Annotated in this window: 101 protein-coding genes and 4 pseudogenes (1 of these 105 running past the window's edge); 38 read left to right on the plus strand and 67 right to left on the minus strand. The window is 63.4% G+C overall.

The features are described 5' to 3' along the window. Positions 1–305: 4Fe-4S dicluster domain-containing protein (locus BEK68_RS23920; protein WP_139111379.1), on the plus strand; the 305-nt coding region annotated here is incomplete at its 5' end. A 150-nt stretch (positions 306–455) separates the two neighbouring features. Here the strand turns inward: BEK68_RS23920 and BEK68_RS23925 are convergent. The 3 genes from BEK68_RS23925 to BEK68_RS23935 form a co-directional block, all read right to left on the minus strand. Further along, a complete protein-coding gene (locus BEK68_RS23925) occupies positions 456–1,187 on the minus strand; it encodes an anti-sigma factor (protein WP_012430371.1) in 732 nt (243 codons plus the stop codon). After that, on the minus strand, positions 1,184–1,894 hold the full coding sequence (locus BEK68_RS23930; RefSeq protein WP_004634143.1) for a sigma-70 family RNA polymerase sigma factor: 711 nt from the start codon (positions 1,892–1,894) through the stop codon (positions 1,184–1,186). Before BEK68_RS23930 ends, BEK68_RS23925 begins: the two co-directional genes overlap by 4 nt. A gap of 64 nt (positions 1,895–1,958) precedes the next feature. Continuing rightward, positions 1,959–2,543: a fasciclin domain-containing protein gene (locus BEK68_RS23935; RefSeq protein WP_004634140.1), complete on the minus strand. Its 585-nt coding sequence runs from the start codon at positions 2,541–2,543 to the stop codon at positions 1,959–1,961. 506 nt (positions 2,544–3,049) lie between these two features. Between BEK68_RS23935 and BEK68_RS23940 the strand changes: the two genes are divergently transcribed. From BEK68_RS23940 to BEK68_RS23950, 3 genes are all read left to right on the plus strand, one after another. Continuing rightward, positions 3,050–3,631 (plus strand): hypothetical protein, encoded by a 582-nt coding sequence (locus BEK68_RS23940; RefSeq protein WP_004634138.1) that lies wholly within the window; start codon positions 3,050–3,052, stop codon positions 3,629–3,631. A 14-nt stretch (positions 3,632–3,645) separates the two neighbouring features. After that, complete coding sequence (locus tag BEK68_RS23945; protein WP_220485503.1) at positions 3,646–4,314, plus strand: hypothetical protein; 669 nt, start codon at positions 3,646–3,648, stop codon at positions 4,312–4,314. 269 nt (positions 4,315–4,583) lie between these two features. Further along, complete coding sequence (locus tag BEK68_RS23950; RefSeq protein ID WP_012430374.1) at positions 4,584–5,054, plus strand: hypothetical protein; 471 nt, start codon at positions 4,584–4,586, stop codon at positions 5,052–5,054. 122 nt (positions 5,055–5,176) lie between these two features. Here BEK68_RS23950 and BEK68_RS23955 read toward each other — a convergent pair whose 3' ends face one another. The 16 genes and pseudogenes from BEK68_RS23955 to BEK68_RS24020 form a co-directional block, all read right to left on the minus strand. Continuing rightward, positions 5,177–6,352: an efflux RND transporter periplasmic adaptor subunit gene (locus tag BEK68_RS23955; protein WP_012430376.1), complete on the minus strand. Its 1,176-nt coding sequence runs from the start codon at positions 6,350–6,352 to the stop codon at positions 5,177–5,179. After that, a complete protein-coding gene (locus BEK68_RS23960; protein ID WP_012430377.1) occupies positions 6,349–8,718 on the minus strand; it encodes an ABC transporter permease in 2,370 nt (789 codons plus the stop codon). Before BEK68_RS23960 ends, BEK68_RS23955 begins: the two co-directional genes overlap by 4 nt. Then, entirely contained in the window at positions 8,712–9,416 is a 705-nt protein-coding gene (locus BEK68_RS23965; protein ID WP_009277617.1) for an ABC transporter ATP-binding protein, read from the minus strand. Before BEK68_RS23965 ends, BEK68_RS23960 begins: the two co-directional genes overlap by 7 nt. Before the next feature lie 14 nt (positions 9,417–9,430). After that, entirely contained in the window at positions 9,431–9,721 is a 291-nt protein-coding gene (locus BEK68_RS25310; protein ID WP_012430378.1) for a hypothetical protein, read from the minus strand. A 233-nt stretch (positions 9,722–9,954) separates the two neighbouring features. After that, a complete protein-coding gene (locus tag BEK68_RS23970; protein ID WP_012430379.1) occupies positions 9,955–10,599 on the minus strand; it encodes a hypothetical protein in 645 nt (214 codons plus the stop codon). 5 nt (positions 10,600–10,604) lie between these two features. Beyond that, a pseudogene (locus BEK68_RS23975) lies at positions 10,605–12,895 on the minus strand (heavy metal translocating P-type ATPase). A gap of 35 nt (positions 12,896–12,930) precedes the next feature. Continuing rightward, positions 12,931–13,455 (minus strand): cytochrome b, encoded by a 525-nt coding sequence (locus tag BEK68_RS23980; RefSeq protein ID WP_015855743.1) that lies wholly within the window; start codon positions 13,453–13,455, stop codon positions 12,931–12,933. Positions 13,456–13,500: 45 nt separating this feature from the next. Beyond that, entirely contained in the window at positions 13,501–14,757 is a 1,257-nt protein-coding gene (locus BEK68_RS23985; protein WP_012430382.1) for a TolC family protein, read from the minus strand. Continuing rightward, positions 14,754–17,867, minus strand: coding sequence for an efflux RND transporter permease subunit (locus tag BEK68_RS23990; RefSeq protein ID WP_012430383.1), 3,114 nt, complete (start codon positions 17,865–17,867; stop codon positions 14,754–14,756). Before BEK68_RS23990 ends, BEK68_RS23985 begins: the two co-directional genes overlap by 4 nt. After that, positions 17,867–18,952: an efflux RND transporter periplasmic adaptor subunit gene (locus tag BEK68_RS23995; protein WP_012430384.1), complete on the minus strand. Its 1,086-nt coding sequence runs from the start codon at positions 18,950–18,952 to the stop codon at positions 17,867–17,869. Before BEK68_RS23995 ends, BEK68_RS23990 begins: the two co-directional genes overlap by 1 nt. Positions 18,953–19,250: 298 nt before the next feature. After that, positions 19,251–19,685 carry a hypothetical protein gene (locus BEK68_RS25315; RefSeq protein ID WP_249262963.1) on the minus strand — a complete coding sequence of 145 codons (435 nt, stop codon included), beginning with the start codon at positions 19,683–19,685 and terminating at the stop codon, positions 19,251–19,253. 173 nt (positions 19,686–19,858) lie between these two features. Further along, positions 19,859–21,406 carry a thymidine phosphorylase family protein gene (locus BEK68_RS24000; RefSeq protein WP_024542057.1) on the minus strand — a complete coding sequence of 516 codons (1,548 nt, stop codon included), beginning with the start codon at positions 21,404–21,406 and terminating at the stop codon, positions 19,859–19,861. A gap of 10 nt (positions 21,407–21,416) precedes the next feature. Further along, positions 21,417–21,695 carry a DUF1488 domain-containing protein gene (locus BEK68_RS24005; RefSeq protein WP_004634114.1) on the minus strand — a complete coding sequence of 93 codons (279 nt, stop codon included), beginning with the start codon at positions 21,693–21,695 and terminating at the stop codon, positions 21,417–21,419. A 29-nt stretch (positions 21,696–21,724) separates the two neighbouring features. Further along, positions 21,725–22,666, minus strand: a complete 942-nt coding sequence (locus tag BEK68_RS24010; RefSeq protein WP_012430387.1) for a ribose-phosphate pyrophosphokinase — start codon at positions 22,664–22,666, stop codon at positions 21,725–21,727. After that, positions 22,663–24,027 (minus strand): MBL fold metallo-hydrolase RNA specificity domain-containing protein, encoded by a 1,365-nt coding sequence (locus BEK68_RS24015; RefSeq protein WP_004634110.1) that lies wholly within the window; start codon positions 24,025–24,027, stop codon positions 22,663–22,665. The genes BEK68_RS24010 and BEK68_RS24015 overlap by 4 nt, the downstream gene beginning before the upstream one ends. 18 nt (positions 24,028–24,045) lie before the next feature. Then, complete coding sequence (locus BEK68_RS24020) at positions 24,046–24,468, minus strand: Hsp20/alpha crystallin family protein (protein ID WP_012430388.1); 423 nt, start codon at positions 24,466–24,468, stop codon at positions 24,046–24,048. A 339-nt stretch (positions 24,469–24,807) separates the two neighbouring features. Here BEK68_RS24020 and BEK68_RS24025 point away from each other — a divergent pair, with 339 nt between their 5' ends. The 3 genes from BEK68_RS24025 (at position 24,808) to ftsH (ending at position 27,641) form a co-directional block, all read left to right on the plus strand. Next, positions 24,808–25,308 (plus strand): lecithin retinol acyltransferase family protein, encoded by a 501-nt coding sequence (locus tag BEK68_RS24025; protein WP_009241737.1) that lies wholly within the window; start codon positions 24,808–24,810, stop codon positions 25,306–25,308. A 14-nt stretch (positions 25,309–25,322) separates the two neighbouring features. Beyond that, the gene (locus BEK68_RS24030) at positions 25,323–25,544 is read left to right on the plus strand and encodes a hypothetical protein (RefSeq protein ID WP_009241738.1); all 222 of its coding nucleotides are present in this window, start codon (positions 25,323–25,325) and stop codon (positions 25,542–25,544) included. 153 nt (positions 25,545–25,697) lie between these two features. Further along, positions 25,698–27,641, plus strand: a complete 1,944-nt coding sequence (ftsH, locus tag BEK68_RS24035; protein WP_024542056.1) for an ATP-dependent zinc metalloprotease FtsH — start codon at positions 25,698–25,700, stop codon at positions 27,639–27,641. On the opposite strand, the gene BEK68_RS24040 is transcribed toward ftsH, so the two are convergent. Next, positions 27,633–28,919, minus strand: coding sequence for an erythromycin esterase family protein (locus tag BEK68_RS24040; protein WP_012430390.1), 1,287 nt, complete (start codon positions 28,917–28,919; stop codon positions 27,633–27,635). The genes ftsH and BEK68_RS24040 overlap by 9 nt on opposite strands. Positions 28,920–29,186: 267 nt before the next feature. Between BEK68_RS24040 and BEK68_RS24050 the strand changes: the two genes are divergently transcribed. Then, complete coding sequence (locus tag BEK68_RS24050; protein ID WP_009241741.1) at positions 29,187–29,687, plus strand: BCAM0308 family protein; 501 nt, start codon at positions 29,187–29,189, stop codon at positions 29,685–29,687. A gap of 132 nt (positions 29,688–29,819) precedes the next feature. Here the strand turns inward: BEK68_RS24050 and BEK68_RS24055 are convergent, their stop codons facing one another. After that, a complete protein-coding gene (locus BEK68_RS24055; RefSeq protein WP_012430391.1) occupies positions 29,820–30,752 on the minus strand; it encodes a 1-phosphofructokinase family hexose kinase in 933 nt (310 codons plus the stop codon). A gap of 209 nt (positions 30,753–30,961) precedes the next feature. On the opposite strand from BEK68_RS24055, the gene BEK68_RS24060 reads away from it, so the two are divergent. After that, positions 30,962–31,225, plus strand: a complete 264-nt coding sequence (locus BEK68_RS24060; RefSeq protein ID WP_004634091.1) for a hypothetical protein — start codon at positions 30,962–30,964, stop codon at positions 31,223–31,225. 48 nt (positions 31,226–31,273) lie between these two features. After that, positions 31,274–33,673, plus strand: coding sequence for a phosphoenolpyruvate synthase (gene ppsA / locus BEK68_RS24065; protein ID WP_012430392.1), 2,400 nt, complete (start codon positions 31,274–31,276; stop codon positions 33,671–33,673). Between the two features lie 27 nt (positions 33,674–33,700). Here ppsA and fdhF read toward each other — a convergent pair whose 3' ends face one another. Together fdhF and BEK68_RS24075 are read right to left on the minus strand one after the other, a co-directional pair. Further along, positions 33,701–36,361: a formate dehydrogenase subunit alpha gene (gene fdhF / locus BEK68_RS24070; protein ID WP_012430393.1), complete on the minus strand. Its 2,661-nt coding sequence runs from the start codon at positions 36,359–36,361 to the stop codon at positions 33,701–33,703. Then, positions 36,349–37,542: an NADH-ubiquinone oxidoreductase-F iron-sulfur binding region domain-containing protein gene (locus BEK68_RS24075; protein WP_249262964.1), complete on the minus strand. Its 1,194-nt coding sequence runs from the start codon at positions 37,540–37,542 to the stop codon at positions 36,349–36,351. The genes fdhF and BEK68_RS24075 overlap by 13 nt, the downstream gene beginning before the upstream one ends. Before the next feature lie 1,195 nt (positions 37,543–38,737). Between BEK68_RS24075 and BEK68_RS24080 the strand changes: the two genes are divergently transcribed. Beyond that, the gene (locus BEK68_RS24080; protein ID WP_004634082.1) at positions 38,738–40,486 is read left to right on the plus strand and encodes a sensor histidine kinase; all 1,749 of its coding nucleotides are present in this window, start codon (positions 38,738–38,740) and stop codon (positions 40,484–40,486) included. A gap of 32 nt (positions 40,487–40,518) precedes the next feature. Here the strand turns inward: BEK68_RS24080 and BEK68_RS25325 are convergent. After that, a pseudogene (locus tag BEK68_RS25325) lies at positions 40,519–40,644 on the minus strand (LuxR C-terminal-related transcriptional regulator); the annotation flags it as partial. 281 nt (positions 40,645–40,925) lie between these two features. On the opposite strand from BEK68_RS25325, the gene BEK68_RS24085 reads away from it, so the two are divergent. The 3 genes from BEK68_RS24085 (at position 40,926) to BEK68_RS25330 (ending at position 42,377) form a co-directional block, all read left to right on the plus strand. After that, the gene (locus BEK68_RS24085; protein WP_249262965.1) at positions 40,926–41,576 is read left to right on the plus strand and encodes an Hsp20/alpha crystallin family protein; all 651 of its coding nucleotides are present in this window, start codon (positions 40,926–40,928) and stop codon (positions 41,574–41,576) included. A 151-nt stretch (positions 41,577–41,727) separates the two neighbouring features. Continuing rightward, on the plus strand, positions 41,728–42,132 hold the full coding sequence (locus BEK68_RS24090) for an HPF/RaiA family ribosome-associated protein (RefSeq protein ID WP_235201970.1): 405 nt from the start codon (positions 41,728–41,730) through the stop codon (positions 42,130–42,132). Further along, a complete protein-coding gene (locus tag BEK68_RS25330) occupies positions 42,129–42,377 on the plus strand; it encodes a hypothetical protein (RefSeq protein ID WP_004634075.1) in 249 nt (82 codons plus the stop codon). Before BEK68_RS24090 ends, BEK68_RS25330 begins: the two co-directional genes overlap by 4 nt. A gap of 72 nt (positions 42,378–42,449) precedes the next feature. Here BEK68_RS25330 and BEK68_RS24095 read toward each other — a convergent pair whose 3' ends face one another. Then, on the minus strand, positions 42,450–43,214 hold the full coding sequence (locus BEK68_RS24095) for a hypothetical protein (protein WP_249262966.1): 765 nt from the start codon (positions 43,212–43,214) through the stop codon (positions 42,450–42,452). 132 nt (positions 43,215–43,346) lie between these two features. Here BEK68_RS24095 and groL point away from each other — a divergent pair, with 132 nt between their 5' ends. The 3 genes from groL to BEK68_RS24110 all read left to right on the plus strand — a co-directional run bounded on the left by groL (position 43,347) and on the right by BEK68_RS24110 (position 45,884). Next, positions 43,347–44,984, plus strand: coding sequence for a chaperonin GroEL (gene groL, locus BEK68_RS24100; protein ID WP_012430398.1), 1,638 nt, complete (start codon positions 43,347–43,349; stop codon positions 44,982–44,984). Positions 44,985–45,106: 122 nt separating this feature from the next. Then, complete coding sequence (locus BEK68_RS24105) at positions 45,107–45,484, plus strand: hypothetical protein (RefSeq protein ID WP_249262967.1); 378 nt, start codon at positions 45,107–45,109, stop codon at positions 45,482–45,484. Between the two features lie 16 nt (positions 45,485–45,500). Next, the gene (locus BEK68_RS24110) at positions 45,501–45,884 is read left to right on the plus strand and encodes a hypothetical protein (RefSeq protein ID WP_012430400.1); all 384 of its coding nucleotides are present in this window, start codon (positions 45,501–45,503) and stop codon (positions 45,882–45,884) included. A gap of 16 nt (positions 45,885–45,900) precedes the next feature. Here the strand turns inward: BEK68_RS24110 and BEK68_RS25645 are convergent. The 3 genes and pseudogenes from BEK68_RS25645 to BEK68_RS24120 all read right to left on the minus strand — a co-directional run. After that, positions 45,901–46,128: pseudogene (locus BEK68_RS25645) on the minus strand (ribonucleotide reductase-like protein); the annotation flags it as partial. Positions 46,129–46,175: 47 nt separating this feature from the next. Further along, complete coding sequence (locus tag BEK68_RS24115; protein ID WP_035511518.1) at positions 46,176–47,441, minus strand: IS256 family transposase; 1,266 nt, start codon at positions 47,439–47,441, stop codon at positions 46,176–46,178. A gap of 71 nt (positions 47,442–47,512) precedes the next feature. Continuing rightward, the gene (locus BEK68_RS24120; protein WP_283159867.1) at positions 47,513–49,159 is read right to left on the minus strand and encodes an adenosylcobalamin-dependent ribonucleoside-diphosphate reductase; all 1,647 of its coding nucleotides are present in this window, start codon (positions 49,157–49,159) and stop codon (positions 47,513–47,515) included. A 171-nt stretch (positions 49,160–49,330) separates the two neighbouring features. Here BEK68_RS24120 and BEK68_RS24125 point away from each other — a divergent pair, with 171 nt between their 5' ends. Both BEK68_RS24125 and BEK68_RS24130 read left to right on the plus strand, forming a co-directional pair. Next, positions 49,331–49,885, plus strand: a complete 555-nt coding sequence (locus BEK68_RS24125; protein WP_249262970.1) for a hypothetical protein — start codon at positions 49,331–49,333, stop codon at positions 49,883–49,885. Between the two features lie 228 nt (positions 49,886–50,113). Beyond that, on the plus strand, positions 50,114–50,461 hold the full coding sequence (locus BEK68_RS24130) for a hypothetical protein (protein WP_404944700.1): 348 nt from the start codon (positions 50,114–50,116) through the stop codon (positions 50,459–50,461). A gap of 52 nt (positions 50,462–50,513) precedes the next feature. On the opposite strand, the gene BEK68_RS24135 is transcribed toward BEK68_RS24130, so the two are convergent. Genes BEK68_RS24135 through BEK68_RS24150 form a run of 4 tightly spaced genes read right to left on the minus strand, consistent with a single transcriptional unit; the run spans position 50,514 to position 55,551 of the window. Continuing rightward, positions 50,514–52,904: a serine hydrolase gene (locus tag BEK68_RS24135; RefSeq protein WP_012430403.1), complete on the minus strand. Its 2,391-nt coding sequence runs from the start codon at positions 52,902–52,904 to the stop codon at positions 50,514–50,516. Continuing rightward, positions 52,859–54,142 carry a putative glycoside hydrolase gene (locus BEK68_RS24140; protein WP_012430404.1) on the minus strand — a complete coding sequence of 428 codons (1,284 nt, stop codon included), beginning with the start codon at positions 54,140–54,142 and terminating at the stop codon, positions 52,859–52,861. Before BEK68_RS24140 ends, BEK68_RS24135 begins: the two co-directional genes overlap by 46 nt. Next, entirely contained in the window at positions 54,114–54,905 is a 792-nt protein-coding gene (locus tag BEK68_RS24145) for a polysaccharide deacetylase family protein (RefSeq protein WP_004634052.1), read from the minus strand. Before BEK68_RS24145 ends, BEK68_RS24140 begins: the two co-directional genes overlap by 29 nt. A 52-nt stretch (positions 54,906–54,957) precedes the next feature. Then, positions 54,958–55,551, minus strand: coding sequence for a rhomboid family intramembrane serine protease (locus BEK68_RS24150; RefSeq protein ID WP_012430405.1), 594 nt, complete (start codon positions 55,549–55,551; stop codon positions 54,958–54,960). A 180-nt stretch (positions 55,552–55,731) separates the two neighbouring features. Here BEK68_RS24150 and polX point away from each other — a divergent pair, with 180 nt between their 5' ends. Next, positions 55,732–57,480, plus strand: a complete 1,749-nt coding sequence (gene polX, locus BEK68_RS24155; RefSeq protein ID WP_012430406.1) for a DNA polymerase/3'-5' exonuclease PolX — start codon at positions 55,732–55,734, stop codon at positions 57,478–57,480. A gap of 161 nt (positions 57,481–57,641) precedes the next feature. Further along, on the plus strand, positions 57,642–57,959 hold the full coding sequence (locus BEK68_RS24160; protein ID WP_012430407.1) for an HPF/RaiA family ribosome-associated protein: 318 nt from the start codon (positions 57,642–57,644) through the stop codon (positions 57,957–57,959). Positions 57,960–57,982: 23 nt separating this feature from the next. Here the strand turns inward: BEK68_RS24160 and phbB are convergent, their stop codons facing one another. From phbB to BEK68_RS24180, 4 genes are read right to left on the minus strand one after another with little or no spacing between them, the layout of a single operon-like run. Next, positions 57,983–58,729 (minus strand): acetoacetyl-CoA reductase, encoded by a 747-nt coding sequence (gene phbB, locus BEK68_RS24165; RefSeq protein WP_012430408.1) that lies wholly within the window; start codon positions 58,727–58,729, stop codon positions 57,983–57,985. A 7-nt stretch (positions 58,730–58,736) separates the two neighbouring features. Beyond that, on the minus strand, positions 58,737–59,240 hold the full coding sequence (locus tag BEK68_RS24170) for a hypothetical protein (RefSeq protein ID WP_012430409.1): 504 nt from the start codon (positions 59,238–59,240) through the stop codon (positions 58,737–58,739). An 8-nt stretch (positions 59,241–59,248) separates the two neighbouring features. Continuing rightward, positions 59,249–59,902: a nitroreductase family protein gene (locus BEK68_RS24175; RefSeq protein WP_012430410.1), complete on the minus strand. Its 654-nt coding sequence runs from the start codon at positions 59,900–59,902 to the stop codon at positions 59,249–59,251. 47 nt (positions 59,903–59,949) lie between these two features. Further along, positions 59,950–60,987: a zinc-dependent alcohol dehydrogenase family protein gene (locus BEK68_RS24180; RefSeq protein ID WP_012430411.1), complete on the minus strand. Its 1,038-nt coding sequence runs from the start codon at positions 60,985–60,987 to the stop codon at positions 59,950–59,952. Positions 60,988–61,174: 187 nt separating this feature from the next. On the opposite strand from BEK68_RS24180, the gene BEK68_RS24185 reads away from it, so the two are divergent. The 5 genes from BEK68_RS24185 (at position 61,175) to BEK68_RS24205 (ending at position 65,205) form a co-directional block, all read left to right on the plus strand. Further along, positions 61,175–62,665 carry a bifunctional aminoglycoside phosphotransferase/ATP-binding protein gene (locus tag BEK68_RS24185; protein ID WP_249262971.1) on the plus strand — a complete coding sequence of 497 codons (1,491 nt, stop codon included), beginning with the start codon at positions 61,175–61,177 and terminating at the stop codon, positions 62,663–62,665. A gap of 239 nt (positions 62,666–62,904) precedes the next feature. After that, complete coding sequence (locus BEK68_RS24190) at positions 62,905–63,339, plus strand: hypothetical protein (RefSeq protein ID WP_249262972.1); 435 nt, start codon at positions 62,905–62,907, stop codon at positions 63,337–63,339. Between the two features lie 22 nt (positions 63,340–63,361). Beyond that, on the plus strand, positions 63,362–63,826 hold the full coding sequence (locus BEK68_RS24195; RefSeq protein ID WP_012430414.1) for a CBS domain-containing protein: 465 nt from the start codon (positions 63,362–63,364) through the stop codon (positions 63,824–63,826). A gap of 40 nt (positions 63,827–63,866) precedes the next feature. Next, the gene (locus BEK68_RS24200) at positions 63,867–64,550 is read left to right on the plus strand and encodes a dienelactone hydrolase family protein (protein ID WP_004634029.1); all 684 of its coding nucleotides are present in this window, start codon (positions 63,867–63,869) and stop codon (positions 64,548–64,550) included. 4 nt (positions 64,551–64,554) lie between these two features. Continuing rightward, entirely contained in the window at positions 64,555–65,205 is a 651-nt protein-coding gene (locus tag BEK68_RS24205; RefSeq protein WP_012430415.1) for a phosphoribosyltransferase, read from the plus strand. Between the two features lie 40 nt (positions 65,206–65,245). Here the strand turns inward: BEK68_RS24205 and mgtA are convergent, their stop codons facing one another. The 7 genes from mgtA to BEK68_RS24240 all read right to left on the minus strand — a co-directional run bounded on the left by mgtA (position 65,246) and on the right by BEK68_RS24240 (position 74,662). Beyond that, on the minus strand, positions 65,246–67,873 hold the full coding sequence (gene mgtA, locus BEK68_RS24210) for a magnesium-translocating P-type ATPase (protein ID WP_012430416.1): 2,628 nt from the start codon (positions 67,871–67,873) through the stop codon (positions 65,246–65,248). Positions 67,874–68,093: 220 nt separating this feature from the next. After that, the gene (locus tag BEK68_RS24215; protein WP_012430417.1) at positions 68,094–69,569 is read right to left on the minus strand and encodes an efflux transporter outer membrane subunit; all 1,476 of its coding nucleotides are present in this window, start codon (positions 69,567–69,569) and stop codon (positions 68,094–68,096) included. Continuing rightward, complete coding sequence (locus BEK68_RS24220) at positions 69,566–70,651, minus strand: HlyD family secretion protein (RefSeq protein WP_012430418.1); 1,086 nt, start codon at positions 70,649–70,651, stop codon at positions 69,566–69,568. Before BEK68_RS24220 ends, BEK68_RS24215 begins: the two co-directional genes overlap by 4 nt. Further along, positions 70,648–71,346: an ABC transporter ATP-binding protein gene (locus BEK68_RS24225; RefSeq protein ID WP_012430419.1), complete on the minus strand. Its 699-nt coding sequence runs from the start codon at positions 71,344–71,346 to the stop codon at positions 70,648–70,650. The genes BEK68_RS24220 and BEK68_RS24225 overlap by 4 nt, the downstream gene beginning before the upstream one ends. A 2-nt stretch (positions 71,347–71,348) precedes the next feature. Continuing rightward, positions 71,349–72,485, minus strand: coding sequence for an ABC transporter permease (locus tag BEK68_RS24230; protein ID WP_012430420.1), 1,137 nt, complete (start codon positions 72,483–72,485; stop codon positions 71,349–71,351). 144 nt (positions 72,486–72,629) lie between these two features. After that, on the minus strand, positions 72,630–73,277 hold the full coding sequence (locus BEK68_RS24235) for a response regulator (RefSeq protein WP_012430421.1): 648 nt from the start codon (positions 73,275–73,277) through the stop codon (positions 72,630–72,632). Then, entirely contained in the window at positions 73,274–74,662 is a 1,389-nt protein-coding gene (locus tag BEK68_RS24240) for a PAS domain-containing sensor histidine kinase (RefSeq protein ID WP_004634013.1), read from the minus strand. The genes BEK68_RS24235 and BEK68_RS24240 overlap by 4 nt, the downstream gene beginning before the upstream one ends. 254 nt (positions 74,663–74,916) lie before the next feature. Here BEK68_RS24240 and BEK68_RS24245 point away from each other — a divergent pair, with 254 nt between their 5' ends. Beyond that, positions 74,917–75,708 (plus strand): helix-turn-helix domain-containing protein, encoded by a 792-nt coding sequence (locus tag BEK68_RS24245; RefSeq protein WP_012430422.1) that lies wholly within the window; start codon positions 74,917–74,919, stop codon positions 75,706–75,708. A gap of 78 nt (positions 75,709–75,786) precedes the next feature. Here BEK68_RS24245 and BEK68_RS24250 read toward each other — a convergent pair whose 3' ends face one another. Genes BEK68_RS24250 through BEK68_RS24275 form a run of 6 tightly spaced genes read right to left on the minus strand, consistent with a single transcriptional unit; the run spans position 75,787 to position 79,519 of the window. Further along, on the minus strand, positions 75,787–76,434 hold the full coding sequence (locus BEK68_RS24250) for a BON domain-containing protein (RefSeq protein WP_004634010.1): 648 nt from the start codon (positions 76,432–76,434) through the stop codon (positions 75,787–75,789). Positions 76,435–76,464: 30 nt separating this feature from the next. Further along, positions 76,465–76,827 carry a TraR/DksA family transcriptional regulator gene (locus tag BEK68_RS24255; RefSeq protein WP_012430423.1) on the minus strand — a complete coding sequence of 121 codons (363 nt, stop codon included), beginning with the start codon at positions 76,825–76,827 and terminating at the stop codon, positions 76,465–76,467. Between the two features lie 47 nt (positions 76,828–76,874). Continuing rightward, positions 76,875–77,405, minus strand: a complete 531-nt coding sequence (locus BEK68_RS24260; RefSeq protein WP_004634007.1) for a flavodoxin family protein — start codon at positions 77,403–77,405, stop codon at positions 76,875–76,877. 46 nt (positions 77,406–77,451) lie between these two features. Further along, positions 77,452–78,105 (minus strand): BON domain-containing protein, encoded by a 654-nt coding sequence (locus BEK68_RS24265; protein ID WP_012430424.1) that lies wholly within the window; start codon positions 78,103–78,105, stop codon positions 77,452–77,454. 33 nt (positions 78,106–78,138) lie between these two features. Further along, entirely contained in the window at positions 78,139–78,978 is an 840-nt protein-coding gene (locus BEK68_RS24270) for a universal stress protein (protein WP_004634004.1), read from the minus strand. 40 nt (positions 78,979–79,018) lie between these two features. Continuing rightward, positions 79,019–79,519 (minus strand): universal stress protein, encoded by a 501-nt coding sequence (locus tag BEK68_RS24275; protein WP_004634002.1) that lies wholly within the window; start codon positions 79,517–79,519, stop codon positions 79,019–79,021. 286 nt (positions 79,520–79,805) lie between these two features. Between BEK68_RS24275 and BEK68_RS24280 the strand changes: the two genes are divergently transcribed. Continuing rightward, the gene (locus BEK68_RS24280) at positions 79,806–80,273 is read left to right on the plus strand and encodes a CBS domain-containing protein (RefSeq protein ID WP_004634000.1); all 468 of its coding nucleotides are present in this window, start codon (positions 79,806–79,808) and stop codon (positions 80,271–80,273) included. A gap of 89 nt (positions 80,274–80,362) precedes the next feature. Further along, entirely contained in the window at positions 80,363–80,488 is a 126-nt protein-coding gene (locus BEK68_RS25880; RefSeq protein ID WP_370452732.1) for a YgaP-like transmembrane domain, read from the plus strand. A 99-nt stretch (positions 80,489–80,587) separates the two neighbouring features. Here BEK68_RS25880 and BEK68_RS24285 read toward each other — a convergent pair. Further along, positions 80,588–81,715, minus strand: a pseudogene (locus BEK68_RS24285) (MgtC/SapB family protein); the annotation flags it as partial. 153 nt (positions 81,716–81,868) lie between these two features. Between BEK68_RS24285 and BEK68_RS24290 the strand changes: the two are divergent. The 6 genes from BEK68_RS24290 to fliD all read left to right on the plus strand — a co-directional run bounded on the left by BEK68_RS24290 (position 81,869) and on the right by fliD (position 93,092). After that, positions 81,869–82,879: a zinc-dependent alcohol dehydrogenase family protein gene (locus BEK68_RS24290; protein ID WP_012430425.1), complete on the plus strand. Its 1,011-nt coding sequence runs from the start codon at positions 81,869–81,871 to the stop codon at positions 82,877–82,879. Positions 82,880–82,959: 80 nt separating this feature from the next. Next, positions 82,960–83,415 carry a universal stress protein gene (locus BEK68_RS24295; protein WP_004633994.1) on the plus strand — a complete coding sequence of 152 codons (456 nt, stop codon included), beginning with the start codon at positions 82,960–82,962 and terminating at the stop codon, positions 83,413–83,415. Positions 83,416–83,474: 59 nt separating this feature from the next. Next, positions 83,475–83,624, plus strand: a complete 150-nt coding sequence (locus tag BEK68_RS25885; RefSeq protein WP_170816407.1) for a hypothetical protein — start codon at positions 83,475–83,477, stop codon at positions 83,622–83,624. Positions 83,625–83,871: 247 nt separating this feature from the next. Then, entirely contained in the window at positions 83,872–84,765 is an 894-nt protein-coding gene (locus BEK68_RS24305) for a class II glutamine amidotransferase (protein WP_004633991.1), read from the plus strand. 243 nt (positions 84,766–85,008) lie between these two features. Then, positions 85,009–90,858, plus strand: coding sequence for an excinuclease ABC subunit UvrA (uvrA, locus tag BEK68_RS24310; RefSeq protein WP_012430426.1), 5,850 nt, complete (start codon positions 85,009–85,011; stop codon positions 90,856–90,858). A 197-nt stretch (positions 90,859–91,055) separates the two neighbouring features. Beyond that, positions 91,056–93,092, plus strand: coding sequence for a flagellar filament capping protein FliD (gene fliD / locus BEK68_RS24315; protein ID WP_012430427.1), 2,037 nt, complete (start codon positions 91,056–91,058; stop codon positions 93,090–93,092). A 203-nt stretch (positions 93,093–93,295) separates the two neighbouring features. On the opposite strand, the gene BEK68_RS26425 is transcribed toward fliD, so the two are convergent. Continuing rightward, a complete protein-coding gene (locus BEK68_RS26425; RefSeq protein WP_015855746.1) occupies positions 93,296–93,430 on the minus strand; it encodes a hypothetical protein in 135 nt (44 codons plus the stop codon). Between BEK68_RS26425 and BEK68_RS24320 the strand changes: the two genes are divergently transcribed. Next, complete coding sequence (locus BEK68_RS24320) at positions 93,425–93,955, plus strand: hypothetical protein (RefSeq protein ID WP_012430428.1); 531 nt, start codon at positions 93,425–93,427, stop codon at positions 93,953–93,955. The genes BEK68_RS26425 and BEK68_RS24320 overlap by 6 nt on opposite strands. A 129-nt stretch (positions 93,956–94,084) precedes the next feature. Here the strand turns inward: BEK68_RS24320 and BEK68_RS24325 are convergent, their stop codons facing one another. From BEK68_RS24325 to kdgD, 9 genes are all read right to left on the minus strand, one after another. Next, positions 94,085–96,811 carry an FtsK/SpoIIIE family DNA translocase gene (locus BEK68_RS24325; RefSeq protein WP_012430429.1) on the minus strand — a complete coding sequence of 909 codons (2,727 nt, stop codon included), beginning with the start codon at positions 96,809–96,811 and terminating at the stop codon, positions 94,085–94,087. A 150-nt stretch (positions 96,812–96,961) separates the two neighbouring features. Beyond that, complete coding sequence (locus tag BEK68_RS24330) at positions 96,962–98,263, minus strand: MFS transporter (RefSeq protein ID WP_004633984.1); 1,302 nt, start codon at positions 98,261–98,263, stop codon at positions 96,962–96,964. Between the two features lie 52 nt (positions 98,264–98,315). After that, complete coding sequence (locus BEK68_RS24335; protein WP_012430430.1) at positions 98,316–99,218, minus strand: SMP-30/gluconolactonase/LRE family protein; 903 nt, start codon at positions 99,216–99,218, stop codon at positions 98,316–98,318. Between the two features lie 4 nt (positions 99,219–99,222). Then, positions 99,223–100,068 (minus strand): NAD-dependent epimerase/dehydratase family protein, encoded by an 846-nt coding sequence (locus tag BEK68_RS24340; protein WP_012430431.1) that lies wholly within the window; start codon positions 100,066–100,068, stop codon positions 99,223–99,225. 1 nt (position 100,069) lies between these two features. Then, positions 100,070–101,671: a galactarate dehydratase gene (garD, locus tag BEK68_RS24345; protein ID WP_012430432.1), complete on the minus strand. Its 1,602-nt coding sequence runs from the start codon at positions 101,669–101,671 to the stop codon at positions 100,070–100,072. A 41-nt stretch (positions 101,672–101,712) separates the two neighbouring features. Next, positions 101,713–103,122, minus strand: a complete 1,410-nt coding sequence (locus BEK68_RS24350) for an enolase C-terminal domain-like protein (protein ID WP_012430433.1) — start codon at positions 103,120–103,122, stop codon at positions 101,713–101,715. An 18-nt stretch (positions 103,123–103,140) separates the two neighbouring features. Further along, positions 103,141–104,493 (minus strand): MFS transporter, encoded by a 1,353-nt coding sequence (locus tag BEK68_RS24355; RefSeq protein WP_012430434.1) that lies wholly within the window; start codon positions 104,491–104,493, stop codon positions 103,141–103,143. Positions 104,494–104,593: 100 nt separating this feature from the next. After that, positions 104,594–106,165, minus strand: a complete 1,572-nt coding sequence (locus tag BEK68_RS24360; RefSeq protein WP_012430435.1) for an aldehyde dehydrogenase (NADP(+)) — start codon at positions 106,163–106,165, stop codon at positions 104,594–104,596. Between the two features lie 27 nt (positions 106,166–106,192). Next, complete coding sequence (kdgD, locus tag BEK68_RS24365) at positions 106,193–107,131, minus strand: 5-dehydro-4-deoxyglucarate dehydratase (protein WP_004633970.1); 939 nt, start codon at positions 107,129–107,131, stop codon at positions 106,193–106,195. 339 nt (positions 107,132–107,470) lie between these two features. Here kdgD and BEK68_RS24370 point away from each other — a divergent pair, with 339 nt between their 5' ends. Continuing rightward, on the plus strand, positions 107,471–108,367 hold the full coding sequence (locus tag BEK68_RS24370) for a LysR substrate-binding domain-containing protein (protein ID WP_004633961.1): 897 nt from the start codon (positions 107,471–107,473) through the stop codon (positions 108,365–108,367). Positions 108,368–108,422: 55 nt separating this feature from the next. Further along, positions 108,423–108,788 carry a hypothetical protein gene (locus tag BEK68_RS24375; protein ID WP_012430436.1) on the plus strand — a complete coding sequence of 122 codons (366 nt, stop codon included), beginning with the start codon at positions 108,423–108,425 and terminating at the stop codon, positions 108,786–108,788. Here BEK68_RS24375 and BEK68_RS24380 read toward each other — a convergent pair. The 7 genes in view from BEK68_RS24380 to BEK68_RS24410 are tightly spaced (at most 49 nt apart) and all read right to left on the minus strand, a layout consistent with a single transcriptional unit that may run on beyond the window. Continuing rightward, on the minus strand, positions 108,785–109,726 hold the full coding sequence (locus tag BEK68_RS24380; RefSeq protein WP_012430437.1) for an ABC transporter substrate-binding protein: 942 nt from the start codon (positions 109,724–109,726) through the stop codon (positions 108,785–108,787). The two genes, BEK68_RS24375 and BEK68_RS24380, sit on opposite strands and share 4 nt — an antisense overlap. Before the next feature lie 25 nt (positions 109,727–109,751). Then, complete coding sequence (locus tag BEK68_RS24385) at positions 109,752–110,918, minus strand: c-type cytochrome (protein WP_012430438.1); 1,167 nt, start codon at positions 110,916–110,918, stop codon at positions 109,752–109,754. 14 nt (positions 110,919–110,932) lie between these two features. Then, positions 110,933–111,730: an ABC transporter ATP-binding protein gene (locus tag BEK68_RS24390; protein WP_004633954.1), complete on the minus strand. Its 798-nt coding sequence runs from the start codon at positions 111,728–111,730 to the stop codon at positions 110,933–110,935. Beyond that, the gene (locus tag BEK68_RS24395) at positions 111,724–112,761 is read right to left on the minus strand and encodes an ABC transporter permease (RefSeq protein ID WP_012430439.1); all 1,038 of its coding nucleotides are present in this window, start codon (positions 112,759–112,761) and stop codon (positions 111,724–111,726) included. The genes BEK68_RS24390 and BEK68_RS24395 overlap by 7 nt, the downstream gene beginning before the upstream one ends. A gap of 35 nt (positions 112,762–112,796) precedes the next feature. Continuing rightward, complete coding sequence (locus BEK68_RS24400) at positions 112,797–113,804, minus strand: ABC transporter substrate-binding protein (protein WP_012430440.1); 1,008 nt, start codon at positions 113,802–113,804, stop codon at positions 112,797–112,799. A 49-nt stretch (positions 113,805–113,853) separates the two neighbouring features. Continuing rightward, on the minus strand, positions 113,854–114,693 hold the full coding sequence (locus BEK68_RS24405) for a class II aldolase/adducin family protein (RefSeq protein ID WP_012430441.1): 840 nt from the start codon (positions 114,691–114,693) through the stop codon (positions 113,854–113,856). 9 nt (positions 114,694–114,702) lie between these two features. Next, on the minus strand, positions 114,703–115,343 hold the 3' portion of the coding sequence (locus tag BEK68_RS24410) for an LLM class flavin-dependent oxidoreductase (RefSeq protein WP_012430442.1). The gene runs 451 nt beyond the window's last position; the window shows 641 of its 1,092 coding nt (coding positions 452–1,092); its start codon lies off the right edge, out of view; it ends in the stop codon at positions 114,703–114,705.

The raw sequence follows: 115,343 nt of genomic DNA on the forward strand, positions 1-115,343 counted from the left end.
AAGAGCGCGAAGAGCTTGACGGCCTGTACGAGTGCATTCTGTGCGCGAGCTGCTCGACGTCGTGCCCGTCGTTCTGGTGGAACCCGGACAAGTTCGTCGGCCCGGCCGGTCTGCTGCAGGCATATCGTTTCATCGCCGACAGCCGCGACCAGGCCACCAGCGAACGTCTGGACAATCTGGAAGATCCGTACCGCCTGTTCCGCTGCCACACCATCATGAATTGCGTCGATGTGTGCCCGAAGGGGCTGAACCCGACCAAGGCCATCGGCAAGATCAAGGAATTGATGGTGCGCCGCGCGGTGTAAGGAGGCCGGCGCTCACGGCGGCCTTGTATAGGCGTAAATGCGACAGTAGCGCGAAGGGAGGCTACATGACTGCGACGTTGCTCGGCACTTCAAACAGTGTCGAGCTGAGCTGCAGCAATGAAGTTACTCACGCAGAGATAGACGATCTCATTACGTCTCATGCATCGCGCCCTTGCCCACCACAGGACCCGTCGCTTGGCCCGTCGGAGAGCCTCCTTTGGGCTCTACCGAAACAGCCAAAGCTGAACGGGCATTGAGTTTGGCGGCATTTTCCTTCGACAACACAATTGAAGTTGAGCGATTGGAGGGGAAGACTCCCAACGAGATCGGTTTGCTATTTTCTGGAATCAGCCAGAGCTCAGTCGAAGCGCTGTCCGAGACCTGAAATGCGACAGCCGGCACGACGATGATCTCGCGCTTTGCTTTATCGACGGTCGCGGTCCAATGCGGCACGCCATCGTCATCTGCAATCGCCGCCGCAGCATAAGCTGACTTCAAACCAGACGGCGCCTCAGTGGGCGCTGCGAGGAAAAGATTCACCGCGACGACAGCAACCATTGCAAACGTCGTTGCAAGCGCCAACGTGCGCCAGAACCGAATGCTGTTCCAAAAACGCCGCATCTGTGCCCCTGCTGGCAGAGTCGTAGGCGCGCCAGTTCGCTCTACAAGCCCCAGATCGGCCTCGATTCGCCTCCACACGCGCGCAGGTGGTTGCCTGGAAGTGACGGCTTCACCAAGGGGAGAAAGACGAGACTCCCAAGCATCGACTGCTGCCTGTAGGGCTGCATCTTCATGCAGTGCACGCTCCACGGCGCTGCGCTCCTCGGTGTCCAACAAACCGAGAACGTATTCAGCGCATTCCAGATCACGATCTGGCGTCATGACTGCTGCTCCAGACACATCTTCAGTTGCAGCAGGCTGCGTCGCACCCAACTTTTCATCGTACCGACCGGCACGCTCAGACGCGCTGCGAGTTCAGCGTAAGTCGCCCCTGTATAGAACGCTTCCACGATCACACCACGCTGGCGACCCTCCAGCTTGCGAATGCAACTCTCCAGGCGTCGATGCTCCTGGCTCATGTCCGCCACTTCTGATGGCGTTGCCCGTTCATCGACGATCTGGCCCCAGTCCGCCTCATCACCGGTGGTCTCGCGCGATTGCCGAAGACGATCGATCGACTTGTTCCTCGCCAGCGAGATCAGCCATGTCATGGCGGTCCCCCGATGAGGATCGAATTGGTCGGCGCGTTGCCAGATGGCGACATAGATATCCTGCAGCACGTCTTCGGCTTCACCTGAGCTGCGCAGGATTCCGTACGCCAACGAATAGAGTTTGGGAGAAGTTAGCGTGTAGAGCTCTGCGAACGCTGATTTACTTCCTTCGCCAGTTTGCTTGAGCAACTCAACGAGCCGTTCCCGAACGGCTTCCTGGCGCGCTGATATCGTGCCCTCGGCTTCGGGCAAAGATGCTCCGACAACGTGCATATGATTTCGCGTGCCTCGGTTGCCCATGACGGGATGTGGCAAAGGTATACCACCGGCGTTGTTCCCGCAACGAACGTCTTGAGCGTAGCGAAGTTGGGATGACATTGCCTTTCCTCTCGTCATAGTCCGAGCGCGCGAGGGCACGCGCCCCCGCGCTTCACGGGAAGGATTACGGCATCAATACCTTGTCCACGACGTGAATCACGCCGTTCGACTGGTACACATTGCCGATAGTGACCATGGCGACCCCGCCCTTGTCGTCGGTGACGGTCAGATGGTCGCCCTTCTGCATGACGGTGAGCGGATCACCTTCGACGGTTTTGAGCATCGCCTTGCCGCCGCCATCGGCGACGGCCTTCATCAGGTCTTGTGCTGTGAGCCGGCCGGGCACCACGTGATAGGTCAACACCTTGACCAAGGTCGGCTTGCTTTCAGGCTTGAGCAACTTATCGACCGTACCGGCGGGCAGCGCCGCAAAGGCTTCGTTGGTCGGTGCAAATACGGTGAATGGGCCTGCCCCGGACAGCGTATCGACCAAGCCGCCTGCCTTCACGGCAGCAACAAGCGTGGTGTGATCCTTCGAATTGACCGCATTTTGAATAATGTTCTTGGACGGATACATCGGAGCGCCGCCCACCATGGTGGTCGCTTCGCTATCGCCCATTGCGGCCGCCGCTACGGACGCATAGCCGCCAGAAATGATTGCGAAAGAAACCAGAACACCAGACAACCCTGCGAGTTGATACCGTTTCATCGTTGACCTCTATCGTGGCGCTTCGCAATGTGGAAGCAACCGATATACGAGCCCAACCGGCTATCGGATGCATAAACAGATCGTGCGACAACGCATTGGCAGTTCACAGAATTGAGTTGGCTTTGCATCAGAAAGATCGTCGATATCCTCCGAGCCGATGGTTGCCGACGCTCAGAGCGTCGTGCGGTCGCAGATTGGGGTTGTTGATCGCGGCTATGCTCGCCGAACTGGAGGGGGACGCTACATGAACGCCGGCTACCGTGCTGATGTCGGATCGGCCGCACGCTGGCAGAACAGCGGGGTCTGTGTTGGTCGCTGCCGCTAGAGCCGGATCGACGTGTGGCCAAGGGTCACGCCTGGAACGCGTGGAGCGCATGAATGGGGTGCTGGCTTGATCCATTCTGCATCCGAAATCGCCTGGCAGACGTATATCAAAACAGCGCTGCGCAGCCCTTGAGATAAACCGCGCAGTGCCCGATCCATACCCTGCCAAAGGAGATTGACCCATGAAGCGAGCACTGCTACTGGTTTTGACCTTGACTACCGCAACCTTGAGTGCATGCGGAGGGGGCGATGACACGCCCATGGCGATGGCATCAACGGCGTCGACAGCACAATTTCCCCAAAACGCCGACATGTGGGCCGGGCTTGGTGGAGATGCCAGCGCACCGGCCGCCATTTCAAAGGTGGTCGACGATGCGGTGTCCGGACTGCTTGCGGACCCCAAAGAAGCACCGTACTTCGCAAACATCGGTAAGCCGGGACACGATACGGTCGGACGTCTCAAAGCCTGCCTGAACCTCCAGTTCAAAGCGCTGTTTGGCGGCCCCTTCAGCTACCCGGGGCAAGTCGCGGCGGACGGCACTACCGTGATGTGTGACGACATGGCCACTGCACACTCTGACGTTGGCATCCCTGGCTGTGTGTTCGATCAGTTCATCACCGATGCCGCCGCTGTCATGAAGACCGATGGCGTTCCGGATGGCTACATCTCTCGCGTAGCACCCGTGCTCACCGGCCTCAAGTCGACCATCGTGTCGACCATGCCTCAGTATCTGGGCCCTAACACCGCCCAGAACTGCAAGTGAGCCCGCGAAGCGGGTTGCGCCGCTACGCACTGCCCAGCATTGCAGCCTTTACGGTTGCAATCGGTCTGGTCGGTGCAATGCACTTGAAGGCGGCTCGTCCTGTGCTCGCGATGCTTGGCGTTCCGTGCCCCGTCGACAACACCACTGCGGAGCAAGTCAGCGCGCTGCGCGCCAGCGGACTAGCGCACCTTCGGGCTGTGAAGCTCGCGCCAGCTCGCCCCGTCCCCGGCGGGTTCGTACTGGATGCCACGACCCCCGAGGAGGCCCGCCAGTGGGCACACGAAAATCGCATAGCCTGTGAAGATGTCAAGCACGGCTACAGCTATCTTCGTTGTCGCGGCGTCGACGCCAATAAGCTCGGTCTTGCCGGTCCGCCCGTCAGCGAGTTATGGCTCAGCTTCGGTCCAAATGGCCATCTGATCGGTGTGGACGTCTACCGGCGGGGTATGAGCGCCAACGACACAACCGCCGCCTGGGACGGCGCTAGTTATGCGCTGCGAGATGTGCTCGGTGTGCCAACGTCGACAATGGGTGATGCATCGCCAGCGGTACTGGGCGGATCGCCACTGCAGACCGCACGTTTGCAGTGGCGATTTTCCGACTACGTGGCAATCGTCACCGCGAGCAACCTGCCTTACGCCGGGCTGGCGGTCCGGGAACAGTACATGTCGTCTCGCCTTTGATTTGAATTGACTCTGCAATACCTTGGGGCCGGCAAATTCGCCGGCCTCCACTTAAGTAACTGCGTGCGCATGAACGGCTGAACAGCGCATCAGCCGGGCTTGTGCGACCTTTGTATGGTCCCCGCCGAATCCACGCCACCTGCCCCAACCTCCCTCCTCCACAGACCAAGCCGCAGCGCTTGACATGCATCAATGGCCGATTGTGGCGAGCCTCTACATTGGCAGACAGTGCGGGTATCCGCCGCACATCACACGCAAGGTCGCTCATCATGGCAAACAGTCGACGTACCCTCATCGCAACCGCCTCGACCGCGCTACTGCTCGCGTGGAGTTGTGCTGCGCCCGCCGCCGGCCCATCCAAGGAGAAGAAGGCATCGTCGCCAGCCGCGACGACTGTGCAGCAAGGCAATGCAGACTTTGACGCGCAGATTGCCCATCTGCGCGCCATCAGGGAACGCATGGCACGTGCCGATACCCCAGAAGAACGACAGGCGCTGATGAACGAGCGCATGAGGGTCATGCAAGACATGATGGCCGGCATGCGACAGATGGGCGACAGGCAACCGGCGACAAGAAGAGGCCAAGCCACTCAGATGGCCACGTGTCGGGGCATGATGGAACGGAACACCGCCGTGATGCAGGAGATGATGCAAATGATGATGGACGATCAGGGCACGGGAATGGGCATGGGCATGGGCCGCGGAATGGGTCCGGGTACGGGCGGCATGATGCAGAAGTAGATTCGGCAGGCCAGCTTGCTGCTGTCTCCCATGACCGCGACGCTCGCGATGAGCGTGAGTTCGGTTTCGGCGGTATCCAATGCGCTGCGTCTGCGCCGCGTGAGCATCTAGCCTCCGTGCAATCAGCGGGCGTTCAGGGGGCGCACGCTCATGCTGTCACTGAGCGTGGTCGGAGGATAGACGACCACGGTGTCGTGGTCCTGAAGCCCATCGAGCACCTGGGCTTCCTCCGCGTTGCGCTGTCCGATCTGAATGATTCGCTGTACAGCTTTTCCGTTCTTAACGATAAACGTGCACCAGTTACCGCCGCAGCGGAATAACGCGCCAATCGGCAGCTTCAGTACGTCGGGTTGTTCCCAGATGACGATGCGGCCTTGTACGCGGTACCCATCATTCAACCTGCCTGGCGGGTCGACAAGATCCGCCACAATATGGACGCGCTGTTCTTCAACCCCGAGCGCCGACACCTTGGTAAACGCCCCTGGACCTACTGTCCGGACCGTGGCGTTGACGGCCCACGGACCGCCCCACTCCACTACCGATACGCGCATGCCCGGACTGATCTTGACCGCATCGGTCGATAGCACGTCGACGACGAGTTCGTAGCGCGATGGGTCGGCCAGAAGCATCAAGGCCGCGCCTGCAAGCACCACGCGCTCACTTTGTTGCTCGATGCGCAACAGAACGGTATTGGTCGGGGCACGAACTTCAACGGGTTGCCCGGCTTCCAACGCCTTCAAATTTGCCATGGCGACACGAACGTCGGCGGCGGCGGACGTTTCTCTTGCGCGTGCTGCTGTCAGATCGCTGGCACTTGAGGCAGCCATGGTCCGCATCTGCTCCACTTCCTGCCTGGACATGGCACCGCTGCTCAAAAGCGTTTCGCCCCGGTCCAAGTTTCGGCGCGCTTGGTCGTAGTCTGCCCGCGCATGCGCGGCCCGCGCCTGGGCCTCACTGAAAATTGCCTCTGCCGCATCAACACGTGCGCGTTGGGCAGCTCGTTCTCCCGGAGTCATCGGCACCGGCACCAGAACGGCGATCACCTGCCCTGCCTTAATCTGATCGCCTTCATGCAGTTCAACGCGAAGCAGTCGGCCTGTGATGGGCGCAGTGATGACGTAACGATCATGCGCACGGATTTCGCCGTCTTCATCGATCGTGACTTGAAGCGGCCCACGGGTGACACGCCCTGTGTCCACGGCCGCAGGTACCGGCCAGAGTGCGTACGTGAGCGCCAATGCCAGCGCCAGCGCAGCACTTGCAAGTGCGAGCGTCTTTCGCAGGCCACCACGCTTCATGATTCTCTTGCCTTGAGCACTGCGACGATATCCAACCGTCTGATCTTGGCCGCCACCAGCAGCCCCGAACACACGACCGCGCCACCGGCTACAACGAATGCGTAAGCGAAGGTCGCGGCGTGAACCACGAGCGGAAGGCGGTACAAGTCGGTTGCCAGCCGAGTAGAGAGGAGACCGCACACGCCGTAGCCGAGCAGAAGTCCGGCTGGCAGCGCAATGGCGGTGAGCACAAACTGCTCCCCGAGCAGAATCCACGCGACTTCGGCCTGCGTGAACCCGAGTACGCGCAGGGAAGCCAACTGTTGAACACGTTCCGAGTAAGCGATGCGCATGCCGTTGAACGCCACACCAAACGCGATCACACAGGCAAAGGCGAAGTTGATGGACGTGGACAGACGAACGCTCTCGTCCATGATCTTGCGGAAGCTGGCGATGACGGACTGGCGAACCGCCACTGCATTCACCGCTGGCAGACGCTTGAGCGTCGCATACAGATGGGCAGCCGCATGCTGATCGACGGACAGCCTCGCACCTGACCAGTTTCCACTCTCCCCAAGCAGCTTTGCCAGTGCATGCTGGTCCATGTAGGCCGCGACGCCCACCAGATCTCCGGACAGCCGCATCAAGGTGACTTGCCTGGTTTGACGCTCTCCTTCAAGCACTTCGATCGTGATCGGATCACCAGGTCTTATGCCAAGCACGGCGGCGAGTCGGGCCGAAACCACCAAGCCGTCCGGGGGCATATGCAACGGTCTGCCCTCATCATCAATTAGCCTGTGCAGATCCGCCTTCTGAGCGATCCCACTCAGCGAGACGCGCCGAGACCGATACCCCGCGGATAGCTTGACCGGTACATCGCGGAACCCCTCGACCTTCAGCACGCCGGGCAGACGCTCTATTGCGTAGATGGCTCGGTGGGATAAGGGTTGAGAAAAGGCCACCGTCACATCCTGCCGCTCGATTTGCTGGAATTGGGTATCGAAAAGGAAATCGATTGAATCGAAGAAAAACCCGCCGACGACAAGAATCGCGCTTGCGCACGCAATGGCCAAAGAACCAAGGAGCGACTTGACGGGCTGGCGCGCGATATTGCGCGCAATCATTCGCCACACCACGCTCATTTGCCGGTAGATGCCCGCCCGCTCTACCCAGCCCACTGAAAACGCTGGCGGAACGACCGCGCGAAGCGCCTCGACGGGCATCAATCTCATGGCTTTCGCAGTGCTCGCGATGGCACCGCCAACCGCCGTTCCAAAGCTAATGAAGAACGCCCAGGCCATCGTCGAAAAATCGGCGCGAAACTCGAGGTGGGCCAGCCGGTAGTACCGGGCGTAGAGGTCGGTTAGATATGTCCCTAACGCCAATCCCCCTCCAATACCGACAACGGTGCCTGCCGCAGCAACGACGCATCCGAGCTGCAGGTAATGCAAACCGACTGAAAGGTCACCGTATCCAAACGCCTTCATCAAGCCGATCTGTGAGCGCTGTGTATCGATCAGTCGGGTCAGGACGTTCTGCAGCAGAAACATTGCGACCAGAAAAAAGATGGCTGGCACATAGGTGGCAGTCACGCGGTTCTGTGCGATCTCGTCGGTAATGAACCGATTCGATATTTGGTGATCGCGGCTGATTGTTCCAAGTCCGCCGTACGGCAACAACGTTCGATCGATTTGCGCGATGACGTGCGGCGCGGGCACGCTGCCATCGAGAGACAGCACGAGATCATTGAAAGCGCCATCCATGCGGAACGCTGCCGAAACCGCATTCACTCCCATCCAGACTATGCCGTAATGGCGGTTGTCCGGGAAGATGGAGCCCGCGCCTGCCTCGTAGACATACTCCGGCGAGATTGCAAGACCAACAATGTGCAGGCGCTTCCAGCGGCCGTTCAGGATGGCGCTGAAGTACTCGCCCGCTCGCAGGCTGTTGGCATCTGCGAAGGCCGCGCTGACCAACACCTCATCCTCTCTGCCCGGCGCAATGTATCGGCCGCTTTGAAGATGCAGCAGGTTGAGCGCGGGCCAACCGAGCTCCGGGATGGAAACGAGGCGCGCCGTGGCTGGCTCGGAAAGGCCGGGTATGTCGACCGTGACATCTGACACTACGCGTGCGTCCACATGTGACACTCCAGGCAATGCAGCAACGCGCGAGGCAATCTCCAGTGGTGCGCGCTTCAGATGCACGAAGAGATCGGCAAAACGGTATGACGCGTAGTAGTCCTGCTGGGCGTTCAACAAAGCCAGATAGGTGCTGCGCATCGCAACAAACGTGGCGACACCACATCCGACAACGAGGACTGCCGCCAAGACCTGCGCCCGCATTTGCCAGAGGTCTCGCCAGAGTAGCCGGACAAGCATGCTCACCATGCCAGGTCTCCGACTCGGGCACGCTGCCCGTTTCGGCGGTGCTCGACAATGGTGCCGCTGCTCATACGAACGACACGATCCGCCATGTCGGCGATGACGGCGTTGTGCGTGACGATCACGATCAGGGTGCCGAACTCGCGGTTCACCTGTTCGAGCACCTCCAGCACCAGTTGCCCGGTCCGAAAATCCAGTGCGCCGGTCGGCTCATCGCACAGAAGGACATCTGGCCGTTTTGCGACCGCGCGGGCGATGGCAACGCGTTGCTGCTCACCACCCGACATCTGTGAGGGAAAGTTATCCGCAAGCGTCCCGATCCCGACCCTGTTCAGAGCCTCAGTGGGATCCAGCGGATGCTCCGCGATGTCCGTCACCAGTGCGACGTTCTCGCGGGCAGTCAGGCTTGGAATCAGGTTGTAGAACTGAAAGACGAATCCAACATGTTCCCGTCGGAAACGCGTCAGGCCCCGGTCTCCCGCGTGGGAAAGATCGTGGTCCCGATACACGATGGAACCGCTCGTTGGTGTATCCAGCCCGCCCATCAGGTTGAGTAGCGTGGATTTTCCGCTACCCGACGCCCCGAGCAGCACAACGATTTCACCCGGCCCGAGTTCCAGGTCGACGTGTTCCAGAGCGCGCACGCTCACGCTCCCCATTGGGTAGACCTTGCTGACGGCCTGAATATTGAACACCGTTTCCACGACACACCGGTCTGCTAGGAGGGCGGGCGAGTGGGCCGCTCAGATGTTTGGTGCTGCGCTGAATGCGACGTCCAGCGTTCTGCAATCGCCCTCCCCACCTGCATGCCTGCCGCAATGGCAACATCCACAGAATCAAAATCCGGAGAGACGTGGTGGAAACGCTCCAGTTTCGGGTACTCCAACGCGGCTTGTTTTGGCGAGCAGACAAAGCCGGTGTAGGCGTACTTGAATCCATCGCAACGCCCAACGACCACCAGAATATGAATGGAGCAGCCACGGTGCTGTTCAATTGCCCAGGCCGACATATCGATCTCCTGCAAGGCGCTCGGGGTCGTAGTGCATGCCTGACTGATCAAGCTCTGCCGCCCATGTCTTGGCATGGTTTGCCGGGCGAAGAAGAGAGGGGCAACGCACTGGTTCTTTCAGGCTACTTGTATTCGCCCGCAAGGCGTTGACGTACCTCAACCACTGCGGGCGCGATCCCTGCGGGCCCAGCGTGTCGGCAATACGTCTCAGGCTCGTTGCCAATGCACCCTGCTCAGCGCTGCACCTTTGTCCGTGTGTCTTTGGCGGAAGATGCAATCGATTCCCGTCGCCGCCATCGCAGGTGCTTCGTTTGCAGCAAGTGCTGCCAATCCAGTTTGGCAAACCCATAGACGAGCGCCAGAAACACGACCTGCGACACGACGAAGTACACACCCATATACGCCCCGTCGATCTCCGTTTCCACATCCAGATAACGGGCACCAATCTGGGCAATGCGCGTCCAGGTCAGGTAGCTTATCCAGCGGCCAACGAAGAACGGCAGGCCGATCAACCAAAGCCGCATCCCAGTCAAGCCGTAGGCTATGAAGATGTAGTTGGATGGGAACGGGCTGAAGGCATACGCGAGCATCAGCCCGACCGTCATACCTTTGCGGTCTTCCAGCCAGGCACGTACAACGTCGATGTTCTGACGATCCGCCTCGCGCATCCAGCGGTTGCGTACGAGCGTGCAGGATAGCCGCGCCAGAACCAGGCGGCCGAGGGTTGCTGCGCAAGCGGCAATGCCCGCAAGAAGCACCGGGTTGGCATCAGGCCGTGAGAAGCCCACCCATGACATCACCATCCATGTGGGCGGTGCGAAGGCCGGCATCACGTTCAGCAGCAGGATGGTCGCGAACAATGCGAGCAGGTTTGTCATGACGATCAAGCCTCTCCTCCGAGCACATGGAACAGTTCGTCTTCTTGTGCGCAATGCAGCCGCAGAATGGCATCGAGCCCATACAGCAAGCGTTGCAGCTCTTGCGTCACAGCGGCATCGGGGCCGTCGGCGGAAACATCCGCCACGATCCGGCCCAACAGGTTCGTCACGCGGAATATCTCGCGATGCATGGCGCTCATTGCCGCCATCGGGTCGTCTCCTCCGAGCAGGCGGGCGACGTCCGGATAGAGCTGGGTATCGTCTCGGCGCTCATGTGGCACCAGGACGTCAGCCAAGGACTGGTTGAGCGATAGCAGCGCGCCTTTTGCGGCACTGCCTCCCATATGGGGCAGTGAGTCTGCGACCATGCGGATCCGGCTCAGAATGGGCTCCAGCTCCGCGTGTTCAGCCTTGAGGCGCTCGACGTCTGCGCAGACGAGTGAACGGGTCGCTTCATCTGGCGTGGGCAACAGCGCTCTCAACGCGCTGGCGATCGCCAATACATCGATGAGCTCCTGCAGCATGGCGCCCGCCAACGGTGGTAGATGGCCCAGCGCTGCGACAACCATGGCTGCGAGCGACAGAGACATGCCAATCATCACGCTCTGCAGTGCCACGCTGCGTGTACGGTGCGCTATCCGGACCGCGTCAACGAGCCGATCCAAGCGGTCCACCAACAAGACAATGTCTGCAGCTTCCGAAGAGGCCGCAGCGCCCCGCGCACCCATTGCCACGCCAATGTCCGCCGCGGCGAGCGCAGGTGCATCGTTGACGCCATCACCGACCATGATCACCTTGCCGTCGGCGCGGGCGCCCCGAATCACCGCGAGCTTGGCCGCTGGCGACAGGGCCGCATGGACCTCCGTCACCCCCAACATGGATCCAACCGATTCGGCAACATCTGCCCGATCCCCGGTCAACATCGCTTGCCGTTTGATGCCCTCTCGACGCAGGAGTCGGAGCGCACGAGGCGCCTCAAGGCGAACGCGGTCAATCAACTGCAATGCGCCCACGAGTTCACCATTGACGCCGACAAAGACAGCCGACGCACCGGCATAGCTCACGCGCTTGGCGAACGCTTCCACCCAGGACGGCTCGGCGGATGAGCCCAAGACATAAGGCAATGAGCCGATGGAGACGACATGCCCGTCAACGCGGCCGCAAACGCCAGCGCCCGGACTCTCGACAACCCCACTCGGCAGTCGCAGCTTTGCACCCTGTTCGCGCGCAGCCTTGGCGACGGCTTCTGCCGTGACGTGATTCGATGCCTGTGCGATTGATCCGGCCAGGCCCAGCACAACATCGGACGCGTAGTGCGGTGCGCATTCAACATCGACCAGTCGTGCAAATCCGCTGGTGAGCGTGCCAGTTTTATCGAAGAACAGCGTGTCGGCCAACGCCAGCCGCTCGAGCGCGCCGCCGCCTTTGACCAGCACGCCTCGCTTGGCACAACGCGACAGCCCTGAAACGATGGCGACGGGCACTGCCAGGATAAGCGGACACGGCGTAGCCACGACAAGCACGGCAAGACAACGCGCCGAATCACCCGTGAGAATCCAGCTTGTCCCAGCGAGGAGAACGGCGACGCCCCCAAAGGCAAAGGCGTACCGGTCAGCCAGCCTTACGGAAGGACTGCGCTCGGACTGCGCCGCACTGACTAGCCGGACAACGCCTGCAAACGTGCTCTTTTCGGCGGATGCACTCGCGATCATCTCGAAAGCGGCGCCCACATTCAGCACGCCGCTGCAAATGGCATCTGCGTCAAACGATGGCGGGTGAGCGATTCTCCTGTCAACGTGGATTCATCGAGATCGGCAGGCCCGGACAAGGTGCCATCCACCGGCACGACTTCACCGTGCCGCACCAGCAACCGGTCACCCGCTTGCACCTTCTCCAGACTGACTTGGTGCCACTGCCCGTCGGCGAAGCGATTGGCCCGCTTGGGTGCATGGCCGAGCAACGCGGTCATCTCGCGCTGCGCACGCGCTTGCGCGAAGTCTTCCAATGTGCGCCCCGTCGCGAGCATCAACGCAATGACCGCTGCGACCAGCACCTCGCCGGACAGGAGCGCAAAGCTGATCGATATCACTGCCAGAACATCCACGCCGGCCTGCCGTCGCATCAGTGACCGAACAATCGTGACGACCAGGGTTAGCCAGTTTGGAACGACACCAATCAGCCAGAGTTGCCACGCCAGGACATCGGCACCGAGGTACCGTGCCCACAACCCGGCCGCCAGAGTCAGCGCCGACACGGCAAGCAATGCTACGTTGGCGAGCAAGCGCGTGGAGTGCATCATTGAGCCTCTTGTCGGCGCAGTTTTCATGTGCGCTAGATCATGCGGCGCAGCAGCCGATCCTTCAGGATGAATTCATGCCAGAGCGCCGCGGCGGCATGCAGTCCCACCGCGATATAGACCAGCGTGGCGCCCGACTCATGCACCTCCTTGGCCAAGTGCGCCAACGTCTTGTCTTGTGCAACCGCCAGCGGCAGATCCAGCCCGAACGGTTGGATCGGCTTGCCACCCCAGGCCAGTGCCAACAGGCCCAGAACGGGCATCCCAACCATCAGTGCATAGAGCGCGCCATGCGTAAGTCGTGCTGCAAGCTGCATCAGCGGTGTGCCCGGAACGGGAGGCGGGGCCTGCGTGGCCACCCGGGCCAACAGGCGCAACACCATCAAAGCGAGCAAGGAAAGCCCCGCCGTCTGGTGAATGATGAATAGCGCTGCGCGCTCGGCACTGCCTTTCGGGAAGAAATCCATGATTTCGATGGCCACGACGGCGATCAACACCGCCAGGACCACCAGCCAATGGAGCGCGCGCATGGTGAAGGAGTATTTCAGTTCGGATTGCATAGCGTTATCCAGGATGTGTTGAGTAAGAGGTCAAGCGGCAGCAGATCAATCGTCGAAGTCCCACATCCGATGCAGATCGAGCTGGAGACGGCTGTCTGCCTCCAGCAGGTCGACGCGGGCGAGCCTCTCGGCCAGTTGGGCCTCGGCCAGACTACGGCGCGCGGCCAATAGCTCAGTCAGGCCCGACTCCCCTGCGCGATACGCGCGCATTGCCCGGTCGGAAGCGCTTTTTTGCAGCGTAGCCGCTTCCATCTGCGCTTGCGCGCTCGCCCGCTTGCCTTGCAAGTTGCCATAGAGCACATCGAATTCGGCACCGAGCCGTCGCTCGGCACCCAGCCTGCGCCGTGCCGCCGTTTCTGCATCGGCAGCGGCCGCCACCGCCGTTGAGCGACGATGCGCAGAACCGATCGGCATGGCAACGCTCACACCCATGATGCGTTCGGCACCGCCGCGCTCCACCGTAACAAACATGCCGACGGTCGGGTCGGCTCGACGCTCCAGATCGGCGCGCTTGGCCATCTGCTGCGCCTGCGCCTCTTCTGCCATGGCAAGCCGGTATTCGTGACTGTCCTGGATGTACTGCGTACGTAATCGATCTGGTGGATCTTGCGGCAACGGGGGTAGCGCGGTATCGGCGCCGAACGCGGGATGGCCCAGCCCTGGAAACCGGGCTTGCAACTCCGCCTGCGCAGTCTGTTCCGCTGCCGCGGCTGTCGCCAGCATGGCTTGCGTGCGCGCGCGATCAGCTGCGGCCAGTTCGGCATCCAGGCGTGAGGCATCGCCCATTTGAACCCTGCGGGCAGTCAGCGCCGCCAGATCGGCAGCTGCCTTGGCATTTTCCAGCGCGGCCAGGCGTGCCTGGCCTGCTCGTACGGCACCAAACCACAGAGTCAGAACCTGGCGCGATGCCTCATGGCGTGCGTCCTTGACGGCAAGCTGGCCCGCCTCGGCGGCCGCGTCGGCGAGCTGCGCATCGGCTTGCGCTTTGCCCCATAGCCGTAAGGGCCGCTCCACAGTGATCTGCCCTTCGGCATGGCGCTCGGAAGGGTCGCGCACCTGGCGGCGTTGGCCAATCGCACGCACCACGGTTTCCGCCGTGCCGGCGCGGACGCCTTCAGCCCGGGCCAGTACGGCATCGCGGCGGGCCTCTGCCGCGAGCACATCGGGCGACAGCGCGACGGCCTCGCGCACGGCGTTCTCGGATGGCAGATGGCTCGACGAACCTTGCGCTTGCGCTACGGCCGTCCAAAGCACCAGCGTGCCCGCCCCCGCCAATACGATGCGAAACAGATCCAACCTCATTGTGAATCTCCTTGCCCCGCAGCCGCACGCGGCCGAGGCAACCCAAAGCGTTCAAACAGCAGGGGCAGAAGAAGCAGCGTCAGCGCAGTCGAAGAGATCAGCCCACCTGACACGACGATCGCCAGCGGCCGCTGAATTTCTGACCCTGGCCCGCTGGCCAGCAGCAGCGGAATCATCCCCAGCGCGGTAATGCAGGCCGTCATCAGGACGGGCCGCAGGCGGTCTCGCACGCCGGCGCGTACGGCTTGCGCCATGCCCAGGCCGGACTCCAGCAGCGTGTTGAAGTGGGAGACCAGCACCACGCCGTTGAGCACCGCGATCCCGAGCAACGCGATGAAGCCCACGGAGGCGGGCACCGATAGGTATTCACCCGATATCCGCAACGCAGCAATGCCGCCCACGAGCGCGAACGGAATGTTGGCGACCACCAGCACGGCCTGCCGCACCGAGCGAAACGTCAATATCAGCAAGAGGAAGATTGCGCCCAGGGCCAATGGAACAACCAGCGCAAGGCGCGCTGCGGCGCGTTGCTGGTTCTCAAACTGGCCGCCCCACACGACGCGCAATCCTTTTGGCAACGTGCCAATGCCGCCGACTGCTGCCTGGGCTTCTTGCACGAAGCCGGCCAGGTCCCGACCATCGACATTGGCCTGGATCACGGCAAACCGGGCGCCGTCTTCATGGTTGATGCGCACAGGCCCATCCACGCGCTCGATATGCGCCAGAGAGGTGAGCGGCCATGCTTTTCCGTCGGGTGCCGTCACCAGAAGGCTGGTCAGATTTTCGGGTGCCTGCCGCAAGCCTGCTCCGCCACGCAAGATCAACGGCGTGCGGACGATGCCCTCGGGCACCACGCCAATCCGGTCGCCCTCGATCAGCGCCCGCAGTTGCGCCTGCAGCGCGTCGCCGGAGAAGCCAGCCTGACCGACGGCCGCCCGGTCCAGCGACACCTTCAGGTACTGCACGCCGCTGTTGTTGGGCGCAATCACCTCTGCCGCACCCGGGATGGTGCGGACCTTGGCAGCGATGGCCTGCGCCGCTGCATCGATGGCGGCAAGGTCGCTGCCGAAGAGCTTGATGGCAACGTCGCCGCGTGTGCCGGTCAGCATCTCTGAGACACGCATCTCAATGGGCTGCGTGAAGCCGTAGATCACGCCCGGGAAGCGCTCCATGACGCGCCGGATGGCTACCGCGATGTCTTCCTTGCTACCGCGCCACTGATCCTTGGGCTTGAGCACCAGGAAGGTGTCGGTTTCGTTCAGGCCCATCGGGTCCAGCCCAAGATCATCCGAACCCGAGCGCGCGACGATCGAGCGTATTTCCGGCACCTCCTTGAGGAGCGCCTGCTGCACACGTTGATCCATGTCGAGCGACGCCGCGAGCGAAACAGACGGGGCCTTCTGCAACTGCACGATCAGATCGCCCTCGTCCATCGTCGGCATGAAGGTCTTGCCGACCGACATGTACAACACCACGGCCAGCGCCAATGCTGCCCCGGCCAGCCCGAACACCGTGCGGCGATGCGTTGTCGTCCATGCCTGGATTCGCGCGAAACCGCTCGCGACCTTCCGCATCAGCCAGGGCGGTTCATCCGCATGTGAAAGCAAGAGCAAGGAAGCGAGGGCCGGGACCACCGTAAAGGCAATCACCACGGACGAGGCCAGCGCCAGCACGATGGTCAGCGCCACCGGCCCGAAGAGCTTGCCCTCCAACCCTTGCAATGACAGCAGCGGCAGAAACACGATGGCAATGATCGACACGCCCGACAGCATGGGTACCGCTACCGTTGCCACTGCATGGCGGATGACCGCACCGCGCAGCGCCGGATCTGTCTTGTGGTCTTGCGCGCGCGCCATGGCCGTCTCGATGTTCTCGACCACGACGACGGCCGCATCGACGAGCATGCCCAGTGCAATGGCGAGCCCGCCAAGGCTCATCAGGTTGGCCGTCAGACCCACATAGCGCATCAGGAGAAAGGTCGCCAGCATCGACAGCGGCAGAGTGGCCGCCACGACCAGGGCTGCCCGCACCCCACCCAGGAACAAATACAGCGTAATGACGACCAGCACGCTGGCTTCAATCAACGCGCGAACCACGGTATTGGCCGCACGGGTGACCAGCTCGCCGCGGTTGTAGAAGACGTGGGTCGACATGCCCTTTGGCAACTGCGGGCCGAGCGCATCGAGCCGCGCCTGTACCGCCTCGACCAGCTTGCGGGCATCGCTGCCGCGCAGGCCCAGCACCAGTCCTTCAACCGCTTCGCCGTTGCCGTCTTTGCTGACAGCGCCGTTGCGGGTCGCCTCGCCCAGCCGCACGGTTGCCACATCGCCGACCGTGACCGCAGGCGCGGAAGATAGGCCCTGTGCCGGCACCACGACAATCGCACGCAGATCATCCAGCCCGCGCACGCCGCCTTCTACACGCACGACCCAATGCTCGTCGCCGCGATCCAGCCGCCCTGCTCCGTCGTTGCGGTTGTTGGCGTCCAGCGCCTGGCGCAATTGGTCAAGGGTGATAGCGCGTGCGCGCAACCGCGCCGGGTCCGGTGTCACCTCATAGCTGCGCACCTCGCCGCCGAGGGCGTTGACGTCGGCCACACCCCCCACGGTGCGCAGCGCTGGCCGGATCACCCAGTCCAGCACGCGGCGCCGCTCGGCCAAGGAATAGCCATCGCCCTCCACCGTGAACATGAACATCTCGCCCAGCGGCGTGGTGATGGGCGCCAGGCCGCCCACAGCCGTCGACGGCAGATCGCGCGCCAAGCCGGCCAGACGCTCTGATACCTGCTGGCGCGCCCAGTAGACGTCCACCCCCTCTTCAAAATCGACGGTCACATCGCTGATGCCGTATTTGGACACCGAGCGCACGATCGTCTTGTGCGGCAGGCCGAGCAGCTCCTGTTCGATCGGCGTCGAGACCCGCTGCTCGACCTCCTCAGGCGTCATGCCCGGCACCTTCAGCACAACCTTGACCTGTGTCGGCGAGATATCGGGAAACGCGTCGATCGGCAGGTTCAGATACGCCCAGACGCCGGCGGCAGCCAGCACACCGGCCGCGATCAGCACCAGCACGCGCTGGCGCAACGAAAACTCAATCAGGCGGGGCAACATCACTGCTCTCCCGCCAGCAAGCCCTTGAGCGCACCGACACCTGTCACCGCTACGCGCGTACCGGCTGGCAAGTTGGCACGGATGATGGCGATGGCGTCGTCTGTACTGGCGACGGTGACATCCTGGAAGCGGAAGCCCTTATCGGTCGCGACGAACACGCCTGGCACGCCCCGCACGTAGACCAACGCGGCCACAGGAACCCGCAGCAGGCCAGAGGCGCTTGCATCGGCCTGGCCGCGCAGCTTGAGCGTGACATTGACGCTCTCCCCGGCACGCAGGTCTCCACGCCGCTCCAGCGATGCGCGCACACGCACGCCTGCAGTGCCATCACCGGAGGGCGCAACACCAATGACCGAGCCCCCCGCGCCGCGTTGCGCGACCTCGACGCGGTCACCTGTGGCCGGCACCGGTATATCGCGGCCGACGAGCAGGTCCAGTTCCAGAGCGGCCGGGTCAACGATCCTGAAAAGGGGTGCCGCCGCTTCTACGCGCGCCCCCGGAACGGCGTTGACTTCGGACACCACACCGCCACGGCTGGCAACCAATTGCGCCTCACCAACCGGGCCGCTGAATGCGATGCCCGCGGAGGCCAGCTCTGCCCGCCTCGCCTTGACCATGGCGCCGGCTTCAGCGGCCCTCGCCTGCGTTGCCTGCCAACGGCTTGCAGCGATGATGCCGTCGTCATACAGCGCCTTGTCGCGTGCGAGCGATTGCTGCGCGAGCCGCGCCTGCGAGTTGGCTTCCGTCAGTGCGCGGCTGGTTTCGAAGAGCTGCGGGCTCAAAAAACCGGCCAGCGGCTGGCCCGCCCGGACGGTTTGCCCGACCGACACCAACACCCGGGGCACCATGCCCCCGTATGGGGCGGCCACCACATATTGCGCATCCGGCTTGAGAACGACACGCGCATGCGTGCCGACCTCCAGCCCTGAAGCAGCGGCGACTGGGCTGAAGCGCACGCCGAGGGAGCGCGCCTGCTCAGCCGATAGCGGCACCACTTGGGCGCCTGCTTGGGCAGCGGCCTGCTCAAGGGGAAACGCGATCAGCGCAATACACGCACTGGCCGCGACGATTCGTTTGAAAGACATGCCTGACTCCAATCCTCGGAGGCGACGCCACGGACGCCACCTCTGATTGCCGCGCATACGCGAGCGAGCTCAAGATCAACCGTCGCTCAGCATTTCCATGCGACGCGAACGACAAACTCTTACGGTGGATGGCCCATGGAAAGCGGAGTTGCTACCGCCGCGTAGCGTTAGGCGTGCGCAATGCAGCAAAAGACAGCGCTTTTGACACATTCATCATCGCCAATGCAGACACGAGAGGCTTGTTGCAAGTCAACAAGTCACGGAGCAACGCGCACGCCGGCCGTCAACCGGGTACGGATCAGAACTTCAGCGGGGGAGCTTGGGCCGGAGGTGGCCGATTGATGCGATCGCGCCAGCGCGCTCGAACAGGCGCTGGCCGACAGGCGGGACGTAATACAGCGGCGCCGGCAAGCGCCGCAAGGAGAAGGAACGTCAGCGCGGATACGCCGGCGGCGGCCGCTGCCCAAAGAAATGCGGCAAGGTCTGCCGGGCCAATGGCAGGCTCGACATCCACCTCGAAGGGTTCCTGGCTCGTCAATGCCCAGTCATGAAGACGGGGTGCGACCTCCGCAATAGCGGGAGGACGGTGAGCAAACGATACGGATTGGAAATGAGAATCAACCGCGGCAGGAAGCGTGGTGTGCACGTGCAGGCCAGATTGTTTCGGTGTTCCGAGATGGCCGTGCAGAAGCGGGCTTAGCAGCTGCATCAACACGATGGTCAACAACAGCATTGCCCGGAGCGAGAGGCTTGCGGTCGCACGTGACATGTGCGAATTGTAACGCAATGTGCCTTTCGTTTGGCGGCACCAGGCCACCGGCTCCCCGGAAAACTCTGGCCGCCAAGCGCTTCGCACGTGCATCGTGAGATGTCCCGAAACAGCAGCCGACGGTGCGGCAATCAAGCTCAACCGATTCCCATCGGAGACAGTCCCACCACAGCATGCGTCAACGCATATGCCGACGAATACTCCAGCTCGCCCGAGGCCTGCGCGTGGATCGTGAACAGCGGTTGCCCAACATTCACTTGATCCCGCAGTCGCACACGCATCTGTACGCCCGCGACTTGACGCATCGGCGCGCCCGCAAGCTTCGCAATGCGGGCAAGGTGGCGGTTGTCGATGTGGGTGACGATTCCATTTTGCTCGGCAACGACGTCGCGGCGGAACACGGCTTCTCCGGGGATGCGCAAGCCACCCTGCGCCTCGCAGATCGCTTCGAATTTTCGCCATGCAGCACCGCTGTCCAGCAGGTCGGTTGCCATGACAAGCCCCGTTCCGGCAACAGCCGTACCGCAAAACTCCAGCAATGCGCCGGCCAGCAATAGAGACCGTTCCCGCAAGTCGAACGGCGCGGTAGGGGTCCGTTGGAGTACAGCCAGAACGTCTCTTGCTTCCAGCGCAGGGCCGATCCCGCGGCCAACGGGCTGCGCGCCATCCGTGCGCACCATCAGCACCTGCACCCCAAAAGCTTGCGCCACACGCTTGAGCAGCATTTCAAGGCGTTCAAGGTCTTCGACACTGCGGACTTTGGCCGTCGGCCCCACAGGCACGTCGATCAACACATGGGTGGACCCGGCCGCGATCTTCTTGGAGAGAATGGACGCCACAAGCTGGGCATCGCTGTCGACGTCCAGTGCCCTTTCCACTCGAATCAAGACGTCGTCCGCCGGGCTGAGACTCAATGCCCCGCCCCACGCGAGCGATGCCCCAACCTGCCCCACAACGCATCGCAACTCTGCCGCGCTCAGGTTGACGCGGGTGAGCGTTTCCATCATGTCGGCGGTACCCGCAGGCGAGGTGATGGCGCGTGACGACGTTTTAGGCAGCAGCAGCCCCGCCGCCGCACAGATGGCAACGACGATAGGGCTGGTGCGATTGCCGGGCAGACCGCCCACGCAGTGCTTGTCTGCCACGACCGCGCGGTCCCACTGCAGACGCTCTCCGGAGTCGACCATCGCTTGTGTGAGGTCGATGGTTTCCTTGATGGTCATGCGGCTGGATGCGCAGGCGCTCAGGAATGCCGCGATATGGACATCGGCATAACGCTCATGCGAGATGTCAGCAATGATCTCCTGCAATTGCTTGGCGTCCAGATGCCCGCCATAGATCTTGGCCCGCAGGGCGCGCAGCGACTCAAGCGACGGCGCGTGCCTGACGCAGACTTCGTCACCCGGGCGCGCCATCAACGAATCGACCGCGCTGGCTGACAGGCTCACCTCATGCTTTTCCAGCAACCCCGAGCCCACGAGGTTCAGCGTGGCGATCAGCGATCGCTGCCCGATCTGGACTTCTACGCGGGCCTGCGCGGCAAAGCCCTCGGACCGGCAGATCGCGCTGTCAGGGTGCATGTAGATGACGTGCTCCTGCCACGTGTCAATGCCAAGCGCCTTGAACCTGAGGCATCCCAGCGGGGCAATGGACGCGTCAACTGGGGGCATGGAGACGGTGGTCATGACAGGCATGTCAGCCAGCGAACCGGAAGTGCCCGCTGTGTAGCGTGATCTCCTTGGAACCTGTTTGCTCGAACAGAAGGCGTGCAACTTCTTCGATATCTCCACGGTGCACCTTGAACGCGCTCAGCAGATCGTCCGACCGGCAGGAAAGCGCACCAAAATGATCCTCGAGGGCTTCCGCCGTGATTGCGTAGCTTGCGGAGCAGCCATCGACCGACGCGCGGCATTGCAGGCGCGGCCCTGCTGCGCAGTATGTCGGGTCGTCAGGCAGGAACCTGATCTGTTTCATGATGGCCTCCAGATACGAAAGCGCCCCGGTCAAACAAGCATCTGCTTGCTCAAAGGCAGGGGTAGATCAAACATGCGTGAAATGGCATCGACCAGCGGCCCTGTCAGTGCAATCTGGTTCGAAGGATGCGGGATCGTGTCGCACGTGACCACCTCGGCGCTGGCCGCACACAGCTGGCTGTACGCGTCGGCGGCGAACACAGCATGCACTCCTACGCATACCGGCTGCGGTTTGCCGGCGCGCTGCAGCAAGCCTGCGGCCGCAAGCATCGTGCGCCCGGTCGAGATGATGTCGTCGACGAGTACCGGCACACACCTTGGTGGAATGTTCGGCAACTCAGTCACTTCCACGTGCCACGCACTGTGTCGCGTCTTGGTCAATGCTGCCCATGGGGCCCCGCACATGCCTGCTACTTGCTCGACCCACTGCCTGCTTTCCTCGTCAGGCCCGATCAGGAACGGCGCCTGTACATGGGTCTGAATCCATTCGGCAATGGCAGGGGCGGCTTCCACGGCGACCGTCGGCACGCGATAGACCTCCGACAAACGCGAAATGCGATGCAAGTGCGGATCCACCGTGACAAGCCAGTCGAACACGGGATTGAGCAAGGCGGCAAAGTGTTCCGCAGCGCGAATCTCGCCCGCATTGAAGATGACATCCTGCCGCATATACGGCAGGTACGGCGCAATCAGGCCAACGCGGCGCGCCCCGCCCTGGCGTGCGGCAATTGCCAGCCAGAGCAGTGGCAAGAGCTTCTCGTCGGGATGATCGAGTGTGCAGACAATGGCCACTTCTGCGCCGTGCACGGGCGTGTAAAGCCGCACGTACGACTCTCCGTCGGGAAAGTGGGTCACTGCGGCATGCCCCAACTCCGCGCGCAGCGGAATGGCAAGTCGCATGGTGGCGGTGTCGCAGCCGGGCATGGCAATGAGCACACGCTGCGGGTCCAGGGCAACGGTCGGGGCGGTCATGCACCCTCCAGTTCGTAGGACTGGCGGTACTCCGGCATGCGGACCGGCCACTGCAATTCATGCTCGATCCGCTGGCGCAAGGCGTCGCTGGCGGCTGGCTCGCCATGCACGATGAAGGTCTGCTGTGGCGGCCGCGTGAAGCCCCGTAACCAGGTCATCAGTTCATTGGCATCCGCGTGGGCGGACAGATTCTGGATCTGCTCAACCGAGGCTCGGATGGCAACCTCGCGTCCGTGCACGCGCAACGCCCTTTGACCGGCCAGCAGCGCGGCGCCCCGCGTGCCGGCGGCCTGGAAGCCCGACATCAGGATGGCGTTGCGCTTGCCGCCGCCAAAGCTCTTGAGGTGATGCAGCACCCGCCCGCCGGTCGCCATGCCGCTTGCCGCAAGAATGATCTTGGGCGCGCGATCGTTCCCCAGATGCCTCGACTGTTCAGGGCTCTGCACCGGAATGGCCAATGCACAGGCGGCCTGGCAGTCGGCAGCCTCGATATGCAGATCGTCAATATGATGCGCAAACACCCCCGTCGCCAGTTCGGCCATCGGGCTGTCGAGGTAGATCGGCACATGTGGAATCCGATGCTCGCGGATCAGCATGTAAAGGCAATACAGAAGCTCCTGCGTACGCCCCACAGCGAAAGCCGGGATCAGCAGCGTGCCGCCCTGCCCGATGGTCCGCTGCACAACCTGCTCGAGTGCATCGAGCGGGTCCCCCTCCGGATGCACGCGATCGCCATAGGTCGATTCGACCAACAGGGTATCGGCCTCCGCAATGGGCTCGGGTGGCCGCATGACGGGATCGACCTGCCGCCCCAGGTCGCCGGAGAAGACAATGCGGCGCCCCTCGGTCAGCAATGTTGCCGTGGCCGCACCGATGATGTGTCCTGCACGGTGGAACTCCGCTTCCACGCCGTCGGCAACGGAGAAGCGCTCGCCATAGCCGACGGGATGCAGCCGGCGTAACGCCCTGGCGGCGTCCTTTTCGTCATAGAGCGGCAACGCGGGATGATGGCGCGAGAACCCCTCGGCGTTCGCGTACTGTGCATCCTCCTGCGCAAGCCGAGCGCTGTCAGGCAGCAGGATGTTGCACAGTTCTGCCGTGCCTTTCGTGCAATAGACCGGACCATGAAACCCATTGCGCACGAGCAGCGGCAGGTAGCCGCTGTGGTCGATATGGGCATGCGTGAGCACGACCGCATCGATGTGATGCGGGTTGACGGCAAGCTTGTCCCAGTTGCGCAGACGCAGCGACTTGTAGCCCTGAAACAGCCCGCAGTCGACCATCACACGGTGCGCGCCGGTCTCAAGCACATACTTTGAGCCCGTCACCGTGTCGGTTGCGCCGAGAAATTGCAGCCGCATGCCACAGTCCCCTGGCGCCTAGCGAATCGTGATGCGCTGCTGTGGAGAGGCGTCCTTCTTGGGCAGCGTCACACGCAGCAGTCCGTTTTCGTACGTGGCGTCGACCTTGCTCTCATCGACTGCCGCATCCAGCGTGAACATGCGCTGCATGGTGCCGCTGTAGCGCTCGCTGCGGATGATGCGTTCGCCTTCCTTCTCTTCGGAAGTGCGCTCCACCTTGGCCGAGATCATGACCGTACCGCGATCGACCGTCACGTCGATATCTTCCTTTTTCGCACCCGGGATTTCTGCGACAACGCTGTATGCCTTGTCAGACTCCGTCACATCCACCTTGAATGGCAGCGCGCTATCCATGCTGCCGCGAACCGAGCGCAGAAGCCCCTGGAAGATATCGCCAACCGGTTCAATGGCGAACGGGTCATAACGCTTGAGTTGACTCATGACTGCCTCCTGATGAGTGATCCCAGGGTTCCTGGGGTCAATAGATTCATCGTGGCACGGCAGTGCCGGAGCGCCTTGCGGCAGATCAACGGTGGCGCACGGTAGCCGTCGCAAGCGCGGCTTGGGACTCGCATCAAGCACATCGCTTCTGAGGTGCCGGCTGCCGTGTCAGGCTTTCCTGACATGGAAACCCGCGGCTCCGACAGCATTCTCAGCGCAGCCTGCATGACGCGGGCGTGTGCACTGCCAATACTGGTGGCACATCACCAAACAGCGCAGCGTCTTGTCGCATCGCCCCCTAGAACTCGACAACGCCCAGCCAGTACAACGGAGCGCGCCATGAGCCGGAACATCGAATGCATCGCCCTGTGGAATGCGCCGCAAGACCTCGCCGCTTTTGACACTGCGCTTCCTGTTGGCGCACACCTTGTAGCGGACCGCGATGGGTACGAACACCACGGCATCTATGTCGGCAATGGGCAGGTCATTCACTACGCCGGCTTCTCGCGCCGTCAGCGCCGCGGGCCGGTGGAGCGCATCTCCATTGGCTGCTTTGCATGCGGTTTTGCAGTGACCATCCAGCGCGACGCCAGCCCCTGCTACGACGGTGAAGAAGTCGCCCGCCGTGCCGGTTCACGCCTGGGGGAGCGCAATTATCGGCTGCTGACCAACAACTGCGAGCACTTCTGTTCGTGGTGCCTGTTCGGAGAATGCCGCAGCGCACAGGTGGAGGCGTGCCTGAAAAGCCCCGTGCGAGCTGCGCGCACGCTATTCAAGCTGATGCTGCTGGCGCTTTCGACCGAATGTCGGACCGCACACCCGCAGGCTCGGGCCGCGTGACACCGGAGAACTCCATGCCCCAATGCGATACCTCGTTGCGCGAGCTGGTCACCAAGTGGTTTGGCCTGAGCGATATGCCGCATCTGCGAATCACGCGCCTGCATTGCCCCGGCGTCGATTGCGGCTGCGTGCGGGCGGAGCTGACGACATCCGCCCGCCCGCTTGCCATCGTCTTCTTTCGTCACCAGGCGGGCTGCTGGAGGTTGTTTCCGCCATCGCCCACACGCCGCCGATAGTGGCAACGTAAGTTTCCCTGCTGTAAGCCGACCCCAACTTGCGGGTGGGTTGATCCGCATCAACCGTCATTCCGGCTCAGGCACGAACATCAAGGTTCGATCCGGATGCCGGTTGACGCACGACCATGCGAAGGTGAACACGTGAAAGAGAGTATGCAGCCACGGCAGCAAAGGTTCTCGCTCTGGTACGCCGTCATCGTCGCGTTGACCATGCTGGCGTTTCAGACGCTGTTCATGTCCGAGCAGGTCGACACACTCCCCTACAGCGACTTCAAGGTCCTACTGCATGCGGGCAAGATCAAGGACGTCGCCATTGGTGACCAGGACATCACCGGCACGTTCTCGACGGAAGGCGTCGAGGCGTTGCTGACGCAGCAGCAGGTCGATGCCATCCACCGTACAGGCAAGGGCGACCATCCTTTCCAGACCCTTCGCGTGAATGACCCGGCTCTTGTTCAGGAGCTGGAGGCGGCAAAGGTGCGCTTTGTCGGTCGGCCGGACAACAAATGGTTGAGCACCCTCTTGTCGTGGGTTGTGCCTGCGCTCCTGTTCTTCGCGGTTTGGAACTTCCTGATCCGGCGCATGGGCGGGGCCGCCGCAGGTGGGCTGATGGAAATCGGTAAGAGCAAGGCAAAGGTCTACATGCAAAAGGAAACCGGCGTGACCTTCGCCGACGTTGCCGGCATCGATGAAGCCAAGGACGAGTTGTCGGAAATCGTGAGCTTTCTGAAAGAGCCACTGCGGTATCAGCTCCTGGGCGGCAGGATCCCCAAGGGGGTGTTGCTTGTGGGGGCACCCGGCACGGGCAAGACGCTGCTTGCCAAGGCAGTTGCCGGTGAAGCAGGCGTGCCTTTTTTCAGCATGAGCGGGTCGGAGTTTGTCGAGATGTTCGTTGGTGTAGGTGCCGCACGCGTGCGGGATCTGTTCAGCCAGGCCGAATCCATGGCGCCATGCATCATCTTTATCGATGAACTCGATGCCCTGGGCAAGACGCGTGCGTTCAACCTGGTTGGCGGCAATGAAGAGCGCGAGCAAACGCTGAACCAGCTTCTGGTCGAAATGGACGGCTTTGACAGCAACAAGGGCGTCATCATCATGGCCGCGACGAACCGGCCCGAAATACTTGACCCTGCGCTGCTTCGTCCTGGCCGGTTTGACCGTCATGTCGCCCTGGACCGTCCGGACCTCAAGGGGCGAGAGCAGATCCTCAAGGTCCACGCCAAAAACGTCACGCTGGGGGCCGATGTCGACCTAGGCAAGATTGCCGCCCGAACACCGGGCTTTGCCGGCGCCGACCTGGCCAACCTCGTCAACGAGGCGGCGCTTCTTGCGGCGCGCGAAGGTAAATCCGCCGTCGAGACCACCGACTTTGACCAGGCGCTTGACCGCATCGTTGGCGGCCTGGAGAAGAAGAACCGCGTGATGAACGCCACGGAAAAGGAGACGATTGCCTACCACGAAGCCGGCCATGCCATCGTGGCCGAGCACCGCCCCCTGGCCGATCGCGTTTCGAAGGTTTCCATCATTCCAAGAGGCATCGCTGCCCTGGGCTACACGCAGCAGACGCCTACGGAGGACCGCTATCTGCTCAAGCACAGCGAATTGCTGGACCGGCTCGACGTGCTGCTGGGCGGCTACGTTGCCGAGCAGATCGTGTACCACGATGTATCGACCGGTGCGCAAAACGACTTGCAACGCGCCACTGACATGGCCCGCCAGATGATTACCCAGTTCGGCATGAGCGAACAGCTCGGACTGGCGACCTATGAGCAGACGCCCAACCCGCTACTCGCCGGCACAGGCTTGATGCAGCGCGAGCGCAAGGAATATAGCGAAGACACAGCCCAGTTGATCGATGCGGAAGTGCGCAAGGTGTTGTCCGATGCCAGCGCACGCGTGACCGCAACACTGGAAGGCCAGCGTGCCAAACTGGACGCTTTGTCGCGTATGTTGCTGGACAAGGAGGTGGTTGACCGCCACGACCTCGACATGATTCTGGCTGGCAACGTGACCCCAATGCCGCCCCCGAAGGCAGAAGCGGGCTCCCCCGCCAGCGTTCCAGCGCTAGTGCCAGCGCAACAGCCGCATTCACGGTAACAGCGCCGTGGTCAATGGCTCGATGGCGAAGGTTTCGTCCAGATGGATCAGCGCGTCAAACTGGGCACCGATGGCGGCATCGAAGTAGTGCGAGGCGTACTCGGTTTTCGGCAGGTACAGCACACCGATTGCCCGCTCCAGCAGCGGCTCGTGGAACACATCTGCCGCCGTATCGCCAAGCGGCAGGAGGAAGCGATCCAGCCCGGTGCTATGGAACACATGTTCCCAACTGTCCGGCAGCGCGGGGCGCACCCACTTCCGCTCGGCCTCGCCGCCCCACTCGGATGCGGCGCATACATGGCCCGTATAGGTGGTAAAGCCGACAAGCAATGCGGCGCCGCCCACCCGCTCACGCACGAGCTGTCCAAGGTTCCACTCATGCCGGCTGGCGGACTCCGTTGCCCGCGCATCGCCCACATGCGAGTTGTGCGCCCACACGACGACCCGTCCGTCGCCGCCTCGGCGCTGCCGGTATGCAGCCAAACCAAACAGCGTTTGTGCCATGTGCGCATCGCGCAGGTTCCACGTATTGACGCGGTGCCCGAATGATTCGCGGTAGTACGCTTCTGCGTTGACGACGACGATTGCGTTCTGCTCGGCAAAGAAATGCGAGTCGATGGCAGCGATCCCGTCCTGCTCGATCAGCCTGGCCTCGCTTGCCCGAAGCCGACGCAGTTGCTCGACCACCTCGCGTTGCGCTGGCAGCCTCAAACCTGCGGCGGCTTCGTAGCCGTACGTCATGGGTTCACGCACATGGTCCAGTGCCGCGTAGTGCATGCGCGCCACCGCTGCCTGCTCGGGGTCGGTCTTCTGCAGGTATTCGATGACGGCCTCGGCAGACCGGTACAGGCTGTACAGATCCAACCCATAGACGCCCACACGTTCTGAGGCAGCAAGGGCCGTGTTGTGCTCATGCAGCCAGGTGATGAAGTCGAGCATCTCCGGGTTGCGCCACATCCACTCCGGAAAACGCTGGAAATCGCCTAGCGCCTCGGTAGCGGTGTCCGCGCCCTCGCCCTGGACATAGCGGTTGATGCGCCACACGTCCGGCCAATCCCCCTCGATGGCGACAGCGTCAAAGCCGCCTTGCACAATCAACTGCCGTGTGATGTCTGCGCGTGACTGATAGAACTCGCGTGTTCCGTGCGTAGCCTCGCCAAGAAGAACGTAGCGCTTTCCCTTTGCCATCTCCAGCAGGGGGGCGTAGTCGGCAGCGCTTCCGGTGAGGCGGCTGGCCGCTTCGCGGACACCAAGAAAAGGCGTGAGAGGGGCAGACATGGGCGACGGACTCCACGGATGCAGCGGCAGTATCTGCAGTCTAGGCAGCGCTGATACACATTGATTGCGCTATCTCAAGCGACAGGCCGCTCGGCATTGCGGCGCAGCTCGACTCGAGTCTGGCCCGATGAGAGCTGCTGCACGCAGAGTTGATTCAGCCCAAAGTGCATCGCGCTGCGGGAGGTACTCTGAGAGTTGTCCACCGCGACTGCGTTGCAGATTCTGGTCTGCAGCAGGCCGGAGGAACTCGCCCTCATAGGAGTCAACATGAAACAACGCTCTCAATCCGAACGAGTGCGGCCGGCACGCTGGAGCCCATTTGCCGTCGAGCCGATCCACAACCGGTATCGGCAACCCGACAAGGCACCCGCGGCAAGCTGCTGCCCAGTCTGCGGTGCTGTCTACCTCAAGGGCCGCTGGTTATGGCGCAGTCCACCGCCCGGAGCCACTTCGTTGATCTGCTCGGCATGCCAGCGTGCCGCCGACCAGATGCCGGCAGCCCGAATCCACCTCTCGGGGGACTTTGAGGCGGCCCATCGGGAGGAGATCCTGACACTCGCGCGCCACCGCGAGGCAGATCTGCGGGCAGATCATCCGATGGAGCGCATCATGGCCGTCGAATCCACGAGCAGCGGCACTGACATCCTGACGACCGGGTTTCATCTGGCGCGCGACATCGGCCACGCAATCCACCATGCATTCCATGGGCACCTGACATTTGACTATGGCAACGCAGAAACCGAACTGCACGTGAAATGGAGCCGGTAGCGCCGAGGGGGCGTTCCGTAGCGCCCCCAGCCGCCTAGCCGACAGACCGATCATCCATACAACGGATCATCGCCGGCCTTGCGAGCCAAGCGGCGCTTCAACAGCGGTCAATCAGGCCGAGGCAGGTGCAACTCAAGACAATGAGACCTCTGCGTAGCGCTGCTCGATTTCGGCGGCGCTGCCAAGTTCGGTACCGGCATGGCTCAACGCGGCTGCGGCGGCGGCCATGCCGTACCGAAATGCCTCTCGCATGCCTGCATCGCGGTTTAGCGCCCACACCATTCCGCCCACGAAGCTGTCACCTGCCCCAATCGTGCTGAGAATTGACGTTCCGACAGCACCCGAGCGGACAACCTCTTCCTGCGTGACGAGCATGGCGCCGCCCGCACCCAGGGTGAGCGCGACCACCTGCGCGTGCCCCTTGCGGACAATCTCCCGCGCAGTCTGCATGCAATCCGCTTCCGTCTCCAGCGCGTGCCCCGTCAGTTGCCGAAGCTCGTTCAGGCTCGGCTTGATCAGGTATGGCGTATGCGGCAACGCAGCACGCAATGCCGGACCGGCGGTGTCCAGTACGACGCGGCTGCCGCGCGCCTTGGCCCTGTCAATGACCCATGCATAGAAATCGTCGGCAACCCCAAGTGGCAGGCTTCCGCTCAGCACAAGGTAGCGCGGCGCTGGTTGCAGCGCATCGAGGTGGTCCAGGCAGCGCTGCCATTCCGCCTCTAAGACGACCGGCCCCGGCATGACGAACCGAAACTCCCGGTGGCTGCACAGTTCCGTCACGGAAAAATTCTCTCGCGTCTCCCCTTCGATCCGGAGGGCGGCGAACGATAAGCCCTCTGCCGACAGGAGACGCGCCAATCGCTCGGCCACCGGACCGCCGGCAAGGTAGATGGCGAGGCAATCCCCGCCCAGGCGATGGACAACGCGGGCGACGTTGATTCCGCCCCCTCCAGGGTCACAGCGGGCCGGTGCGCAGCGCATCTTGTGCGTATCCGTCAAGCGCTCCACCGACGTGGCGATATCGATTGCGGGATTGACCGTGAGCGTGACGATTTCCGGCATTGCACACCTCCAGGGGACACGACTGGCAGCATGACAGTGCCAACGTGTCCAGGCGATTTTTCTGGGCGCAGGGTAATCGGCCCTCGTTTGATACGGCACAAAACCAGCGCCATCCATCATGCCAGTATTGATTGGACTGGCCGAGTCACCCTTGCTGCTTGTCGTCTCAGGTTGGGGATCGGCTTGAAAATATAGGAGACGCAATCGCCATGAAGACCGCATCACAAAACCACGGGCACCTCACCGCGAAAGAGATCAGAGAGATCATCGGCCCGTTCGAGATGGAGGTGTTGACTCGTATTCTTGCGATTGATCCGACCATCGAGGATGTGCAGATCGCCTACAAGTGGCTTCGCTCAGACGAGCATCTCGTCCGCGGCATGAATATCGAACTCACTGGTAAGGCCAAGACGATCTATGAGCTCCTTGACGCCGAGTTTCCGGACTTCGACGCATTCGGGCATGGCGCCTAGGTTCCTCTTGCAACAATCCGTCGAACCCGCACCGAAAGGGAGGCCGTCATGGTCAACGACACCGCGCACGTTGTCTGGCTCGAAAACCTCCGGCGGACCGATGTTCCACGGGTCGGCGGCAAGAATGCGTCGCTCGGCGAGATGCTGGCCAACCTGGCGGGACGGGGCGTCAACGTTCCGCCGGGCTTTGCACTGACAGCCGATGCTTTCAGGCAATTCATAGAGGCAAATGATTTGCAGCCGGTCATCTTCTCGGCGCTCACCGACCTCGATGACAGCAAACTTTCCCTGGCCGAAGCGGGACTTGCCATCCGACGCGCCATGCTTCGCGGTGAATGGCCAAAAGAGACGGCGCGGGCAATCCGTCTTGCTTACGATGAACTGAACCGCCGAACAGGGCAATCCGACTTGGACGTTGCCGTGCGATCCAGCGCAACGGCCGAGGATCTGCCAGAAGCAAGCTTCGCTGGGCAGCAAGAGACCTATCTCAACATCAAGGGCGAGCGCGCCCTGCTTGACGCCTGCCGGCGCTGCTACGCGTCGCTTTTCACCGACCGGGCGATCAGCTACCGCCAAGCGAAGGGAATCGACCATCTGAAGGTCGCGCTGTCGGTCGGTGTCCAGCGCATGGTGCGATCGGACCTTGGGGGCGCCGGCGTCATGTTTTCCATCGATACCGAGACGGGCTTTGACAAGTCCGTCCTGATCAATGCGGCATGGGGGCTCGGCGAAAACGTGGTTCAGGGAGAAGTCGATCCCGATGAATATGAGGTCTTCAAGCCGCTGTTGTTGGAACCGTCGCTATCGCCCATTGTCGGGAAAAAGCTTGGCGGAAAAAGCCTCAAAATGATCTGCACAACCGACAACGAGCAGCCGACGAAGAACGTCCCCACCTCGAAAGCCGAGCGTGCGGCTTTCGTCCTGAGCGACCACGATATCCTGGCTTTGTCTCGCTGGGCCTGCGTGATCGAACAGCACTATGGCCAACCGATGGACATTGAATGGGCAAAGGACGGGCTCACCGGCGAGGTGTTCGTCGTGCAAGCCCGCCCGGAAACGGTCGAGTCACGTCGTGAAGCCAGTGCGGTAAGGACGTGGCATATCAAGAAGGCAGGCCGCAAGATCCTCTCCGGTGTCAGCATCGGCGAAGCCATCGCCGCCGGCAAAGTCTGCATCATCGAAAGCCCCAGCGACATGGGGCGTTTCGTCGACGGCGCCATCCTGGTCACCCAGACGACGGATCCGGATTGGGTGCCCGTCATGCGGCGGCCGGCTGCCATCATCACCGACCAGGGGGGACGCACATCGCACGCAGCGATCGTCAGCCGAGAGCTGGGGCTTCCAGCCATCGTCGGCGCCGGTAACGCGACGCATCTGCTGCATGACGAGCAGGAGATCACCGTGTCATGCGCAGAAGGCCGAGAAGGATTCGTCTACGAAGGCATTGCCGACTTTGCGGTCGAGGAGATCGACTTTGGCAATATCCCTGCGACGCGCACCAAGGTCATGCTGAACCTCGCCAACCCGGCGGCGGCGTTTCGCTGGTGGCGGATACCCGCCGACGGTGTCGGGCTCGCGCGAATGGAGTTCGTCGTGAGCAACCATATCAAGATCCACCCGATGGCTCTGGCCCGTTTCGAGACACTCAAGGACGAAGGTGCCAGGCAAGCCATCGCAGCGTTGACGACTGGCTACGAAGATCGCACGGAATATTTCGTCGATCGCCTTGCGCGTGGATTGGGACGGATCGCAGCGGTCCAGTATCCGCACCCTGTCATTGTCCGCATGAGCGACTTCAAGACCAATGAGTACGCGCATCTGATTGGCGGCGCGGAATTCGAGCCTAAGGAAGACAATCCCATGCTCGGATTCCGTGGCGCATCGCGGTACTACTCCCCACGCTACCGGGAAGGCTTCGCGCTCGAATGCCGCGCCATTCGACGCCTGCGCAATGAGATGGGCTTCACGAACGTCGTGGTGATGATCCCTTTCTGCCGTTCAACAAAAGAAGCGGACCGCGTGCTTGAGGTCATGGCTGACAACGGCATCCATCGTGGCGAAGCCGGTCTCCAGGTTTACGTGATGTGCGAGATCCCATCGAACGTGATTCTGGCAAAGGCCTTCGCGCAACGTTTCGATGGCTTCTCCATTGGCAGCAACGATCTGACGCAACTGACGCTGGGCGTTGACCGTGACTCGGCCGATCTCGCGGCGCTTTTCGACGAACAGGATGACGCCGTCAAGTGGATGATCCAAAGCGTCATTGCGAGTGCTCACGAGGCGGGTGCACATGTCGGTCTGTGCGGTCAGGCGCCGAGCGACCACCCTGAGTTTGCTGCCTTCCTGGTCGAATGCGGTATCGATTCCATATCGGTGAGTCCTGACAGCTTCATCGCGGTCAAGCGCAGTGTGGCTGCCGCGGAGAGCACTGCCGCGAAAGCGCCGTGATACGGACGTCACTCAAACTGGTCCTAATCAGTTGCAGCGCTTTTTCACCCGTACCGCAGTCACCTTATATTCGGGCGTATGCACCAGCCGGTCTCGCACGGGAGAGGTCAATCGGTTGACCAGGAGATCGGCGCGGTGAAAACTGCAGAACAATTGTCCAATCTGCATCGCATGGCTGATATGCAACGGCAGGATCGCGGAACCATACCGGCTTGATACCTCGACCACATCACCTTCGGTAAAGCCGTGGCGTGCTGCATCCGCTGGTGCCATGTCCAGCGTGTCCGACGGCCGTAGCGCTGCGTTCGGGGTGCGGTAGCTCATCGTGCCGGCGTTGAAGTGCTCCAGCACGCGACCTGTGGTCAGAAGAAAGGGATAGTCATCGTCTGGCCGCTCGGGCGTCGGCACATAGGCGACCGGTATCAGAGCGGCCGTCTTGCCGCCGGAAAAACGTTCCCGGTGGAGCACGGGTGTTCCGGTGTGCGTTTCGTCAGGGCACGGCCAATGTAGGTTTTCGCCGTCCAGGCGCGAATACGCCAAGCCGGCGCCCTCTGGCCAGAGCGCGCGCACTTCATCCCAGATCTGCTCGGGGCCGTCAAACTCGAAACCCTCCGGCTTGCCCATGCGTGCAGCCAGCGCTTGGATAATCCACCAGTCGGAGCGTGCCTGCCCAGGAGCCGTCGTGACAGCATGAACACGCTGTACGCGTCGATCCGAGTTCATGAAGGTGCCCTCTTTCTCGAAGGCCGATGCCGCGGGCAGAAACACCGTACCGAACGCCGCAGCCGTCTGGTTGATAAACAGGTCTTGCACAATCACCAGATCCAAGGCGCCAAGCGCGGCAGCCGTTGCGGATGCATTGGCCAGCGAGAGATAAATGTCGTAGCCCATCACCCACAGCGCCTTGAGCCGCCCCGCCTGGGCTGCATCCATCATTTCTACGACATTCAGCCCGCGCGTGGCGGGCAGTTTGGCACCCCACACCTGTTCAAAGCGCGCGCCCGCCTGGCCAATGGACTGGGCGCCGGTGAGGGTAGCCGGGTCGCATCCCATCTGTGCTGCGCCCTGTACGTTGTTCTGCCCACGCAATGGATTGATGCCGCTGCCCGGCCGACCGAGATTGCCCGTTAGCAGCGCCAGGTTGATGAGTGCCATCACCGCTTCGCTGCCTTGCAGGTGTTCGGTTACGCCCAGGCCATGAAAACACATGGCGGGCTGCCCTTTGGCGTAGATTCTGGCGGCGGCACGAATGGCCGGAGCCGACACGCCACATCGTTCGGCAACGCTCTCAGGAGCGTAGTCCGCGACATGCGCAGCGAAGGCATCGAAGCCGATGACCCTCTCGGACAGAAACGTGCGATCAACCCACCCTTCCTCGATGATCGCGGCGGCCAACGCGTTGAACAGCAGCACGTTGCTGCCAGCGCGCACTGGCAGATGCACGTCGGCCAACGCCGCCAGTTCTGTACGGCGCGGGTCGATGACCACGAGCTGCGCTCCCCTCGACACGGCCTGCTTGATGCGCGCTCCGACGACCGGATGATTCTCGGTCGGGTTCGCGCCGCAGATCAGGAACGCGCTCGCATGCTCGATATCATCGAAGGTGTTGGTGGCTGCGCCAATGCCAAGCATCGTCTTCAGCGCTTTCGCACTGGGGGTATGGCAAACGCGGGCGCAACAGTCGACGTTGTGCGTGCCCAGCACCACGCGGGCGAACTTCTGTGCCAGGTAGTTCTCCTCATTGGTCGCACGTGACGATCCGAGTACGCCAATGGCATCCGCCCCGTTTGTGGCGATGATGTCTTGCAGCCGTGACGCCGTGAAGCCAAGCGCCTCATTCCACCCCACCGCTTGCCACCTTCCATTACGCCGCAGCATCGGTTGGGTGACACGGTCTGGGGCGTGGTTGTACTCGAACGCATACCGCCCCTTGAGGCAGAGATGCCCGCGATTGACGGGGCTATCGGCAGGGCGCACCACGACTACGCGGCCACCGGCCGTTCCAACTTCCATTTGGCAGCCGACTGCGCAGTATGCGCACGTCGTACGGGTCCAAGCCGTAGGCTTGACGCCGGACCGTTTGTCGAACAAGGCTCCGCTGGCACAACTGTCTACACAGGCGCCGCAACTGACGCACCCCGCTGTGAGCAACGTAGGCCCCTTGCCGATTGCAATGCGCGTCGTATCGTCGCGCCCGATCGTCTCCCAGATGAATTGCCCTTGCACTTCCTCGCAGATGCGTACACAGCGGTCGCAATGGACACAGCGTTCCATGCCGACGCCAAGGTAGGGATGGCTGTCATCTGTAAAAAATCCGTCCTCGTGCTTGCCCCCGGGCGGCACACCGTATTCGGCCAGCAGACGGTGGAACGGGTGCTTCGGGTCTGCGGCATACGCCGTTCGCGGATAGCGCGCGGCAATGAGCTCCAGATTCGTGCGGCACAGTGTGTCGAGCGCATGGCTGCGCGTCTGCACGACCATGCCTTCAGCCACTTCGGCTGTGCAACTCGCAACCGGCCGCCGTTGGCCTTCGACCAGCACGAGACACAGGCGGCACGCGCCAGAAGGTGTCAAACGTTTGTCGTGGCACACGTGCGGAACTGCCTTGCCCGCCGTCGACAGCGCGTCGATCAGCAAGGCGCCTTCCGCCACCTCCAATGGGCTGCCGTCGATCGTCAGTCGCACCATGCTTGCAGCTCCGACGGATAGTGGCGGCGCACAGACTGGACAAACTCGGCCAGCCCCCGGCCATGTCCGCACAAGCTGGTCGCCGCCAATGCGTCAATCAACCGGCGAAAACGGTCCGCATCAACTGGCAGACGGTTGGCCGCCGCATCCGCCATCGCTGCAAGAATGGGCGTACCAAGATGACAGGGCGTGCACTTGCCGCATGACTCGCGAGCGCCGAAACGCAAGACCTGGGCAACGATGCGCGGGATGGACGTGTCGTCGGCAAACGCGATGACGCCGCCATGCCCCACGGCGCAATCGATGGTCTGCATCTCTTCGTAGCCGAGCCGGGTGTCGAGCAATGTCGGTGGAACGATGCCGGCCAACGGCCCACCGACCATCAGCCCATTCAGCTTGCCACGACGCAACCCTTGCCCGAGCTGCTCGACGACGTCCGCCAGACTGATGCCGAACTCGACTTCGTAAAGCCCAGGGCGGCGAAACAGAGAATTCAAAGACAACAACTTCGTGCCTCGGCTGTTGGAGAAGCCTAGGGCGGCATACGCGGCGGCGCCATGGGTCACGATCCAGGGGATCGCGCACAAGGTCTCGACGTTGTGTACCAGCGTGGGGGCGCCAAACAGTCCGCACTCGCTGATCTGCGGAGGCCTTGGCCGCACTTCCGGACGGCGGCCTTCCAGCGCGTTCAGCAGGGACGTCTCTTCTCCACAGATGTAGGCGCCCTGCCCCACGACCAGCTCGAGTTCGAGTGTCGGCCCGAGCCAGCCAGCCACACGCGCCTGTTCCAGCGCATGCGACATGACCCGCACCGCATCCGGGTACTCCTTGCGGATGTAGATGTAGCCGCGTCTCGCGCCTACTGCGTGTGCGGCAATCGCAGTGGCCTCAATGAGGCGGAACGGATCCTCCTCTAGCAGGAACCGATCAGAGAACGCGCCCGGGTCACCTTCGTCGGCATTCACGACCACATACTTGGTTTCGGCGCATGCGCTGGCAACGGCTTGCCATTTGATGCCTGCGGGGAATGCGGCGCCGCCTCGCCCTCGCAATCGGGACGCCGCCACCATGTTCACCAACGCTTGTGGCGCCATCCGTCGAGCTTTCTCGAGCGCTGCCCCGCCGCGGCGATAGGTCGGCAGATCGCGCACGCCACCGCGCAGCACGTTGCCTAACAACACGGCTCGGCTCGCATGTTCGCCCACGTGCGGTCGAATATCGTGCGCGCCGTCACTGGGTGCGTCATAGCACTTGCCAAGGCAGTAGAGCACCGGTGTCTGCGTGGCTGCGGTCTGCCAGCGGTCCGGTCTATCGGCGCGGGCGGCAAAACATGCCAACCCCGCGCAAGCGCACTCGCTGATCGCCGTGTGCTCAAGGTGATAAAAGCCGATTGGAGCTGGATGCCGTTGCCTGGGCATCGTCACGGTCTCGCTGGCGCCTCGGTTCGTGGGCGACGTCGCCGCTAGGGTAGACACGACGTCGCTGCCGTTAGCCTGTTCCGCATCCCTACCCCGCTTATGCCGATGCAGGCGCCTGCGCAGGACGTCTCGTAAGACTGGCTTCATGTTCGTGGCCGCAACGGAAGGACAGAATCATTGTTCGCCAGCCGCGCGGGCGCAGCTTGATGCCAGTCAAGCCGCCGGTTGATGCCAGGCCGCCATGGCGCTCAACATCGGTTGGATTGGCGCTTCGCGCTGCACTTTTCTGGGGGATCGGGCAGGGAGCAATATGCCCCCCGAGGAGCCGTCGATACTCACCCTTGCTCTGACAGAAGTGCCCATGCTGCCGTGTCTGTGCGGAGTTGAGATTCTCGTCTATGCGCGCCTTGTCACGTTGGACGATGTCGTAGCGTATCTCGTGAGGCAACGAGAAGCTTCCCATGACCGATAGACCGGGTCTGCTACGCATCCGATAGTCATGCAGCGCAGCGGCGTTTCGATCCCGCGGCTCTTACCATGGCAGGTTTCCCCTGTCCGTGCTCCGTCGATGTAGTGGGCAGACAGCCGCAGGAAGCTTGCTACGTGGATTGCCTTGATTTCGCTCGACATGAAAATGGACTCGCGTTTATACAGCGGAAAGGTGCTTACAGCCGGCGGCTATCTTGGGGCTCAGCCGGTTGATCAGGCAGCGATCGTGCGCTCGACTTCATTGATCGCTTGAGGACGACCAACGGGATATCTGCGCTGCCTCATATTGATACGCTCGCTTGCAGGCTAAGGTTGAACACTACAGAGGCGAGTCAAGGCGTGTACGCCTGATAACGCTCCGCATGTCAGGAAAGCCTGACAAGTTTCGGTGCCCTCGCAGAGACGTCCAGCACCACATTCCGTGTGCGAGCGCGCCGCGCGCACCGGTTCCAGTTATTGGAGAGTGATCTTGAGCGACCCAGGGAGCAATCCCCGCATCTTCCTGTCGACCGTCTTGCCCCGACCCAATCAGCAGCGCCTGGTCACGGCAGTGATGCTGGCGTCCGTCGTGGTCTTTGTGGCCGTATTGCCGTTTGCTCAATGGCAGCTGGCGCCGGTCTGGGGGTTCATTCCCGTCTATGAATCCGCGGTCGTCATCAACGACCTTGTCACCGCTGCGATGCTGGTCGGGCAGTTCACCCTGCTCCGCTCTCCAGGATTGCTGGCCCTGTCATCGGGCTACTTCTTTACCGCCACGGTCGCGGCGGTGCACATGCTCAGTTTCCCTGGGCTGTTCTCTGCATCGGGGCTTTTGGGTGCGGGCCCGCAAACCACAGCGTGGCTTTACATGTTCTGGCACGGAGGGTTTCCACTGTCCCTGATCGGCTATGCCCTTCTGCAAGAGAACGAGCGAATACGGCGTATCAGGTTGTCGCGCGCCGTCTCTCCCGTTCTATGGGCTGCCGGCGCCGTGCTGCTTTTGGCTTATGGGCTGACTGCGCTGGCGACCCACCCGTCTCTCCTGCCGGCCATCATGCGCGGGAACGGATATACCGGCGCCATGTCAACGACAGTCAGCATTGTGTGGATGCTGAATGTGCTGGCCGCAGCAATTCTGTGGCGGCACCGCGGCCACTCGTTGCTGAATCTATGGTGTACGGTGGTCGCCGTCACCTCGGCATTTGAGGTGGCACTTTCTGCCGTGTTCAACCACGGGCGGTTCGATCTCGGTTTTTACGCCGGCCGCGCCTATGGTCTTGTCGCTTCCGGCTTTGTTCTGGTCGGGCTGATCATCGAACATGCCAGGCTTTACGCCATGCTGGTGAAAGCACTGGATAACGAGAGCGCGGCGCGCGCAGGCGCCTTGGAGAAAACGCAACAGCTGAACGCGGCGAACGAGCATCTCGAGCAGCGCGTCAAAGACCGCACCGCCCAACTGAGCGCTACGAACAGCGAGCTTCGACAGGAAATCACCGAGCGTAAGCGTGCCGAGCAGGCGCTCGAGCGCTCGAGAGAGGAATTGCGTGAGCTGGCAGCGATCAGCTCAAGGGCACGTGAGGAAGAGCGGCGGCGCCTTTCACGCGAGCTTCACGATGAGCTTGCCCAATCGCTGGCAGCGCTTAAGGTCGACATGCAAATGTTGGAGCACAAGCTTGATGCCACGAACGCGCCGGTTGCCGAACGCTTGAGCGCAATGGAACACGCCGTAGATGACATGATCCGAGCGACACGTCGTCTCGCGTCCGATCTGCGCCCCTCCATGCTCGATGATCTCGGCCTCGTACCTGCGTGCAGATGGCTTGTCGAGTCGTTTCAACGGCGGCACCGCATTCATTGCGAACTGAAGATCGTACCCGGGCACTTGGAACTTCCCGAGCCTTTTGCATCCACCGTATATCGTGTCCTGCAGGAGTGCCTGGCCAATGTAGCGCGCCATGCCGGCGCGTCGGCTGTACATGTACGGCTGCTCTATGAGGCGTCCATCGTCCAGCTTTCCGTGCAGGACGATGGCATCGGTTTTGACCCCGCGCATCCGAGAAAGGATCTGTCTTTCGGGCTTGTGGGCTTGCGTGAGCGCGCCTATCTTGTGCGCGGCAGCTTAAGCATCGAATCGTCGCCAGAATCCGGAACGTTGATCGAACTCACCATTCCGCAAACGATGGTCACATCTCCGCAATTGCCGCTGCCAGCTCCCGGTGCCGAGCCCAAGGCAATGTAATGACATCGCCGCGGCGCTCGCTCCGGCCAGCCTCATGCCAACCCGTGGCTGAGCGCGTACCGAATCAGGGCGACGTCATTTGGCAGGTTCATCCTTTCAAGAATGCGAGCCTTATAGGTGCTGACCCTCTTCTTGCTGATGCAGAGATCGTGCGCGATCGCTCAGGATCCGACCCAATCCCTCACGAAAGACGGCATGGTCGTCCGCTATCAGCACCTTGATCATCGCGTGCCCCCTGGATCTGTGCTTCCACTCTTGCATCGTAGGTGGCACGGCGAATCCCATCCAACGCTTGGCACATGGCCTTCTGATCGAGGTCAGGAACGTGAATGCGCGCTGTTTTGGTGGCCCGACGGGACCAAAGCTCTCGTCAATACCGCTCGGGCAAGGGCGAGATCGTTTGCGTGATCGCCGGTGAAACGCAATGCGCACACGGGCCATGAGCCGAAACATCGACGGCATAGAACGGTTGATGCCCATCAAGATGTTGTTCGCATCTGCGTCCAGAATGGTTTCTCCCCGAACCCGCATAGGAGAACGCATCATGGCTGAATCCGATACCAAGCTTCCCGTGAAGACCGGCACGGAAGCATCGACCAAACAAGCCGGTGGCATGCAACCCTGGCGCGCATTCGACAACCTGCGGCAAGAGGTTGCACGTGTCTTCGATGATTTCGACCGCGGATTTCATCTCTTTCCGTTTCATCGCGCGGCGCTGGATATCGCGCCGTTCTGGCGGCGCGAATGGGCATTGACGTCCGCGCCCGCAGTAGACGTTGTCGAAACCGATAAGGCTTACGAGATCAAAGCCGACCTGCCTGGCATGGAAGAGAAGGACGTCGAGGTCAAGCTGGTCAACAGCGGCTTGACCATCAAAGGCGAGAAGCAGGAAGAGAAGGAAGAAAAACAAAAGGACTACTACCTGCATGAACGCCACTTCGGGGCGTTCGAGCGGTCATTCCGCATGCCAGACGGCGTCGATACAGACAAGATCCAGGCCAGCTTCAAAAACGGCGTATTGACGGTGACGCTGCCCAAGACGGACGCGGCGCAGGCGGCTTCCAAGACCATCCCCGTAAACGGGGGCTGATGTAACGGACGGCATATCGCAAGAACGGCGGAGGACGGATGGCTGCAAATCGCTGCACGATTCGCCGATTCTCCGCTGCGCCGATCCTGGTCTTACTCGCGGCCCGCGCGCCTACGTTCCGGCCGCGTCATCCGGTTGACAGGATGCGACCTTGAAGTTTTCTGCTGCCCTTGAAGACGTGGCAGCGCCCGACATTGGGTCAAGGAGTGTGAGCGTGACCTTGCCATTGGACATTTCATTTCGGGACTTTCCTTACTCCAAAGCGATTGAGGATGCTGTCATCGAACAGGCGAACAGCCTTGCCAGGTTTCAAGCGGAGATCGCACGTTGCCGCGTCAAGTTGATTCAACTGCCTCGACAGCAGACACCCATCCAATCCGTCAGGGTTCATATTGATGTGATGACACGCCACGATAGCCACCTCTCGGGCCATGCCTCCGGCGAGGACGCCCGAGCGGCACTTCGCGAAGCGTTCAGAGAAGTCGAGTTCGCGTTGCGACGCGAGATGGTACGTGGGCAATCGAAAGCAACCATCGCAGCCAAGGGGGGCATATGAGCTTGACCGTTCAAGCCGGGCGGGGTTGGGTGGATGTTCGTACAAAGCGGCGAAGCGACAAGCGCTGGGAATGCGAGTGCCGGTTCGTGTCGCCCGGTGGAAAATGCTCGTCCTGGATTTCCGCCGCTAGCGCTGAAGGCTACGTTTCCCGCGAGCTTGCCTTCAGCGCGGGTATCTTGCTCGGCCGGGAGCTTGCTGCGCGCTATGCCGTATTGACTCCGGTTGAAACCACCACGTATCAATGAAGTGGCAGGGCGAAGAATGCCGGCGCCATGCATGCTTCGCCATCCTGAAAAACACATCGTTTGCCGACGTCGCTACCGAGTCCTTTGGCGGGGCCAAGTCATCGTGCGCACGATCGCTCCATGTGCCGGCACCACAAGCGTGCCCTGACGTACCACACCGTTATAAGACGCACTGACTTGGTACTTGCCACGCGGCAGGCGAGCGTAGAGCAGCGGGCCTTCCGTTACGACCACCAGGGACACCGCCCCGTCTGCGGAACGAATACGGGTGTCGACTTCTGAAACGTACGCCCCACCTTGCTCGATGAACGTCAAGCGCAGGTTGTAGTTCGCTGCAACGCCACGCATTGCATCCACCGCATCCTGCCCGACCCCACCTGACACATAAGCCACGCCTCCTTGCACATGTGGCATGGGACGCACGGCAGAAGCATCTTCATTCAGACACCCCTCCTCGTACATGGCCCGCCACGATCGCCTGTTCATCGTGCCGCCGGGCATCCCTCCTCGTGCACGGCCGCTCATCCGATCCGACTCGTTCAAGCCGTGAATATCCTGCATGCGCTGCATCAACGCACGGCGTTCTGCCGGTGTCCGGGCATTGCGCATCTGCGCGCAGAAATCGGGGCTCGGATGGTGTAGTGGCTCGGGGGTGGGTGCCTGCGCCAATGCCGCGTGTGTCGACACGAGAGACGCTGCAACCAGCGCAGCCCGCAAGAGGTTCTGTAACCGCAGCATGATCGGCTCCTCCTTGAGAATCCGTTCGCTTCCCTCACCCCACAATGGTCGATGCGCACCGGAGCGCGTTGATATGGCGCAACCTTTGATCCAGCCCAACCCCGCGCCCTCCGTCATGGCTAACCTGAAAGACAACAGCCCGTGCGTGGCGTGCAATGCCGGCGGCGGCACCTTCTGTTTCTGTAAGCGAAGCCGCACGCCACGGCACACCCGACCCAATGTGAGTTGACCATGACAGCCAGGACCCTCGTCTTCCATCAAACCGCCCGCAGGATGATGCTCAACGGAATCGACCTGTTGGCCAGGGCCGTCAAGGTGACGCTCGGGCCTGGTGGACGCAACGTGATCATCGAACGGCCGGGCATGACGCCCATGGTCGCCAACTCCGGCGTTGTGGTTGCACGCTCCATTGCACTGCGCGAGCCATTTGCCGATATGGGCGCTCGGCTGCTGTGCGAGGCAGCGGCGCGCACCAGCGAGGTCGCAGGTGACGGTACGACCACCGCCACCACGTTGGCGCACGCCATCGTGGCCGAGGGCGTGAAATACGTAGAAGCCGGGCACGACCCGATGCAGCTCAGGCGCGGCATTGAGGCCGCAGGCGCCGTGGTTGCGCAACAGCTCCACGACATGGCACGCCCCTGCACGACCGTAGACGAAATGCGGCAGATCGCCACGATTTCCGCCAGCGGCGACCAAACCGTGGGCTCGCTGGTGGCGCGCGCGGTTGAACAGGTCGGCAAGGACGGCGCTATCAGCGTGGAAGACGGCTCGAGGCTTGAAGACCAGGTCGAGATCGCGAAAGGCGCGCGCGTGGACCGCGGGTTTCTCTCGCCGTTCTTTGCCACCACCGAAAGCCGGGCCGTCGTACTGGAAGAGCCCCGGGTGCTGTTGTGCGATGCCACGATCGGCTCAATCACCCAGCTGCTGCCGGTTCTTGAAGTCGTGTCCGGTACCGGCAAGCCACTACTGGTCATTGCCAACGAAGTGGAAGGCGAAGCGTTGGCCACGCTCGTCGTCAACAATCTGCGCGGCACGCTCAAGAGCTGCGCGATCCGTTCGCCCGGCTTTGGCGAGTCGCGCACGGAGCAACTGGCCGACCTTGCTGCGCTGACTGGCGCGACCGTTATCTCATCGCAGACCGGCGTTTCATTGGAGCACGCGACGCTTGATCAGCTCGGCCACGTACACCGTACGGAAACCACCAAGGATGCGACCACACTCATCGCGGGCGATACGGCAAAGGCCGCAGTGGAGCAGCGCGTTGCCCAATTGCGGGCACAGCTCAACGAGGCAAAGACGGACTACGACCGCGAGCAGCTTCAGCGACGGCTTGCACGCCTGAGCGGTGGCGTTGCCGTCATCAAGGTGGGCGCGGCAACCGAGGCTGCGTTGCACGAGCGCAAGAACCGCTTCCAGGATGCCCTTCACGCCACGCGTGCCGCCGTTGAGGAAGGCATCGTGGCGGGCGGTGGCGTTGCACTACTCCGAGCGCGTTCCGCCATCGACGCATGGACCGCGCCCAATGCCGAGCAACAAGCGGGTTCCCATATCGTGCACACCGCCCTGGCCGCGCCGATGCTCCAGATCGCAGCCAACGCAGGAGCCGATGCACAGGCGGTCGTTCACCAGGTGCTCTCCGGTGAGGGATCGCACGGCTACGACGCAGCGTCCGATCGTTATGGCGACATGCTGGAGTTGGGCGTTGTCGACCCTGTCAAGGTGGTGCGCACCGCATTGCAGAACGCCGTGTCGATTGCCGCCCTGTTGTTGACCACGGATTGCATGATCGCCGATGTGCGGGAAGGCTACGTTGACCGGTCGGATGAAACTTCAAACTCGACCATGTTCAACGCCGGATACGCATAGCAAAGACAATCCGGAGCCTTTCGAAGGCTTCTGGCGATGGCTCCAGCTTTGCTCACGATCAAATGCGCTTCCGAGCCGTCTACTACAGTGGTAGCAAGACGCTTCGACACACCGAGTTCGCCATGATCGCTCAAGCATTCGTCCATCCTCCGTTCGCAAAAGCGGCACCCCTTGAGCCCATGAACGAAGACGCGTTGGCGACGGCATTTCTTCCGGTAGCCAGTTCCAGTCTGCTCCCTGATCCAGCGCTTGCCGTGCTGGCAAAGACTGCCGTCCATTGGTTTGCCCCGCGATCGGCGAGCGAAATCCATGTCAGCGCGGAGCACGGTCGCATTCGCATGGCCGGCCACGTCGGCAATGCCAGCCCGCTGAACTCTCTGAAGAGGGCCCTGCTCCGCTTGCCAGGCGTCGGCGGCCTGGACATGACGGTTACGGTGGAAGCCCTCACCAATCCACTGAGAACGTATCCCGCCGCCCAACAGCGTCAACACGTCGGATAACCGGGAGCGCGCAAACATGCGTACGACATTTTTCTGTGCGACCGATTGCCCCTGCCCGCAGATTGCCTTCGATACGACGTGCCCAGAGTCGGTGGAGGAGATTCTCCGGGCGTACGCTGCGCTCTTCTGGTTCAACCTCTACCTCAGGTGCCCCGACTTCTCCACCGCGGATGGCATGTTTCCGCGAGATCCAGACACTCGCCAGAAGTATCTGGCTGTGCATTCGAAAGTCTTCACACACTGGGCCACGGCGGCCAATCGCATGGGCATCCCCACCACCCGTTTTCGTGATATCTGCGCCAATGTGCGCGCGGCATGGATTGGACCGGACGACCCATTGCGCCCCTGCCGTTCACGCGCCGACGTTCTGTCGGACCACCCAGAGCTCGATCTGGATTAAGCGCTGGCTGGGTTGCTCAACAGAAGCACGTGAGGCGACCGTTCAATGGGGGCAGCTCGGAGAGCACGTCGTCCGGACCGGTGTCCGGCCTGAAGATCGTGATGCCTTTGAGTCGCAACTGCCATGCGTGAAAGAGCAGTGCCGCAACCTGTGCGCACGACGCGCTGCACGGAAGAAGGACCGTCTTTGAAATGGATGCATCAACAAACGGTTGCAGCGTCGCCACCATGCGCAAGTGGTCGAGGAGCTAACGTCAAGAGTGGTGTATGAACAATTTGATGGCGGTCGATTTCAAGCGGCGATTTTCTGCTGAGCCGGTCGATCGTCTTGCACCGGTTCGCCGTCCTTGAAGGCAACTCCTTCGAGCAACAGCTTGATCTTTTCGGGGCCGTTGATACGGCGCCAGGTTTTCTCGGCTTCCTCGATCAGCTTGAATGCCAGTCCGAGGAAGGTTGGTCGCGATACGCAGTTACGCGTGCGCGTCGTACGGTGGCGCACCGTCGCGAACGTCGATTCAATCGCGTTGGTCGTGCGCAGATGCTGCCAGTGCTCGGCAGGGAATTCGTAAAACGCGAGCAAGCTCTCCCGGTCCTTCTTCAATGTCTCGGTCGCCTTCGGATATCTGGCCGCATAGATCGATACGAAACGATCGAACGCGGCGTGCGCGTCGGCGCGCGTCGCGGCCATCCAGATCGATTGCATGTCGGCCTTCGCGCGTGCCTGTTGCGACTTGGGCAGCGCGTTCATGACGTTTCCCATTTTATGAAACCAGCAGCGCTGGCCACGTGTGGTCGGAAACACCTCTTCCAGCGCCGCCCAGAAGCCCATTGCGCCGTCGCCGACCGCCAGCCGTGGCCCCGCCTTTAGACCGCGCTTTTTCAGGTCGAGCAGCAGCTCCAGCCACGACGCTTTCGTCTCGCGATAACCATCGCCGATCGCCACACGTTCTTTGCTTCCGTCCGGTTTCACGCCGATGATGACCAGCAAGCATTGTCCGTCGGAGTTCTCGCTGCGCAGCCCCGTGTGAATGCCGTCGACCCACCAATAAACGTAGTGCGACCCGGACATGTCACGCCGGCTCCAGGCCACATGCTCGTCGGCCCATTGCGCCTTAAGCCGGCTCACCACGTTGGCCGACAGGCCCTTGGCGTCATCGCCCAGCAGCACGCTCAACGCTTCGCCCATGTCGCCCGTCGAGATGCCCTTAAGATACAGCCACGGCAGCGCTGCGCTCACACGAGGCGACTTCCTCACGTACGGCGGCACGATCGTCGAATTGAACTTCACGCCCGATCCCGATCGATCACGTACCTTCGGCACCTTCACCGCAATCGGCCCGGCGGCCGTCAACACCTCGCGTTCCGGCAAGTAGCCGTTGCGCACCACGGCGCGTTGCCCGTGTAACGTCTTGACGTTCGCGAACCGCTCCATCAGCTCCGCCAACTCCGCTTCGATCGCTTGTTGAATCACTTGCCGCGCCCCGTGACGAACCAATTCGTCAAGTCCAAGCCCGACTCCCGATAGACCGACGACTGCTTTTTCCGTATCCTTGCTCATGGTGGATGGTTTGATTTTTTGCTGGTTTCCGACTTCGACAATCAGATTCTCAGCTGAAACCTCCACCGCCTTCAACTTCCCGCCTCAACTCCCCCGTACACCACTTTCGACTTTAGCTCGTGGTCGAGCCCATCAATCTGCCTTGCGGTGACAAAGTAGCCGGGCAACGCTGCACGCTGTCCGTACAGCGCCCGGAAAAGCCTGTAGGCGCGGTTCTCAGTACGGTAAAGCTGCGGCGCGCGATGTTGGATACGCACGCGACGCTGATACACCCAATCGAACGCAGGTTCGATACCACTGGAGCAGTTATCTCCGAACGCCAGGCTTACGCTACCCGTTGGTGCCAGGGAGAGGAGGTGGCTATTGCGCAGTCCGTGCTTTGCGACAGCTTCGCACACGGCCTTGGGCAATGCGGCGCTGAAATGTCCGGGAGCAAGACTGCGTTCCGGACTGAACAGCGGATAGGGCCCGCGCTCGCATGCCAATGCGGCCGAAGCTGCGTAGGCGCTATCACGCAAGCATCGCCCGATCTGAGCGGCGAAGCATCGTGCTGCCGGAGCGTCGTATGGCAGGCACATCATTGTGAGAGCATCGGCAAGGCCGGTCACGCCTACGCCGATCCTGCGTTTGGCCTGGGCCTCGTGCATATGCTCAGGCAACGGCCAGCGTGTGATCTCGATCGCGTTGTCGAGCATTCTGACTTGAACACGCACCGCCCGGCTCAGGCCGACGAAATCGAACAGTGGTTGACCGCCCATTCCAAACGGCCACTGCACCCACCTGGATACATCAATCGGCCCCAGTACACAGCTGCCCCAGGGCGGCAATGGTTGTTCTCCACAAGGATTGGTTGCGGCAATCGTCTCGATCTCGGCAAGGTCATTGGCAGCGTTGATCGTATCGATGAACAGCAGACCCGGCTCTGCACTGTGATGCGCGGCTTCCGCGATCATGTTCCAAAGCTGCCGTGCGGGAACGACTGCGTAGCACCACTTGCCGTTAGACAGCGCGTGGGCGCCTGTAGCCAGCCGTTGTGCATTGGGCACTGCTCGATGCTGCAGGCACCAGAGACCGTCATCGGCAACCGCTCGCATGAACGCGTCGGTAACGGCAACCGATAGGTTGAACGTTGCCCAGCGCCTGCGCCCACGTTTGGCAGTAATGAAAGTGGCCAGGTCGGGGTGGTCACAGCGCAGAACGGCCATCTGCGCGCCACCTCGCGTGTTGACGAGCGCCTGCGTTGCGCATACCCGATCAAATGAGTCGAGGACGGCACAGACGCTTCCAGTTCCGCTGTTCGACGTTGCCTGCTCAGCATCAGCAGGGGCGATGACCGAGAAGTCGTAGCCGACCCCGCCACCCATCTGCAAGGTGCGCTGTGCTGCATGCAAAGCGCGTTCGACATCGGAAGCGTCTGCGACGGATTGCTCGCTAGCGCCGATAGGATGCACGAAGCAGTTGACCATCGTCCCGTGATTCGCACTTCCCGCGTTCGCCATGATGCGCCCCGCTCCAATGGCACCTTGCAGCAGATTGGCGTAGAACAAGCGCGTGAAATGCGCGCGCTGGTCTGGCTGCTCTGCAGCGGCAAGCGCATGGGCAACCCGCTTGAATACGTCATTGCACGTCGTTTCGCCGGGCGCAAGATAGCGATCTGCAAGTACAGCGGTACTCAAAGGTGATGGTCCGCCTGGACGGTTCAGAGGCCCTGCCCGCATCGAAGTGCTCCCTTTGCGCGGATGACTCCATGCTAGGCAACACCGCCCTGAGAGCGTTGATCGACATCACGCCCAAACGCATCGCCCCCGCCGTAACGTCTTTGGCTCAGGCAGCTAACCGCCCCAAGAGAACCGACCCCTCAGGAGCGCCCGACAAGCCGATCTGGAGACTTGCGTCAGGTCAAATCCGGCAATACCGAAGTGCCTAATCTCCAGTCATATCAACCGGAGATCGTGATGCAACAGCCTACTGATGCCGTCTGCACCCTCGCCTGCGCCACCATGCGCGATGCCAGCCGCGCTGCGGAGTTCTTCGTGGATAGCGAGCTTCAGCTCGCGCGCCTTCGCGTCAAGATGGCAGAAACCGCATTGGATAGCCTGTCCCAGCTGGAGGGCCAGTTGGATACAGTCAAAGACTGGACCGCACTGGCCTCGGCGCAGAGCGCGTACATGAAGCTGCAAGCCAACCAAAGTGCGAGCACTGTTCGCCAGTGGGCCGACCTTCTCAATGAAGCGCAGCGGTCATATCTGCGCCAGGCGACAGAGTGGAACGACCAATTCCAACATCGTCCCGGAACGGCTGCATCTCCTGCACAACTGTTGATTGCGTCTCTTGACTCCTGGCAGACCTTGGTCAACACCTTCAACGCGATCGCTGCATCGGCTACGCAAGCCCGATCGCCATCGCAGCCGCAAGCGAAGTCCGGGAGCGCGCCAGGCGCCTGACGGCTTGTGGCTGTGAATGGAAATACGCCCGCCCAAAGACAATTTCCATGTGCCCTGTGCCACACAGGCACAGACGAAAGAGAGCAGCTTGATTTCTCTCAACGAGGGTCTCTGGTAGCTACCTATTCTTGAAATAGCCATCGGACATGTACGTGCCGAATGGAAAAGGTTTTGATCCAACGGTTGGACTTGATTTGTTTGCAGGAGCCCAAAATGCACAGGAAACTCATGATGACTCTGCTCGTCGTCGCAGCAGCCTCTGCGTCGGTGTACGCGCAGAGTCAGCCCGATACGGCACAGAACGGCGACGGAGAAAAAGCCAGCAAGGTGGATCCCTACACGGAGGGCGCAAAGCAAGCCAAGCCCGATCCATACACAGAGGGCTCAAGACGTGGCAAGTTCGATCCGTACACAGAAGGCGCAAAGGGCAAACGTGATGCCTATACCGATGGCGCCACGCAAGCCAAGCGTGACCCGTACACAGAGGGATCGAGACGCGGCAAGTTCGATCCATACACGGAAGGCGCAAAGGGCAAACGCGACCCACATACGGATGGCGGCAATCAGACGAAGTAGCCGCATCTGGTGTTGCCTTGTCAGGCTCCATCTGGGCGCGTAGCTGGCATCGTCAATACAGCAGATATGCCGCGCGCTGGGAAAGAAAGACATCGGCCTGTGCGGTGTAGGCTCGCTCGATCGCGTCCAGCGCAATGCCGTCACGCAGCATCGCCCAGACCGTCTCCGACCCGACAGACGTGCGGATCGCCTCCAGCTTGAACTGCTCGGGATAACGTTGCGACAGTACGCGGGCGAGCGCTAAACCGATGCGGCCCGGGCGGGTCAGAGCTGACACCCGGTGGATCGCCACACCCGAGCACGAGCGGCCATGGTACGGCCCTTCCGCAGGAACGAAATGGACGGGTGTATAGATGGCGCCCGTGTCCAGCGCATTGAGTTCTCGCGCGAGCGCCGCGCCGTCCATCCATGGCGCTCCTACCATGCCAAACGGCGCCGTCGTGCCTCTGCCTACGCTCACACGTGCGCCCTCGACCAACCCCACATCCGGATATCGCTCCAAGGCAGAAAGATCGCGCAGGTTCGGCGATGGCGGAACCCAACCCAGCCCGGTGTTGGCAAAGCGCATTGCACGGTCGTACTGCTCCATGGCCACCACATGCAGCGCCGCCCCGATGTGCAGTTCCCCGTTCAGCAACCTGGCAAGCTCGCCGATCGTCATGCCGTGCACAAGCGGCAGCGGCACATAGTTCGTCAATGAGCGGTCCGCCGTATCGGATACCGGCCCACCCACCAGATCACCGCCGAGCGGGTTGGGACGGTCCAGCACCAGCACTGGGATATGAGCCTTCGCAGCAGCTTCCAGCGTCGCCCCCAGGGTGGCAAGGTAGGTAAAGAACCGCACGCCGGCGTCCTGGAGGTCAAACACCAGGACGTCCAGATCGGCCAGCGCGCTGCGCGGCATGCCATTGCTGTTGCCATAAAGGCTATGGACGATCACGTTGGACCGCGGGTCGATCGTGTCACCAAAGCGCGCGTCGAGATCGGTGCCGATACCGTGCTCCGGTGCGAAGATCGCGTTCAACCGCACACCGGGTGCCTGACTGAGTACATCGATGGTGCGCCGCCCCTGCGCATCGAAGCCACTGTGGTTCGTGACCAGGCCGACCCGCCTTCCAACAAGCAGTGCGAAGCCGCCGGCCTCGAGCACGTCGATGCCTGTCCGTACGGGACCCACCGCCGTGGGTAAGCGCCGTTCCGCGCTGATCACAGCGTCGGCCATGGTCGGGGCACGCGTGGCGATCTGCTGACCAGAGAGCAGCGGCGCAGTGCTCGATACCAGATTCAGGACGGCTTCACGCAACGGCATGGCGTTACCCCGCTCGTCCGGATACAGGCGGCTCGTGAGCACAATGACAAACCGGCGCGTGACCAAGTCGATCCATAAGCCGGTTCCGGTGTAGCCCAGATGCTGAACGAGCCCCACGCGCGGTGCGCGATAGCGGTTGGGGATCAACGGCGCCTGCACTTCCCAACCCAACGTGCGCGTCGCCTCCACGGCAGTCGAACCGTCGGGCGTCAACAGCAGGGCAACGCTGTCCGGTTGCAAGATTTGGTGGCCCCCCAGGCTGCCCCCGTTGAGAAGCATCCTGGCGAACAGCGCGAGGTCATCCGCCGTGGAGAACAAGCCCGCATTGCCGGAGACACCCCCCAGTGCGGCGGCGGTCGGATCATGCACGTTGCCGCGAAGCCATCGTCCGTTGCGCACGATGGTCGGCGCGATACGGGCAATCGCCCTGTGGCTCGGACGGAACGCGGTGTCGCGCATGCCAAGCGGTCGAAAGATATGCTGCGCGCACCATGCGTCCAGTCCCATCCCGCTGACACGCTGGACAAGCTCGCCCAAGGCGACATAGTTGAGATCGCTGTAGATGACATTGCGCCCCGGCTCCCCTATCGGGGGCATGATTTCGATGGCGTGAAGCACCGTGGCGTGGCTGCGGAGTTCCGATCGGGCAGCCAGGCCCGAAGGGAGTCCAGACGTGTGATTGAGCAATTGCCGTAGGGTGATGCCTGCCTTCCCTACGTCGCCGAAGGCCGGCCAGTAACGGCTGGCCGGCGCGTCCAGTTCCAAACGTCCGCGCTCTGCCAGTTGCAGTACCGCCGTGGCCGTGGCCACTGCCTTGGTGAGCGATGCGAGATCGAAGATCGTGTCTTCGGTCATCGGCTCGGCGGGACCGGCGGATCGCTGACCCAGCGCAACACGTTCGCGCACCGCATTGGCTTCACCGATCGCGACGACAGCTCCGGCCACATTGGCATCGGCAATCTGCGCAGCAACTACGGCTTCCAGCTCGTGCATGGGCACTGGCGTACCCAGCGGCCCAGGGTCGTTGGCTGTGGGCGCGGCCTGCCCACTCTGCATGCAGGCCAACAGCGCCGCTGTCACTACCGCGACTATCGCGGCAAGTTGGCTGGATCGTAACGATTGCGCGCGTTCCATAGCATCCACCCGTTGGTGCCTTCCGCATCGGCAGCGTCGACCTGGGCGCGAATCATCTCGGCGTTGAACTCGCGACGATCAAAGGCATAGTCCCGGAACGCCTGCAGCCACGGCCGGAACCTCTCACCAGGCAAACCTGTGCGGCGCTTCGCTTCAGCGAGCGAACGCGAGACGATCTCGCCGGGCTGCTCGGTCGGCTTTCTGGTGCCCGGCAGGCCCCATGTGAAGCCGGAGGGGTACAGCATGGGCGAGATGTAATCGACCACGGCGCCCAGCGTGTTGATCTGCTGGCCAATCGCCGTGTCGTCGGTGTTCCAGCAGACGTAGCCGAAAATATCCGCCGCCAGGTAAATGTTGTACGCCCGCAGCCGTTCTCTCGCCCGCGCAAGGAACCCCGTGATGGCCGCAACCCGATGTGCTTGCGTGTTGGCTTGATGGAACTGCAAGCCATTGGCGTCCGGAAAGCGCAGATAGTCGAACTGGATTTCATCGAACCCCAGTCTTGCTGCCTCTTCCGCCACGTCAAGCGTGTTGGCCCAGGCGACTTCGACATTGGGGTCGATCCATTGTTGGTCTTCACGATCGCGCCAGACCTCTCCATCACGATCACGCACCGCCCATTCGGGGTGCGCTCGAGCCAAGCGGTCGTCCTTGAACACGACGATGCGCGCAATCAGATACAGCCCACGCAAGTGGAGTTTCCGAATCACGGCGGCGAACTGGTTGATGCGGGCCACCCGGTCTTTTTGTTCGGGGACTGCGCCCACCGCCACACGAGCCGCACTCGGGTAAGGTGTGTCGCCCCGGTCGCCCTTCATGTCGATCACCAGCGCATTGATGGCCGTCTGCCCCTGGAGTGCGACGGCGGCATCGCGCAAGGAACGGTTGGATACGCCCTGTACCGACAGGTAGACCGCCCGGGGCTTGATCTGCTTGAGCGGTATCTCGACTGCGGGTAGCGGGCCGCCAAGCACCAGCTCGGCACGCGCATAGCCGGGGGCGCGGACGCTGACCGTCGCCCGTGCTTCCACTGCCGAAGCTGGAATGGTAATCAGACCGGCAGCATCGGTCTTTCCGCTTTCGCCGTGAACGAATGTGATTGCGCCCTCTACAGGAACGCGGGTCTGTGCGTCTATCACCCTGACCTCGGCAGCGCCGGCAAACTGCGCCCAAGAGAGCAAGACCGCTGCAAGCCAGAGGTGTGCGCGGCTACTCATGATTACCACCCCCGGCTGCATTGAGAATGTTCGCCATGCATTGCGCACCACAGCCATCGGTGATCAGGTATCGGGGCAACGCCATGGCAGGTTGACTCGCCCGCAGCGGTTGCGCGTCCAGCGTGAAGGCTGCGGTATAGCCCTCCTCTCGTGCGAGGCGCTCCAGCTCGGGATCGTGGATGCCGAAGGGCCATGCCAGTGCGTGCACCGGGGCTCCGATCTCTGTTTCGATGCGCTCCTTCGCGCGGCGCAACTGATCGCGGGCGAACTTGGTGAAATCATCGGCGCTTCGGTGCATCCGCTCCACGCGGAAGTCCGGATGCCAGTACGTATGGGATTGCACGCCAAACTGTCCGGTGCGGGCCAACGCTCGCAACTGGGGCCAGGTCATCGCGTATGGAGCATTCGAGATGGCAGACGGGTACACAAATAGCGTCACGGGAATGCTCCGGCTGCGTAGCGCGGGCCACAAGGTCTCGTACACAGACCGATGGCCGTCATCCACCGTAATGGCAACCGCCTTTGCGGGCAGTGCACCTTGCTCGCCGTCGTGCCAGCGCACGATGTCTGCGAGCGGAACGATGCGATAACCCGCCGCCTCGATCGCCTGTAAATGCGCCTCGAATGTCTGCATCCGAACCGTCATGGTGCTATCCACTGTCGGTGCAAAGCGGTGATAGACGAGCACCACCACGTGCGGTTCCAGGGCGGGCATGTCTGCGTTGGCTCCAGGGCACGCAAACACCAGAATCGCCCAGCACAACGAGAAGACCCAGGTGTTCACAGCCGTGGCTCCGAATAAGGATGGAGGGTGCGCATCGCTTACCCCGCACCGCCTATGACTCGCGTGGGGTGCCGTGCAGCCAGTGCCAAAGCAGCACCCCGCTGCCCGCCATGCCGCCCAGATGCGCAAAGTGCGCAACATTGACTTCGGTGCCGCTCACGCCGAGGGTCAGCTCCACAATCGCATAGAGCGTCGCGAACACCCACGCCGGCATCGGGATGGGCGGGATCAACGGAACGATGATGCGATTGGGAAACAGGACGGCATACGCGAGAAGCAGTCCGAATACGCCCCCGGACGCGCCAATGACCGGCCCCGCCGGAAGAATGCTCAAGGCCGTAAAAGCGAGTTGCGCGAAGGCTGCACTCAAGATGCTGGACAGATAGAGCTGCCAAGTCCGAGGCGCACCCACGGTACGTTCGACGTCGCGCCCGAACAGGTAGAGGCCGAACATGTTGAACGCCAGATGCGCGCCATTTGCGTGCAGGAAAGCGTATGTCAGCGGCTGCCACGGCAGGAATCCTCCCACCACGCCGCCGCCAGATACGCCGAGTGGCCAGAGCGCAAAGGTTCGTAGCAACGCGTCCCCCGCAAAGACTTCTGCAACGAACGCCGCCACGTTGATGAGGATGAGCAGCTTGATCATGAAGGCACCCCTGATCTCTGCCCACGATACGGCTGCGCGCGTTTGCTGGGTTGATCTCGCGCAAGGCGGTTCGACTGTGTGCCGTGATCCTGCAATGCAACGCGTTCCGCTTGATGTGCCGCAAGGCCCCGGCATGGCCAGATGAAACGATGGAGCTACGTGCACGCAAGAGGATGACCCATGCCTTTGGCCGCTTCCTATCAATACCCCGCGAACCAGGCCATCGCCGCGATCTTCAACGAAATCGCTGATCTGCTGGAGATTGAAGAGGCCAACCCGTTTCGGGTGCGTGCTTACCGCAACGCCGCACGCACGGTCGAAGGCATGACCGAAGGCGTTGACGCCATGCTGGCACGCGGCGCCGATTTGACCGCCTTGCCGGGCGTGGGAGTCGACCTCGCGGCAAAGATGCGCGAGATCGTCGAAACGGGAAGCTGCGCCATGCTCACGCGCGTGCGGACCGAGGTTCCAGCGTACGTGCTTCAACTGCTCCAGTTGCCTGGCCTAGGCCCAAGGCGGGCCCGCGCGTTACAGCACGAACTGGGCATCACATCCCTGGATGAGTTGGCCCGGGCCGCGGCCGCTCACCGCATTCGCGAACTGCATGGCTTTGGCGCCCGAAGCGAACAGCGTTTGCTCGAAGCCCTCAACGCACGCTTGACGCGCGATCGCCGTTACGGTCTGGCAATCGCCAAGCCGTGTGCCGATGCATTGACGCATTACCTGCTGGCAAGCGGGCTGGTCGACCAACTCGTCGTTGCCGGCAGCTACCGCAGAGGGCGAGACACCGTGGGGGACCTTGATCTGCTCATCACGGGAAGAAAACGCGCCCAGATCGTGGAGCATCTCGTGCACTACAACGAGGTTGCCACCCGAATTTCAGCAGGCCCCACCCGCGCCAGCGTCGTCCTGAAAAATGGCATGCAGGTGGACTTGCGGGTGGTGCGGCCCGATGCTTTCGGCGCGGCGCTGGTGTATTTCACCGGCTCGAAGCCTCATAACATCGCACTGCGCAAGCTTGCGCAGGCCCAGGGTCTGAAGATCAACGAGTACGGCGTCTTCCGAGGAAAGGAGCGCATTGCCGGCCAGACGGAGGCATCGGTCTACAGCGCCGTCGGGTTGCCCTGGATCTGCCCCGAACTGCGCGAAGACCACGGGGAGATCGCAGCCGCGCAGTCGGGCCGACTGCCATCCCTTGTTGAGCAGGCCGACATCAAGGGGGATCTTCATGTCCACACATCCGCCAGCGATGGCACCGCCAGCCTTGAAGCCATGGCAGCACAGGCGCGCATGCTGGGCTATCAATACCTGGCGGTGACCGACCATTCGCCGCGCATTGCCGTGACGCACGGGCTCACCGCAGAGCGCCTGGCCGCACAAGCCGACGACATCGACCGCTTCAATGCCGAACACAAGGGTTGGCCCATGCTGCTCAAGGGGGTTGAAGTCGACATTCTGGAGGACGGGGCACTGGACCTGCCCGATTCGGTGCTGGGCCGCCTGGACCTTGTGGTGGGCGCCATCCACAGCCACTTCAACCTGTCGGCTGATCAACAGACATCGCGCATTCTGCGCGCGCTCGATCATCCGCACTTCAGCATCCTCGCCCACCCGCTGGGCCGCCTGATCGGCGAGCGCAACGCCTGCAACGTGGATCTCAAGCGGGTGCTGACCGCCATTGCCCAGCGCGGCTGCTACGTTGAGGCCAACGCGCAGCCCGCGCGCCTCGACCTGGCCGACATTGGATGCCGCCTGGCAAAGGCGGAGGGAGTGCTCGTGAGCATTGCGTCGGACGCGCACAGCCCGGCCGATCTGCTGAACCTGCCGCTTGGTGTCACGCAGGCCCGCCGGGCGTGGCTGGGGCAGGCAGACGTGCTCAATGCGCACACGCTCCACACGCTGCTTCCGTTGTTGAAGCGGACCATGTGACGACCACATGCGCACACCACCTCGGACAGTCTGTATCTGCAGCGCAACATGTCGTACGCCGTGCCCATCGGGTTGATCCGAGTCAAGGTGCCGGAAATCGTGCGGTCAAGAATGAACACATGATTTTCCACATCAGTAACCAGACCAATCGGAGCCAAACCATGAGCGTCCCAGTCGATATTTCTTTCCAGGGAATTCCGCATTCCAAGGCCGTCGAAGAAGCGGTTATCAAGCATGCAGACCGCTTGAAGCGTATTCGTGCCGATCTGATGCGGTGCCGCGTCAGCCTTGCCGTGGGTGCCAAGCACCAGCACCAGGGCAAGCCTTTCGACGTCAACGTCCACGTGTTCACACCGCATCAGACGCATATTTCGAGCAACACCTCCAACGAGGACCCATACGTCGCACTTCACGAGGCCTTCTCGCACGTGGAACGAATGCTCTTGGAAGCCGGTAGTAAACGCTCGTCACAGTCTTGAGGCGTCGTGGCCATGCACACGCGCTATTGCATGTGCAAGCCACCATTCACGGCCAGATTGGCGCCGGTTACGTAGGCAGCGTCCTCGCCGCACAGGAAGGCCACCAAGGCAGCCACTTCCTCCGGCCGGCCGAGGCGGCCTACGGGAATCTGCGGAAGAATCCGCTCTTGCATGATGTCGCTGGGAATATCGCGCGTCATTCGCGTGGCGAGATAGCCGGGCGAAATCGTGTTGACGGTCACGCCCTTCGCGGCGCACTCGAGGGCCAGCGCCTTGGTGAACCCGTGTATGCCGGCCTTGGCCGCCGCGTAGTTCGTCTGCCCGAACGCGCCCCGCGATCCGTTGACCGACGAGATGTTGATGATGCGGCCCCAACCGCGCTCGATCATGCCTTCGTACAGCGGCTTGGTCATGTTGAAGACGGAGTCGAGATCGGTGGCCAGCACGTTCCGCCAGGCATCCAGCGTCATGCGCTTGAAGGTCATGTCTTGCGTGATGCCGGCGTTGTTGACCAGAATGTCGACCGGGCCGACGGTCGAAAGCACGTCGGACGTGCATCGCTGGCAAGCGTCGTAGTCGGCAACATCCACCGCGAACGTCTGGAACAGCCGCCCCTGGGCATGCTGTTCCGCGATCCATGCAGTCACATGTGTATTGCCCATCGAATGGGTGACTACAACCCGATGCCCTTGTGCATGGAGACGGATGGCAATGGCTTCGCCCAGGCCGCCCATGCCACCGGTAATGAGCGCAATGCGATGTGTTGTCATGACGGCCTCATCGCGCCGTCGGACGTGCGCCAGCGCGCGGGCATCCGCGCTGGCACAGGAGCCACTCGTCTGGTCCGGGTTCGGTGCGCAACCGCACGACGGCATCAACCGGCTGCGCGCCTGCGCTCACGTTCACGGTCTGCATCGCACCGCGATACGCGGCCGTGATCTGATAGTGCCCGCGAGGCAAGCGCATATACAAGAGCGGCCCCTCCGTGCGCACGCGCAAACGGAGCTTGCCGCGATCATCCGCAACAGACACATCCACATCCGACAACGCCTCGCTGGTTCTGGCCGACACCACGTTCAGCCGCACGTTGAAGCGGCGTGCCATCGCACGCATGGCGTCGCGCTCGTCGCTCCCAACGCCTCCTGACACATAGGCGATCTCGTTCTGGAAGCGCACCTCTGGAGCCGCAGCATCGGGACCGACTGCGCCAGCGTGCGCGCTGGCGGCCAAAGCCAATGCCGCAAAAAGGCCGCGTGGCAAAAGACGACATGCGTGGCTCATCTCATACCTCATCGCTCGGCGGCCGGGTGGCCGACCGTCTGCGCCAGCACCGGCACTTCGTCTTCATTGAGCGACAAGGCTTCTGCCAGAAGGCGATGATTGAGCCAGCCACGTACCACACAACCCAGTTTGGCGGAGGCACAGTAAAGCGACACGTTTTGGGAGATCGCTCCCGCCGCGACACCGGCAAAGGTTTCACGCACGGCTTCCGGCATCTGGTCTGCACGTGCATGGTTCACCACGTACACCAGGTCGAGCGGCGCCTTGCCGACAAAATCCTGATAGCCGGTAAGGTTGCGCGCGTCGACGGCGTGCTTGAGCCGCAACCGGTGCGCCACCGGCTCGTATTGGTAGACACCTTCCGGCAGGGCGACGTAGATGTCGATCTCGTTCAGCCCGTGCGCTGAAGGCGCGGTGCGCCCGCCTGTTTCCGGCCGGTTGATGCCATTCGCCGCCCACAGCAATTCGCTGAGCTGCTGTAGCGACAGCGGCGTGGGCGCGAACTCCCGCACGCTCTTGCGCCTGGTCAGCGCTGCAATCAACGTATTGCCGCCATCCAATAGCGGCGACGCCAGTGCAATGGTTGCCGGCGCAGCACGGGACGTCGGCTGTGGCAGTAGATGTTGCACAGGGTCGTAAGACAGGAGCATCGCCTCGCTCATGGCATCCACCTCACAAAACAGAAAATCCATCGGACATGTGTCGCCGCCTATGCGGAGATGATCACCTTGAGCGCCTGCGTCTTTGCCGCGTTGCGGAACGTGTCGTAGGCGGCGAGGATGTCATCGAGCCTGAACCGGTGCGTAATGAGCCGCCCAGGCAGCAGCTTCCCCGCACGTACCGTTTTCAGAAGCATCGGCGTGCTGACGGTATCCACCAGCCTCGTGGTGATGGCGATGTTCTGGCTCCACAAGGTTTCCAGGTGAAGGTCCGCCTTGACGCCATGCACGCCGATATTTGCAATCACGCCACCTGGCGCAACCAGTTGCTGGCAGAGCTCGAACGTCGCGGGCACGCCCACCGCCTCGATCGCACAGTCGACGCCCACGCCATCCGTGAGCCGCTTCACGGCGGCTGCGGCGCCTTCACTGGAGACGTCGATACACGCCGTTGCGCCCAGCCTGGTGGCCACTTCCAGCCGTGCCGCGTTCGTGTCGATCATGATGATCTGCGCCGGCGAGTAGAACTGCGCCGTCAGCAGCGAGGCCAGCCCGATGGGGCCTGCGCCGACAATCGCTACGCTGTTGCCCGGCTGAACGCGGCCATTGAGCACACCGCATTCGAATCCGGTCGGAAAGATGTCCGACAGCATGACCAGCGCCTCTTCATCGACGCCCGGCGGCAGTTTGTAGAGGCTGGTCTCCGCATGCGGAATGCGGACGTACTCGGCCTGCACGCCGTCGATGCGATGTCCCAGGATCCAGCCGCCCGTCTCGCAATGCGAGTACATGCCACGCCGGCAATTCGCACATTTTCCGCAAGACGAAATGCACGAGATCAGCACGTGATCACCCCGCTGTAGCGATGTCACGGCCGCGCCGACCGATTCCACCACGCCCACGCCTTCGTGGCCCAGCGTGCGCCCCGGCTCGCAGGTCGGGACGTCGCCCTTGATGATGTGCAGATCGGTGCCGCAGATGGTGGTCAACGTGACGCGCACCACGGCGTCGCCGGGTGCCTGCAACTCCGGTTTCGGCTTGTCGGCCAGGGTGATCTTGCCAGGCCCCTCGTAGACAAGTGCTTTCATGGGAATCACCAAGGAAGACGATGACTCCATGCTAGGCAACCGCCCTGCGCGGACGTTGATCTACGTCAGGGCGCATGGCGTCAAGCGCGCGATATTGATCTTCAGTGTCAGGAGATGAAACCCGCGTATGGCCGAACAAGCCACCACCAATCCGTGCGCGCAGCCAGCAGAAGCCTTGGTCAGTCGCATGCTCGATGCGGCAGCGTATCCACACCCGGCGGCCGATCTGCAGATGATCGAAACGCATCTGTCGTGGGTCTTCCTGGCTGGAGAATTTGCGTACAAGGTACGCAAGCCGGTCAAGTTGGACTTCGTCGATTTTTCGACGCTCCTTGCGCGGCAAATCGATTGCGAGGAGGAATGCCGCCTCAACCGCCGCCTCGCCCCTGCGCTCTACCTTGGCGTAGTGCCAATTTCGAACGATCCGGCCACGGGGGCCATCCGCGTCAATGGGCAAGGCACGCCCTGTGAGTACGCAGTCTGCATGCGCCGGTTTGCCCAGCAGGACGTACTGATTGCGTTGGCTCGTGACGGGCGACTTCGCCCGAAAGAAATCGACGCGCTGGCCGACCTGATCGCAGACTTCCACGCAACCGCGCCGGTCGCCAGCGCGAGTTCAGACGATGGAACGCCCTCAGGCATTCGGCGCACGTTCGAGGACTGCGCTGCCGGAGTTATTGCCTTGGGGCATGCACCGCTGGATGCGGCGACCACGGTATCGCTGCTTCGTCAGCACACAGTTCGCCTCGAAGAGACATTCGCTTCACGCCGGCGCAGCCGCCACATCCGCGAATGCCATGGCGATCTGCACCTGGGCAACATCGTGTTGATCGATGGCCAGCCGACCCCGTTCGACTGTCTGGAATTCTCACCGTCACTGCGGTGGATCGACACCATGTATGACACCGCCTTTCTGTTCATGGACCTGCTCGCCGCAGGTCTGGACGGGCTGGCGTATCGACTCATCAACCGTTATCTCGAACGATGTGGCGACTATGGCGGGTTGGCAGTACTGCCCTTCTACGCATCGATGCGCGCGCTCGTGCGGGCTCGCGTACTGCTGGAACGCGCCCATCAGTTGGACGGGGCCCCCGATGTGGCTGCCAGGCTCCGCCGCGAGGCAGGCCGCATGCTCGCCCTGTCTCGGGAGCTGCTCTGCCGAAACGACGCCTGCATTCTCCTCATGCATGGCCTTTCAGGCAGCGGAAAGTCCACCCGTGCCGCGCAGCTTGCCCAAGCGGAAGGCATGATCCGTGTGCGCTCTGATGTCGAGCGCCAACGCCGCTGGCATGTCCGCGCAGTCGATCGCTATCTGCCACGTGCAGTCGAACGTACGTATCGGCGTCTCGCCGCGATCTGCAAGCTCGGTGCAGGCGCTGGCTTTCCAATGATTGCGGATGCCACATTCCTCGCCGAGCACCAGCGCCGACGTTTCTTCTCGCTGGGCCGGCGGCTGGGGACAGCCGTGGCCATCGTGGACTGTGTTGCCGACGTCGACACGCTGCGTACGCGCATCCGCAATCGCATGCGCGGCGGGCGCGACGCATCCGAGGCAGACCTGCACGTGCTGGACGCCCAGATCGCCACACAAGAGCCGCTCAACGTAGACGAGCGGGCACATGTTATTCCTGGCGAAATGTCCAAAGTGGTGCCATACATCAAAGGTAGAAGGCAGTGATTTTGCCCGGGGCCGGCCCAGGCAATCAAAGGCCTTGAAACGAAGCGACGAAGCGATGGCGTTTCACGGGCGGCCGCCAATTTGCGCCATATCAACGCGTACAAGCACAGAGTGCCTACGCTGCAGTTGGAATCCTCGTTCGGCGGCGCTGTTCACCATCCGCCAAGACCCCACCGGAGAACGCAATGCAACAACCCGCCGATATGGCCTGCAACGTGGCGTGCGCCGTCATGCGCGATATGAGCCGCACCGCCAGCTTCATGCTCGAGACGCAAATCGACCTGTCTCATTTCCGGCTGAAACTGGCCGAGGCTGCGTTGGAAGATGTGCGTGAATTGGAACATGAGCTGAGCGGCACGCATGACTGGACATCGCTGGCCTCCGCGCAAACCATCTTCATGAAGATGCAATCGAGCCACAGTGCGACGGCGCTGAAGACTTGGGTCGAGTTCACGAACAAGCTGCAGGCCGCCTATCTGCGTCGGTTGACGGAGTGGACTCAGCAAATGCAGCAGCCGGAAGCGCAAACCTCTTCGTCTCAGTTGTTCGCCGCATCGTCCGATTCGCTGAAGGCATTCTTTGACAGTTTCAGCCTCATGGCTCCGTCGGACTCCGAGGCAAAGAAGAACCGACCGGCGCGCCACACTCCGGCAAGCGCTGAAAAGACCGCCTGATCGATACGCCAAGGAGCCCATCATGCGAGTTCAGGACGTTTATTCACCCAATGCAGTCCATATCCCGCTCTCCTGCACGCTTCAGGAGGCGGCACAGCAGATGCGTCAGAGACATGTCGGTGCGCTGGTCGTGACGGAGAACACCCCGTCTGGCCCCCGCGCAATTGGCGTCGTCACGGATCGCGACATGGTGCTCGATGCGGTCGCGGTTGGCGTTAGCCCCTCACAGACCTGTGTGGCCGATGTGATGAGCCGAGGCATCCTCAACGTACCGCTCGACGCAAGCCTGAGCGATGCGTTGCAGGAAATGCTTTCGTCCGGCGTGCGACGTGTTGGCGTGACGTCCGACGGCGCGCTCGTTGGGGTGCTGTCCCTGGACGACGTGCTCGGCGCCATGGCCACCGAGCTGGGGCTGATCGCCCGCCTTGTCCATAACGAGCGCGAACGCGAGACGACCGGTAGCGTCCAGCCGCCGCTGAGCGTGTAACCCGGCCACCGGCTGCCATCACATTTCAGGAATTCTCTCCATGAATGCCGAACCGCTTTCTCTCAGCATGGACATCGTGGCGGACGACGCAGTGCTGGAAGGCACCCTGGACTGCCCCGGCAATGCAACCGGCCTGGTGATCTTTGCGCATGGCAGCGGGAGTTCGCGGTTCAGCCCGCGCAACCGGTATGTTGCCGATCAGCTCCACGCCGCCGGCCTGGGCACGCTGCTGTTCGATCTGTTGAGTGCCGAAGAGGCATCACATGCATCATGCCGTTTCGACATCGCGCTTCTGGCGCGGCGTCTGCAGACAGCCACACACGCGGTCGGCAGCATCGCCCGCGAACGCAGTTTGCGACTCGGGTATTTCGGCGCCAGCACGGGCGCCGCAGCCGCGATCCTGGCAGCGTCCGAGCTGGACGACGCCTGCGCGATCGAAGCGGTGGTCAGCCGCGGCGGTCGCCCGGATCTTGCCGGCCAACGTGCGCTGGCCAGACTGGCCTGCCCGACCCTACTGATCGTCGGCGCCGCCGATTTGGACGTTCTCGATCTCAACCGGCAGGCTCTGAGCCAGATGCATTGTGAGAAAGCGCTGGAGACGGTGCCACGCGCAACGCACCTTTTTGAAGAGGCCGGCGCGCTCGAACAGGTGGCCGAGCTCGCACGGGCATGGTTTGTTCGCCACCTGAGTGCAGCCACCCAACCCCACCAACACGCGAGGTAACCCCGTGCGATTCAAAGATCGATTGGATGCAGCGCGCCTGCTGGTGCAGGCGCTGGAAAAGTACAGGGGCACCCACCCGCTGGTGCTGGCCATTCCAAGGGGTGCGGTTCCGATGGGCGCACTCATCGCATCCGCGCTCGGCGGTCAGCTTGATGTGGTTCTGGTGCGCAAGCTCGGCGCGCCGTTCAACCCCGAACTGGCAGTGGGCTCTGTGGAAGAAGGCGGCTGGTCTTACATCGCGCCCTATGCAGGGCGCATTGGCGCGGATACGACCTACCTCGAACAGGAGAGCGCCGAGCAGATGGAGGTCATCCGACGGCGCCGGGCGCTGTATACCCCGAACCGCGGCCCGTATGACGCAGAGGGGCGTGTTGTGATCGTGGTCGACGATGGACTGGCAACCGGGGCGTCCATGAAGGCAGCACTTCACGCGATACGGGAGCGCCATCCGCAACGCCTCGTCTGCGCGGTTCCTGTGGCGGCGCCGGACAGCCTGGAAGACATTCGCCCCCTGGCCGATGAGATCGTCTGCCTCTACGCGCCGCAGGGTTTCCGCGCGGTCGGCATGTATTACGCCGACTTTCCTCAGGTCGAGGACGCTGAGGTGCGTGCCGCGCTTGGGGCTGCTTCGCAAACCGAACGCCGAGCTGGCTGACACGGGTGCGGCCCCTGCCGCCACCGAGCCTTGCCGGGGTTCAGTCCAGACCGTATCTGCGCACATACCAGGATTTCATCACGTAGGCTGACAACCCATAGGCCAGGACGATCGCAGCCAGGCAGGGCCAGTAGGCTGCCGGCAGCGGCACAAAGCCGAACAATGCCCCGACCGATGTCAATGGCATGGCGACACCCACGCAGGCAATGGTGATGCTGGTCAACACCAGCGCGGTACTTGCCCGGCTTTGCACGAAGGGCACCTTGCCCGTGCGGATGATATGGATGATGAGTGTCTGTGTGAGCAACGATTCAACAAACCACCCGGACTGGAAGAGCGCCGGATCAGCCCACGCGTGAAACACACCCAGCAGCAGCGCATAGGTCGCGAAGTCAAACAGCGAACTGACGGGCCCCAAGTACAGCATGAACTTCAGAATGCTGCCGATCTCCCACCGTCGTGGCTTGACGAGGTAGTCGTCGTCAACGTTGTCGGTCGGGATGGCGGTTTGCGAGAAGTCGTAGAGCAGGTTGTTGAGCAGCACCTGCACCGGCGCCATCGGCAGAAAGGGCAGAAACAGGCTGGCGCCCAGCACGCTGAACATGTTTCCGAAGTTGGAACTGGCGCCCATCTTGATGTACTTGACGATGTTGCCAAACACCTTGCGCCCTTCCGTCACGCCCTCCCCCAGCACGGCCAGGCTTTTCTCCAGGAGGATGATGTCGGCAGACTCCTTGGCAATATCGACCGCGCTATCCACGGAGATGCCGACATCGGCGGCCTTGAGCGCCGGCCCATCGTTGATGCCGTCGCCCATGAAGCCCACGACATGGCCCCTGCGGTGCAGTGCATCGACAATGGCCGCCTTCTGCGCGGGCGAAACCTTGGCGAAGATCGATGCGCGTTCGGCGATGTCGGCCATCTGGTCGGGTGACATGGCGGCCAGCTCGGTGCCAAGCACCACCGGTTCCACGGCCAGCCCGACCTCGCGGCAGATCTTGCGCGCAACAATGGCGTTGTCCCCCGTCAGGATCTTGACTGCCACGCCGCTGGCCTTCAAGGCGGCCAGGGCTGGCGCGGCCGTATCACGTGGTGGGTCAAGAAAGGCGATATACCCCAGCAACGTCAACCCCGCCTCGTCCGCCACGGCGTACTGGCTTTGCCCGGGCGGCATCTCCCTGTACGCAACAGCGACGACACGGAAACCGTCAGCGTTCAGGTTCTCCGCCAGTTGCCGCGTAGCTTCGAGATGGCTTGCCTCCAGCGGGCCAGCCTCGTCACCGCTCACATAACGCGCGCTGACGGCCAGCACTTCTTCGACCGCCCCCTTGCAGATCAGCACGTGTGTGCCGTCGTCCTGCGCCAGCACCACCGACATGCGCCGGCGCTCGAAGTCAAACGGTAGTTCATCGATTTTCTGAAAACGCGCATGCACATCCAGGCGCTGCTCCAGCTCCACGTGCTTGAGCACGGCCACGTCCAGCAGGTTCTTCAGGCCCGACTGGTAGAAGCTGTTCAGAAACGCGTACTCCAGCACCTGGTCGGATTCCTCGCCGCGCAAATCCAGGTGATGCTTGAGGATGATGCGGTCTTGCGTGAGCGTGCCGGTCTTGTCGGTGCACAGCACATCCATCGCACCGAAATTCTGGATGGCGTTGAGCCGCTTGACGATGACCTTCTTGCGCGACATGGCGATGGCGCCCTTGGCCAGATTGACCGTGACGATCATCGGCAGCATCTCGGGCGTCAGGCCGACGGCCACGGCCACCGCAAACAACAGCGCCTCGAACCAGTTGCCCTTGGTCAGTCCATTGATGAGAAACACCATGGGTGCCATCACCAGGATCAGCGTCAGCATCAACCAGGTAAACCGGGTAATGCCCCGGTCAAAGCTGGTCTGCACGCGTTGCGCGGCAATCAGGTTGGCCACATGACCAAAGGCGGTCCGGTGGCCGGTAGTCAGGACCACGCCCGTCGCGTAGCCGCTCACCACGGCGCTGCCCATGAAGCACAGGTTGGGCCGTTCGAAATCTGCCGCCGGCTGGCTTTCGGAAGGCTCTGCATGCTTTTCCTGTGGCATGGCCTCGCCAGTCAGGGCCGACTGGTTGACAAACACATCCTTCGCGCCGAGCAGCCGCAGGTCCGCCGGCACCATGTCACCGGCACAAAGCTGGACGATATCGCCCGGCACTAATTGCTCGATCGGGATTTCCTGGCTCGCTTCGGCGCCGTCGGATGCGATGCGCTTGACCGTCGCCGTTGTATGCACCATGCGACGCAACGCCTCCGCCGCCCGGTTCGAACGATGCTCCTGCAGAAAGCCCAGCACGACGCTCAGCACCACCATGACCGCAATCAGTACGGCTGCCCGTACATCGCCCAGCACCGCCGAGACGCCCGCCAGCGAGATGAGCAGCAGATTCAACGGATTGACCGACCGGCGCGCCAACTCGACCAGCACACCCTCGTGATGGCCGTTGGCCACGCGGTTGAGCCCATATTCGCGCAGGCGCTGCGCAGCGCCCTCCTGCGTCAGGCCGTGCATCTGGGTACCGAGCCGCTCAAGCACGTCTTGCGAGGCAAGCGCCGACCACATCGAGAGATCGTCGGCTGGTGCATGTGCAGACAACATATTGGGCAGCGCTTGCCAGCGTGGCTTCCCGCGCATTGCTAGTCTCCTTGCGCGCAGGCATGCGCCTGGCGAGTTGCAACCCTCGCATCCGACACCCAACCCCCGGCAGCGTGTGCGGGCATGCTGATCCTGACAGCGGCAGACAAAGACGGCGCGGGCGCGGTGTGCATGGGAAATTGCGGGTAAAGCACATGGACGTGCAAACCATTAGAGCGCAGGACGCGCGTCGGGGCTTGATGCAACTCAACGGTCGTCGTCAGTCGGGTGCTTGCTGTACATGTCCCGCCACTGGGGTTTCAATGCTGGCGCCACGCCAGCCTCCGCCCAGCGCAAGGAACAGCGCCACGGTATCTTGCAGCCGCTGTGCACGCACCTGCTGCGTGCCCAGCACGGCTTGCTGGTATTGCTGATCGGCACTGAGCACCTGCAGATAGCCGGCAACGCCGGCACGGTAGTCGGCGTTGATCTCATCCAGTGCGGCACTTGCCGCCGCCTGCGCGCGCAACTGTGCGTCAAGCTGCACGGCATCGTGTTCCAGCGCCCGCAGCACATCGGCCACCTGCTCAAACGAAGCAAGCACCACCTGCCGATAGCCGGCATCGGCAGCCTGTAACGCCTGCCGCGACGCAGAACGGCGGAAATACAGGGTGCCGCCTTCAAACAGTGGGGCCACGAGGTTCGCCCCCACGCTCCAGGCGCCGGCTTTCGCACCAAAGAGGTCAGCGCTTCGGCCGCTCATCCGGGCATAGTCTGCGCTGAGGGTCAGACTGGGCAGCATCGCCGCCGTTGCGACACCCACCTCGGCGCTGACCTGGTGCAGGCGCGCCTGGGCGGCCAGAACGTCGGGCCGCTGGCGCACCAGTTCAGACGGCACCAGGCTGGGCAAGTCCGCCGGCAATTGCAACCCGTTGAGCGCCACGTCTACGGCATCTGCCTCGGAAGGAAATCGGCCAGTCAAGACGGCCTGCAGATGCGCAGCCTGGTCACGCTTCTGCTCCAGCGGCGGCAGCGATGCTTCCAACGACGCCAATTGCGCAGCAAGGCTCAACTCGCTGGCATGCGCCACGACGCCGGCTTCGACCTGCGCGTGTGCAATCTCCATCTGCTCTCGCACCACGGCAATCAGGCTGCGCGTGGTGTCGATCTGCGCCCGATAGGCAGCATGCGCGATCACGGCGTTCACCAGATTGCCGGTCAAGGTGAGGTAGGCGGCGGCCACCGCATACCTTTGTCCTTCCGCTTGCGCGGCCAGGGCTTCCACGGCACGCCGATTGCCGCCAAAGAGATCGACCGCATAGCTGATGGATGCGCCCAGAGTCCACAGCGTAAAAAGGCTTGGCACCCCGGCCTGCCCAAGCCTGGCGGGCACCGCTGCCTGACGTGACACATCGGCCGATCCCGCCACCTGCGGGTAGAACACGCCCGCGCCGGCTCGCAACAGGTCTTGCGCGGCACGCAGGTTGGCTTGCGCCTGCTGCAGGCCGGGGTTGGCCGTAATGGCGGCTTCCATGGCCAGATCAAGCGCGGGACTACCGAGAGCGTGCCACCAGTCTGCCGGCACGGTTGCCGCCGTGAAGCGCTGCGCAACGCCGTCTGCCGAGGGGGGCTGCGCAACTTCACCGTCACGAAGATAGCGATCGACGCCAGGCGCCTGCGGTGCATGAAAATCCGGCCCGACGGCGCAGCCCGGAACCACAAGCGCGACGCCTATCGCCCACGCCGCCGCTTTCACGACGCCCCCTGCAGGTAGACGTCGACCAGTTGGCCCGGATAGACGGCCAGCTTGTCAGGCTGCTTGAAACGGAAAAGCAACGGCAGCACGCGCACATCCACGCGTTCGGCGCGCTGGTCGGACAACTGAATCTTGGGCGACACGTACGGCTGCACGCGCACGAATTCCAGCGGCACGCTAACGTCGGTGCCGCGCACGAACATGCGTGCCTGCACCGTGCCGGGCGGAAGGCGGTGCACCAGAATCTCATCCACATACACGCGCACGGCCAGCTTGTTCTGCCCGGCGCTCATCGTGACGAGTGGCACGTTGGCCCGCGTGTAGGCGTCATAGGTGCCCTGTGGCGATACATAGCCGCCCATTGCTGTATTGACGGACATGACAACACCGTCCATCGGCGCCCGCACGGCATACTTTTCGAGCAGCGCTGCTGCCGCCGCCGCGCCCTTCTGCAAGGCATCGCGCTGTTTTTGCAGCGTGCGGATGTCATAGCTCCAGGCGCCGGCGCGCGTCAGGTCGTACTGACGCTGGGCAACAACGAGATTGCCGTGTGCCACCCGTACCGCGTTGGCAGCGTTGTCCATTGCATCGCGACTGACTGCCTTGGGATTGAGCCGGGCGGCCGCTTCAAGCTTGTCCAACTGATCCTGCACGGTGCGCAAGCCGGCATCTGCGGCACCCACCTGTGCACGCGTGACCTCCAGCGCTTCCCTGCGCGGTTGGGCCAGCAGCGCGTTCAACTGCGCATCAACGGCATCCGCTTGCGACTGCTGTTGCGCGGTCAGGGCGCGCTGCACGGAATCTTCGATCTGGATCAGCACGTCGCCGCGCTTGACTGCCTGCCCTTCTTGCACGGCGATGCGCGCGACGGTGCCCGACACTTCGGCATACAGGTTCAGGTTGGCACCACTGGGCTGATCGCTTTCGACGATGCCGTTGGCGTAGATGCCCGTCGCGTACGGATTGGCTGCCGGCTGGAAGACGGGTGGCAACGGCGGGCGCTGCCGCGCGTAGTAGATCGCCGCGCCAATTCCCGCCAGCGCGCCGATCACAGAGAGCACAAACAACCATCGGATCTTCATCGCATCGCTCCGTGTTCAATGCGGCTCAGCTTGCCGTCCTCCATGTCGAGGATGCGGCTGGCCAGGTCGAGGATGCGCGCGTCGTGCGTCACGATCACGATACAGCGGTGCGCGTTCAGGATCTCCGTCTTCACGAACTGCATGATCGAACGGCCGGTGTCGCCATCCAGCGATGCGGTGGGTTCATCCAGGATCAGGATGTCGGGCTGCGTGACGATGGCGCGTGCAATGGCCACACGCTGCTGCTCGCCGCCACTGAGCTTGACCGGCGGCAACTGGGCGCGGTTCTTCAGCCCGACGACATCGAGGTAGTGCATGGCCTGATCGAGCGCGGTGTCCCAGGCCACATGCCGCAGGATCAGCGGGATGGCGACGTTCTCGACCGTGGTGAGGCGCGGGAACAGGTGGTAATCCTGAAACACGAAGCCGATCCTGCCCAGGCGGAAATCGGCCAGCGCGTCGGCGCCCAGGCTCCAGATGTCAACCCCGTCCACCATCGCGCGGCCGCTATCCGGGCGCAGGATGCCCGATATCACGCTCAGCAGCGTGGTCTTGCCGCTGCCCGACGGTCCGACGATGAACAGCATCTCGTTGAACTCGGCCTCGAAACTGACCTGCATGAGCGCGCGGGTACGCGCCTCGCCCTCGCCAAACCATTTATCGAGGGCCTGAGCGGCAATGGCAACGTTGGCCACAATCAACCCCGGAAGATATCGAAGGGCTCGATGCGAAGCACTTTGCGCACCCCGATGTAGCCCGATATGCCGGCAATCACGATCACCATGGCCAGCGCCAGCATCAGATTGGTGAAGGTGATCATGGCCGCGTAGTCTGGAATGCGAAGACGCACCAGTGCGATCGACGCGGCGCATAGGCCGATCCCCAGCCCGTAGCCCACCAGCGCCACAAACGTGGCCTGGAAGACGATCATCGTGACCAGTTCGCGCCCCTTGGCCCCGATGGCCTTGAGTGCGCCAAAGCGCTCGAGGTTTTCCAGGATGAACGTGTAGAACGTCTGCCCCGAGATCGACAGCCCCACCACGAAGCTGATCACCGTCATCAGCAGGATGTTGGTGCCAAGCCCGGTCTGGTAGGTATAGAAGTGAGAGATGCGGCCGATGAACTCTTCCCTGGTCAGGGCGCGGTAACCGAGCCGGTCGACCGCACGTTCGATCGCCGCAATGTCGGCCTCGGTCTTGGGCTCAATCAGGATGTACGACATCGTGTAGCGCGTACTCGGCAGGTATTGCACGGCGCGGCGGTACGTTGTGTACAGGGTGGGCACGCCAAACAATCCGCTGGACGCCACCTCGCCAATGCCGACGATCACCCCTCGATGGTCGTTGACTTCGAATTCCGTGCCGATATGCGGGTTTTCGAGCTTCCCGAACTCGGCATCCTGGATGACGATGAAGGCGTTCTCGCCGTACAGATCCTGGATACGGCCACTGAGCATGCGAGGGCGGCCGAACAGGCTGGTGTCGTCGATGCCGACGACGGTCACGGGCTGATAGGTTCCGCTGTTCAGGCGCACGAGCGCGCCGCCTGAATAGAGCGGCACGGCAAACTTCACACCGTGAATGCTGCGTACCGCATCAAGGACGTAATCCGGCATGCCGATCGAGTTGGCCACGGTATTGACAGCCGGGTCCATGACCCACATCCGTGCGCCAATGTTGTACACGGCAGACGAAGACCGATTGAGCACGCCCGCAAACAGCGACGTCATCTCGATCATCAAAAACACGGCAAACGTAATGCCGACCAGCAAGCCGCTCAGCTTGGCCTTGTCATTGACCAGCAGCTTGTAGGCGAGTTTGAGAATGGCTTGCACATGGCCCCCTTGGCCATGCACGGCAGACAGGGGTGCGCCCCGGGGTGATATCGACCGGCCGATGCATGTGCATCAACGATAGCGATTCGGGGGCGGCGGCCATTGATGTGTCGCAAGGCCGGGCTGCGTCCAGCAGGGAATGCGCTACAGCGTATCGTCGTCGGAAAACAAGCGATGGCGTATCGCGTAACGCACAAGGGCGGCTTCGCTGGAGAGCTGCAGCTTGTCCATCAGCCGCATCTTGTAGGTGCTGATGGTCTTGGCGCTCACGCACAGGCTGGTGGCGATCTCGGTCAAGGGCTCGCCGCGCACCAGCCGGCGATAGACTTCCATCTCGCGGTCGGACAGGCGCGTGTGGGCCGCCTCTTCACTGGGCTCGCCCAGGCTGTGCGCGAGCTTCTCCGCCATGGGTGGGCTGACGTAGGTGCCGCCGTTCGCCACCTTCTGCAGCGCGGTAACCAGTTCGGTGGCGGCGCTCTCCTTTGTCAGGTAGCCGGCCGCCCCCGCACGAAAGGCGCGTGCCACGTATTGTTCTTCAGCGTGCATGGTCAGCACCAGCACGCGCACCCTGGGGTGATCGTCATGCAACTGGCGGAGCAGTTCCAGCCCGCTGTGCCCCGGCATGGAAAGATCGAGCACGATCACCTGCGGTTGATGATCACGCACAAGTTGCACGACCTGTGTACCGTCGGAGGCTTCGCAGGCGACTTCAAAATCCCCCGCGCGCTCAAGGATATGACGCACGCCATCGCGCATCACGGCATGATCGTCGGCGATCATCACGCGAATCATGACGGCGCCTCCTCGGTGGCCTTGTGAACGGCGGGAAAGCTCACGCTCAAGCGAAAGCCGCCACCAGGTGCATGTGTGATCGTTGCCTGCCCGCCCAGTAGCCGGGCGCGCTCGCGAATGCCAAGCAATCCCAGCGGCTTGCGTTCACCCACCGCCGGAGGCGCCCCACTCCAGCCATGGCCATTGTCTTGAATGGACAGTTCGAGCACGTCGTCCTGCTGCGAGAACTCGATCTCAACACGCGTGGCATCGGCGTGGCGCACGACGTTGTTGAGTGCCTCCTGCACGATCCGGAACACCGAGATGGCAGCGCGCTCGTTCATCGCCAGTTCTTGCGCATGCACAGTCACGACCAGGCCAAAGCGTTGGCGAAAATTCTTGGCCATCCATTCGAGGGACGGCACGAGCCCCAACTCGTCGAGCAATGGCGGCCGAAGATCCGCCGAGATATGCCGAACGGCAACAATCGTCTCGTCGATCACGTGTTGCATTGCCTGGGTCTGGTCGATCAGCGCCTTGTCGCTCCGTGCGGCCTGCAGATCCGCTGCCAGCAGCGAAATGTCCATCTTGAGCGCGCTCAGGCGTTGGCCCAGATCGTCGTGCAGCTCGCGGGCGATGCGGTGCCGCTCCTCCTCGCGCGTGGCCAGGATGCTGTCCGACAGATGCTGCAGTTCTTCCTGGGAGCGCCGCAGCGCCGCTTCCGCACGCACACGCTCCGTGGTGTCGCGCAGCATCACCGTGAAGAGCTTGCCGCCGTTCACTTCGATCTGTGAAATCGACGCTTCGATCGGGAATTCGCGCCCATCGGTATGCAGGGCAAACAGCGGGCGCTGCTTACCCATCTGGCGCTCCGATACGCCCGTCACCCCGAAGCGCCGTACATGCGCTTCGTGCGCGCCGCGAAACCGCTCGGGAATAAAGTCTGACAGTGGGCGGCCGATGGCTTGGCGCGCTGAACAACCGAACAGAGTTTCAGCCATGGGATTGAAGAGCACGATGCGCTGGGTTTCGTCCACCGAAATGATGGCTTCCATTGATGACCGGATGATGCCGGCCAGCCGCGCTTCGCTCTTTTCTAGGTACGTCAGATCCCGGGCGACGGCGGCTCGCAACTTCCGCAGCCGCAGCCAATAGAAGACCAGTGCGATGACCGCAGAAATACTTGCCGAGGCCAGCAAAATGAAGGGGGCATCCCCGGCCTGAAGCGCAAACGCCAGCCGGGCAACTGCCGCCGCCAGCAGCAAAACGGCCAGCACCCCCACCACCAGTTCGGCCGAAGTGGATTGCAACTGCAGCAGCCGCCTGTGCGTTGCCTTTGAGGATTGAGTATCTTGCTCCGCCACCGAGCACCACCAAAAGGTCGGGATGCAATCAACATAGCCCATTCCCAAGGCTGGAGGTACTAGCCGTGTGAAGGAGAAGCCCCCCGGAAAACCCTGCCGCCGCTGTCAGGGAATCCTGACAGCGGCATGGCACATCCCGACGACCATCTCAGCGCTGCCTGATTTCGCGCAAACGCCGCGCCTCCGATACTGACCGTACGGACACCGGGCCTTGATGGAGCGCAGTGACCGGACACCCACCACCTCACCGAGGATGTGTGGTTCAAAGACCACAGACGCCTTCCGGAGCCGCCCCCATGATTCCGCGCACGATAGAGTCCCCTTCACCCGTCGAAACCCGCCAACTTCCCCAGCTCAGGCTCGTCCGCGACGCAACGCAGATCCGCCAGACAACACCCCTGATTCCCAGCAGCCAATGCACCAACTGCATGATGCACTGGGCCTGTATCGCGAGCGCTGTGCCATCGGCGCAACACGAACAACTGGATCGGATGGTGCACACCTGGCGCAAGATCGCCAAAGGCGAAGCCCTTTTTCGGGCGGGCGACGTGTTCCATGCGCTGTATGCCATCCGGTCCGGTTCGTTCAAAACCGTGGTATCGCACCCCAACGGCGCAAATCACGTCACCGGATTCCAATTGGCGGGCGAAACGCTCGGCCTCGACGGCATTGCCGCCGATCGGCACACATGCGACGCGATTGCGCTGGAGGACAGCACCGTGTGCTCCATGCCCTTCCATTGCATTGAGGACCTGTGCCAGGACATTCGTCCACTGCAACATCGCCTTCACCAATTGATGGCAGAAGAGATCGTGCGCGAGTCAGGGCTGATGCTGCTGCTCGCTGGGCTGAGTGCGGAAGCGCGTGTTGCCACCTTCCTGCTGAACCTTTCCACGCGCATGCAGGACCGGGGGTATTCCGCTACCAGCTTCACGCTGCGCATGACCCGGGAAGAAATCGGCAGCTACCTTGGCATGCAGCTCGAGACCGTCAGCCGTGCGCTGTCGAGGTTTCAGCGCGAAGGCTGGATCGTGGTGAGCGGCAAGAACATCGAGCTGACCGACAAGGCGGCACTGATGGAGCTTTGATCGCTCGGGGCGCCCCTCAAAAAACATGCCGCCCCGCTTTTCAGGTGGGGCGGCATGTTTTCTTTACTGCTTCATTACCTACGGCACGATCTGGAGATGATCGATGACTTCCGTCACTCCAGGTGCGGACCATGCCGCGCCCTTTGCCGCACGCCGCTCCGATGCGGAACCGATGTGGCCGCTGAGCGTGACCGTCCCGCCTTGAACGGAGACGCGAATGTGGTCGGCTTCACGCGCGGCATGCCGCTTGAGCGCCGCACCGATCTGCTCGGCAACATTGGCTGGCGCCACGCGCGCTTTGATCTGCAGCCGATTGATCAGGCCCGCCACACCACGCAACGATCCCACCGCATGCGCTGCCTGCTCGCTCTGGTAGGGCCAGTCCACCTCACCCGAGAGCGTCACCCAGCCGTTTTCGACCAGCACCTCGATGCGGTTGGACGGCAGGGTAACCTGCCATTCAAGCGCGGCGCGGGCCGCTTGGGCAACGTCTGCGTCCGTATGCGCTCCCGGCAGGCGGACTTCGATTTTCTGCACGACACCACGCACGCCAGCAACACGTTCGGCTGCATGCTCGGCAGCAAGCTTTTCCATGTAGCTGCGAACGTGGCCGGTCAGTGTCACCACGCCGTTGTCCACCTCCACACCAATTGCTGCGGCATCCACCGCAGGCTCCCAAAGCAGTTCGTCGTTGACGTCCTGTTTGATGCCCAGATCGCTTTTCATACTTTGCTCCTGCTGGATAGAGTCGCCTTGCTATGCCCAGCGGCGCTCACACGCTGTTTGGCAAGGCAGACAGCGCATGGCCGTCGGCTGGGCTTGCAGGCGTAAAAACGGAATCGCTTCGCCACAATCGACGCAGATACCGTAGCTGTGCTGCTGCATACGCTCGCGTGCAGCGTTCAGTTGCTCAAGCTCGCTTCGGTAGCGGACGAGCATGACGTCGTTCGTTTGTTCCCCTACCTCTTCATCGGCAAGATCCGCGTTCTCAAACGGCGCTTCACGCGGCACCGGCACAGTGGTTGGGCCCAGCGCCGACAACTGGCGCCGCACGCGTGCTTCCTGCTCGTCGAGCAAGCTCCTCAGCCGTTTCCATTGCGCCTCGGTAAAGCGGCTCATGCCACGTCTCCTTCAATGGATTCAACGTCCCAGCGGTGGGTTCGGCCTCAGGCTTCCGTTGGCGACAGCCAGGCCGGACGTTGCCTCGATTGCTCCCACCGGCCGGCAGTCTTCACCTGTTCGATGAAACCCGCGATCTCTTCTTGCGACAGCCCGCTGAGCACGTCACGCTGGAACAGCGCCAGCACCGGCGCCGGAATGGTGGCCGTGATGCGCATGATTTCTTCGACAGCACGGAACGCCCCGCGGGCCGCCATGACACAAATCACGGACAGGTGCGTGGACCCCGGCAGTTGGTCAGCCAGGAAGTCCCGCATGGGCGAAGCCAGGTGGCCCATCCAGATGGGCGCGATCACGATGACGTGTTCGACATCATCAAGCGGCGGACCTTCATAGCGATACTTGGCGCGCGCATGGAATACCGTTTCGAGGACGCAGCGCGCATCTCCCAGGAAGCCGGCGCGCGGATGCTCGTCCGTCACCTCGGCAAGCTGCCATCCGCTCTGCGCAGCCATCTGCTCGGCTACCTGACGTGCCGTGCCGGTGCGCGAGTAGTACACGATCAGCTTCTTTTCCATCTCGTACTCCAGGGATTTCGAAAGCAGTGGAAATGGCGGATTGCCTCTAGGAACCAACCCACATCTGGTCGACGACGGCGCGCACGCCTGGTGCATCCCATGCGGCCTCACGGGCGGCACGGCACTCGTTGAGGTTGCGCAGCGGCCCGTACAAGGTCACCGTGCCGTCCGCCACGGAAACATTCAGGCGCGACGCGTCAACTGCAGCCAGGCGTTGCAGTGCCTTTGCAATGCGATTGCTCAGATCCGCGGGGCCCGAGGCGGCGCGCAATGTCAGCGCATTGGCCACGGATTTCACGCCGCGCACTCTGCGCACCGTGTCCAGCGCCGCACGGCGCTGGAAGTCCTGGTCGACTTCACCGCGCAGCGTCACGGCGCCGCCCTCGACAGTGATCTGGACAGCATCCGGCGGCACCGATGCATTCCAATGCAACGCGCTGCTGATCGCCTGCGCAATCTCGCCATCCGGGCGCTCCATATCCGGCGGCATCCGCACATCCACATGGATGACAAGCGCGGTCACGCCGGCTACACGCCGGATCGCCTCTTCCGCGGCATGCTTGTCGGCGAACGTGTCGACGCCGCCGGAGAGCGTGACGACGCCATCCTTGGCCTGCACGGCAAAGCGACTGGCATCCACCGCCGGGTCCCATTGCAATTCTTCTTCGACATCGTGCTTGAGCTGGATATCGTTCTTCATCGTGATCTCCTCAGGTTCAATTGAGGTCGAGGCTCAGTGCGACATCAGCACCGGCACGGTCATCGTGTTCAGCAGGGTGCGCGTCACCCCGCCCAGTACGAGTTCGCGCAGGCGGCTGTGCCCGTAGGCCCCCATCACGATCAGATCGGCATTGAAGTCGGCCGCTCGCGAGAGCAGCAACTCACCCACGGCGGCATCGGAATCTGCGCAATCGGTCTCTTCCACCGTTGTATGAATACCGCGCGCATTCAGCGCACGCGCCACCTGACCCACCGTGGTTTCCTCGGCCCAGTGCTTTGGCTGCGTGCTTGTGATCTGCAGCACGTGCACATTGGTGCCCGTCATCATCGGCATGGCATCGTGCAGCGCACGGGCCGATTCGCGTCCGCCGCTCCAGGCCACCAGCACGCGCTGCGGCAATGCAGTGAAGTTGCCCGCATACGGCACAACCAGCACGGGGCGGCCCGACTCCAGGATCAGGGTCTCCACAAAGTCGCCGGCAATGAATTCATCCGGTTCATCGTGGTTCCGTTGCCCGACGACGAGAAGATCGGTCTCACGCGCTTCACGAAGTACGAGAGCCACGGGGTCGCCTTCCACTGCTCGCCACTCCGTTTCCACCGCAAGCTTCTCCGTCGCCAGGCGAAAGCGCGCGTGCACCGCATCCCGGATGCTGTCGCGCCGGATGCGGTCTTCCTCCAGATAGTGCGCAGCGTTCTCCATCATGTAGAACCAGCTGAGGCTTGGCGCAAAGCTCGCATAGATGCCGACGAGTTTGGCGCCGTGCGCCTGGGCATACTGGGCCGCAAGGTCAAGGCGGTGCATGGCGCGTTCGCTGCGGTCCAGATGCACCATCACACTGGCGTAGCTCATGGTCAGATCCCGAAGTCGTGTCAGAAGATGCGCTACCGGACTAGGCAATGACGGCGTTGCTTAGCGGTTCGGTAGGCGCGTGCGACGTTTCCGTCGGCTCCGCGCGGACGAGCAGCACCGGCAGTGTGCTCCGGCGCACAACGCTCTCGGCGACGCTGCCGAGGAACAACCGTTGGAAGCCGCGACGCCCGTGCGTGCCCAGCACCAGGGCTTGGGCGCCGACGTTGTGTGCCGCCTGTTCAATGGCAGTGCCGATATCGAAAGTGCCGATCGGGTCGTCAACCACGACGCTATGGACGTGCACACCTGCCTTTTCGGCCTTGGCACGCGCGTCGGCAACAATTTGATTGCCTTGTTTGACCAAGGCCTCGGTAAAGGCGCCGACATCGATATAGCCAACGTCGTACATCAGGTACGAGTTATCGATCACGTGGGCGATGACCAACTCCGAGCCGAGCTTTTGTGCAAGCTGGATTGCCTCGTCCAGCGCTCGGTCTGCCGTCGGACTGCCATCCACCGCTACCAGAATCCTGTCGTACATGATGTGCCTCCATCGAATCCGTCGTCGGCCCCAATCGGGGCTGCTGAATTCCATGTTGGACCACCAAGCGGATCACCCCTTGATTTACATCAGCGTTTGGCTCGCTGCAGCCTCACGCAATGCCAATTGATCTGCCTCAAGAGCCAGCGCGCAACGCTCGATAGACTCGTCCGCTATCCGCTGCCCCCGGGGTGCAGTCATGGAAAGCGCATGGCACCTTGTGCGAGATCAAACTTTGACACCGGCCCGTTCTTATAGTGAAAACGTACGCGCATCGGAGTTCAGCATGAGGGTCGATGAAATTTGTTCCCACCGCATCGTTCACGTCCAGGCGACGGCGACGCTGCAGCAAGCCGCCCGGCTGATGCGGGACGAAAGCGCCCGGGCGCTGCTTGTCACGGAACACGCCGCTGGGGGTTCTCGGGTGGTGGGCATCGTGACAGACCGGGACATGGTGGTGCACGGCCTTGCCAGCCGCAGCGACTGCAGCCAGACCGCCGTATCGGAAGTCATGACGCGCGGCCTTCTGACCATCCACGATGACGCCGTGATCAGCGAAGCCTTGCGCTCGATGCTGAGCCACGGCCTGCACCGTCTGGCGGTGGTCGATCGTCAGCAACGGCTGGTGGGCATGCTCAGCCTGGACGACACCATCCGCGCAATGGGTGGCGAATGGACCTTGCTGGCCGGCATTCTCGGTCGCGACAACGCTGGCCAGTCCCGCCAGCACGCGCCGTCCGATTTGATTCTCTAAGTGTTCACCCACCGTTCTTCAGGAGCGCTGTCATGTTTACCAATGTTGGAACCGCGGACCGCGCCGTCCGCATCCTGATCGGCATCGCCATGATCCTGCTGGCATTTTTTGGCAAGGTGCCAGCATGGGTTGGCTGGCTGGGGCTGATCCCTCTGGTGACCGGCCTGATCCGCATGTGCCCGCTCTATTGGGTGCTGGGCATTGGGCGGCATTGACCAGGCGACAAGCCAGAACACCGCCCAGCTGGACAGAAGCATGGTCAGCAGACCAGCGGTGACCTTACCGGCAAAAGCGCGGCCTCCGCTGATGGCCACGACAATCTTCGAGAACGTGTTGGCTGTCAGCGCAAGCATCACCAGCGCGCCTGCCGTCGGCGTCTGCAACGTGTGGCTGGCAACCTGCGTTGCGATCGAAGCGGTCGCGGCATGGACATCGGCAAACGCCCCAAACACGGTGACAGCCACCACCGCCGCTGTCCCGAACCATGTGCGCGCGGCAGCTGCGGCAAGCAGCAAGGCAGCCGTCCACAGCGCAAAGCCGATTGCGACGCGCCAGTTGATGGATGACACCGAACTCTCCGGCGCCTCCTGGAGCGGCTCGTTGGCGCGCCATATCCAGAGCGCCGACCATGCCACGGTCGCCATCATGCCCACCGCCAGCGGAGCCGCCAGCACGCGCAACAAGTCGATGTTGATGGCAGCGATCAGCAGCAGCATCTGCACCAGCGTGGCGACATTGGACAGCAGCGCCGCGGCAACCGCACCATCAACGGGGCGATGGTCCCGCCGCACGCGTGCTGCCACGGCCGTGATCGTGGCCACGCTCGATGCAAACCCGCTGAACAAGCCGGCCAGCGGCAAGCCGATCCGCTCTCCAAACCATCGCGCAGCAAAATGGCCCGTGTTGCCTGTCAGCATGACAAGCAGCACAACCAGCCACAACGTGTGCGGGTTCCAGGCGTTCAGCGGCCCCAAGTTCCGGTCTGGAACCGCGGGCCAGATCAGCAATGCCGCCACGGCAAGGATCAGCAGATCGGCGAGTTCACGCTGGGTAATGACCGTGCGGGCAAACCGATGCAAACCCGCTTTGGCATAGAGCAGGACAAGTAAGACCGTGCCGAGGCCAGCCGTCATTTCGGGCTCGCTCACGGCATAGGCGCCTAACAGCGTGGTCGCGACCAGTGCGAATTCCGTCGTCACGCCAGGATCAACATTGGCCGAATGGTGATAACCGACCGCCGCCAACACCGCGACCGTCAGCAGCACCGTGGGCACGGCAAATGGTATTGGCAGGCTTGCCGCGATGGCACCCGCCAGCGCCCCGATCGCAAACGTTCGCATGCCCGCTGGCAGCTCTGCGCTGTCGGCATGACTCCGCTCGCGCTCAAGGCCGATCGCCAGCCCCACGCCCAGGGCAACCGAGAAAGACAGCAGTGAAGACATTCAGTGGAGTCGAATGGCTGTTGCGTTGACCTGTTCAGTATTACGCGCGGCAACGCTTTCCGATTGATCTGGCGCAGTCGATGGTCGACTGCCGGGCGGTCATTCCACAGCACTGTTCCATACTGACCAGACACGCCAACCTCGGAGACAGCGATGCCTGAATCGATGCAGGCCATGGTGATGGAAGGTGCCGGAAAGCCATTGATCTGGCGTGATGTGCCTATGCCCACGCCTGGGCCCGGTGAGGTCCGGATCGCGGTGTCCGCGTGTGGCGTCTGCCGTACGGACCTCCATATCGTAGACGGTGAACTGACCACCCCAAAACCCTCCCTGATTCCCGGCCACGAAATCGTAGGCATCGTCGAGTCATGCGGCGAAGGCGTGACGGCGCCCACCCCGGGCGAGCGCGTTGGCGTGCCGTGGCTCGGCTGGACGTGCGGCGTCTGCCCGTACTGCCTGCACGGGCGCGAAAACCTGTGCGACCACCCTGCCTTCACCGGCTACACGCGCGATGGCGGCTATGCGCAATACGCCGTTTGCGACGCCCGGTACTGCCTGCCGATTCCCGCGCGGTACGACGACGCCCACGCCGCGCCGCTGCTCTGTGCGGGGCTGATCGGCTACCGCACGCTGCGCATGGCCGGCGATGCACGCAGGATCGGCATCTACGGCTTTGGCGCTGCGGCCCACCTCATCACGCAGATCGCCGTGGCGGAGCAGCGCGAGGTCTTCGCCTTCACCCGCACCGGTGACACTGCGGCTCAACATCTTGCGCTGGACACCGGTGCCAGTTGGGCAGGCGCCAGCGACACCCCCGCACCGGAACAGCTCGACGCCGCGTTGATCTTCGCGCCCATCGGCGCGCTCGTGCCGCAGGCGCTGCAGGCCGTGGTCAAGGGCGGCTCGGTGGTTTGCGGCGGCATTCACATGAGCGACATCCCGGCATTTCCGTACCGGTTGCTATGGGAAGAGCGCAAGCTTGTCTCCGTCGCAAACCTGACGCGGGCCGATGGACTCGCGCTCATGCGCATCGCGGCGGAAGTCCCGTTGCGGGTGCACGTCACGCCCTATCCGCTGCAAGACGCCAACACCGCCTTGGAAGACCTCCGCGCCGGACGCGTGGCGGGCGCTGCCGTCCTGCAGGTGCCGTCGAAAGACCTTTGACGCGCATCAACAGCCCACGCGCCACGCTGTCTACGCTGGTTACACGCGGTGCCCGACTGCGCAACGCCTTGGAGACCACCATGTACCAACGAATCCTGCTCGCCGTCGACGGCAGCCACGCGTCCTACCTCGCGCTGCACCAAGCCATTGTGGTCAGCAAGGCGACGGGCGCGGAAGTCGAAGCCCTCTTCGTTGCCGATAGCAGCGACATCACCTTCGACATGGTTGGATCTGACTCGATTGCCTACGCCAAGCAGGTCGCCGGCTACGGCCGCGACACGCTTGCCGAGGTATCGAAGAAGCTGGATGCCGCAGGCGTCAAACATTCGACCAAGCTGCTCGAAAACTCCATTGCGCCCGGGCAGATCTCCGCAACGATCGTCGCAGAAGCCAACGAGACCGCAACCGACCTGATCGTGCTCGGCACACATGGCCGGCGTGGGCTCAAGCATCTGGTGCTCGGCAGCGTGGCCGAAGGCGTGGTCCGCAAGACCAACAAGCCGGTATTGATGGTGCGTAGTGAGGTCGAGGAATAAAGAACATCCATTGAGCGCTGCCCTCGCGGGTGTGTTCGGAGGCACTCGGCTGCCATTCCGTGCGCAACGACACGCGCAATCCGATCCGCCGGCTGGATGAGGCTCTCAAACCGCTGACCGACCCCGCACCGCTGGCCATGGTGATGCGTTTTGACGACAGTGTTGCCGTGCTGAACTTACGGGTCGCCGGCCGAACCGAGCACTTCTGAGACGCGCGCTGGACGCTCGCCCGGCAAGTCCGCACAGCCCGTGCAGGGGCCCGCTGCGCCGTGCACGTGCGGATTCGCGAGCTGTCTATCGTGCGTGAAGCCGGCCCAAAAACAGGTGACGGACGTGACCCTCAAGGCCGCGAAGCCGCCCGGACCATGGCCGGATGAGGGTTGGGATTTGCTTGTGCATTCACAAACGCATTGCATAGACTCACCTTTCAAGGAATCCCTTATAGGCAAACGCATCATGTGTCGCTGGCTGGCGTATTCAGGCAATCCCATTCAGATGGAGACAGTGCTGTTCCGGCCGCGGCACTCGTTGATCGACCAGAGTCTGCGCTCCCGCCTTGGCGGCGAGACGACCACCAACGGCGACGGTTTCGGCATCGGGTGGTACGGCCGTTACTCTGAAGTGCCCTTTCGATACCGCTGCCTGCATCCCGCGTGGAACGACACCAACCTGCGTGAAGCCGCCCGCGCCATCCGCTCGTCGATGTTCATCGCCCACGTGCGAGCGGCCACCGACACCCCGGCGCAAGAGACCAACTGCCATCCGTTCCGCTACGGCCGGTGGCTTTTTGCGCACAACGGGTTGATCCGCGAATACCCATTGCTCCGCCGCGCGCTGATGATGGAAGTGGCGCCGGAGCTGTTCCGCTGGATCGAAGGCTCGACCGATTCCGAGATCATGTTTTTCCTGGCGCTGTCGTTCGGGCTCGACCGCGACCCGCGCGGCGCGCTCGAACAGATGGTCGGGCTGATCGAAGACATCGGCCGCCGCCACGGCGTCGAATACCCGCTAAACATGACGGTCTGCGCGACGGACGGCGTTCAGATCGTGGCTGCGCGCTACTCCAGCGAGGGCGAATCGCGCTCGCTGTTCCATAGCACGTCGTTCAGGCATCTGCACCAGCTCTATCCTGACAGCGCCGCGATTGAAGACGCCGGCGACGACGCCTTCCTTGTGCTGTCCGAACCGCTTGTCGACCTGCCCGGCGCATGGGCCGAGATTCCCGAAGAGACCGTCGTGATCGTCAAGGGCGGCGTGGTCGAGCACCACCGTTTTGTCCCGCGCAAGCCCGGCCCCACGGGCTTCGACCTGCCCGCCAACCAGGCTTCTTATGGGCGCGAGGCGGGCTGATCGCCCTGCCGCAGGGGTGATACAAGCATCACCCCACTCTTTTTCCCCCTCCGCTGAAACCTCCTGACAAAACGCTGTCAGGAGCCTTGCGTTAGGCTCCCGCCCACGACTTGTTCCGTAGACAAACCGGATCTTGATAATCCGCTACAGTTTACGGCTCGAATTCTGATTGCCGGCGCAGCGGCCGATGCTTTAGCCCCGCCGGCATGCCCCCTTACCTCCAAGCTCCAAGGAACGCCCTCCATGTCCTCCGGTGTCATTCGCCTGCGCGGAGCCCGTCAGCACAATCTCAAAAACCTCGATCTGGACCTCCGTACGGGCGAAATGACCGTCGTGACCGGCCCGTCGGGCTCCGGCAAGTCCAGCCTCGTTTTCGACACGCTCTACGCCGAAGGCCAGCGCCGCTACGTCGAGACCTTCAGCGCCTATGCGCGTCAGTTCCTCGACCGCATGGACCGGCCGCAGGTCGAGCACGTCGAAGGCGTGCCGCCCGCCATCGCCATCGACCAGACCAACCCCGTGCGCAGCTCGCGCTCGACGGTCGGCACGATGACGGAACTGAACGATCACCTGAAGCTGCTGTTTGCGCGCGCCGCCCAGCTGTTCGACCGCGACACCGCGCTGCCGGTGCGCCACGACACGCCGGAAACGATCTACGACGAGCTGCTCTCGCGCACGCGCGATGGCGATCCACGCCTGGTGGTGACCTTTCCCGTCGAACTGCCCGCCAATACGAGCCCTGAAGAAGTCACGCAATGGCTGTCGGTCAGCGGCTATACGCGCGTGCAGGCCGAGCGCGTGGTGGAGTCCTCCACGGGCAAGCGCAAGCTGCTCGATGTGGTGGCCGACCGCTTCCGTCTGCAGGGCACCGAGCGTGCCCGCGCGCTGGAGGCCATTGAGTCGTCGCTCAAGCGCGGCGGCGGGCGCGTCAGCGTGTATGTCTTGCCGGCCGATGAAGGTGCGGAGCCGACCATCTGGCGCTTTTCCACCGGCCTGCACTGCCCCGAAAGCGACCTGCGCTACGCAGACCCGCAACCCGCTCTCTTCTCGTTCAATTCCGCTTATGGCGCGTGCGATACCTGCCGTGGTTTCGGCCGCGTGATCGGCGTCGATCTTGGACTGGTGATTCCGGACGAGCGCAAGACGCTGCGCGACGGTGCCATCAAGCCGATGCAGACGCCGGCCTGGAAGGAATGCCAGGACGATCTGATGCGCTATGCCGCCGCAGCCGACATCCCGCGCGGCACGCCGTGGACAGAGATGACCGAAGCCCAGCGCAACTGGGTCATCAATGGAGACCCGGCCTTCAAACGCGGCGGCTGGAACAAGCAGTGGTACGGCGTGCGCCGCTTCTTCGACTACCTGGAGTCGAAGGCCTACAAGATGCACATCCGCGTGCTGCTCTCCAAGTACCGCAGCTACACGACCTGCGAAACCTGCGGCGGTGCACGACTGAAAACCGAGTCGATGCAGTGGCGCCTGGGCACCAAGGAAAACGCCGACGCCGTGCTCGCACCCGAACACCGCTTCATGCCGCGCGGCGTGGCCTGGAGCCGCACCCAGCTCGAAGCCTTGCCCGGGCTGACCGTGCACGACCTGATGCTGCTGCCGATCGAGCGCATCCGCCGTTTCTTCGATGAACTGACGCTGCCGTCCACACTGCTCGACGACGCGCTCAAGCTGCTGCTGGACGAGGTGCGCACACGGCTGGCGTATCTGTGCGACGTGGGCATCGGCTACCTGACGCTCGATCGCCAGAGCCGCACGCTGTCGGGCGGGGAAGTGCAGCGGATCAACCTGACGACGGCGCTGGGCACATCGCTCGTCAACACGCTGTTCGTGCTGGATGAACCCAGCATCGGCCTGCACCCGCGCGATCTGGATCGCATTGTCGAAGCCATGCAGCGCCTGCGCGACGCGGGCAACACGCTGGTGGTGGTCGAGCACGATCCGTCCGTAATGCTGGCTGCGGACCGCCTGATCGACATGGGGCCCGGCCCCGGCGAGCGTGGGGGCAACATCGTCTTTGACGGCACGCCTGCGGCCATCCGTCAGGCCGATACGCTCACGGGCGCGTATCTGTCGGGGCAGCGCCGCGTGGCCGACGCCACGGATTGGCAGGCGCGCCCCGTCACCGACGCCACGCCGCGGCTGGTGCTCGAAGGCGCGTCGGAACACAACCTGCGCGATGTCACGGTGGAAGTTCCGCTGCAGCGCCTGGTGTGCGTGACCGGCGTGTCCGGCTCGGGCAAATCGACGTTGATCCAGGACGTGCTGCACCCGGCGCTGGCGCGGCATTTCGGCAAGGCAACGGAATCGCCCGGCGCATTCCGCGCCTTGCGCGGTGCCGATCAGATCAGCGACGTGGTGTTCGTTGACCAATCCCCGATCGGCAAGACCGCGCGTTCGAACCCGGCCAGCTACGTTGGCGCGTTTGATGAAATCCGCAAGCTGTTTGCCAAGGCGCCGATGGCGCTGCAGCGCGGCTACACGGCCGGCACGTTCAGCTTCAACTCGGGCGACGGCCGTTGCCCGACCTGCGGCGGCTCGGGCTTCGAGCACGTCGAGATGCAGTTCCTCTCCGACATCTACCTGCGCTGCCCGGATTGCGACGGCACGCGCTATCGCGCCGAAATCCTGGAAGTGAAGCTGCCGCGTGCCGGCCGCGCATTGTCCGTGGCCGATGTGCTGGAACTGACGGTGAGCGAAGCCGCCAGCGTGTTCGCCGAAGACGCCGACGTGCTGCGCGTGCTGCAACCGATCGTCGACGTGGGCCTGGAATACGTGAAGCTTGGCCAACCGGTGCCGACGCTCTCCGGCGGCGAGGCCCAACGCCTGAAGCTGGCGGGCTTCCTGGCCGAAGCCGCGCAGGCCGCCCAGGCCGCGGCGCGCAAGCGCGTCAAGCAGGACGTGCCCGCCAACGCCGGCCGCCTGTTCATGTTCGACGAGCCCACCACGGGCCTGCACTTTGACGACATCGCCAAGCTGATGCGGGCGTTCGGCAAGCTGCTCGACGCCGGGCATTCGCTGATCGTGATCGAACACAACCTCGACGTGGTGCGTGCGGCGGATTGGATCATCGACCTCGGCCCCGAGGGCGGCGACGCCGGCGGCCTGCTGGTCTGCGCCGGCACGCCTGCGCAGGTCAAAGACTGCGCTGCATCGCACACGGGCGCCGCGCTCAAGCAATACGAAGCCAGCGTTGGTCAGCCGGAAGCCATCGAAGGCGTGCCGCTGCAGACGGCACTGGCCGAGCGCCGCGCCAAGCGCGCTGCGCTGGCGGAAGTCCAGGGCGAAAACGTCGTGCGCATCGTCCACGCCCACGAGCACAACCTCAAGGGCCTGAACGTCGACATTCCGCACGGCAAGTTCAACGTGGTGACGGGCGTATCGGGTTCGGGCAAGTCGACGCTGGCGTTCGACATCCTCTTCCACGAGGGGCAGCGACGCTATCTTGAATCGCTCAACGCGTATGCACGTTCCATCGTGCAGCCCGCGGGGCGGCCGGAAGTCGATGCCGTCTATGGCATTCCGCCCACCGTGGCGATTGAGCAGCGCCTGTCGCGCGGCGGCCGCAAGAGCACGGTGGCGACCACGTCCGAGGTGTGGCACTTCCTGCGACTGCTGTATGTGAAGCTCGGCGTGCAGCACTGCATCCACGACGGCACGCCGGTGTCGGCGCAAAGCCCGGAGGCGATCTTTGCGCAGCTCATACGCGATCATCGCGGCCAGCACATCGGCCTGCTTGCGCCGCTGGTCCTGAACCGCAAGGGCGTCTATACCGACCTTGCCAAATGGGCCAAGGCCCGCGGCTATACGCATCTGCGCGTCGATGGCGAATTCCTGAGCGTCGACCCGTGGCCGCGCCTGGACCGCTTCCGCGAGCACACGCTGGAACTGCCCGTCGGCGACATCGTTGTCTCGCCGGAAAACGAGGCCGCGCTGCGTGCGTTGCTGGAGCAGGCGCTGGAGTACGGCAAGGGCATCATGCACGTGCTCGCGCCGCTGGATGGCCTGCAGAGCGCCATGCACAAGGGCGGCACGGCGCACGTGGGCAGCGTCAAGGTCTTTTCGACCAAGCGCGCGTGCTCGACCTGCGGCACCAGCTACCCCGAGCTGGATCCGCGCATGTTCTCGTACAACAGCAAGCACGGCTGGTGCGCGAGCTGCGTCGGTACCGGGCTGGCGCTCACGCGCGAACAGCGCGCCGCGTTTGACGACACCGTGCTCGGCGGAGACGATCGCGGCCGCGAGCAGACGCTTCCTTCAGAGGAAGTCGATCCCGAAGGCATGACCGACCTGCCCTGCCCGGATTGCAACGGCACGCGCCTGAACCCGACGGCGCGCGCCGTCACCTTTGCCGACAGGCCCATCGTCGACATTGCGCAGTGGACGGTCAGCCAGACCCGCCGCTGGGTCGAGGGCCTGGACCTGACCGGCCGGGACGCCGACATCGCCCGCGATGTGGTGGCCGAGATTCACAGCCGCCTGTCGTTCCTGGAGGAAGTCGGCCTGGGCTACCTGAGCCTGGATCGCGCCGCGCCAAGCCTGTCGGGCGGTGAAGCCCAGCGTATCCGCCTGGCTGCGCAACTCGGCAGCAACCTGCAAGGCGTGTGCTACGTGCTGGATGAGCCGACCATCGGCCTGCATCCGCGCGACAACCAGATCCTGCTCGACGCGCTGCGCAAGCTGGGCGACAAGGGCAACACGCTGGTGGTGGTCGAGCATGATGAAGACACCATCCGCCGGGCCGACCACATCATCGACATCGGCCCGGGTGCCGGCAAGCGCGGCGGCACGCTGGTTGCGCAAGGCGGCGTGCAGGATCTGGCCGCGCAGCCGGATTCGCTCACGGGCCGGTTCCTGTCGCAGCCGATCGAGCATCCGCTGCAGCCCCGCCGCCAGGTGGTTGCGCCGCGCGGCGGCACGCAGGCGGTGCCGGAGCAATGGCTGACGGTGCACGGCGCCAAGCTGCACAACCTGCGCAACGTCACCGCGACGATGCCGCTGTCGCGTCTGGTGGCGATTACGGGCGTTTCGGGCTCGGGCAAATCGACGCTGGCGCGTGATGTGTTGATGACGAACCTGCTCGATGCGGTCGGCCGTTCGGTGCTGTCTTCGCCGGCTACGCGGCGCGCACGCAAAGCCGCGCAGGCAGAGGCGCCAGAGGCGAAGATGCCGCGCAAGCTCGACGTCAAACACGACTGGCACGGCTGCGACAGCGTCATCGGCTGGGAAACCATCGACCGCGTGCTGGAAGTCGACCAGACGCCGATCGGCAAGACGCCGCGCTCCTGCCCCGCCACGTACATCGGCGTGTGGGACACCATCCGCAAGCTCTTTGCCGACACACTCGAGGCGCGGGCACGCGGCTACACCGCCTCGCGCTTCTCGTTCAACACCGGCGACGGCCGCTGCCCTGCCTGTGAAGGCCAGGGCGTGCGCACCATCGCCATGAGCTTCCTGCCCGACGTGAAGGTCGGCTGCGACGTCTGCCACGGCCAGCGCTTCAATGCAGAAACGCTGGCCGTCACCTGGCGCGGCAAGAACATCGGCGATGTGCTGACCATGGAGATCGACGAAGCGGTCGAATTCTTTGGTGCGATGAACAGCATCGCCCACCCGCTGCAGTTGATGAAGGACGTGGGCCTCGGCTACCTGACGCTGGGCCAGCCCTCGCCCACGCTGTCCGGCGGCGAGGCGCAGCGCATCAAGCTTGTCACCGAGTTGTCCAAGGTGCGCGACGACGTGACGCGCCGCGGCCAGAAGCCGCCCCACACGCTCTACGTGCTGGACGAGCCGACGGTGGGCCTGCACATGGCCGACGTGGCCAAGCTCATTCGCGTGCTGCATCGCCTGGCGGACGGTGGCCACAGCGTGATCGTGATCGAGCACGACCTTGATGTGATTGCCGAGGCGGACTGGATTCTCGATCTCGGCCCCGAAGGCGGCGATGAAGGCGGCACGATCGTCGCGGCTTGCGGGCCGGAGGCGTTGACGCGCGTGGCGGCCAGCCATACTGGCGCAGCGTTGGTGCCGGTGCTGGCGCGCGGCAAGCAGGTCGATCCGAGCAAGGAAGGCGAGACGGTCTAGCGTGGCGCGCGGCGGTCTCCGCCCAGGTGGAGACCGCCGGCGTGGGGCGCAAGCTTCATGTGGCGCCAGCAATCCTTTCGCTTTCCTGAGCAAACCCGGGCAGAAAGCCTGTCGGAGCTGGGTTTGCCCTAAAGAAGGGCGCCTCGCCGCCGTCACATTGTGGAGATTGTGAAGAAAGCGTTTGCGCGCGTCCGACCATGGCCACCTCGTCCACGAGCAACAACTACGTTCCGCCGATCTCCATTCCGGGCATCGGGACGAACATCGACGTCAACACCCTTGTCACGAAGCTGATCCAGGCGGAAAGCAAGGGCATGACGCTGCGGCAGACGCAGCAAAAGGCCTTTCAGGCGCAACTGTCGGCAGTCGGCTCGCTCAAAAGCGCGCTGTCGACCGTCCAGACCGCGATGGCGGCCCTGAACAACCCGGACACATTCACCGGCAACAAGGCCAGCGGGCACGACACGTCGATCCTCACGGCTTCGCTGTCCAATACGGCGCCGGCTGGCTCGTACCAAATCAACGTGACGCAGCTTGCGCAGGCGCAGGTGGTATCGGCCGCCGGGCAGGCGTCCAGCAAGACGCCCATTGGCGGCGGCACGCCCACCACCCTCACCTTTTCTTTTGGGAATGTCTCGGGCGGCAGCTTTGCCAATGGCAAATACACGGGCGCCACGTTCACGCAGAACGGCAACCAGGCCGGCGGCTCGATCACGATCGACCCATCGAACAACACGCTCGCCGGTATCCGCGACGCCATCAATAGCGCCAACCTTGGCGTCTCGGCCAGCATCGTCAACGACGGCAGCAGTTCGCCTTATCGGCTGGTGCTGACGTCCACTGCGGGCGGCGCCAATTCGGAGATGAAGATTTCCGTGTCGGGCGACCCGGCCCTGCAATCCCTGCTGAGCCACGACCCGGCCGGCACGCAGAACATGACCGAGGTCGCCACAGGCCGCAACGCGCTTGCCACTGTCAACGGCATCAGCGTGCAAAGCGCCACCAACACACTGACGGACGTGGTGGATGGCACGTCGTTCACGCTCGCCAAGACCGGCAGCACGACCGTGACGGTGGGCAGCGACGCGGGCCAGGCCAGCCAGTCGGTGCTGAACTTCGTCAAGGCGTACAACGCGCTGCGCATCCAGCTCAACGCGCTGACCAAATTCGATACCGCGAACGCCGCCAACAACGGCGCGCTGGCCGGCGACGTCAGCACGAAGGCGATGATCAACCAGCTGACAGACGTGCTGGGCCAGGGCATCGGCAACGGCGCGTTCCAGTCGCTCGGCAGCATCGGCGTGACGATGGACAAGGAAGGGACGCTGTCGATTGACGACCCCAAGCTGTCCGCGGCCCTGAAGAAATCGCCCAGCCAGGTGGCGGCCGTATTTGCCGGCACCGGCATGGCAACGGATTCGCTGCTGAAGGTCGCGTCGTTTTCAACGACCACGCAAGCCGGCAGTTATGCCGTCAACGTCACTCAACTGGCGACGCAGGGCTCGCTCAAGGGCTCGGCGGCCGCCAACACGACCATCCAGAGCGGCGTGAACGACAGCCTGTCGGTCACGCTCAGCGGCATCACGACCAACATCAAGGTGCCGGCCGGCAGCTATACCGCGTCGAGCCTGGCCGCGCAGATTCAAAGCCAGGTCAACGCGTCGCCAGACTTGCAGAGAGCCAAGGTGGAAGTCGCCATCGGCACCGATGCCAATGGCGTGCTGACGCTGACCGACAAGCAATACGGCTCGGCATCGACGGTGTCGGTGTCAGGAAACGGCGCCGCGTCGCTGCTCGGCGGCAGCCCGACGGCCACGGCCGGTCGCGATGTACAAGGCACCATCAGCGGGGCGGCCGCCACGGGTTCGGGCCAGAACCTCTACGGCGCCAGGGGCTCGGCCGTTGATGGCCTGACGGTGCAAGTGTCTGGCGGTGCATTGGGCGACCGCGGCACCGTCACCGTGCAGCGTGGCTACGCGGCGCAACTGCACACCGTGTCAGGCAACTTGCTGTCGAACAACGGCATGGTGCAGAACGCCAGCGACGCCATCAACAACTCCATCACCTCGCTCGGCAAGGAAATCGATCTGATGCAGAAACAGCTCGATGCCAAGCAGGCGCTGTATTACACACAGTTCAATGCGCTATCGAAGATGGTAGCCAGCATGACGAATACGAGCAATTACCTGACGACGCAGTTGGCGATATTGCAGAAGCAGCGGACGGGGGGCTAAAGGTGCCTTGAGTGCGCCTCCGCTGCAGCCAACCGCTTAGTTACTGCTGCGGCTTCCCCCATAGCGTGGTGAGGAGGGCTATGGCGAGTTTGTATTGCAGGTTCATGTGAGAGAGCTGACTGACTTAGGAAGTGGAAACGCAAGCGCATGAGGCACACCGCCTCAACGCGCGCGCGTGACCTGCAAACATCTGCGCTCGACCATCATTTCGCGCCGGTCTTGGCTGGCGGCGAGATGGGCTGATCACCGGATGTCTCGTCCGGGTCGCGGTAGCTGGTGTCAATGGTGTAGCCCTGAGCCTTCAGCTTTTGCTCGGCGTTGGCGCGCTCGGCATGCATCTGGCGTTGCAGGCCTGGAGAGAGGTCACGCCAGTGTGGGCGGTCCTGCTCATTGAACGCATTGCGCTAGAAGTTGGCGTAGCCCTCGAGCTTGATCTTGACGAAGTACGCGCACGGCTCATCCACCTTCATGCGCGTCGAGGCGAACTGAAGCGCGGCGAAGCATGGTTGATGAAGTTCGACGAGATCAACGAGCAGACGCACGAGATGTCCAGCGTCACGGCTCGCACGCAGTTCATCTCGTCGCTCACGCAGAGCGGGCACGTGGCCGAGGCATTGCCGTATCTGGATTGGCTGCGCGATGTCTACGCGCACGTTCGCACCACCGATTCGCACTTCCTGTACATGCGCGGCATCCCGTTTTTCCCGAGTTTTCTGGAAAACAGCCTGCCCATTCTCAAGGCAAACATGCGGGCCGAGGCGGTCGCTCGGCGGTATGGCGTGTTGTCGGAGCAGTTGGATGAGGAAGGCGAGGCGCAGCTTGGGCAGTGGCTGCAATCGTTGATGGTTGCAGCCGAACGCTGAGTTTGTCCCCGGAGATTGACGTACGACTGCGTTCTGTGTGAGCCTCAGTCGCCCATCGTTTTCAGGCCACCGGGAAAACGCAATGCAGGAGGCGCGCCGTGCCCGCCAGGAGTGGCCGGCAAGCGCGACTCACTCCCCACTACCTGGCGCCAGCACCTCACGCTGCCCATTCCGCCCCATCGGCGACACCAGCCCAGCCGCTTCCATCTGTTCGATGAGCCGCGCAGCACGGTTGTAGCCGATGCGCAGTTGCCGCTGCACGGAAGAAATCGACGCGCGGCGCGTGTTGAGCACGAACGCCGCCGCCTCGTCGTACAGCGGATCGGCTTCTGCCTCTCCACTTTCGCCACCGAACAAATCGCCGCTCGCGGCAGCTTCACCTGGATCACCGGCGAGGATGGCTTCGTCATATTCGGGCTCGCCAAACTGCTTCCAGTGTTCGACCACGCGGTGCACTTCTTCGTCGGCAACGAACGCGCCATGCACGCGTTGCGGATAACCCGTGCCCGGCGGCAGGAACAGCATGTCGCCCTGGCCCAGCAGCGATTCGGCGCCCATCTGGTCGAGAATCGTGCGCGAGTCGATCTTGGATGACACCTGGAACGCCACGCGCGTGGGAATGTTCGCCTTGATCAGGCCGGTGATGACGTCCACCGACGGCCGCTGCGTCGCCAGAATCAGATGGATGCCGGCGGCACGGGCCTTCTGCGCGAGGCGCGCGATCAGCTCTTCGATCTTCTTGCCAGCCACCATCATCAGGTCGGCCAGTTCGTCGATGACGACCACGATCAGCGGCAGCGTCGAGAGCGGCTCGGGCGCATCGGGCGTGAGCGAGAACGGATTCGGCACCTTACGGCCGGCCTGTTCCGCCGCGCGGATCTTCTGGTTGTAGCCGGCCAGGTTGCGCACGCCCAGCGCCGACATCAGGCGGTAGCGCTTTTCCATTTCGCCCACGCACCAGTTGAGCGCGTGCGCGGCCTGCTTCATGTCGGTGACGACCGGCGCGAGCAGATGCGGAATGCCCTCGTACACGGAGAGTTCCAGCATCTTCGGGTCGATCATGATCATGCGCACGTCGTCGGGCGTGGCCTTGTACAGCATCGACAGGATCATCGCGTTGACGGCCACCGACTTGCCGGAGCCCGTCGTGCCGGCCACCAGCAGGTGCGGGGCGCGTGCGAGATCGGTCACCACGGGGTTGCCGGTGATGTCTTTGCCCATAGCCAGCACGAGGTGCGACGCGTGCGACTGGAAATCCGCCGCATTCACGACTTCCGACAAGCGGATCATTTCGCGGTGGGCGTTGGGCAGCTCCAGCCCCATGCATGTCTTGCCTGGGATGGTCTCGACGACCCGGATGGACGTCACGCCCAGCGCACGCGCCAGGTCTTTCATCAGCCCGACCACCTGTGCGCCGCGCACGCCAATCGCCGGGTCAACCTCGAACCGCGTGATGACCGGGCCGGCCGATGCGCCAACGACCGTCACCGGCACTTTGAACTCCGCCAGACGCTGCGCGATCAGGTTGCTGGTCTCTTCCAGGTGCTCGGCGGAGACGGCTTCCGCGCTCGGGGATGCGGCGGTCAGCAATGCGGCACCCGGCAGGCGGTAGTCGATGATGCGTGGTATTGCAGGTGTGGCAGTTGGAGCGGGCGCAGGCGCTGCGGCGACGGCCGGTGCTGCGGCGCGCGACACCACCTCCCCCACCACGGCCGGCAAGACGATGCGCGGCTTAGGCGCAGGCATGACAGGCGCGACTTCCGGCTGCGCGGCCGGCTCGATGGACGGTGCTGCGGGCAGCGCTTCCGGCTCCGGCAGCGCTTCGGCAATCGGGGCGGCTTCGGCTTCCGCGATCGGTTCGGCAACCTCCGGGGCAGGCGTCGTTACGGGGGGCGCCATCAGGCCGCGCAGTTCGGCCAGGAGCGCTTCCGCCTCTTGGCGTACGGCATCCAGGTCGACAGTCGGGTTTTCTGCGACGGCGGCTTTCGCCTCCACCATCTCCGGCACCGTCGGCTCGACAAGGACAACCGGCTCGGCTGCGGGCACGACCTGCGGCGCAGGGGCTGCCAGGGCGGGCGTCTGCGTCTGCGTCTGCAGACCAAGTTGCGGTTGATGGAACGGGCTGCTGACGATGGTGGCGCGCGGTTTTGGGCGCGCCGGAGGCGCCTGCGGCGGAGTTGGCGGAGCTACAGGCGGCGCCTTGGCGGTTGCGGGCGCCTCTGCCGGCGTGCCCTTCTTTGCGTCGAGCAGCGGCCAGATTTCGCCAGGTTGCGGCGGCGACGGGCGCGTGCGCGGCGGCGGCTGCCATGCTGGCTGGCGGCGGGCAGACACGGCTTCGATGCCACGGTGCCGCACCGTCGGTTGTGCGGGGCCGGCATTACCGCTCCAGCGTGCCTCCCCTGCCCCACCCAGGCCGAGCGCAGTCGGCCTCAAGCCATCGTCAACAGGTTCGTCGTGGCGGGTGTCCGGTTCGGAAGACGCCTCGGGATCAGCGGCGCGACGGCGGTTGAACACCTGGCCCCACGATCGTCCGAACACCATGGGGGCGACCCAGATCAGCACGCCGAGCATCAGGAGAAACGCGCCCGTCCAGCCCAGCATGTGAGAGAACAGCGACGACAATGCGCGCCCGGCAGCACCGCCGGCCTTGTCCTGCGGGTCGGCGCCAGAAGTCAAGGCTTCAAGCGCGGCGCTGGCGCTCAGCGCGACGAGCGTCACCAGCCAGAGCCGCACGGTGCCTCGACCTTTGAGGAAGTCCCGCTCACCCGCCAGCGCGCGCGTCACATACCGCCACACCAGCGGCAGCAGCCACACGGTGGAAATGCCAAACCAGCCAAGCACCATTTCAAACGCCATCTACAAATGCCAGGCCGCGATTGTAGCGGGGCGCGCCACCGCCATGAGAATCGCCCGGCCGAAAAACACGCGGCCGGGCGTTCTGGCAACACGTTTCAGCGCAACGTGTCCGACGCAGTGGCGTGATCGGCGCGTCTGCGGGAACAGAAATCAGGCCGCAGTACTGGGCGCCGTCCCGCCGGGCTGCATCGGCACGGGGCGGGCCTGCTTGTCGTTGAGCAACGTCCACACGAGGATGGCGGCCACGATGTCGAACACGGCCAGCGCCACGAACAGCGGGTTGTAGCCGATGGTGGTTGCGAGCGTACCGACCGCCAGGGAGAACAGCATGCCGCCCATGTAACCCGACATGCCCGCCAGCCCCACGGCCGTGCCGACTTCATGCTTGCCGAACATGTCCGACGTGAGCGTGTATAGCGCGCCGGAGAGCGTCTGGTGCGCGAAACCGCCCACGCAGAACAGCGCAATCGCCGTGTATGGACTCGTCGCCAGTCCAATGCAGGCGGGGCCGATCATGCACAGGCAGCCCGTCACCATCACGAGCTTGCGCGACGTGACAAGCGACACCGAGAACCGCCTCTGGAACCATGGCGCCAGGTAGCCGCCCAGCACGCAGCCCACATCCGCCGCCAGGAACGGCAGCCACGCAAAGAGCGCGATCTCCTTCAGGTTCATATGGCGCTCGGTAGCCATATAGAGCGGAATCCAATAGTTGAACGTCTGCCACGCCGGCTCCGACAGAAAGCGCGGAATGGCGATACCCCAGAAGCGGCGGCCGCTGACGATCTTGCCCCATGAAGGCTTGGGCACGTTGGCGTCGTCGTCCGGCGTTTCCTGGCCGGCGCGGATGTAGTTGCGCTCTTCCTCCGACAGGCGATGGTGTTTGGCCGGCACGCGATACAGCAGGAACCACAGCACGCTCCACACCAGCCCGATGCCGCCGATCACGGCAAAGGCAAAGCGCCAGTTGCCGTGCAAAATGCACCAGACCACCAGAGGAGGCGCCACCACCGCCCCCACGGACGAGCCGATGTTGAACCAGCCGGTTGCAATCGACCGCTCCTTGGCCGGGAACCACTCCGCCGTTGCCCGCAGCGCCGACGGGAAACCCGCCGCCTCCGTCATCCCCAGCATCGCGCGGAACGCCGCCAGCGACAGCCAGCTGCCGGCCGTGCTGTGCAGCAGGCAGACCACCGACCACGCCGCCGCAAACAGCGCAAAACCCAGCTTGGTGCCCAGCACGTCGAGCACATAGCCCGCCACCGGCTGCATCACCATGTAGGCCGCCTGGAATGCCGCGACGATGTAGCCGTACTGCTGCGTGCTGATGTTCAGCACCTTGTTGACTTCAGGCGCCGCCACCGCCAGCGCATTACGCGCCAGGTAGTTCATGATCAGGCCGCTGAGTACGAGGCCGATGATCCACCAGCGCAAGCCTTTGATGGGTTTCATGTGTTGTCTCCTAAAGCCCCCGGTTCTTCTTGTGTGCGGGGCGTACTCGGTTTCAGAGGTGCAGGACGGGTTCCGGCAATCCAGTCACGCCCGGGCGCACGGCAAACGTGGCGCCCGAGAGCGGGTCGTCACCGATGCGGATCGACGTCACGAACAGGGTGTCCAGCCCGGGGCCGCCGAAGGCACACATGGCCGGTTTGGACGTAGGGATGGCGATGCTTCGATCAAGGCGGCCGTCTGGCGTGAAGCGATGCACAAACCCAGCATCGTTGCCGCAGATCCAGTAGCAACCATCGGCGTCCACGGCAGCGCCATCCGGACGCCCCGGGTACGCGTTCATGTCGATGAAAACGCGGCGGTTGTGCGGCGTGCCGGTGTCGATGTCGTAATCGAAGGCCCAGACCGTCTGGCGGCTTGCGTGCGAATCCGACAGATACATCGTCTTGCCCTCGGGGCTGAAGGCCAGGCCGTTCGGGACGATCAGGTCGTCGATGACGGCATCAACGCGCCCAGTGCGAGCGGCCGCCGCATCCAGGCGATACAGCTTGCCGAGCGGCAGGCCAAGCGAGGTGTCCAGCACCATCGTGCCGGCCCAAAACCGGCCTTGGCGATCGCAGCGACCGTCGTTGAAACGCATGTCAGGGCGCGCGTGCGCCACCGTGGCGAGGCGCTGCAGGGGCCCAAGCTCGATGCCGGGGCTGGGCGGTGGCGCGAGAAAGATGCCCGTTTCCATCGCCATCGCCCAACCGTTGGGCGCCATGGCTATACAGCCCGCCATCTCGGGCAGCGGCCAGTTGTTGGTCTGGCCGGAGAAGAAGTTCCAGCGCCACAGCGTGCGTCCCGGAATGTCCGTCCAGTACAGCGCCTGCTCACCCGCGTGCCAGACGGGGCTTTCGCCGACACCGCATTGCATGTTGCCAATCCGCTCGACTGCCGGCTCTACGTTCAGGTGCATTGCGTCAGTCTCCGAACGGGCCGGCTTTGACAAATGCACCGCCTTGATACTGCGCAGCCGGATCATCGGCAGGCAGCGGCGGCTGCGCTTCGACCTGCGCGCGGAAGATCTCGCTCGTCTGCGTAGGTGTGTAGCCGAGGTGCGCGGCGTGGCGGTTGTCCCACCAGCGGTCGCGGTTGTTCGACATGCCGTAGACCACGGTAAAGCCCACGTTCGGCACGAACAGCGCGCGGCGGATGAGCTGTTCGAGGTCGTCGTACCCGAGCCAGGTGACGAGCATGCGGCGGTCCTTCGCTTCGGCAAACGAAGAGCCGATGCGGATGGCAACCGTCTCGATGCCATAGCGATCGAAATAGAAGCTGGCGAGCTGTTCGCCAAACACCTTGCTCAGCCCGTAGTAGCCATCGGGCTTGGTGGGCACGGCGCTGTCGATCACCTCGCCCTGCTTGTAGAAGCCGATGGTGTGGTTCGAGCTGGCGAACACGATGCGCCGCACGCCATGACGGCGCGCCGCTTCGTACAGGTTGTAGGTGCCTGCGATATTGGCCGGCAGGATTTCTTCAAACGGCCGCTCGACCGATACGCCGCCCAGATGCACGATCGCATCCGTGCCAGCGACGAGCGCATCGACGGCTTTCGCGTCGGCAAGGTCGCACGGCACGATCTCTTCGCCGGTGCGCGCTTCACCAAGATTTGATATATCAGACAGGCGCAAAAAATCGGCGTACTTGGGCAACCGCTCGCGCAGCACCTTGCCGAGATTGCCGCCGGCGCCCGTGAGCAGCACGCGGTGGCAGCGTGTGGTCACGCCGTCGAGCGGGTCGTTTTGAATGTTCAATTCAGTCGTCATATCAGGTCACCGGGGCGGGGTTGAACAGGGCCAGCGAATTATGCAGGCCAAGCTTGTCGGCGCAGACTTGTTTGCGGCCGCTCGCCACGTCAAGAATCAGGTGGAACAGCTCCCAGCCGATGTCGGCAATGCTCGCTTCGCCCGTGGCGATGCGGCCGGCGTCGAGGTCGATCAGGTCATGCCAGCGCTCGGACAGCGCCTTGCGCGTCGACACTTTGATGACCGGCGCCATGGCCAGGCCATACGGCGTGCCGCGGCCGGTCGTGAACACCTGCAGGTTCATGCCGGAGGCCAGCTGCAACGTGCCGCACACGAAATCGCTGGCGGGCGTCGCAGCAAAGATCAGGCCCTTGCGACGCACTTTCTCACCCGGGCCAAGCACGTCGACGATGGGCGTGCTGCCCGACTTGACGATCGAACCCAGCGCCTTTTCCACCACGTTGGACAGGCCACCCTTCTTGTTGCCCGGCGACGGGTTGGCGCTGCGGTCAGTCTGGCCGCCGCTCAGGTAGTCGTCGTACCAGGCCATCTCGCGCAGCAGCGCGCGGCCGACGTCTTCATCGATGGCGCGCGGCGTGAGCAGATGGATGGCGTCACGCACCTCGGTCACTTCCGAAAACATCACGGTGCCGCCGGCTCGCACGATCAGGTCCGCCGCAAAGCCGACCGCCGGGTTGGCTGTCACGCCCGAAAACGCATCGCTGCCGCCGCACTGCACACCGACCACGAGATCGGAGGCCGGGCAGGTTTCGCGCTGGCGCTTGTTCAGATGTTCGAGGCGGCGCTCGGCCATCTCCATGATGGCGTCGGTCATGCCGATGAAGCCGTCGAAGGCTTCGTCCTGCAGACGCAGCACCGGCGAATCTGCGGTGCCGGCCACTTCGATCGGAATGCGCCCACCCGGTGCGAGCTTTTCCGGCACAAGGCGTTCGGGCACGAGCTTTTCGCAGCCCAGGCCGATCACCATGATCTCGCCGCCAAAGTTCGGATTCAGCGCCAGGTTCTGCAGCGTGCGGATCGGCACGATGGCGGCCGGCGCGTTGATGGCGACGCCGCAGCCGTACACATGGTTGAGCGCCACCACGTCGTCGACATTCGGGAAGCGCGGCAGCAGTTCGCGTTTGATGCGGCCCACGACGTAATCCGTCACGCCCGCCACGCACTGCACGCTGGTCATGATGCCGAGCACGTTCTTCGTGCCGACCGTGCCATCTGCATTGCGATAGCCCTCGAAGGTATAGCCCTCCAGCTTTGCCAGCTTTGGATCGGGGCGCGTGGCCAGCGGCAATTCATCCAGCGCGGGCGCGGATGGCAGCTTGACCGCATGTTCGTTGACCCAGCTACCGCGCGGCAGCGGCTTCACGGCATAGCCGATCACCTCGTTGTAGCGGATGATCGCGTCGCCTTCGGCCAGGTCGACCAGCGCCACCTTGTGGCCTTGGGGCACACCTTCGACTAGCACCGTGCCATCGGCGAGTGCCGTGCCAGCGGGCAGGCCGCGTGCGTTGACGACGATGGCGACGTTGTCACCGTCGTGCACGCGAATCGTCAGCGCCTTTTCAGTTGCGTTGCCGGCCTCGGGGGCCAGCGTCGGTTCAGACATCACAGACTCCGTGATTGATTCAAACTCAAACGGGCTTCTTTTCAGCGCCTCAGGCTCGGGCGTTTCGGGTCATACGTCCAGCCCGGCACGAGGTATTGCATGGCCATGGCGTCATCACGCGCGCCAGGGCCCAGGGTCTTGTACAGCGCATGGGCGGCCATGACGCGGTCCATGTCGATTTCGATGCCAAGGCCCGGGCGCTCCGGCACGGCCACGTGGCCGCCCTGGATGCGCAGCGGCTCGCGCGTCAGGCGCTCCTGGGCCTCCTGCCAGATCCAGTGCGTATCGATGGCCGTGATGTTGCCCGGCGCGGCGGCGGCCACATGCGTGAACATCGCCAGCGACACATCGAAGTGATTGTTGGAATGCGAGCCCCAAGTCAGACCCCACTCGTCGCAAAGCTGCGCGACGCGCACGGAGCCTTGCATGGTCCAGAAATGCGGATCGGCCAGCGGAATGTCGACTGCGTGCAGCTGGACTGCGTGGCCCATCTGGCGCCAGTCGGTGGCGATCATGTTGGTGGCCGTCGGGATACCGGTGGCACGCTTGAACTCGGCCATCACCTCGCGGCCCGAGTAACCGGCTTCGGGGCCGCACGGGTCTTCGGCATAGGCCACTAGATGCCCTTGGCCCTTGCACAGCGCAATTGCCTCGTTGAGCGACCATGCACCATTCGGGTCCAGCGTGACGCGGGCGTGCGGAAAGCGCGCCTTGATGGCGGCAATCGCTTCCATCTCTTCAGCGCCGGGCATCACGCCGCCCTTGAGCTTGAAATCGGCAAAACCGTAGCGCTCGGTGGCGGCTTCGGCCAGGCGGGCGATGGCGGCGGGTGTCATGGCAGCTTCGTGGCGCAAGCGCAGCCAGTCGTCTGCGCCGTTGGCGCCCTCCAGGTACGGCAGATCGGTCTTGCGACGATCGCCCACGTAGAACAGGTACGCGAGCATCGGCGCGCTATCGCGCTGCTGGCCGGCGCCCAGCAACTCCGCCACCGGCACTTCGAGAAACTGACCAAGCAGATCGAGCAGCGCCGCTTCCACCGCCGTGATGACGTTGTCCATGCGCAGGTTGATCTCGTGCGGCTGGCGCAGCACTGCCGCTTCCGAAGCGGAGGTCACCTGGTGCACCGTCGCCTGATGCGCGGCATTGCCGCCACCGGCCAGCGCCCGGCGAATGCTGCTCAGCACGCCATTGGTACGACCGATCGATTGACCGACCACCAGCGGAATCACACGCTCCAGCGCTTGGCGGATGCCCTCCCCGCCCGGCACCTCGCCCACGCCGGTACGCCCGGCGTTGTCCTTCAGGATCACGAGGTTGCGCGTAAAGAACGGTGCATGCGCGCCGCACAGGTTCAGCAGCATGCTGTCGCGACCCGCGACGGGAATCACCTGCATCTCCGTCACCCGCGGTGTGTGCGTGCGTGCGCCGGACTCGATCGATTGCAACGTCACTTACGAGGCTCCTGTGGCTTACAGCGGCTTCAGTTCCACACGCTTGATCTCGCCCACCATGAACAGGTAGCAGACGATGGCAACCGCGGCGTGGATCCCCACGTACACAAGCGCCCCGTTGAACGAGCCCGTGGTGTTGACGATGTAACCGATCGCGATGGGCGTGGTGATGCTCGACAGGTTGCCGAAGGTGTTCATCAGCGCGCCCGATAAGCCCGCAATCTGCTTGGGCGCCGTATCGGAGTTCACTGCCCAGCCCAGCGCACCGAGGCCCTTGCCGAAGAACGACAACGCCATCACGGCCACGACGACGGCCTGCGCATCGACGTAGTTGCAGATCACCATGGTCATGGAAAGCAGCATGCCCAGCACGATGGGTACCTTGCGCGCCATCGAAAGCGAGGCACCACGCCGGAGCAGCGCGTCAGAGATGATCCCGCCCAGAATGCCGCCCAGGAAGCCGCACACCGCCGGAATCGACGCGACGAAGCCCGCCTTCAGGATCGACATGCCGCGCGCCTGCACCAGATACACCGGGAACCACGTGATGAAGAAGTACGTGAGCGCATTGATGCAGTACTGCGCGATGTACACCCCCATCAGCATGCGGTTCTGCAGGAGCTGCTTCACGTAGCCGAGTTTCGGACCCTCAGCCTTGGCCACGCCGGCACGGTCCATGTTGACCAGGCCGCCGCCGGCTTCGATGTACTCGATTTCGGCGCGGTTGACGCCCGGGTGGTCTTTCGGTTCGTGTACGAAGGCTCTCCACACGACCGCCATGACAATGCCGATCACGCCCATCACGATAAACACGTGATGCCAGCCGAACGCGTGCACCAGCCAGGCCATCAGCGGGGCAAACACCACCGTGGCGGCATATTGCGCAGAGTTGAAGATGGCCGCTGCAGTGCCGCGCTCATTGGCCGGAAACCACGCCGCCACGATACGGCTGTTCGCCGGGAAGGACGGCGCCTCTGCCGCCCCCACCAGGAAGCGCAGGCAGAACACCATGACGATGGCGGCGGCGCCGGTAAAGAAACCGATGGCACCCTGCGCCAGCGTGAACAGCGACCACAGCAAAATGCTGAACGTGTAAACGCGCTTCGAACCGAAGCGGTCGAGCAGCCAGCCGCCCGGAATCTGCGCGATCACATAAGCCCAGCCAAACGCCGAAAAAATATAGCCAAGCGACACGGCATCGATGCCGAGTTCTTTTTGCATGGCCGAGCCGGCAATGGAGATGGTCGCCCGATCGGCGTAGTTGATGGTCGTCACGATAAACAGCATCGCGAGGATCACGAAACGCACGCGGCTCATGCGCTCAGCGCGCGGCACGGCCTGTGCTCCCACTGCGGGGGCTTTGATGTCCATCGTCTCCTCCTTGAGCCGGCACCCGTCGTGCCGGTCGGTTCAAGTTGCCGGGTCCTGTGCGGCCCGGCGTGTTGTCTTTTTCTATTTACGTGTTACGACTTCAGGCCCAGTTTCCATCCACGAACCGGCGCAGCTTGAGCGGGTTGGCGTCCTGCAGCGCTTCGGGCAGCAGTTCGGCCGGCAGATCCTGATAGCACACCGGGCGCAGGAAGCGCTCGATGGCCGCCGTGCCGACCGAAGTCGTGCGTGCATCCGTCGTTGCCGGCCACGGCCCGCCGTGCACCATGGCGTGGCACACCTCAACACCGGTTGGCCAGCCATTGGCCAGAATGCGCCCCGCCTTGCGTTCCAGAATCGGCAGCAGCGAACGCGCGATCGCCGTGTCGCCCGTATCCAGATGCAGCGTGGCGGTCAGTTGGCCTTCGAGCGATTCGGCCAGCGCGCGCAGCTCCTCCGCATCGCGGCAGCGCACGACCAGGCCGGTGGCGCCGAAGATCTCGTCGTGCAGCGCCGGTTGCGCCTGGAAGCTCTTCGCATCGGTGATGTAGAAGCCGGCTTGCCCGCGGTTGGGTTCGTCGCTGTCTTGGCCGCGTGCGACGCAGCGCACGTTGGCCTCGGAGGCCAGCTTGTCGACGCCACGGGTGTAGGCGCTGTGGATGCCTGCGGTGAGCATCGGCTGCGCAGCCACGCCGCCCATGGCCGCAGCGGCGGCAGCCTCAAAGGCATCCAGTTCCGGCCCGTCGATGGCGAGCAGCAGGCCCGGGTTCGTACAGAACTGGCCCGCACCCATCGTGAGCGATGCCACGTACTGCTGACCCAGCGCAGCAGCACGCTTGGCCAGTGCGTCGGGCAACAGGAAGACGGGGTTGATGGCGCTCAACTCGCCATATACCGGAATCGGCTGCGGACGCGCCTGCGCAATGCGCAGCAGCGCCTGACCGCCTGCACGCGAGCCTGTAAAGCCCACTGCCTGAATATGCGGATCAGCCACCAGTGCGCCCGCCACATCGTTGTCCGCCAGGATGAGCGAGAACACGCCCTCCGGCAGCCCGCATTGCGCAACCGCCGCTTGAATGGCGCAACCCACGAGTTCAGACGTACCCGGGTGCGCCGGATGCGCCTTGACGACCACCGGACAACCCGCAGCCAACGCTGACGCGGTATCCCCGCCTGCCACCGAGAACGCCAGCGGGAAGTTGCTCGCGCCAAACACGGCGACGGGCCCCAGCGCAATGCGGCGCATGCGCAAGTCCGAGCGCGGCAACGGCTTGCGTTCGGGCAGAGCCGAATCCAGGCGTGCGCCCACGGCATCACCGGCACGCACCACGCTTGCAAACAGGCGCAGCTGGTTGCACGTGCGGCCGCGCTCGCCTTCCAGGCGCGGACGCGGCAATGCCGATTCGGCCATCGCGCGTTCGATCAAGGCATCGCCCAGCGCTTCGATCTGGCTGGCGATGGCTTCCAGGAAGGCTGCACGGGTTTCCGGCGCGGTCTCGCGGTAAACGTCAAAAGCCGCGGCGGCCAGTTCAGCGGCACGTGCGGCCTCGGCCTTGGAGGCCAGGGTGAATTCCGGTTCGAGCCATTCCCCGGTGGCGGGGTTCATGGCGCGAACCTTGCCGGCACCACCCGCTACGCGGGCGGCACCCAACAACAGTTCGCCGCTCAATTGCATAAGGATTCCTTGTGTTTTCGGTTGCGCTCAGGCCGCCAGCTTTTCCACTTCGGCAACGCGCGACACCAACGCCGACAGTTCTGCAATCTCGGCGTCGGTCAGGTCGGTCAACGGAGCACGGACCGGACCTGCGTCACGGCCGATGACCTTCATACCGGCCTTGACGATCGACACCGCATAGCCGCGCTTGCGGTTGCGCAGCTGGATGTACGGCAGCACGAACTCGTTGAGCATCTTGTAGACCTTGGCATTGTCGAACGCGCGCACGGCGGCGTAGAACTCTAGCGCGAACTTCGGCACGAAGTTGAAGATGGCCGACGAATACGTCGTCACGCCCATCGTCAGGTACGGCAGTGCAAAAGTCTCGGCCGTCGGCAGGCCGCCGACATAGGTAAAGCGGTCGCCCAGGCGGGCGTAAATGCGCGTCATCAGTTCCAGATCGCCCACGCCGTCCTTGAAGCCGACCAGGTTCGGGCAGCGGTCTGCCAGGCGTTCCAGGTGGTTCTCGTCGAGGACCTGGTTGGCGCGGTTGTAGACGATCACGCCGAGCTTGGTCGATTTGCAGACCTGCTCCACGTGCGCGGCCACGCCGTCGGCAGAGGCTTCGGTCAGGTACGGCGGCAGCAGCAGGATGCCGTCGGCGCCGGCAGCTTCTGCGGCTTTGCAGTATTCGATCGATTCGGCCGTGCCGCGGCCGGCCGGGGCGATCACCGGAATCTTGCCGGCGGTTTCAGCCACGGCAGCACGCACCACGCGGTCCGTCTCAGCTGCGGTGAGCGAGAAGAATTCGCCCGTGCCACCCGCCGCAAACAGGCCGGCTGCCTCGTGGCTGAACAGCCAGCTGAGGTTGGCGCGATACGCGGCCTCGTCGAACGACAGATCCGACGCCTTGAAGTGCGTGATGGGGAAGGACAGCAGACCGGAGCCGATCTGTTGGGCGAACTCTTTGGGGCTGTATCGGGACATGTCTCGCTCGTGATGAATGCGTGTTGTTGATGAGCGAATTCTTGCATCGGGATCGATTCAAGTCCAAGCCAACTAATAACTCGATTAATACAGAACTTGTATTGATACAGGGTCTTCCCTAAGCTGCCAGTCCCGATGCTGCGGCCGCACGTGACGGCGCGGCCGCGCCTGCTTAGTGCCCTGTCACACCGCGCCTTCGGGCTCGACGTAAAGCGCATACAGGGAATCCGAACTCGCCATTTCCTGCATCGATCTGCCCCGAGGGCGAGCCGATTCTTGCATCGGCGATCTTTCCGATTCAAGATAAGCACTGACTCTATCCATACCGTTTTTGAATCGATGTTTGAACTCAGCCAACTCCGCTGCTTTGTCGCCGTGGCCGAAGAACTGCACTTTGGGCGGGCGGCAGAACGCCTGCACATGACCCAGCCGCCGCTGTCGCGCCAGGTCCGCCTGCTCGAACATCAGGTCGGCACCGAACTGCTGGAGCGCAACAGCCGCTCGGTCAAGCTGACGGCCGCGGGGCGCAGTTTTCTGCCCGACGCATCGCGCATCCTGCGCCTGGCGGACGAGGCGGCGGCGACGGCCCGGCGTGTGGCCACGGGCGCTGCTGGGCAGTTGGCGATCGGCTTTACCGCGTCGGTCGGCTATGGCAAGTTGCCCTCGCTAGTGAGCGCCGTGCGGGCCGCTTCACCCGGCGTGCGATTGACGCTGAAGGAGATGGTGAGCGGCGCGCAGCTCTCGGCGCTGGATGCGCGCGAAATCGACGTCGGCCTGCTGCGCCCGCCGGTGGAGCACGGCGAGCTGATTGCCGTGCCGTGCTCGCAGGAAGCGCTCGTGATCGCCCTGCCGGAAGCGGTGGCGGACAGTTGGCCGCAACGCCCCAGCCTGCGCGATTGCGAGGGCCAGCCGCTGCTGATGTATTCGCCATACGAGGCGCGCTATTTCCACCAGATGGTCAGCAGCCTGCTGGAGCGCGCGGAGGTGCTGCCCGACATCGTTGAATACGTCAGCCAGATCCACTCGATGCTGGCGCTGGTGCGTGCAGGCATCGGCGTAGCGCTCATTCCCGCAGCGGCGGCCATGCTGCACTTCGAAGGCGTCGTCTACCGCCCGGTACGCACCACGCCGGCCAAGCCGGTCGAACTCTGGATGGCCTATCGCAAGGACAACGACAACCCCGTCTTCAACGTGCTCAAGACGGTGCTGCACAACGCCCTTGCCGAGCGGCGCTGAACTCACGCGGCACCGCACTTGCTGGAGCCATGGCGATCCCGACCCGGAGACCGCCATGCCGAAAACACCCCAGAACATTCCACGCACCGCCCTGTGGCTCGCCGCGGCGGCCATCGGCCTGACGGTGGTTGCTTTGCCGCATCCCGCCCACGGCAAACTGCCGCCGCCCACGCCGGCTGAGCAAGCCGCCGCTGCCCAGCAGGCCGAGACCGAGCGCGCCCAGAAGGCGCAGGAGCAGGCCCAGCTGACCGCAGTGCAGGACCGTCTGGCAGCGCGCTTTGGCAATGGCGGCAACAACGCGCCAGACGCTGCCACGCCGGTCGCCAACCTGCCCAAGAACGTCGCGGAAGCGCCGGGTACCGCCGGCCCGCATGGTGGCTCGCGGCCGAGCGCGGAATCCCATTCAGGCAACGCCCGCTAGGCGATTAGCGGAAAGCCCGTGTCAAACGTGGTAGCCACCTCCAGCCGCTGTTTGAGCAGGCCCACCTTCACGTAGAAATCGGCCGTGCGCTGCTGCTCCGCAATGAGCTGCGGATCGATGGCGCGCCACACAGTCTGCCGCCGCGCAAACTGCAGCCGCGCGGCCTCCGGCGCAATGCCGATGATGCGGGCCAGCGTGGCTGAAAAGCTATCGACATGCTGATACGACCACACCTGCGCGCGTACCACGCGCTGCAGGAAATCGCGCAGCGCGTCGCGCTTGGCCGCCAGGGCCGCGTCGGTCGCCGCCAGGTAGCTGAGGCCCGACCACAACCCGCGTCCGTTGACCAGCACGCGCGCATGCTTGGCCGTTTCGGCCATCGCGGTGTAAGGCTCCCACGTTGACCACGCATCGATCGAACCGTTGACCAGCGCAAGCTTGGCATCCGCAGGCGGCAGAAAACGGAAGTTGGCGTCGTCCGGGCCCAGCCCTGCAGATTCCAACGCCTTGAGCGCCACGAAGTGCCCGATCGACCCGCGGTTTGTGCCGATCGACTTGCCTTTCAGATCCGCGGCGGTCTTCAGCGGAGAATCCGGCCGCACCAGCACCGCCGTGCCGTATGGGTCGGATCGGTTGGCGCCGATCAGCTTGATGCGCGTACCCGCCGCCAAGGCAAAGATGGCTGGCGCATCCCCAATGGGGCCCAAGTCGACGGCGCCTGCATTGAGCGCTTCGGCCAGCGGTGCGGCCGCCGGAAATTCGGTCCATTGGATGTCGTACGGCACGCCTTTGAGCGCGTCGGCGGCTTCGAGCAGCGCGCGCAGTCCGCCCTTCTGGTCGCCGGCCTTGAGCACGAGGCGGGGTTGCGCGATGGACAAGGCAGGCGCGGCAGCGAGTGCCAGCGTGGATTGCAGAAAACGTCGTCGATGTTGCGGCATGGTGATGGAGCGATGCGGTCGAGGGTCAGTGGATGAAGCCGCCTTTCACATAGCGCACGGGTTCGGCGTCCATGCGGGCGATCAAGGAATCGAGGCCGCTCGTGCTGCGGGCGGTCCCGCGTGCGGCCGAAGTGCAGAGGAAATCGGCATCGGACCACGTGGTGCCCGGTGCGCCGCGTGCGCGCAACCAGCCGTTGCGGTCGGCCAGCAACTGCGTGCCGGAGAACGCTTGCGGCGCAGCACCGGCGATGGCGGCGAAGACGCTCCAGGCGTCGGCGCCTGTCGCCACGCAACGCGCCTGGAACGCGCGCGTTGGCGGTGGCAACCTGCCATCCGGCGTGATCAGCAATGTCTGGAAACGCGGATCTTCCAGCGGGATGTCGGTGCTCGATGCCGCATCCACCGCCACCACGCGCACGCGTTGGCCGTTGCGCCACGTCGCCAGGGATTGCGGCAGCGCATCGCCGCAGCGCACGGACAACGCGGGCAGCGCCACCGGCAGCGGCCAGCCGCCGGCGCGCACGCCGCCACGCGCGGCCAGCACCTTCATGGCGTCGAGTACCGCCCAGATATCGGCATCGCTCAGTCGACCGGCAAATGCAGGCATGGTGGACGCACCTTGCGTGTCCTGCATGCCGTGGGCGATGTGCCAGAACAGCTCGCCATCGGCATGACGGCCAAGCAATGGGCCGACCACCGTGGGTGGCCAGCGCGTAAGCGTGGCGGCCAAGGGGCCTTCGCCCCGGCCGTCTGCGCCGTGGCAGCTTGCGCACGCGGCGTTGTAGATGCGCGTGCCCTGCGTGATGGACGCCACCGAAAAAGCCGTTGGGCTCACATGGAAACTCGTCGGCACGGCGGGCGCCACCACAACCGCCGAGGGCCACGGCGCCACCACAAGCAGGCCCGCCGCAACACCGGATGACACCGGCCGCCACCGCCTCACGAGCACGGCGATCACGACGGCCAGCAACGCCAGCATCAAGGCAATCAGCGTCAGGCCAAGCTGCTGCGCTTGCCCAAGGTCGATCAACAGGGTTTCGCCCGCGATGCGCACGTCCCACGGCCATGCCGGCTGCCCGTGTGCCTCGCCGGTCAGCCCAAGCGTGTGCATCAGCACCAGCACGCCGTGCTGCGCCCATTGCAGAAAGCCAAGCAACGCGTTGAGCCAGACCGTCGCTTCCGGTCCGCTCATGATGATGCCGCCATCTACCAGGTCTCGCCGAGGCCGAGATGACCCAGCGCCTCGTGCCGCAACGCGCTCAAGCGCGGGTCGCCGCGATGGCGTGGGTAAGGCAGATCCACCGTCAGTTCCGCCGTGATGCGCGCCGGGCGCGGGCTGAAGATGACCACACGCTGCGCCAGGAACAACGCCTCCTCCACATCGTGCGTCACCAGCACGGTCGAGAAGCGCGCGCGTTGCCACAGCGTCACCAGCTCGCTCTGCATGGCCAGCCGCGTGAGTGAATCCAGCTTGCCCAGCGGTTCGTCCAGCACCAGCAACTGCGGATCGTTGACCAGCGCACGCGCCAGCGCCACGCGTTGCGCCATGCCGCCCGAGAGCTCATGCGGAAACGCCCGATGAAAGCCGCCCAGGCCCACGCGCTCCAGAGCATCGTCCACGCGGTCACGCTCTGCGTTGAGCACACCGCGCGCTTGCAGGCCCAGCGCGACGTTGTCCCACACGCGCCGCCATGGGTAGAGCGTCGGGTCCTGGAAGACGACCACACGCGACGGGTCCGGCGCGTCGATGGGGGCATCGTCCTGCAGGATGCGGCCGCGCGTGGGCGGCTCCAGCCCCGCAATCAGGCGCAGCAGCGTGGACTTGCCGCAACCGCTTGGCCCGAGCAGCGCAACGAACTCACCCGGCTGTATGGTCAGGCTCACACCGTCGAGCACCTGCAGCGGATTGGCGCGGCTGCCAAACCAGTGGCTGACGCCCTGCACGTCGATACGCGCCCCGACAGTGGCCGCAGGCGGCGCCTCGCGTTCCAGCACGGCTACCATTTCAGCGTCCCCTTCTGCCAGACCAGCGCGCGGTCACGCACCTTGAAGAGCAGCGTGATGATGCTGGAGAACAGCAGCGCCATGACGATCAGCGCGGCATACATGTTGACGTACGATGCCCAGCCTTGCGCCCAGGTCAGGTACCAGCCGAGGCCCGACTTCACGCCCATCATCTCCGCCGTCACCAGCACCGTGAACGAAGCGCCCAGCCCCATGAACAGCCCCACGAACACCTGCGGCAGGGCTGCCGGAATCGCCACACGCAGCACCAGGAATGCGTTGGATGCGCCCAGCGTGCGGGCAACGTCGTAGTAGCTTTTGCTCACGCCCGCCACGCCGGACCACGTGAGCACCGCCACGGGAAAGCCGGCTGCCAAGGCGATCAGGAAAGCCGCCGCCGAATAGCTCGACGGGAAGAAGTAGAACGTGATCGGCAACAGCGCCGTCGCCGGCAACGGCCCGAGAATGCGCAGCACCGGATGCACCCAGTAACCCACTGCGCGCGACCAGCCGATCGACACGCCCACCAGAAAGCCCGTCAACGCACCAAGCAGATAGCCGATGCCGAGCAGCTTGAGCGTATTCAGCACGCTGTCGCCCAGACGCGGCCAGTCTTCCGAATAGACCTCGATCAATGCCTGCGGCGGCGCAAAGAACGGTGTGGGCAATGCACCGGACTTGGCGGTCAGCACCTCCCACAACGCCAGCACCGCAGGCACGGCGATCAGCCATGGCCCGGCCGGTTGCAGCGCTTCCTGCACGGGCCGCAACGGGGACACATGGCCCGCCGCCAACGCCATCACGAACAGCGCAATGCCAACGATCAACGCGGTAACGCCCAACTCCACCGTGAATGCCCAGTCGCTGAAACCGACCACGTGATTGGGCCAGCGCCACGTCAGCAAGCCGAAGGCGGCCCAGGCCAATGCGGCCACGGCGCCGGTGCGCCATGCGCCTCCGCGCTCGACGGCATCGGCAAATGGGTTGGAGAGCGCGGCAGACGCCTCCAGTGTTTGCGGGATGGTGCTCATGTCGATGTGTTCCTCATGTGCTCACACGCCGTGCGTCAGGCCAGCACATTCACGTACACGTGCTGCGCCAGGCGCTGCGGATCGGTGGTCTTCTTGATGACGCCGATGCGGCGGAAGTCTTCCGCGTAGAAGGCGATCTCGTCGCGCAGGTCGACGCCGGTCGGGTGATGCGTGTACGTGAGCGTGGCGTAGAGCTTGCGCAAGTCGTCCAGCGCCACCTTGGGCGAATACTTGGCAAACACCTTGGCCGCCTCATTCGGGTTTTCGTTGACGAAATCCGTGGCTTGCACAATCGAACGCGCCAGTGCGGATGCCGTCGGGCGGTCATTGCGGACCAGCTCGCCGCGTGCGCCGATCACGCAGCAGACCTTGCGTGCGTATTCACCGGAGAGGTTCGTGGCCAGCTCCACGTAGGCGCCGTTCGTGCGCTTCTCCAGCAGGAAAAGGTTGGGGTCGCCGTCGGCAATCGCCTGGATCTCGCCTTTGTCCACCGCCACGCCCAGCAGGTCGGCCGGGTACTGGCGCCACGTGACGTCCTTGTCCGGGTCAATGCCGTTCTTGGCCAGCAGGATGGTGAAGAAGTGCTTGCCCGGGGCAGCAAGATCGCTCACGCCTACGGTTTTTCCCTTGAGCGCCGCCAGGCTGGTGACGCCTGCCGCCTTGGAACCCACAAGCCGCACACAGCCGCCATGCGAGCTGCCGATGATCTTCACGTCGAAGCCCGCTTCCAGCGGCTTGAGCCAGCGGTGAATCATGCCCACTGCGGCATCTGCCTTGCCGGTGGCGATCGATTCGAGCAGTTGATCGGTCGAGCCGCTGTAGTTGATCAGATCGACGTGCAGTCCGTTCTTTTCGAAGAAGCCGCGTTCCTGCGCCACCACGATGGGCGTCAGGCAAAACGCGTTCTGGTTCCAAGCAAACGTCAGCTTGCGCTGTTGCGAGTAGGCCTTGCGGCCCAGGATCAATGCCGGTGCAGCCAGCGCCGTGGCGGCCGCTGCGTGCAATATCTTGCGGCGCGAGATGCCCGCGGTCTCTTCGCTCATTGAATGCTCCCCGTGATGATGTGTTCGATCTGTTCTGTCAGGCGACGGCTTAATCGAGCACGTCCGGCTCGGCCGCGACCAGGCCGGCGTAAAGGCTTTCGAACGCGTGCAGCGCACCCTCCTGGCCGCCCACCTGGCTGTGGGTGTGGCGCGCGGTGGCGGCATCGATGGGCTGCGGCGTGCCCGCGGCTTCGGCAAGCAGTTGCGTGTGGGCAGCGTTGTCCAGCGCGATGTACCACCACGCTGCGGCTTCCAACGTCGGGCCTGCCGTGAGGATGCCGTGGTTCTTCAGGATCACGCCCTTGTGCGTGCCGCCGTCGGGCTTGGTGAGGGCATGCGCAATGCGCTCGCCTTCGCTGGAATCGACCACCATGCCGGTGAAGTCGTCGAACAGCGCATGGTCTTCATAGAACGAGCATGCATCCTGCGTGAGCGGATCCAGCGGCCGGCCCAGGGTCGACCACGCCTTGCCGTAGGTCGAATGGGTGTGCGCCGCAGCCACGATGTGCGGATGCGCTTCGTGAATCGCCGCATGAATCGCAAACGCCGCCTTGTTCAGCGGCCGGTTGCCGATGACGGTCTCGCCACGCGCGTTCACGAGCAGCAGGTCCGTCACCTTGATGCGCGAGAAATGCACCCCCAGCGGGTTGACCCAGAAGTGGTCCGTCAACTCCGGGTCGCGCGCGGTGATGTGGCCCGCCAGCCCGAGGTCAAAGCCGTGCCGCGCAAACAGGCGGAACGCCCCCGCAAGCCGCTCCTGCCGATGGCGCCGCTCGGCCTCGAGCGTGGGGCGCGTGGCGGGCGGATCAAACCAGAATTTCTGCTGCGGCGTGCTGTTCAGCTTGAGCGTGGACGATGCGGGGCGCTCGATAGAGAAGACTGCGCTCATGCCCGTGCCTCACGCGGCCTTGCGCTGCGCTTCACGCTGCGCCACCAGCTCGCGCACGCGCGGGATGAGCGTGCGACCGTAATCCACCACGTCTTCCAGCGGATCAAAACCGCGGATCAGGAAGGTGGTGACGCCCAGGTCGTAGTAGTCGAGCAGCGCATCGGCCACTTGCTCCGGCGTGCCGACCAGCGAGGTGGAATTGGAACGTCCACCAGTTTCCTTGGCGATGGCCGTCCACAAACGTTTGTCGACGCGCTCGCCTTGTTCGGCTGCCGCGAGCAGGCGGCGTGCGCCCTCGCTCTGTTGCGGGCCGCCTCGGCTGTAGCCCTGCTGCACACGCAGCGCGCGCGTCCGCTCAAGGATGTTCTCTGCCCGTGCCCAGGCGGCGTCTTCCGTTTCCGCCAGGATCGGGCGGAACGACACAGAAAACCGGATGCTGCGCCCGTGCTTGGCGGCTTCGGCCCGCACGCGCGTTGTCAGATCGCGCACCTGGTCGAGCGATTCACCCCACAGCGCATACACGTCGGCATGCTTGCCGGCCACCTCGACGGCCACGTCCGAAGCACCACCGAAGTAGATCGGCACATGGGGCTTCTGCGCGGGCTTCACCTCGGAGAAGCCTTGCTCGAAGCGATAGAACGTGCCCTCGT

It is taken from the genome of Ralstonia pickettii, from assembly GCF_001699815.1.
Taxonomy (GTDB): domain Bacteria; phylum Pseudomonadota; class Gammaproteobacteria; order Burkholderiales; family Burkholderiaceae; genus Ralstonia; species Ralstonia thomasii.

Excerpts from the sequence above, each read along its gene's own strand:
- BEK68_RS24340 (WP_012430431.1), bottom strand. The coding sequence starts at position 100,068 with ATGACGACTGAATTGAACATTCAAAACGACCCGCTCGACGGCGTGACC.
- BEK68_RS24200 (WP_004634029.1), top strand. The coding sequence starts at position 63,867 with ATGAATGCCGAACCGCTTTCTCTCAGCATGGACATCGTGGCGGACGAC.
- BEK68_RS24150 (WP_012430405.1), bottom strand. The coding sequence starts at position 55,551 with ATGATCAAGCTGCTCATCCTCATCAACGTGGCGGCGTTCGTTGCAGAA.
- groL (WP_012430398.1), top strand. The coding sequence starts at position 43,347 with ATGACAGCCAGGACCCTCGTCTTCCATCAAACCGCCCGCAGGATGATG.
- BEK68_RS24400 (WP_012430440.1), bottom strand. The coding sequence starts at position 113,804 with ATGAGCGAAGAGACCGCGGGCATCTCGCGCCGCAAGATATTGCACGCA.
- BEK68_RS24360 (WP_012430435.1), bottom strand. The coding sequence starts at position 106,165 with ATGCAATTGAGCGGCGAACTGTTGTTGGGTGCCGCCCGCGTAGCGGGT.
- BEK68_RS23970 (WP_012430379.1), bottom strand. The coding sequence starts at position 10,599 with ATGACAAACCTGCTCGCATTGTTCGCGACCATCCTGCTGCTGAACGTG.
- BEK68_RS23940 (WP_004634138.1), top strand. The coding sequence starts at position 3,050 with ATGAAGCGAGCACTGCTACTGGTTTTGACCTTGACTACCGCAACCTTG.
- BEK68_RS24120 (WP_283159867.1), bottom strand. The coding sequence starts at position 49,159 with ATGCGGGCAGGGCCTCTGAACCGTCCAGGCGGACCATCACCTTTGAGT.
- BEK68_RS25330 (WP_004634075.1), top strand. The coding sequence starts at position 42,129 with ATGAGCTTGACCGTTCAAGCCGGGCGGGGTTGGGTGGATGTTCGTACA.
- BEK68_RS24330 (WP_004633984.1), bottom strand. The coding sequence starts at position 98,263 with ATGAAACCCATCAAAGGCTTGCGCTGGTGGATCATCGGCCTCGTACTC.
- BEK68_RS24255 (WP_012430423.1), bottom strand. The coding sequence starts at position 76,827 with ATGAGCCGCTTTACCGAGGCGCAATGGAAACGGCTGAGGAGCTTGCTC.
- fdhF (WP_012430393.1), bottom strand. The coding sequence starts at position 36,361 with ATGGTGCGACTGACGATCGACGGCAGCCCATTGGAGGTGGCGGAAGGC.
- BEK68_RS24015 (WP_004634110.1), bottom strand. The coding sequence starts at position 24,027 with ATGCGGCTGCAATTTCTCGGCGCAACCGACACGGTGACGGGCTCAAAG.
- BEK68_RS24175 (WP_012430410.1), bottom strand. The coding sequence starts at position 59,902 with ATGAGCGAGGCGATGCTCCTGTCTTACGACCCTGTGCAACATCTACTG.
- BEK68_RS24370 (WP_004633961.1), top strand. The coding sequence starts at position 107,471 with ATGTTTGAACTCAGCCAACTCCGCTGCTTTGTCGCCGTGGCCGAAGAA.
- BEK68_RS24335 (WP_012430430.1), bottom strand. The coding sequence starts at position 99,218 with ATGCACCTGAACGTAGAGCCGGCAGTCGAGCGGATTGGCAACATGCAA.
- BEK68_RS24195 (WP_012430414.1), top strand. The coding sequence starts at position 63,362 with ATGCGAGTTCAGGACGTTTATTCACCCAATGCAGTCCATATCCCGCTC.
- BEK68_RS24375 (WP_012430436.1), top strand. The coding sequence starts at position 108,423 with ATGCCGAAAACACCCCAGAACATTCCACGCACCGCCCTGTGGCTCGCC.
- BEK68_RS24405 (WP_012430441.1), bottom strand. The coding sequence starts at position 114,693 with ATGAGCGCAGTCTTCTCTATCGAGCGCCCCGCATCGTCCACGCTCAAG.
- BEK68_RS23925 (WP_012430371.1), bottom strand. The coding sequence starts at position 1,187 with ATGACGCCAGATCGTGATCTGGAATGCGCTGAATACGTTCTCGGTTTG.
- BEK68_RS24385 (WP_012430438.1), bottom strand. The coding sequence starts at position 110,918 with ATGAGCGGACCGGAAGCGACGGTCTGGCTCAACGCGTTGCTTGGCTTT.
- BEK68_RS23980 (WP_015855743.1), bottom strand. The coding sequence starts at position 13,455 with ATGCAATCCGAACTGAAATACTCCTTCACCATGCGCGCGCTCCATTGG.
- BEK68_RS23985 (WP_012430382.1), bottom strand. The coding sequence starts at position 14,757 with ATGAGGTTGGATCTGTTTCGCATCGTATTGGCGGGGGCGGGCACGCTG.
- BEK68_RS24140 (WP_012430404.1), bottom strand. The coding sequence starts at position 54,142 with ATGCAGCCGGGGGTGGTAATCATGAGTAGCCGCGCACACCTCTGGCTT.
- BEK68_RS24110 (WP_012430400.1), top strand. The coding sequence starts at position 45,501 with ATGCGTACGACATTTTTCTGTGCGACCGATTGCCCCTGCCCGCAGATT.
- BEK68_RS24235 (WP_012430421.1), bottom strand. The coding sequence starts at position 73,277 with ATGATTCGCGTGATGATCGCCGACGATCATGCCGTGATGCGCGATGGC.
- BEK68_RS24115 (WP_035511518.1), bottom strand. The coding sequence starts at position 47,441 with ATGAGCAAGGATACGGAAAAAGCAGTCGTCGGTCTATCGGGAGTCGGG.
- BEK68_RS25880 (WP_370452732.1), top strand. The coding sequence starts at position 80,363 with ATGATCCTGCTGGCATTTTTTGGCAAGGTGCCAGCATGGGTTGGCTGG.
- BEK68_RS24320 (WP_012430428.1), top strand. The coding sequence starts at position 93,425 with ATGCATCTGGCGTTGCAGGCCTGGAGAGAGGTCACGCCAGTGTGGGCG.
- BEK68_RS24245 (WP_012430422.1), top strand. The coding sequence starts at position 74,917 with ATGATTCCGCGCACGATAGAGTCCCCTTCACCCGTCGAAACCCGCCAA.
- BEK68_RS24180 (WP_012430411.1), bottom strand. The coding sequence starts at position 60,987 with ATGAAAGCACTTGTCTACGAGGGGCCTGGCAAGATCACCCTGGCCGAC.
- BEK68_RS24305 (WP_004633991.1), top strand. The coding sequence starts at position 83,872 with ATGTGTCGCTGGCTGGCGTATTCAGGCAATCCCATTCAGATGGAGACA.
- garD (WP_012430432.1), bottom strand. The coding sequence starts at position 101,671 with ATGTCTGAACCGACGCTGGCCCCCGAGGCCGGCAACGCAACTGAAAAG.
- BEK68_RS24220 (WP_012430418.1), bottom strand. The coding sequence starts at position 70,651 with ATGAAGATCCGATGGTTGTTTGTGCTCTCTGTGATCGGCGCGCTGGCG.
- BEK68_RS24130 (WP_404944700.1), top strand. The coding sequence starts at position 50,114 with ATGATGACTCTGCTCGTCGTCGCAGCAGCCTCTGCGTCGGTGTACGCG.
- BEK68_RS23995 (WP_012430384.1), bottom strand. The coding sequence starts at position 18,952 with ATGTCTTTCAAACGAATCGTCGCGGCCAGTGCGTGTATTGCGCTGATC.
- BEK68_RS24190 (WP_249262972.1), top strand. The coding sequence starts at position 62,905 with ATGAGCCGCACCGCCAGCTTCATGCTCGAGACGCAAATCGACCTGTCT.
- BEK68_RS24135 (WP_012430403.1), bottom strand. The coding sequence starts at position 52,904 with ATGGAACGCGCGCAATCGTTACGATCCAGCCAACTTGCCGCGATAGTC.
- BEK68_RS24280 (WP_004634000.1), top strand. The coding sequence starts at position 79,806 with ATGAGGGTCGATGAAATTTGTTCCCACCGCATCGTTCACGTCCAGGCG.
- BEK68_RS24270 (WP_004634004.1), bottom strand. The coding sequence starts at position 78,978 with ATGAGCTACGCCAGTGTGATGGTGCATCTGGACCGCAGCGAACGCGCC.
- BEK68_RS25315 (WP_249262963.1), bottom strand. The coding sequence starts at position 19,685 with ATGCTGTTGTTGACCATCGTGTTGATGCAGCTGCTAAGCCCGCTTCTG.
- BEK68_RS24040 (WP_012430390.1), bottom strand. The coding sequence starts at position 28,919 with ATGTCTGCCCCTCTCACGCCTTTTCTTGGTGTCCGCGAAGCGGCCAGC.
- BEK68_RS26425 (WP_015855746.1), bottom strand. The coding sequence starts at position 93,430 with ATGCATGCCGAGCGCGCCAACGCCGAGCAAAAGCTGAAGGCTCAGGGC.
- BEK68_RS24260 (WP_004634007.1), bottom strand. The coding sequence starts at position 77,405 with ATGGAAAAGAAGCTGATCGTGTACTACTCGCGCACCGGCACGGCACGT.
- BEK68_RS24240 (WP_004634013.1), bottom strand. The coding sequence starts at position 74,662 with ATGGGCTATGTTGATTGCATCCCGACCTTTTGGTGGTGCTCGGTGGCG.
- uvrA (WP_012430426.1), top strand. The coding sequence starts at position 85,009 with ATGTCCTCCGGTGTCATTCGCCTGCGCGGAGCCCGTCAGCACAATCTC.
- BEK68_RS24295 (WP_004633994.1), top strand. The coding sequence starts at position 82,960 with ATGTACCAACGAATCCTGCTCGCCGTCGACGGCAGCCACGCGTCCTAC.
- ftsH (WP_024542056.1), top strand. The coding sequence starts at position 25,698 with ATGCAGCCACGGCAGCAAAGGTTCTCGCTCTGGTACGCCGTCATCGTC.
- BEK68_RS24325 (WP_012430429.1), bottom strand. The coding sequence starts at position 96,811 with ATGGCGTTTGAAATGGTGCTTGGCTGGTTTGGCATTTCCACCGTGTGG.
- BEK68_RS24390 (WP_004633954.1), bottom strand. The coding sequence starts at position 111,730 with ATGGTAGCCGTGCTGGAACGCGAGGCGCCGCCTGCGGCCACTGTCGGG.
- BEK68_RS24380 (WP_012430437.1), bottom strand. The coding sequence starts at position 109,726 with ATGCCGCAACATCGACGACGTTTTCTGCAATCCACGCTGGCACTCGCT.
- BEK68_RS23935 (WP_004634140.1), bottom strand. The coding sequence starts at position 2,543 with ATGAAACGGTATCAACTCGCAGGGTTGTCTGGTGTTCTGGTTTCTTTC.
- kdgD (WP_004633970.1), bottom strand. The coding sequence starts at position 107,131 with ATGTCCCGATACAGCCCCAAAGAGTTCGCCCAACAGATCGGCTCCGGT.
- BEK68_RS24010 (WP_012430387.1), bottom strand. The coding sequence starts at position 22,666 with ATGACCGCCCCGACCGTTGCCCTGGACCCGCAGCGTGTGCTCATTGCC.
- BEK68_RS23990 (WP_012430383.1), bottom strand. The coding sequence starts at position 17,867 with ATGTTGCCCCGCCTGATTGAGTTTTCGTTGCGCCAGCGCGTGCTGGTG.
- BEK68_RS24160 (WP_012430407.1), top strand. The coding sequence starts at position 57,642 with ATGAGCGTCCCAGTCGATATTTCTTTCCAGGGAATTCCGCATTCCAAG.
- BEK68_RS24290 (WP_012430425.1), top strand. The coding sequence starts at position 81,869 with ATGCCTGAATCGATGCAGGCCATGGTGATGGAAGGTGCCGGAAAGCCA.
- BEK68_RS23930 (WP_004634143.1), bottom strand. The coding sequence starts at position 1,894 with ATGTCATCCCAACTTCGCTACGCTCAAGACGTTCGTTGCGGGAACAAC.
- mgtA (WP_012430416.1), bottom strand. The coding sequence starts at position 67,873 with ATGCGCGGGAAGCCACGCTGGCAAGCGCTGCCCAATATGTTGTCTGCA.
- BEK68_RS24025 (WP_009241737.1), top strand. The coding sequence starts at position 24,808 with ATGAGCCGGAACATCGAATGCATCGCCCTGTGGAATGCGCCGCAAGAC.
- BEK68_RS24185 (WP_249262971.1), top strand. The coding sequence starts at position 61,175 with ATGCTCGATGCGGCAGCGTATCCACACCCGGCGGCCGATCTGCAGATG.
- BEK68_RS24000 (WP_024542057.1), bottom strand. The coding sequence starts at position 21,406 with ATGACCACCGTCTCCATGCCCCCAGTTGACGCGTCCATTGCCCCGCTG.
- BEK68_RS23955 (WP_012430376.1), bottom strand. The coding sequence starts at position 6,352 with ATGAAGCGTGGTGGCCTGCGAAAGACGCTCGCACTTGCAAGTGCTGCG.
- BEK68_RS24005 (WP_004634114.1), bottom strand. The coding sequence starts at position 21,695 with ATGAAACAGATCAGGTTCCTGCCTGACGACCCGACATACTGCGCAGCA.
- BEK68_RS24395 (WP_012430439.1), bottom strand. The coding sequence starts at position 112,761 with ATGAGCACCATCCCGCAAACACTGGAGGCGTCTGCCGCGCTCTCCAAC.
- BEK68_RS24250 (WP_004634010.1), bottom strand. The coding sequence starts at position 76,434 with ATGAAAAGCGATCTGGGCATCAAACAGGACGTCAACGACGAACTGCTT.
- BEK68_RS24030 (WP_009241738.1), top strand. The coding sequence starts at position 25,323 with ATGCCCCAATGCGATACCTCGTTGCGCGAGCTGGTCACCAAGTGGTTT.
- BEK68_RS24355 (WP_012430434.1), bottom strand. The coding sequence starts at position 104,493 with ATGGACATCAAAGCCCCCGCAGTGGGAGCACAGGCCGTGCCGCGCGCT.
- BEK68_RS24060 (WP_004634091.1), top strand. The coding sequence starts at position 30,962 with ATGAAGACCGCATCACAAAACCACGGGCACCTCACCGCGAAAGAGATC.
- BEK68_RS23950 (WP_012430374.1), top strand. The coding sequence starts at position 4,584 with ATGGCAAACAGTCGACGTACCCTCATCGCAACCGCCTCGACCGCGCTA.
- BEK68_RS24105 (WP_249262967.1), top strand. The coding sequence starts at position 45,107 with ATGATCGCTCAAGCATTCGTCCATCCTCCGTTCGCAAAAGCGGCACCC.
- BEK68_RS24050 (WP_009241741.1), top strand. The coding sequence starts at position 29,187 with ATGAAACAACGCTCTCAATCCGAACGAGTGCGGCCGGCACGCTGGAGC.
- ppsA (WP_012430392.1), top strand. The coding sequence starts at position 31,274 with ATGGTCAACGACACCGCGCACGTTGTCTGGCTCGAAAACCTCCGGCGG.
- BEK68_RS24085 (WP_249262965.1), top strand. The coding sequence starts at position 40,926 with ATGAGCCGAAACATCGACGGCATAGAACGGTTGATGCCCATCAAGATG.
- BEK68_RS24275 (WP_004634002.1), bottom strand. The coding sequence starts at position 79,519 with ATGTACGACAGGATTCTGGTAGCGGTGGATGGCAGTCCGACGGCAGAC.
- phbB (WP_012430408.1), bottom strand. The coding sequence starts at position 58,729 with ATGACAACACATCGCATTGCGCTCATTACCGGTGGCATGGGCGGCCTG.
- polX (WP_012430406.1), top strand. The coding sequence starts at position 55,732 with ATGCCTTTGGCCGCTTCCTATCAATACCCCGCGAACCAGGCCATCGCC.
- BEK68_RS23960 (WP_012430377.1), bottom strand. The coding sequence starts at position 8,718 with ATGGTGAGCATGCTTGTCCGGCTACTCTGGCGAGACCTCTGGCAAATG.
- BEK68_RS24265 (WP_012430424.1), bottom strand. The coding sequence starts at position 78,105 with ATGAAGAACGATATCCAGCTCAAGCACGATGTCGAAGAAGAATTGCAA.
- BEK68_RS24170 (WP_012430409.1), bottom strand. The coding sequence starts at position 59,240 with ATGAGCCACGCATGTCGTCTTTTGCCACGCGGCCTTTTTGCGGCATTG.
- BEK68_RS25310 (WP_012430378.1), bottom strand. The coding sequence starts at position 9,721 with ATGTCGGCCTGGGCAATTGAACAGCACCGTGGCTGCTCCATTCATATT.
- fliD (WP_012430427.1), top strand. The coding sequence starts at position 91,056 with ATGGCCACCTCGTCCACGAGCAACAACTACGTTCCGCCGATCTCCATT.
- BEK68_RS24055 (WP_012430391.1), bottom strand. The coding sequence starts at position 30,752 with ATGCCGGAAATCGTCACGCTCACGGTCAATCCCGCAATCGATATCGCC.
- BEK68_RS24020 (WP_012430388.1), bottom strand. The coding sequence starts at position 24,468 with ATGAGTCAACTCAAGCGTTATGACCCGTTCGCCATTGAACCGGTTGGC.